Raw genomic sequence first — 111,177 nt, forward strand, 5'->3', positions numbered from 1 at the left:
TTCTGTATGGAAGGGCCATCGCTCAACGGATAAAAGGTACTCCGGGGATAACAGGCTGATACCGCCCAAGAGTTCATATCGACGGCGGTGTTTGGCACCTCGATGTCGGCTCATCACATCCTGGGGCTGAAGCCGGTCCCAAGGGTATGGCTGTTCGCCATTTAAAGTGGTACGCGAGCTGGGTTTAGAACGTCGTGAGACAGTTCGGTCCCTATCTGCCGTGGACGTTTGAGATTTGAGAGGGGCTGCTCCTAGTACGAGAGGACCGGAGTGGACGAACCTCTGGTGTTCCGGTTGTCACGCCAGTGGCATTGCCGGGTAGCTATGTTCGGAAGAGATAACCGCTGAAAGCATCTAAGCGGGAAACTTGCCTCAAGATGAGATCTCACTGGGATCTTGAATCCCCTGAAGGGCCGTCGAAGACTACGACGTTGATAGGTTGGGTGTGTAAGCGCTGTGAGGCGTTGAGCTAACCAATACTAATTGCCCGTGAGGCTTGACCATATAACACCCAAGCAATTTGCTAGCGCAGATTGCGGTGGTGAAGACGAAAGAACCGAAAGTTCGCAACATCACAAATATCGCATATCCGAATTCGCTGGGCTGTCCATCTGGACATTCTGGCAACAGAATTTCTTGACGACCATAGAGCATTGGAACCACCTGATCCCATCCCGAACTCAGTAGTGAAACGATGCATCGCCGATGGTAGTGTGGGGTTTCCCCATGTGAGAGTAGGTCATCGTCAAGATTCATTTCGCAAAACCCCTATCTGCGCATGCAGGTAGGGGTTTTGTCTTTCTGTCCTACCAATTCCAGGCCTGCACACCCCCCTCTGTGTGAGCGGGTTCACCCGCGAACAACGGCAAAGCCGGTGCCATCCACCGCGTTGCCCGCTTCGCGGCTAAAGCCGCTCCCACAAATATGGCGCAGGTTCAGGGTATGCTGCGGGAGCGGCCTTCACCCCGCCGGCAGCCCTTTTCCTATGCAAGCCAACAGCCCATAGCTATCATGCCTGCCTTATTCCAAGTCGAGACTGGCATGCTGAAGTTGTTGAACCTCCTCAGGGATGGTCGGTTCCATTCCGGAGAAGCTCTGGGGGCGGCCCTCGGGGTAAGTCGCAGCGCCGTTTGGAAGCAGCTGCAGCACCTGGAGAGCGAACTGAACCTCACCATTCACAAGGTCCGTGGGCGTGGCTATCAGCTGGCGGCGCCGCTGGCTTTGCTCGATGCGCAAGCGATCGCCGGGTTTGCCGACGGCGAACAGTGGCCCGTTTTCATTCACGAAACCATCGACTCGACCAATGCTGAAGGCCTGCGACTCGCTGGAGAGGGGCAAGCCGCGCCATTCCTGGTCCTGGCCGAGCGCCAGAGCGCCGGCCGTGGTCGGCGCGGTCGGCAGTGGGTCAGCCCTTTTGCCGAAAACCTCTATTACAGCCTGGTGCTCCGTGTGGATGGCGGCATGCGCCAGCTCGAGGGCTTGAGTCTCGTGGTGGGGTTGGCGGTAATGCGTACCCTGCAGGCGTTTGGGGTAAAGGATGTGGGGCTCAAATGGCCCAATGATGTTCTCGTTCGCGGGCAGAAGATCACCGGTATCCTCCTGGAGTTGGTGGGGGACCCGGCAGATGTCTGTCATGTGGTGCTGGGTATCGGCATCAATGTGAACATGCAGGTCAACGATCAGGTCGACCAGGTGTGGACCTCGATGCGTCGCGAAGTAGGGGCGGCAGTCGACCGTAACCGGCTGGTAGCATTGCTCAATCAGCAATTGCAGCACGAATTGGCGCGGCATCGTCGCTACGGGTTTGCCGCATTCCAGGAAGAATGGGAGCAGGCGCACCTGTGGCAGGGGCGCAAGGTTTCTCTGGTTGCAGGTAGCACGCGTATTGATGGCGTGGTTCTTGGCGTCGACGGGCAGGGCGGCTTGCGCCTTGAGGTGGACGGGGTGGAAAAGAGCTTCAGTGGTGGTGAGCTCAGTTTGAGGTTGCGTGATGATTCTTGAGCTCGATTGCGGTAACAGCTTCATCAAGTGGCGGGTAATCCACGTTGCTGATGCAGCGATTGAAAGCGGCGGTATCGTTGACTCCGATCAGGCGCTGGTGGCCGAAGTGGCCGCGCGAGCTTCGGTACGTCTGACCGGCTGCCGCATTGTCAGTGTGCGCAGTGAGGAAGAAACCGATGCGCTTTGCGCGCTGATTGCCCAGGCATTTGCCGTGCAAGCGCGCGTGGCGCACCCGGCTCAGGAAATGGCGGGTGTGCGCAATGGCTATGACGACTACCAGCGTCTGGGCATGGACCGTTGGTTGGCGGCGCTGGGAGCATTTCACCTGGCCAAAGGCGCTTGCCTGGTCATTGACCTGGGGACCGCTGCCAAAGCGGACTTCGTTGCGGCGGACGGCGAGCACCTGGGTGGCTACATCTGCCCAGGTATGCCATTGATGCGTAGCCAGTTGCGTACTCACACCCGGCGTATCCGTTATGACGATGCCTCGGCCGAGCGTGCATTGGCCAGCCTGGCGCCAGGTCGCTCGACGGTCGAGGCGGTCGAGCGCGGTTGCGTGTTGATGCTCCAGGGTTTTGCGCATACCCAGCTCGAACAGGCGCGAGCGTTGTGGGGGGAGGACTTCACAGTGTTCCTCACTGGGGGCGATGCGCCGCTGGTAAGGGAGGCGGTGCCCCAGGCACGTGTCGTGCCTGACCTGGTTTTTGTAGGCCTGGCCATGGCCTGCCCATTGGATTGAGGTGCCTATGCGTTGGTTGTTTCTGCTGTTACTGGTGCTCAACGTCTTCTATTACGTGTGGCACCAGCAGGAAGCCCCGCTGAAGGTCAAGGAAGTCGCGCCCCTGTCGCTGTACAAGGGGAATCAGCAAGAAATCCGCCTGTTGCGCGAAACAGGGATTTCGGCTCCGCCCAAGCGCCGGGATGAGTGCCTGGTGGTAGGTGGTGTGATGGGGCAGGGCCAGCTCGATGCGCTGCGTCAGCGCCTTTTGAGCCTGGATATTGTCACCGTGCCGGTGGCGGGTCAGTTGCCAGGGGCGGATGGTCGTTGGCTCAAGGTTGCCCCGGATAGCGAGCGTTTGCTGGACCAAACCGTCCTCGCGACTCTTTCCAACGATTTCAAAGACTTAAAACACAAAATTATTTTCTGCCAGGGTATTGCAACTGGCGAATAGCTTGATAGAATGGCGCCCGCTTCACAGGGAACACCACTCAGGTGGTAGAACTGGAAGCGGTGTCAAAGCAGCTAAGTTTCAGATTTGATTGAAAAAATTTGAAAAAACGCTTGACACTAGGGCGGCAGACAAATAGAATGCCGGCCACATCTGGAGGGATTCCCGAGCGGTCAAAGGGGACGGACTGTAAATCCGTTGCGAGAGCTTCGAAGGTTCGAATCCTTCTCCCTCCACCAGTTTTAGCGAGAGCCGTAAGCTCCGCGGGTATAGTTTAGTGGTAGAACCTCAGCCTTCCAAGCTGATGATGCGGGTTCGATTCCCGCTACCCGCTCCAAGTTTGCTGGATTTTGCACAAAGTGTTTCGCTCTTGTAGCTCAGTTGGTAGAGCACACCCTTGGTAAGGGTGAGGTCAGCGGTTCAAGTCCGCTCAAGAGCTCCATATAAACAAGGCAGATATGAAAATATCTGCCTTTGTTTTATCAGCGCAAGACTATTTCTTCTGCGGAGGATTGTATCGATGGCTAAGGAAAAGTTTGATCGTTCCCTTCCCCACGTTAACGTCGGCACTATCGGCCACGTTGACCACGGTAAGACCACTCTGACCGCAGCTCTGACTCGCGTCTGCTCCGAAGTTTTCGGTTCGGCAGTCGTTGAGTTCGACAAGATCGACTCGGCTCCGGAAGAAAAAGCGCGCGGTATCACCATCAACACCGCTCACGTCGAGTACAACTCGAACATTCGTCACTACGCTCACGTTGACTGCCCAGGTCACGCTGACTACGTGAAGAACATGATCACCGGTGCTGCCCAGATGGACGGCGCGATCCTGGTTTGCTCGGCCGCCGATGGTCCGATGCCACAAACCCGTGAGCACATCCTGCTGTCCCGTCAGGTAGGCGTTCCTTACATCGTGGTCTTCCTGAACAAGGCTGACCTGGTAGATGACGCCGAGCTGCTGGAACTGGTCGAGATGGAAGTTCGCGACCTGCTGTCCACCTACGACTTCCCAGGCGACGACACCCCGATCATCATCGGTTCGGCTCGTATGGCCCTGGAAGGCAAAGACGACAACGAAATGGGTACTACCGCTGTCAAGAAGCTGGTAGAAACTCTGGATGCCTACATCCCTGAGCCAGTTCGTGCCGTTGACCAGCCGTTCCTGATGCCGATCGAAGACGTATTCTCGATCTCGGGTCGTGGTACCGTTGTTACCGGTCGTATCGAGCGTGGTATCGTCCGCGTTCAGGATCCGCTGGAAATCGTTGGTCTGCGTGACACTTCGACCACCACCTGCACCGGTGTTGAAATGTTCCGCAAGCTGCTGGACGAAGGTCGTGCTGGCGAGAACTGCGGCGTTCTGCTGCGTGGTACCAAGCGTGACGACGTTGAGCGTGGCCAGGTTCTGGTCAAGCCAGGTTCGGTCAAGCCGCACACCAAGTTCACCGCAGAAGTCTACGTTCTGTCGAAGGAAGAAGGCGGTCGTCACACTCCGTTCTTCAAAGGCTACCGTCCTCAGTTCTACTTCCGTACCACTGACGTGACCGGTAACTGCGAACTGCCGGAAGGCGTTGAGATGGTAATGCCAGGTGACAACATTCAGATGACTGTTACCCTGATCAAGACCATCGCAATGGAAGACGGTCTGCGCTTCGCTATCCGTGAAGGCGGTCGTACCGTCGGCGCCGGTGTCGTAGCAAAAATTATTGAATAAGTAGTTGATTTACTTGATCAGGCCGGTATAATGGCCGGCCTGATACAGCGTTACAGGTCAGTAGCTCAATTGGCAGAGCGACGGTCTCCAAAACCGTAGGTTGGGGGTTCGATTCCCTCCTGACCTGCCATTTCACCTCGGTGTGATGGCTTTCTTCTCACAGGATCCTCCTCGATGACTCCCAAAACTGAAGCCCAAGAATCGCGTTTTGATCTGTTCAAGTGGCTGGCTGTAGTGGCTTTGGTGGTTGTCGGTGTAGTGGGTAACCAATATTACTCCGCCTCCCCGATCCTGTATCGCGTCCTCGCACTTCTCGTCCTGGCTGCTGTCGCGGGCTTTGTAGCTCTGCAGACTGCGAAGGGCAAGTCGTTCTTTGCGCTGGCGAAGGAAGCTCGTACCGAGATTCGTAAAGTCGTGTGGCCGACCCGCCAGGAAACCACCCAGACCACGTTGATTGTCGTGGCTGTCGTGCTGGTTATGGCACTGCTGCTGTGGGGTCTTGATTCCCTGCTCGGCTGGGCGGTCTCCTTGATCGTTGGCTAAAGGTGTCCCGTGGCTAAGCGTTGGTATGTTGTGCATGCTTACTCGGGTTACGAGAAGCATGTAATGCGCTCCCTGATCGAGCGCGTCAAGCTGGCTGGCATGGAAGACGGTTTCGGCGAGATCCTGGTCCCGACCGAAGAAGTCGTCGAAATGCGCAACGGCCAGAAGCGCAAGAGTGAGCGTAAATTCTTCCCTGGCTATGTACTTGTCCAGATGGAGATGAACGAAGGGACTTGGCACTTGGTCAAGGATACCCCTCGCGTGATGGGCTTTATTGGTGGTACCGCAGACAAGCCTGCGCCGATTACCGATAAAGAAGCAGAGGCTATCCTGCGTCGCGTTGCCGACGGTAGCGACAAGCCGAAGCCGAAGACGCTGTTCGAGCCTGGTGAAGTGGTTCGAGTCATTGACGGTCCGTTCGCAGACTTCAATGGTAGTGTCGAAGAGGTTAACTACGAAAAGAGTCGCCTGCAGGTAGCGGTGCTCATTTTCGGTCGCTCTACTCCGGTGGAGCTCGAGTTCAGCCAGGTCGAAAAGGTCTAGGCGGACGAAGCATCCCATACCCCGCAGCCCTGTGTGCTGCGGGGTTTTGTCGTCACTGGGATAAAACGCAAGTCATCCGGGAAGCCAACAGGCGTTCGTACCCGATTTTGGAGTAGCTCATGGCTAAGAAGATTCAGGCTTACATCAAGCTGCAAGTTAAGGCCGGCCAGGCCAACCCAAGCCCACCCGTTGGTCCAGCACTGGGTCAACACGGTGTGAACATCATGGAATTCTGCAAGGCCTTCAACGCCCGTACCCAGGGTCAAGAAGCCGGCCTGCCGACTCCTGTGATCATCACTGTCTACAGCGACCGTAGCTTCACCTTCGAGACCAAGAGCACCCCTGCCTCGGTTCTGCTGAAGAAAGCTGCTGGCCTGACCAGTGGTTCGGCTCGCCCGAACACCGTTAAAGTCGGTACCGTTACCCGTGCTCAGCTGGAAGATATCGCGAAAGCCAAACAGGCTGACCTGACTGCCGCTGACCTGGACGCTGCTGTACGCACCATCGCTGGCTCTGCCCGCAGCATGGGCCTGAACGTGGAGGGTGTGTAATGGCTAAGCTGACCAAACGCCAAAAGGCAATCGCCGAGAAAATCGAAGCAGGCAAGGCCTACAACTTCGAAGAAGCGGCCACTCTGCTGGCTTCGCTGCCTGCTGCCAAGTTCGTAGAGTCCTACGACATCGCCGTCAACCTCGGTGTTGACCCGCGTAAATCCGACCAGGTCGTACGTAGCGCTACTGTGCTGCCGCACGGCACTGGCAAGACCGTTCGCGTTGCTGTCTTCACCCAGGGCCCAGCTGCTGAAGCCGCTCTGGCTGCCGGCGCTGACCGCGTAGGTATGGACGATCTGGCTGCCGAAATGAAAGGCGGCGACCTGAACTATGACGTCGTTATCGCATCGCCTGATGCCATGCGCGTTGTAGGTCAGCTGGGTCAGGTTCTGGGTCCTCGCGGCCTGATGCCTAACCCGAAAGTTGGTACCGTGACCCCAGACGTAGCCGGCGCCGTCAAGAACGCCAAGGCTGGTCAGGTTCGCTACCGTACCGACAAGAACGGTATCATCCACACCTCCGTTGGCAAGGTCGGCTTTGAAGCCGGCAAGCTGAAGGAAAACGTTGAAGCCCTGATCGCTGATCTGAAGCGTATCAAGCCAGCTTCCTCGAAAGGTATCTACGTCAAGCGCGTTACCCTGAGCACCACCATGGGCCCAGGTCTGGTCATCGATCAGAGCTCGCTGAACGTGTAAGAACATGGTGGCGCGACCTGTCGCGCCACCAGCAAAAATTGGGGTCCCTGCCTGGCGGGGGCTATCCAAGACCGTAGGCGGCGCAAGCCTTAAAACACCAGCCCACGCAGATGGTGCTCCCGATTCGTTACCGAATCAGACACCAAAACGACATCCGGCTTCGGCCAGATGAAACGGTAAAAACCAGGAGTAAACCCGTGGCAATTAAACTCGAAGACAAGAAGGCCATCGTCGCTGAAGTCAACGAGGCTGCCAAAGTCGCTCTGTCCGCTGTCGTGGCTGATGCCCGTGGTGTGACTGTAGGCGCAATGACCGGACTCCGTAAAGAGGCCCGCGAAGCTGGCGTTTACGTACGTGTCGTACGTAACACCCTGCTGAAGCGCGCTGTTGAAGGCACCGAATTCTCGATCCTCAACGACGCGTTCAAAGGCCCGACCCTGATTGCTTTCTCCAACGAACACCCGGGCGCTGCTGCTCGTCTGTTCAAAGAGTTCGCCAAGGGTCAGGACAAGTTCGAGATCAAGGCAGCTGCGTTTGACGGCAAGTTCCTTGCCGCTAACCAGATCGACGTGCTGGCAACCCTGCCAACTCGCGACGAGGCTATCGCACAGCTGATGAGCGTAATCCAAGGTGCAACCAGCAAGCTGGCTCGTACCCTGGCAGCTCTGCGCGACCAGAAAGAAGCTGCTGCTGCCTAAGGCACCCGCAACTCTTTCAAAATCATACGTTTAATTTGATGGCTGCGTAGGCTGTCACCCCAATACAGGATTTAAGTCATGTCTCTGACTAACGAGCAAATCATCGAAGCGATCGGCCAGAAAACTGTTCTGGAAATTGTTGAACTGATCAAAGCGATGGAAGAAACCTTCGGTGTTACCGCTGCTGCCGCTGTTGCCGCTGGCCCAGCTGCTGGCGCTGCTGCCGCTGTTGAAGAACAGACCGAATTCAACGTCGTTCTGACCGAAGCTGGCGACAAGAAAGTAAACGTGATCAAGGCCGTTCGTGAACTGACCGGTCTGGGCCTGAAAGAAGCCAAAGAGAAAGTCGACGGCGCTCCTCAGGTTATCGCTGAAGGCGTTTCGAAAGAAGCTGCTGAAGACGCGAAGAAGAAGCTGGAAGAAGCTGGCGCTAAAGTCGAGCTGAAGTAATCTCGACCTTGCGACTCCAGTCCGAGCGTTGAGCGAAGGGCTGATGGCTGGTGGCTTATGCCACCGGCCTTTTTCCGTTATTGGTGGCCGGTCAGGCCGGCCCCGATAACAAGCTGCAAGACACCCATGTGGGTGGCGCAAACCAAGGGGTTTGCACGATTTTCTGGCTGCTCCCGCCGGGAGAAGCCAAACAAGCAGGTGACCAAGCTGGGGAACGCTGATGGCTTACTCATACACTGAGAAAAAACGTATCCGCAAGGACTTTAGCAAGTTGCCGGACGTCATGGATGTGCCTTACCTCCTGGCCATCCAGCTGGATTCGTATCGCGAATTCCTGCAAGCGGGAGCATCCAAGGATCAGTTCCGCGACGTCGGCCTGCACGCGGCCTTCAAATCGGTATTCCCGATCATCAGCTACTCCGGCAATGCTGCCCTGGAGTACGTAGGCTATCGCCTGGGCGAACCCGCCTTCGATGTGAAGGAATGTGTCCTGCGTGGCGTGACCTTCGCGGTCCCACTGCGGGTCAAGGTGCGCCTGATCATCTTCGACAAGGAATCGTCGAACAAAGCGATCAAGGACATCAAAGAGCAAGAAGTCTACATGGGTGAAATCCCCCTGATGACTGAGAACGGTACCTTCGTTATCAACGGTACCGAGCGTGTGATCGTTTCCCAGCTGCACCGTTCGCCTGGTGTGTTCTTCGACCACGACCGTGGCAAGACTCACAGCTCCGGCAAGCTGCTGTACTCCGCTCGCATCATCCCTTACCGCGGCTCCTGGCTGGACTTCGAGTTCGACCCGAAGGACTGCGTGTTCGTACGTATCGACCGTCGCCGCAAACTGCCGGCCTCGGTGCTGCTGCGTGCCCTGGGTTACAGCACTGAAGAAGTGCTGAACACCTTCTACACCACCAACGTGTTCCACATTTCCGGCGAGAAACTCAGCCTGGAACTGGTACCACAGCGTTTGCGTGGTGAGGTTGCAGTCATGGATATCCATGACGAAACCGGCAAAGTCATCGTCGAGCAGGGCCGTCGTATTACCGCGCGCCACATCAACCAGCTCGAGAAGGCCGGCGTCAAGCAGCTGGACGTTCCTATGGAATACGTCCTGGGCCGCACTACCGCCAAGGCCATCGTGCATCCGGCTACCGGCGAGATCCTGGCCGAATGCAACACCGAGATGACCACCGAACTGCTGATCAAGGTCGCCAAGGCGCAGGTTGTCCGTATCGAGACCCTGTACACCAACGACATCGATTGCGGTCCGTTCATCTCCGATACCCTGAAGATCGACACCACCAGCAACCAGCTGGAAGCCCTGGTCGAGATCTACCGCATGATGCGTCCTGGCGAACCGCCAACCAAGGATGCTGCCGAGACCCTGTTCAACAACCTGTTCTTCAGTGCCGAGCGTTACGACCTGTCCGCGGTTGGCCGCATGAAGTTCAACCGTCGTATCGGTCGTACCGAGATCGAAGGTTCGGGCGTGCTGAGCAAGGAAGATATCGTCGAGGTTCTGAAGACCCTGGTCGACATCCGTAACGGCAAAGGCATCGTCGACGACATCGACCACCTGGGTAACCGTCGCGTACGTTGCGTCGGCGAGATGGCCGAGAACCAGTTCCGCGTTGGCCTGGTGCGTGTCGAGCGCGCGGTCAAGGAACGCCTGTCGATGGCGGAAAGCGAAGGCCTGATGCCGCAAGACCTGATCAACGCCAAGCCGGTTGCGGCGGCGGTGAAAGAGTTCTTCGGTTCCAGCCAGCTGTCCCAATTCATGGACCAGAACAACCCACTCTCCGAGATCACCCACAAGCGCCGCGTCTCCGCACTCGGCCCAGGTGGTCTGACCCGTGAGCGTGCCGGCTTCGAAGTCCGTGACGTACACCCGACCCACTACGGCCGTGTGTGCCCGATCGAGACCCCTGAAGGTCCGAACATCGGTCTGATCAACTCCCTGGCTGCCTATGCCCGCACCAACCAGTATGGCTTCCTGGAAAGCCCGTACCGCGTGGTGAAGGAAGGCGTGGTCAGCGACGAAATCGTGTTCCTGTCGGCCATTGAAGAAGCGGATCACGTCATCGCCCAGGCTTCGGCCGCGATGAACGAGAAGAAGCAGCTGATCGATGAGCTGGTAGCTGTTCGTCACCTGAACGAATTCACCGTCAAGGCGCCGGAAGACGTCACCCTGATGGACGTTTCGCCGAAGCAGGTTGTTTCCGTTGCTGCGTCGCTGATTCCGTTCCTCGAGCACGACGACGCCAACCGTGCATTGATGGGTTCGAACATGCAGCGTCAGGCTGTACCGACCCTGCGCGCCGACAAGCCGCTGGTAGGTACCGGCATGGAGCGCAACGTTGCCCGTGACTCCGGTGTCTGCGTGGTTGCTCGCCGCGGTGGCGTGATCGACTCGGTCGACGCCAGCCGTATCGTTGTTCGCGTTGCAGACGACGAAGTTGAAACCGGCGAAGCAGGTGTGGATATCTACAACCTGACCAAGTACACCCGTTCGAACCAGAACACCTGCATCAACCAGCGTCCGCTGGTGAGCAAGGGTGACAAGGTTCAGCGTGGCGACATCATGGCCGACGGCCCGTCCACCGACATGGGTGAGCTGGCACTGGGTCAGAACATGCGCATCGCGTTCATGGCGTGGAACGGCTTCAACTTCGAAGACTCCATCTGCCTGTCCGAGCGTGTGGTCCAGGAAGATCGCTTCACCACCATCCACATCCAGGAACTGACCTGTGTGGCGCGTGACACCAAGCTTGGCCCAGAGGAAATCACTGCGGACATCCCGAACGTGGGTGAAGCCGCACTGAACAAGCTGGACGAAGCCGGTATCGTCTACGTGGGTGCCGAAGTCGGCGCTGGCGACATCCTGGTCGGCAAGGTAACGCCAAAAGGCGAAACCCAGCTGACTCCGGAAGAAAAACTGCTGCGCGCGATCTTCGGTGAGAAGGCCAGCGACGTTAAGGACACCTCCCTGCGCGTGCCAACCGGCACCAAGGGTACCGTCATCGACGTACAGGTCTTCACCCGTGATGGCGTCGAGCGCGACAGCCGCGCCCTGGCCATCGAGAAGATGCAGCTGGACGAGATCCGCAAGGACCTCAACGAAGAGTTCCGCATCGTCGAAGGTGCAACCTTCGAGCGTCTGCGTTCTGCCCTGAACGGCCAGGTGGTCGACGGTGGCGCGGGCCTGAAGAAAGGCACTGTGATCACTGACGAAGTACTGGACGGTCTGGAGCACGGCCAGTGGTTCAAACTGCGCATGGCCGAAGATGCACTGAACGAGCAGCTGGAAAAGGCTCAGCAGTACATCGTCGATCGTCGCCGTCTGCTGGACGACAAGTTCGAAGACAAGAAGCGCAAGCTGCAGCAGGGTGATGACCTGGCACCGGGCGTACTGAAGATCGTCAAGGTTTACCTGGCAATCCGCCGTCGCATCCAGCCGGGTGACAAGATGGCCGGTCGTCACGGTAACAAGGGTGTCGTCTCGGTAATCATGCCGGTCGAAGACATGCCGCACGACGCCAACGGTACTCCGGTCGATGTCGTACTGAACCCGCTGGGTGTACCTTCGCGTATGAACGTCGGTCAGATCCTCGAAACTCACCTGGGCCTGGCGGCCAAGGGTCTGGGCGAGAAGATCGACCGCATGATCGAAGAGCAGCGCAAGGCCGCTGAACTGCGCGTGTTCCTGACCGAGGTCTACAACGAGATCGGCGGTCGTCAGGAAAACCTCGACGAGTTCACCGACGAAGAGATCCTGGCCCTTGCTCACAACCTGAAGAAGGGTGTGCCAATGGCTACCCCGGTCTTCGACGGTGCCAAGGAGCGCGAGATCAAGGCCATGCTGAAGCTGGCCGACCTGCCAGAGAGCGGCCAGATGGTGCTGTTCGATGGCCGTACCGGCAACAAGTTCGAGCGTCCTGTGACCGTTGGTTACATGTACATGCTCAAGCTGAACCACTTGGTGGACGACAAGATGCACGCGCGTTCCACTGGTTCCTACAGCCTGGTTACCCAGCAGCCGCTGGGTGGTAAGGCGCAGTTCGGTGGTCAGCGTTTCGGGGAGATGGAAGTGTGGGCGCTGGAAGCATACGGCGCGGCATACACCCTGCAAGAAATGCTCACAGTGAAGTCGGACGACGTGAACGGCCGTACCAAGATGTACAAGAACATCGTGGATGGCGATCACCGTATGGAGCCGGGCATGCCCGAGTCCTTCAACGTGTTGATCAAAGAGATCCGTTCGCTCGGTATCGATATCGATCTGGAAACCGAATAACACGTGACGCGAAGGGGAGTGGGGCAGGTAATGCCCGCTCCCTGCTCCGCCAGGAGGAAAGGCCTTGAAAGACCTACTGAATTTGCTGAAAAACCAGGGTCAAGTCGAAGAGTTCGACGCCATCCGCATCGGTCTGGCGTCGCCTGAAATGATCCGTTCGTGGTCGTTCGGTGAAGTTAAGAAGCCGGAAACCATCAACTACCGTACGTTCAAGCCTGAGCGTGACGGCCTGTTCTGCGCCAAGATCTTTGGCCCAGTCAAGGACTACGAGTGCCTGTGCGGCAAGTACAAGCGCCTCAAGCACCGCGGCGTGATCTGCGAGAAGTGCGGCGTTGAAGTTGCCCTGGCAAAAGTTCGTCGTGAGCGCATGGCGCACATCGAGCTGGCCTCGCCGGTTGCCCACATCTGGTTCCTGAAGTCGCTGCCGTCCCGTATCGGCCTGCTGATGGACATGACCCTGCGTGACATCGAGCGCGTGCTCTACTTCGAGAGCTACGTCGTTATCGACCCGGGCATGACGACCCTGGAAAAGGGCCAGCTGCTGAACGACGAGCAGTACTTTGAAGCGCTGGAAGAGTTCGGTGACGACTTCGACGCCCGCATGGGTGCCGAGGCTGTCCGCGAGCTGCTGCACGCTATCGACCTGGAGCACGAGATCGGTCGCCTGCGCGAAGAGATTCCGCAGACCAACTCGGAAACCAAGATCAAGAAGCTGTCCAAGCGTCTGAAGCTGATGGAAGCGTTCCAGGGCTCGGGCAACCTGCCTGAGTGGATGGTCCTGACCGTCCTGCCAGTGCTGCCGCCGGACCTGCGTCCGCTGGTTCCGCTGGATGGCGGCCGCTTCGCGACCTCCGACCTGAACGACCTGTATCGTCGGGTGATCAACCGTAACAACCGTCTGAAGCGCCTGCTGGATCTGTCGGCGCCGGACATCATCGTGCGCAACGAAAAGCGCATGCTGCAGGAAGCGGTCGACGCCCTGCTGGACAACGGCCGTCGCGGTCGCGCCATCACTGGCTCGAACAAGCGTCCGCTGAAGTCCCTGGCCGACATGATCAAAGGTAAGCAAGGTCGCTTCCGTCAGAACTTGCTCGGTAAGCGTGTGGACTACTCCGGCCGTTCGGTTATTACCGTAGGCCCGACCCTGCGTCTGCATCAGTGCGGTCTGCCGAAGAAGATGGCCCTCGAGCTGTTCAAGCCCTTCATTTTCGGCAAGCTTGAAATGCGTGGTCTGGCGACCACCATCAAGGCTGCCAAGAAGATGGTCGAGCGCGAGCTGCCAGAGGTTTGGGACGTGCTCGCCGAGGTGATTCGCGAACACCCCGTGCTGCTCAACCGTGCACCGACCCTGCACCGTCTGGGTATCCAGGCCTTTGAACCGGTTCTGATCGAAGGTAAGGCTATCCAGCTGCACCCGCTGGTCTGTGCCGCGTACAACGCCGACTTCGACGGTGACCAGATGGCCGTTCACGTGCCGCTGACCCTGGAAGCCCAGCTCGAAGCGCGCGCGCTGATGATGTCGACCAACAACATCCTGTCGCCAGCCAACGGTGAGCCAATCATCGTTCCGTCGCAGGACGTGGTACTGGGTCTGTACTACATGACCCGCGAAGCCATCAACGCCAAGGGCGAAGGTCGCGTGTTCGCCGACCTGCAGGAAGTCGACCGCGTATTCCGCGCCGGCGAGGCTGCCCTGCACGCGAAAATCAAGGTTCGTATCAACGAAACCGTGAAAGAGCGTGACGGTTCGGTGGTCAAGAACACCCGTATCGTCGACACTACTGTCGGCCGTGCGCTGCTGTTCCAGGTTGTACCGGCAGGCCTGCCGTACGACGTGGTCAACCAGCCGATGAAGAAGAAGGCGATCTCCAAGCTGATCAACCAGTGCTACCGCGTGGTTGGTCTGAAAGAGACCGTTATTTTTGCTGACCAGCTGATGTACACCGGTTTCGCTTACTCGACCATTTCCGGCGTTTCCATCGGTGTTAACGACTTCGTTATCCCGGACGAGAAAGCCCGCATCATCGGTACCGCTACCGACGAAGTGAAGGAAATCGAGAGTCAGTACGCCTCCGGCCTGGTAACCCAGGGCGAGAAGTACAACAAGGTCATCGACTTGTGGTCGAAGGCGAACGACGAAGTGTCCAAGGCGATGATGGCCAACCTCTCGAAAGAGAAGGTTATCGACCGCGAAGGCAACGAAGTCGAGCAAGAGTCCTTCAACTCGATGTACATGATGGCTGACTCCGGTGCGCGGGGTTCCGCAGCCCAGATCCGTCAGCTGGCCGGTATGCGTGGCCTGATGGCCAAGCCGGACGGCTCCATCATCGAGACGCCGATCACCGCGAACTTCCGTGAAGGTCTGAGCGTTCTGCAGTACTTCATTTCGACCCACGGTGCTCGTAAGGGTCTGGCGGATACCGCACTGAAGACTGCTAACTCCGGTTACCTGACTCGTCGTCTGGTAGACGTTGCCCAGGATCTGGTGGTTACCGAGATCGACTGCGGCACCGACCAGGGCCTGCTGATGACCCCGCACATCGAAGGTGGCGACGTTGTAGAGCCGCTGGGTGAGCGTGTACTGGGTCGTGTCATCGCCCGTGACGTGTTCAAGCCAGGCACCGAGGACGTCATCGTTCCGGCCGGTACCTTGGTCGACGAGAAGTGGGTCGAGTTCATCGAGCTGAACAGCATCGACGAAGTGGTCGTGCGTTCGCCGATCAACTGCGAAACCCGCTACGGCATCTGCGCCAAGTGCTACGGTCGTGACCTGGCTCGCGGTCACCAGGTGAACATCGGTGAAGCTGTCGGCGTTATCGCTGCGCAGTCGATCGGTGAGCCGGGTACCCAGCTGACCATGCGTACGTTCCACATCGGTGGTGCTGCAAGCCGTACCTCGGCTGCCGACAGCGTCCAGGTTAAGAACGGCGGCATGGTGCGTCTGCACAACCTGAAGCAGGTTGAGCGTGCCGATGGCAACCTGGTTGCCGTATCGCGTTCCGGCGAGCTGGCCATTGCCGACGAATTCGGTCGTGAGCGTGAGCGCTACAAGCTGCCTTATGGTGCGGTGATTTCGGTCAAGGAAGGTGACAAGGTCGAAGCTGGCGCCATCGTCGCCAAGTGGGATCCGCACACCCACCCGATCGTTACCGAGCTGAAAGGTACCGTGACCTTTGTGGGCATGGAAGAAGGCATCACCATCAAACGTCAGACCGACGAATTGACTGGTTTGACCAACATTGAAGTCCTGGACGTCAAGGATCGCCCTGCCGCTGGTAAGGAAATCCGTCCGGCGATCAAGATGGTCGACGCCTCTGGCAAGGACCTGTACCTGCCGGGTACCGACGTACCTGCCCAGTACTTCCTGCCGGCCAACGCCCTCGTCGGCGTAGCTGACGGTGCCCAGATCGGCGTTGGTGACGTTATCGCGCGTATCCCGCAAGAAACGTCGAAGACCCGTGACATCACCGGTGGTCTGCCGCGCGTTGCCGACCTGTTCGAAGCGCGCCGTCCGAAAGAAGCCTCGATTCTGGCTGAAGTCAGCGGCACCATCGCATTCGGCAAGGAGACCAAGGGCAAGCGCCGTCTGGTCATCACCCCGACCGACGGTAGCGATCCGTACGAAGAGCTGATTCCGAAGTGGCGCCACCTGAACGTCTTTGAAGGCGAACAGGTAAACCGCGGCGAAGTTATCTCTGACGGCCCGAGCGATCCGCACGACATCCTGCGTCTGCTGGGTGTGAGCGCGCTGGCGAAGTACATCGTCAACGAGATTCAGGACGTTTACCGTCTGCAAGGCGTTAAGATCAACGACAAGCACATCGAGACCATCCTGCGTCAGATGCTGCGCAAGGTCGAGATCTCCGAGTCGGGCGATTCCAGCTTCATCAAGGGCGACCAGATGGAACTGACCCAGGTACTGGTAGAGAACGAGCGTCTCGCCGCCGAGGACAAGTTCGTCTCCAAGTTCACCCGCGTGCTGCTGGGTATCACCAAGGCGTCGCTGTCGACCGAGTCGTTCATCTCCGCGGCTTCCTTCCAGGAAACCACCCGCGTGCTGACCGAAGCGGCGGTAACCGGCAAGCGCGACTACCTGCGCGGCCTGAAAGAGAACGTGGTCGTGGGTCGTCTGATCCCGGCCGGTACTGGTCTGGCCTACCACAGCGAGCGCAAGCGTCGCCGTGATGCCGACAAGCCGCTGCGTGTGAGCGCCAGTGAGGTGGAAGCCGCACTGACCGAAGCGCTGAACTCCAGCGGTAACTAAGTACAGGGCAGGGCCCCGGCAAGCCTCGCAAGGGCATCGGTGACAACAATTGTTGCCGATGACCGGGCGGGGAGGGCCGGGGCCTCGTCTTGACTGGGTGCAAGATCCTCTTTAGACTTTTGTACCCTTAAATTTGGTGAGGCTCCGTCTCGCCAATTTTTGGCTTTCTTGCAAGACAATAGCGTCGCAAGACAATCAGTGGAGCTAGTAGATGGCAACTATCAACCAGCTGGTACGTCAGCCGCGTAAGCGTACCGTCGAGAAATCCGACGTACCTGCGCTGCAGAACTGCCCGCAGCGTCGTGGCGTGTGCACCCGCGTGTACACCACCACGCCGAAAAAACCTAACTCGGCACTGCGTAAAGTATGCCGTGTGCGTCTGACCAACGGTTTCGAGGTTTCCTCGTACATCGGTGGTGAAGGCCACAACCTGCAAGAGCACAGCGTCGTCCTGATCCGTGGCGGCCGTGTAAAAGACTTGCCAGGTGTTCGTTACCACACCGTTCGCGGCTCTCTGGATACTTCGGGCGTTAAAGGCCGTAACCAGGGTCGTTCGAAGTACGGTACCAAGCGTCCGAAGTAATCGGTCGTTTGCAGACATCCATTTATTTGAGTCGATAAGAGTAAGGTCGGGCAGGGGTCGAAAGACCTGGTCCCGGGCTAACCTGAAGACCGTTTGAGGGCTTATCATGCCAAGACGTCGTGTAGCAGCAAAACGTGAGATCCTGGACGATCCGAAGTACGGATCCCAGATCCTCGCCAAGTTCATGAACCACGTGATGGAAAGCGGCAAGAAGGCCGTAGCCGAGCGCATCGTTTACGGTGCTCTGGATACCGTCAAAGCACGCAAGAACAGCGACCCCCTGGAAATCTTCGAGAAAGCTCTCGACGCCATCGCTCCGCTGGTCGAAGTTAAGTCCCGCCGTGTCGGCGGTGCCACTTACCAGGTTCCGGTTGAAGTTCGTCCATCCCGTCGTAACGCTCTGGCAATGCGCTGGCTCGTAGACTACGCCCGCAAGCGCGGCGAGAAGTCGATGGCTCTGCGCCTGGCTGGCGAGCTGCTGGATGCTGCTGAAGGCAAGGGTGCTGCAGTCAAGAAGCGTGAAGACGTGCACCGTATGGCCGAGGCCAACAAAGCGTTCTCGCACTACCGCTTCTAATTCAAGCATCAATCATTTTGCGAGGGCTTTATGGCTCGTACTACAGCAATTAACCGCTACCGTAACATCGGTATCTGCGCCCACGTTGACGCGGGCAAGACTACCACTACCGAGCGGATCCTGTTCTACACAGGTCTGAGCCACAAGATGGGCGAGGTGCATGACGGCGCCGCGACCACCGACTGGATGGTGCAGGAGCAGGAGCGCGGTATCACCATTACCTCCGCTGCCGTTACCACCTTCTGGAAAGGTTCCCGTGGTCAGTACGACAACTACCGCGTAAACGTCATCGATACCCCCGGCCACGTTGACTTCACCATTGAAGTAGAGCGTTCGCTGCGTGTACTCGACGGCGCGGTCGTTGTGTTCTGCGGTACCTCCGGCGTTGAGCCGCAGTCCGAAACCGTATGGCGTCAGGCCAACAAGTACGGCGTTCCACGTGTTGTCTACGTGAACAAGATGGACCGTGCTGGTGCCAACTTCCTGCGCGTTGTCGGCCAGATCAAGAACCGCCTGGGTCACACCCCGGTTCCGGTCCAGCTGGCTATCGGTGCAGAAGACGACTTCCAGGGTCAGGTTGACCTGATCAAGATGAAAGCCATCTACTGGAACGAAGACGACAAAGGCACTACCTACCGCGAAGAAGAAATTCCAGCGGATATGGTCGACCTGGCTAACGAATGGCGCAACAACATGGTTGAAGCCGCCGCCGAAGCCAGCGAAGAGCTGATGAACAAGTACCTTGAAGAAGGTGAGCTGACCGTCGAAGAAATCAAGGCAGGTCTGCGTGCGCGCACCCTGGCCAGCGAGATCGTTCCGGCTGTCTGCGGTTCGTCGTTCAAGAACAAGGGTGTTCCCCTGGTTCTCGATGCCGTTATCGACTTCCTGCCTGCTCCGACCGAAATTCCTGCGATCAAGGGTATCCACCCTGATCTGGCCGAAGTGCCGAAGGATGAGATCACCGAAGAGCAGCAGGATGAGCGTCACGCCGACGACAACGAGCCGTTCTCGGCTCTGGCGTTCAAGATCGCTACCGACCCGTTCGTAGGTACCCTGACCTTCGTTCGCGTCTACTCGGGCGTTCTGAGCTCCGGTGACTCGGTCATCAACTCGGTCAAAGGCAAGAAAGAGCGCGTTGGTCGTATGGTGCAGATGCACGCCAACCAGCGTGAAGAGATCAAGGAAGTGCGCGCTGGCGACATCGCGGCCCTGATCGGCATGAAGGACGTTACCACTGGTGAAACCCTGTGCGACGCCGACAAGCCAATCATCCTTGAGCGCATGGACTTCCCGGAGCCAGTGATTTCGCTGTCTGTCGAGCCGAAGACCAAGCAGGACCAGGAAAAGATGGGTATCGCTCTGGGCAAGCTGGCTCAGGAAGACCCGTCGTTCCGCGTCAAGACCGACGAAGAGACTGGTCAGACCATCATCTCCGGTATGGGTGAGCTGCACCTGGACATCATCGTTGACCGCATGAAGCGTGAATTCAACGTTGAGGCCAACATCGGCAAGCCGCAGGTTTCGTACCGCGAGAAGATCACCAAGTCCGGTGTGGAGATCGAAGGCAAGTTCGTTCGCCAGTCGGGTGGTCGTGGTCAGTTCGGTCACTGCTGGATTCGCTTCTCGCAGCCGGATGAAGACGATAAGGGCAATATCACTGAGGGCCTGGTCTTCACCAACGAAGTCGTTGGTGGTGTGGTTCCGAAGGAATACATCCCTGCGATCCAGAAGGGTATCGAAGAGCAGATGAAGAACGGCGTTGTTGCCGGCTATCCGCTGATCGGCCTGAAGGCTACCGTGTTCGACGGTTCGTACCACGACGTCGACTCCAACGAAATGGCGTTCAAGATCGCTGCTTCGATGGCAACCAAGCAACTGGCCCAGAAGGGTGGTGGCGTGGTCCTCGAGCCGATCATGAAGGTCGAAGTTGTAACCCCGGAAGACTACCTGGGTGACGTGATGGGTGACCTGAACCGTCGTCGTGGTCTGGTCCAGGGTATGGATGAATCGGTCTCTGGCCGTGTCGTCCGCGCTGAAGTTCCGCTCGGAGAGATGTTCGGTTACGCAACCGACGTTCGTTCCATGTCTCAGGGTCGCGCAAGCTACTCCATGGAATTCTCCAAATACGCCGAAGCTCCGTCGAACATCGTCGAAGCACTCGTTAAAAAACAAGGCTAATCCCCTTTAGGCAAGAGGTTCACTGTCGTGGCTAAAGAAAAATTTGATCGTTCCCTTCCCCACGTTAACGTCGGCACCATCGGCCACGTTGACCACGGTAAGACCACTCTGACCGCAGCTCTGACTCGCGTCTGCTCCGAAGTTTTCGGTTCGGCAGTCGTTGAGTTCGACAAGATCGACTCGGCTCCGGAAGAAAAAGCGCGCGGTATCACCATCAACACCGCTCACGTCGAGTACAACTCGAACATTCGTCACTACGCTCACGTTGACTGCCCGGGTCACGCTGACTACGTGAAGAACATGATCACCGGTGCTGCCCAGATGGACGGCGCGATCCTGGTTTGCTCGGCCGCCGATGGTCCGATGCCACAAACCCGTGAGCACATCCTGCTGTCCCGTCAGGTAGGCGTTCCTTACATCGTGGTCTTCCTGAACAAGGCTGACCTGGTAGACGACGCCGAGCTGCTGGAACTGGTCGAGATGGAAGTTCGCGACCTGCTGTCCACCTACGACTTCCCAGGCGACGACACCCCGATCATCATCGGTTCGGCTCGTATGGCCCTGGAAGGCAAAGACGACAACGAAATGGGTACTACCGCTGTCAAGAAGCTGGTAGAAACTCTGGATGCCTACATCCCTGAGCCAGTTCGTGCCGTTGACCAGCCGTTCCTGATGCCGATCGAAGACGTATTCTCGATCTCGGGTCGTGGTACCGTTGTTACCGGTCGTATCGAGCGTGGTATCGTCCGCGTTCAGGATCCGCTGGAAATCGTTGGTCTGCGTGACACTTCGACCACCACCTGCACCGGTGTTGAAATGTTCCGCAAGCTGCTGGACGAAGGTCGTGCTGGCGAGAACTGCGGCGTTCTGCTGCGTGGTACCAAGCGTGACGACGTTGAGCGTGGCCAGGTTCTGGTCAAGCCAGGTTCGGTCAAGCCGCACACCAAGTTCACCGCAGAAGTCTACGTTCTGTCGAAGGAAGAAGGCGGTCGTCACACTCCGTTCTTCAAAGGCTACCGTCCTCAGTTCTACTTCCGTACCACTGACGTGACCGGTAACTGCGAACTGCCGGAAGGCGTTGAAATGGTAATGCCAGGTGACAACATTCAGATGACTGTTACCCTGATCAAGACCATCGCAATGGAAGACGGTCTGCGCTTCGCTATCCGTGAAGGCGGTCGTACCGTCGGCGCCGGCGTCGTAGCAAAAATCATCGAGTAATCACTCGACCGATTGAAAAAACCCCCGCTCAGCGGGGGTTTTTTTTATTGGGTTGACACTAAATGGGGGCGTCTATAGAATCACGCCTCCTTTTAGCGGGCGTAGTGCGTCCGTTGGGAACAGCCTGGAGTCTGAAATCCAATGCAAAATCAGCAAATCCGTATCAGGTTGAAGGCTTTCGACCATCGCCTGATCGACCAATCCACCCAGGAAATCGTGGAAACCGCGAAACGTACTGGTGCACAAGTGCGTGGTCCAATTCCACTGCCTACCCGCAAAGAGCGTTTCACCGTTCTGGTTTCCCCGCACGTCAACAAAGACGCGCGTGACCAGTACGAGATCCGCACTCATAAGCGTGTTCTGGACATCGTCCAGCCAACGGATAAAACCGTTGATGCGCTGATGAAGCTTGATCTGGCGGCAGGTGTGGAAGTACAGATCAGCCTCGGCTAAGACTTCGGTCTGGTCGTGTAACGCTCTGAAATGGGCGGCCATAGCGGGTGAAAGCCCCGTACACTCATGAGGTTTACAACATGACTATTGGTGTAATCGGTCGCAAATGCGGTATGACCCGCATTTTCACCGAAGAAGGTGTCTCCATTCCGGTCACGGTCATCGAGATCGAGCCGAATCGCGTCACCCAGTTCAAAACTGAAGAAACCGATGGCTACCGTGCAGTGCAAGTCACTGTCGGCGAGCGTCGTGCTTCGCGTGTGACTGCCGCTCAGGCAGGTCACTTCGCCAAGGCCAACGTTGCCGCTGGTCGCGGTGTCTGGGAGTTCCGTCTTGAAGAAGGCGATTTCCAGGCTGGCGATCTGATCAAAGCTGAACTCTTCACTGCAGGCCAGCTGGTAGACGTTACTGGTCAGTCCAAAGGTAAAGGCTTCGCCGGTACCATCAAGCGCTGGAACTTCCGTGGCCAGGACAACACCCACGGTAACTCCGTGTCGCACCGTGTCCCAGGTTCCATCGGCCAGTGCCAGACTCCTGGTCGTGTGTTCAAGGGCAAGAAAATGTCCGGTCACATGGGCGCCGAGCGCGTGACTGTTCAGTCCCTGGAAGTAGTTCGCGTAGACGCTGAGCGCAACCTGCTGCTGGTCAAGGGTGCCGTTCCAGGCGCTACTGGCGGCGACGTGGTTGTACGTCCAGCTGTCAAGGCTCGCGGTTAAGGGGAAACTGACATGCAACTCAATGTAAATGACGCTCAGGCGATCGAAGTTTCCGAACTGACTTTCGGTGGCGAATTCAACGAGACGCTGGTACACCAAGCAGTCGTGGCCTACATGGCCGGCGGCCGTCAGGGCACCAAGCAGCAGAAGACCCGTTCCGACGTGGCTGGTGGCGGTAAGCGCCCATGGCGTCAGAAGGGTACTGGCCGTGCTCGTGCTGGTACCACTCGTGGTCCGATCTGGCGTGGCGGTGGTGTAACCTTCGCAGCTCGCCCTCAAGATCACTCGCAGAAGCTCAACAAGAAGATGTACCGCGCAGCCCTGCGCTCCATCCTCGCTGAGCTGGTGCGTAGCGACCGTCTGGTCGTGGTTCAGGACTTCGCTGTTGAAGCGCCGAAAACCAAAGATCTGCTGAACAAGCTGAACGGCATGGGTCTGAACGACGTACTGATCGTTTCCGACGCTGTTGATCAGAACCTGTACCTGGCTGCTCGCAACCTGCCGCACGTCGATGTACGTGACGTACAAGGTTCCGACCCGGTCAGTCTGATCGCATACGAGAAAGTGTTGATCACTGTCTCGGCCGTGAAGAAATTCGAGGAGCTGCTGGGATGAACCAGGAACGCGTATTCAAAGTCCTCCTTGGCCCGCACGTTTCCGAGAAGGCTACCGTTCTGGCTGAGAAAAAAGGCCAGTTCGTATTCAAGGTTGCTACCGATGCAACCAAGCTGGAAATCAAGAAAGCTGTCGAAGGCCTGTTCAACGTAAAAGTTGAAAACGTGTCGACTGTTAACGTTCTGGGTAAAACCAAGCGTACCGCACGTGGTCTGGGCAAGCGTAATGACTGGAAGAAGGCGATCGTCTCCCTTCAGCCAGGCCAAGATCTCGATTTCAGCAGCAGTGCTGAGTAAGGAAGGGGTGCATCATGGCAATCGTTAAATGCAAACCGACTTCCCCTGGCCGCCGTTTCGTGGTCAAGGTGGTCAACCAGGAGCTGCACAAAGGCGCTCCTCACGCACCGCTGATCGAGAAAAAATCGAAGTCTGGTGGTCGTAACAACAATGGCCGCATTACCACTCGTCACGTTGGTGGTGGTCACAAGCAGCATTACCGTCTGGTCGACTTCCGTCGCAACGACAAAGATGGCATCCCAGCCACTGTCGAGCGTATCGAATACGACCCGAACCGTACTGCTCACATCGCCCTGCTGTGCTACGCAGACGGTGAGCGTCGCTACATCATCGCCCCTAAAGGCGTGAGCGCTGGCGACCAGCTGATCGCAGGTGCCCTGGCCCCAATCAAGGCCGGTAACTCCCTGCAGCTGCGCAACATTCCAGTAGGTAGCACCATTCACGGCATCGAACTGAAGCCGGGTAAAGGTGCTCAGATCGCTCGTTCCGCTGGTGCCTCGGCTCAGCTGATCGCTCGCGAAGGTGTCTACGTGACCCTGCGTCTGCGCTCTGGTGAAATGCGTAAAGTCCTGGCTGAGTGCCGTGCGACCCTGGGCGAAGTCTCGAACTCCGAGCACAGCCTGCGTTCGCTGGGTAAAGCTGGTGCCAAACGCTGGCGCGGCGTTCGCCCAACCGTTCGTGGTGTTGCCATGAACCCGGTTGACCACCCACATGGTGGTGGTGAAGGTCGTACCTCCGGTGGTCGTCATCCGGTATCGCCATGGGGCTTCCCAACCAAGGGTGCGAAGACCCGTGGTAATAAGCGTACCGACAACATGATCGTCCGTCGTCGCAAGTAACTAGAGGGATACGACAGTGCCACGTTCTCTGAAAAAAGGTCCTTTTATCGATCTTCACCTGTTGAAGAAGGTCGAAGTGGCGGTGGAGAAGAACGATCGCAAGCCAGTTAAAACCTGGTCGCGCCGTTCGATGATCCTGCCACAAATGGTCGGTCTGACCATCGCGGTACACAACGGTCGTCAACATGTTCCAGTTCTGGTGAACGAAGACATGGTCGGCCACAAACTGGGCGAGTTCGCCGGTACCCGCACCTACCGCGGGCACGTGGCTGACAAGAAAGCCAAGCGTTAAGGGGTAAGGAAATGGAAGTAGCCGCTAAGTTGTCGGGCGCTCGCATCTCCGCCCAGAAAGCCCGCTTGGTCGCCGACCAGATCCGCGGGAAGAAGGTGGGCGAAGCGCTCAACCTGTTGGCCTTCAGCAGCAAAAAAGCCGCTGAAATCATGAAGAAAGTCCTCGAGTCGGCCGTTGCCAACGCCGAACACAACGAAGGCGCAGACGTTGATGACCTGAAGGTCTCCACCGTCTTCGTCAACGAAGGGCGTTCGCTGAAGCGCATCATGCCACGTGCCAAAGGCCGTGCTGATCGCATCGTCAAGCGGTCTTGCCATATCACTGTCAAGGTTGCGGACAAGTAACGGAGTCGATCAGATGGGTCAGAAAGTACATCCCACTGGCATTCGCCTGGGAATCGTCAAGGAGCACACCTCCGTCTGGTACGCAGACGGTGCTACTTACGCAGATTACCTGTTGAAGGATCTGAAAACGCGTGAGTACCTCCAAGACAAACTAAAAAGCGCGTCCGTAAGCCGTATCGATATTCATCGTCCGGCTCAAACTGCACGCATCACCATCCACACCGCTCGTCCCGGTATCGTTATCGGTAAGAAAGGTGAAGATGTCGAGAAGCTGCGTCAGGACCTGACCAAGCAGATGGGTGTGCCTGTGCACATCAACATCGAAGAGATCCGCAAGCCGGAACTCGACGCTATGCTGGTTGCGCAGAGCGTAGCTCAGCAGCTGGAACGCCGCGTAATGTTCCGTCGCGCCATGAAGCGCGCCGTACAGAACGCCATGCGTATTGGTGCCAAGGGCATCAAGATCCAGGTGAGCGGTCGTCTCGGCGGTGCTGAGATTGCTCGTACCGAGTGGTATCGCGAAGGTCGTGTGCCTCTGCACACCCTGCGTGCCGATATCGACTACAACACCTACGAAGCTCACACCACTTACGGTGTGATCGGTGTGAAGGTTTGGATCTTCAAAGGCGAAGTTATTGGTGGTCGCCAAGAAGAACTGAAACCACAAGCACCAGCGCCTCGTAAAAAAGCTGCTAAGTAAGGGGTACGCCAAATGTTGCAACCAAAGCGTACAAAATTCCGCAAGCAGATGACCGGCCACAACCGTGGTCTGGCACTGCGCGGTAGCAAAGTCAGCTTCGGCGAATTCGCCCTGAAAGCTGTTGCTCGCGGTCGCCTCACCGCTCGCCAGATCGAGTCCGCACGTCGTGCGCTGACCCGTCACGTAAAACGTGGCGGCAAGATCTGGATCCGTGTGTTCCCGGACAAGCCGATCTCCAAGAAGCCTCTCGAGGTTCGTATGGGTAAAGGTAAGGGTTCCGTGGAATACTGGGTTGCCCAGATTCAGCCAGGCAAAGTCCTGTATGAAATCGAGGGTGTTTCTGAAGAGCTGGCGCGCGAAGCTTTCGCCCTGGCTGCTGCAAAGCTGCCTCTCGCCACCTCCTTTGTTAAGCGGACGGTGATGTGATGAAAGCGAATGAACTTCGTGAAAAATCGGCACAGCAACTGAATGAGCAACTGCTCGGCTTGCTGCGCGACCAGTTCAATCTGCGTATGCAGAAAGCAACTGGCCAGTTGGGGCAGTCGCACCTGCTCTCGCAAGTTAAGCGTGACATCGCTCGCGTGAAAACTGTGCTCAACCAGCAGGCAGGTAAGTGATCATGGCTGAAGCTGAAAAAACCGTCCGTACGCTGACTGGCCGTGTCGTCAGCGACAAAATGGACAAGACCATCACCGTTCTGATCGAGCGTCGCGTCAAGCACCCGATCTACGGTAAATACGTTAAGCGTTCGACTAAGCTGCACGCGCACGACGAAGCCAACCAGTGCAAGATCGGCGACAAGGTTTCCATCCGTGAAACCCGTCCGCTGGCCAAGACCAAGTCCTGGGCACTGGTTGAAGTCCTCGAACGCGCTGTTGAAGTCTAAGGGCGAAGGGTCGGAGAAATTTTATGATTCAGACTCAATCCATGCTCGATGTGGCCGATAACAGCGGCGCTCGTCGCGTCATGTGCATCAAGGTGCTCGGCGGTTCGCACCGCCGTTACGCCGGCATCGGTGACATCATCAAGGTAACCGTCAAGGAAGCGATTCCGCGCGGTAAGGTCAAGAAAGGCCAAGTGATGACTGCTGTTGTCGTGCGCACCCGTCACGGTGTTCGTCGCGCTGACGGTTCCATCATTCGTTTCGACGGCAACGCTGCTGTTCTGCTGAACAACAAGCAAGAGCCGATCGGCACTCGCATCTTCGGGCCAGTGACCCGTGAACTTCGTACCGAGAAGTTCATGAAGATCGTCTCGCTCGCCCCTGAAGTGCTGTAAGGAGATCCGACATGCAAAAGATTCGTCGTGACGACGAGATCATCGTGATCGCCGGCAAAGACAAAGGTAAGCGCGGTAAGGTGCTGAAGGTTCTGGCTGACAACCGTCTGGTTGTTGGTGGCGTGAACCTGGTCAAGCGTCATACCAAGCCTAACCCGATGGCGGGCGTACAGGGCGGTATCGTCGAAAAAGAAGCGCCTCTGCACGCTTCCAACGTTGCCATCTTCAACGGTGAAACCAACAAGGCTGACCGCGTTGGTTTCAAAGTAGAAGACGGTAAAAAAATTCGTGTCTTCAAGTCGACCCAAAAAGCGGTTGATGCTTGAACACTGCTAGGTAGAAGACCATGGCACGACTGAAAGAGATTTACCGGAACGAAATCGCTCCCAAGCTTAAGGAAGAACTTAAGCTGTCGAACGTGATGGAAGTTCCGCGCGTTACCAAGATCACCCTGAACATGGGTCTGGGCGAAGCGATCGGCGACAAGAAAGTCATCGAGCACGCTGTTGCCGACCTGGAAAAGATCACCGGTCAAAAGCCGGTCGTGACTTTCGCTCGTAAATCCATCGCGGGCTTCAAAGTCCGTGAAGGCTGGCCGATCGGTGTCAAGGTGACCCTGCGTCGCGACAAGATGTACGAATTCCTGGACCGCCTGCTGGCGATCTCCCTGCCTCGGGTTCGCGACTTCCGCGGCCTGAATGCCAAGTCCTTCGATGGCCGTGGCAACTACAGCATGGGCGTGAAAGAGCAGATCATCTTCCCGGAAATCGACTACGACAAGATCGATGCTCTGCGCGGTTTGGACATCACCCTGACCACCACTGCTCGTTCGGACGACGAAGGCCGCGCTCTGCTGCGTGCTTTCAAGTTCCCGTTCCGCAACTGATTGGAGTAGGAAAATGGCCAAGAAGAGCATGAAAAACCGCGAGCTGAAGCGTCAGCTCACGGTAGCCAAGTACGCCAAAAAGCGTGCCGAGCTGAAAGCGACCATCGTCAACCTGAACGCCTCTCCTGAAGAGCGTTTCGCTGCCGTTGTCGCCCTGCAGAAGCAGCCACGTGATGCCTCCGCTTCGCGTCTGCGCAACCGTTGCCGCCTGACCGGTCGTCCTCACGGTGTATACCGTAAGTTCGGCCTGGGCCGTAACATGCTGCGTCAAGCTGCAATGCGCGGTGACGTACCAGGTCTGGTCAAGGCCTCCTGGTAATCGCTGCAGGCAGGAACCCGGCGGAAGGGGAGCAATCTTCCGACCGCCGGTGACGCCGCCAACAAACAAGCCCCTATATGGGGCTTGTTTCGTTTCTGCCTTGTGTCTAGAATGACCGGCTCACCTGAGCCTGGGTTTTTTGCCCTGTCCGCTCGGGTGGTTGTGATAGCCGCAAGGCTAATAATTCTTGTATCAGGAGCATCTAGCCCATGAGTATGCAGGACCCGTTAGCGGACATGCTAACTCGCATCCGTAATGCCCAGATGGCTGAAAAGTCCGTCGTAAGCATGCCTTCCTCCACCCTGAAGGTCGCGGTTGCCAAAGTTCTGAAAGACGAAGGTTACATCGCCGGCTACCAGGTAACTGGTGAGGCCAAGCCTTCCCTGTCGATCGAACTGAAGTACTTCGAAGGCCGTCCGGTCATCGAGGAACTGAAGCGCTCCAGCCGTCCAGGTCTGCGCCAGTACAAGTCCGTCGCAGAGCTGCCAAAAGTACGTGGCGGTCTGGGCGTGTCTATCGTCTCCACCAACAAAGGTGTGATGACTGATCGCGCTGCACGCGCTGCCGGTGTCGGCGGCGAAGTTCTGTGCACAGTGTTCTAAGGGGAGATAGGCATGTCTCGCGTCGCTAAGAACCCCGTTAAGCTGCCAGCAGGCGTCGAAGTCAAATTCGCCGGCCAGCAGCTTTCGGTGAAGGGTGCCAAAGGCACTCTCGAACTGAACGTTCACTCGTCTGTTGAAGTTACCGAAGAGTCTGGCGAGCTGCGTTTCGTCGCTCGCAACGGTGACCAGCAAGCTCGCGCCATGGCCGGTACCACCCGTGCCCTGGTGAACAACATGGTCCAGGGCGTAAGCCAAGGCTTCGAGCGCAAGCTCCAGCTGGTCGGTGTTGGTTACAAGGCACAGGCCAAGGGCACCGTCCTGAACCTGGCCCTGGGCTTCTCGCACCCAGTGGACTACGAACTGCCAGCCGGTATCACCGCTGAAACCCCAAGCCAGACCGACATCCTGATCAAGGGTATCGACAAGCAGCTGGTAGGTCAGGTGGCCGCTGAAATCCGCGACTTCCGTCCGCCAGAGCCTTACAAAGGCAAGGGTGTGCGTTACGCGGACGAAGTAGTCCGTCGTAAAGAAGCCAAGAAGAAGTAGGGCCTAGCAAATGACCGACAAAAAAGTTACTCGACTGCGTCGCGCTCGCAAAGCACGTCTCAAGATGCACGAACTCGAAGTCGTGCGCCTGTGCGTGTTCCGCTCCTCGCAGCACATCTACGCCCAGGTCATTTCGGCCGACGGCAGCAAGGTTCTGGCAAGCGCCTCGACCTTGGACAAAGAACTGCGTGATGGCGCCACTGGCAACATCGACGCGGCCACTAAGGTTGGCAAGCTGGTAGCTGAGCGTGCGAAAGCCGCCGGTGTATCTCAAGTTGCCTTTGACCGTTCCGGCTTCAAGTACCACGGCCGCGTCAAAGCGCTGGCTGATGCTGCTCGTGAAGGCGGGCTGGAGTTCTAAGTTATGGCAAATAACGATCAAAAGCGCGACGAAGGCTACATCGAGAAGCTGGTTCAAGTTAACCGCGTTGCCAAAACCGTAAAAGGCGGCCGTATCTTCACCTTCACCGCGCTGACCGTGGTAGGTGATGGTAAGGGTCGTGTTGGCTTCGGCCGTGGCAAATCGCGCGAAGTACCTGCCGCGATCCAGAAAGCCATGGAAGCTGCTCGCCGCAACATGATCCAGGTTGACCTGAAGGGCACCACCCTGCAGTACGCCACCAAGGCTGCCCACGGCGCCTCGAAGGTTTACATGCAGCCTGCCTCGGAAGGTACCGGTATCATCGCTGGTGGCGCAATGCGTGCTGTCCTGGAAGTTGCTGGTGTTCAGAACGTTCTGGCCAAGTGCTACGGTTCGACCAACCCAGTGAACGTGGTTTACGCCACCTTCAAGGGTCTGAAAGCCATGCAATCTCCTGAATCCATTGCTGCCAAGCGCGGCAAGAGCGTCGAGGAGATCTTCTGATCATGGCAACCGTAAAAGTAACGCTGATCAAGAGCGTCTCGGGCCGTCTGCCTAACCACAAGCTGTGCGTTAAGGGCCTGGGTCTGCGTCGCATCGGTCACACTGTAGAAGTCCAGGATACTCCCGAAAACCGCGGGATGATCAACAAGGCTTACTACATGCTGAAGGTCGAGGGTTAATCGATGAAACTCAATGATCTGAGTCCAGCGCCGGGTTCCCGTCGCGAGAAGCATCGTCCAGGTCGTGGTATCGGTAGCGGTCTGGGTAAGACTGGCGGCCGTGGTCACAAAGGTCAGACTTCCCGTTCGGGTGGTTCGATCGCTCCTGGCTTCGAAGGCGGTCAACAGCCGCTGCACCGTCGTCTGCCGAAGTTCGGCTTCGTTTCCCTGAAAGCCATGGACCGCGCCGAAGTGCGTCTGTCCGAGCTGGCCAAGGTGGAAGGCGACGTGATCTCCGTGCAATCCCTGAAGGATGCCAACGTGATCGGCCAGAACGTACAGCGCGTGAAAATCATGCTGTCTGGCGAAGTCACTCGCGCAGTCACCATCAAGGGTATCGCAGCCACCAAGGGTGCGCGTGCGGCTATCGAAGCAGCTGGCGGCAAGTTCGAGGAATAAATGGCTAAGCAAGGTGCTCTCTCTTCGCTCGGTAAGGGCGGGATGTCGGAACTCTGGGCTCGTCTGCGCTTTCTGTTCATGGCGATCATCGTCTATCGGATAGGTGCGCATATCCCGGTTCCTGGCATCAATCCAGACCGTCTGGCGGATCTGTTTCGGCAGAATGAGGGGACCATTCTTAGCTTGTTCAACATGTTTTCCGGTGGCGCGCTCGAGCGCATGAGCATCTTTGCACTGGGGATCATGCCGTACATCTCGGCATCGATCATCATGCAGCTGATGACGGCGGTCAGCCCGCAACTGGAGCAGTTGAAGAAGGAAGGTGAAGCTGGCCGTCGCAAGATCAGCCAGTACACCCGCTACGGCACCGTTATCCTGGCACTGGTTCAAGCCATTGGCATGTCCATTGGCCTGGCCAACCAGGGCGTGGCGTTTTCTGTAGGCCTGGGCTTCCATGTCGTCGCCGTCTCCACCTTCGTGGCGGGCGCGATGTTCATGATGTGGCTGGGCGAGCAGATCACCGAGCGCGGTGTGGGCAACGGTATCTCGATGTTGATCTTCGCGGGTATCGTTGCCGGTCTTCCGAGAGCAATCGGGCAGTCTTTCGAGTCTGCGCGCACAGGCGATATCAACATTTTCGCCCTGGTCGCTATCGGTTTGCTGGCAGTAGCGATTATCGGCTTCGTGGTGTTCATTGAGCGTGGTCAGCGTCGTATCGCCGTTCACTACGCCAAGCGTCAGCAGGGCCGCAAGGTCTTCGCTGCGCAGACCAGCCACTTGCCGCTGAAGGTGAACATGGCGGGGGTAATCCCGGCCATTTTCGCGAGCAGCATTCTGCTGTTCCCGGCTTCGCTGGGTGCCTGGTTCGGTCAGTCCGAGGGTATGGGCTGGCTGCAGGACATCTCGCAGTCGATCGCTCCTGGTCAGCCGTTGAACATTCTGCTGTTTAGTGCGGGGATCATTTTCTTCTGCTTCTTCTACACAGCGCTGATGTTCAACCCGAAAGACGTAGCGGAAAACCTGAAGAAGTCCGGTGCCTTTATTCCGGGTATCCGTCCTGGTGAGCAGTCGGCACGCTACATTGATGGCGTTCTGACCCGTTTGACCATGTTCGGTGCTCTTTACATGATGGCCGTCTGCCTTCTGCCCCAGTTCCTGGTGGTGGCAGCAAATGTGCCGTTCTACCTTGGCGGGACCTCGTTGCTGATTGTGGTAGTGGTTGTGATGGACTTCATGTCCCAAGTACAATCGCACCTCGTTTCGCACCAGTACGAATCCCTGATGAAGAAAGCCAACCTGAAAGGCTACGGTGGCAGCGGTCTGCTGCGCTGATACGCCCCTAAGGTTCGAGGAGTCGGTAATGAAAGTTCGTGCATCGGTGAAAAAGCTGTGCCGTAACTGCAAGATCATCCGTCGCGAAGGCGTCGTACGAGTGATCTGCAGCGCGGAACCGCGTCACAAACAGCGCCAAGGCTGAGTGTGATCTGCGCTTCAAACCCAGCAGCTAGTGTGCTGCTGGGTTGATTATTCGTTTCTACAGCGATATTATCTCGCGCCCTATTTCTTGGCTTCCGGGGCGTAGGTAGCTGTCAATTGGAGTCCCACTGAATGGCCCGTATTGCAGGCGTCAACATTCCAGATAACAAGCATGCTGTTATCTCGCTGACCTACATCTATGGTGTCGGTCGCACTACTGCACAAAAGATCTGTGCAGACGCTGGTGTAAACCCAGCCGCTAAGATCAAGGATCTGAGCGACGAGCAAATCGAAACCCTGCGTGGCGAAGTCGCGAAGTTCACCACCGAAGGTGACCTGCGTCGTGACATCAACATGAAGATCAAGCGCTTGATGGACCTGGGTTGCTACCGCGGCCTGCGTCATCGTAAAGGTCTGCCGGTTCGCGGTCAGCGCACCAAGACCAACGCACGCACCCGTAAGGGCCCGCGTAAGCCGATCCGCAAGTAATCGCCCAGGAATATAGACATGGCAAAACCTGCTGCTCGTCCTCGTAAGAAAGTCAAAAAGACAGTGGTTGATGGCATCGCCCACATCCATGCCTCTTTCAACAACACCATCGTGACCATCACCGACCGTCAGGGCAATGCTTTGTCCTGGGCGACCTCCGGTGGTTCGGGTTTCCGTGGTTCGCGCAAATCCACCCCGTTCGCAGCCCAGATCGCTGCTGAGCGTGCTGGTCAAGCTGCGCTGGAATACGGTCTGAAGAACCTCGACGTAAACGTCAAGGGTCCAGGTCCAGGTCGTGAGTCCGCCGTTCGTGCACTGAACAGCTGCGGCTACAAGATCGCCAGCATCACCGACGTGACGCCAATCCCGCACAACGGGTGCCGTCCGCCGAAGAAGCGTCGCGTGTAATCAGGAGACAGATAAATGGCACGTTACATTGGTCCAAAATGCAAACTGTCTCGTCGTGAAGGCACTGACCTGTTCCTGAAGAGCGGCGTTCGCGCTCTGGAATCGAAGTGCAACATCGAAGCAGCCCCAGGTATCCACGGCCAGCGCCGTGGCCGTCAGTCCGACTACGGTACCCAGCTGCGCGAGAAGCAAAAAGTTCGTCGTATCTACGGTGTTCTGGAGCGTCAGTTCCGCGGTTACTACCAAGCTGCAGCCTCGAAAAAAGGCGCAACCGGTGAGAACCTGCTGCAACTGCTCGAGTGCCGTCTGGATAACGTCGTCTACCGTATGGGCTTCGGCTCGACTCGTTCCGAGTCCCGTCAGCTGGTTTCGCACAAAGCGATCAGCGTCAACGGTAAGACTGTAAACATTCCATCCTACCAAGTTCGTCCGGGTGACGTGGTCGCGGTTCGCGAGAAGTCGCTGAACCAGCTGCGCATTGTTCAAGCCCTTGAACTGTGCGCCCAGCGTGGCCGCGTTGAGTGGGTTGACGTGGATGCTGCTAAAAAGTCGGGCGTTTTCAAGAACGTTCCTGCTCGCAGCGACCTGTCTGCCGACATCAACGAGAACCTGATTGTCGAGCTCTACTCCAAGTAAGGGCTAGAAAATAGGTGCATCCATGCAGATTTCGGTAAATGAGTTCCTGACTCCCCGCCACATTGATGTGCAGGTAGTCAGTCCGACCCGCGCCAAGATCACGCTCGAGCCTCTCGAGCGTGGCTTCGGCCATACCCTGGGCAACGCGCTGCGCCGCATCCTGTTGTCCTCCATGCCTGGCTGTGCAGTAGTCGAGGCCGAGATCGACGGCGTACTCCACGAGTACTCCGCGATCGAAGGTGTTCAGGAAGACGTAATTGAAATCCTGTTGAACCTGAAAGGCCTGGCTATCAAACTGCACGGTCGTGACGAAGTTACGCTGACCTTGTCGAAAAAGGGTTCGGGGGTGGTTACCGCTGCCGATATTCAGCTGGATCACGATGTCGAGATCGTCAACCCCGATCACGTAATCGCGAACCTGGCGTCGAACGGCGCCCTGAACATGAAGCTCACTGTAGCTCGTGGTCGTGGTTACGAGCCGGCCGACTCCCGTCAAACCGACGAAGACGAAAGCCGTAGCATTGGCCGTCTGCAGTTGGACGCTTCGTTCAGCCCGGTGCGTCGTATCGCCTATGTGGTCGAGAACGCCCGTGTTGAACAGCGTACCAACTTGGACAAGCTGGTCATTGATCTGGAAACCAACGGCACCCTGGATCCTGAAGAGGCTATCCGCCGCGCTGCGACCATCCTGCAACAGCAGTTGGCCGCGTTCGTCGACCTCAAAGGTGACAGCGAGCCTGTCGTAGTCGAGCAGGAAGACGAGATCGATCCGATCCTGCTGCGTCCGGTTGACGACCTGGAACTGACTGTACGTTCGGCCAACTGCCTCAAGGCGGAGAACATCTACTACATCGGCGACCTGATTCAGCGTACCGAAGTAGAGCTGTTGAAGACTCCTAACCTGGGCAAGAAGTCCCTGACTGAAATCAAGGACGTCCTGGCCTCTCGTGGTCTGTCTCTCGGCATGCGCCTCGACAACTGGCCGCCTGCAAGTCTTAAGAAAGACGACAAGGCGACCGCCTGATCGTCGTAATCACCGAACGTAGTGTTTGGTAAGGAATGAATCATGCGTCATCGTAAAAGTGGACGTCACCTGAGCCGTACCAGCTCTCACCGCAAGGCTATGTTCCAGAACATGGCAGTGTCGCTGATTGAGCACGAGCTGATCAAAACCACCCTGCCGAAAGCCAAGGAACTGCGCCGCGTTGCCGAGCCGCTGATCACCCTGGCCAAGGAAGACAGCGTAGCTAACCGCCGTCTGGCCTTCGATCGTACCCGTTCGAAGTCCGCTGTTGGCAAGCTGTTCAACGACCTGGGCAAGCGTTACGCCACCCGTCAGGGCGGCTACCTGCGCATCCTGAAGTGCGGTTTCCGCGCTGGCGACAACGCTCCTATGGCGTACGTCGAGCTGGTTGATCGTCCGGTCGGCGGTGCTGTAGAAGCTGCTGAGTAAGACGTTCTGTCTGCTACAAAAAACCGGGCCTAGTGCCCGGTTTTTTGTTTCAAGGTTTATTGTTTATTTCTATTGATACAAGTCATGTAATGCATTTGTTCTTGTAACCTTGCTCGTCAATACTCTCTCCAGAGCCGATTAGCCGGCGCTTGAAGACCGATAAGGAGAGCCCATGAGCAAGATTCTCACCACCGCCAGTGGTGCACCTGTAGCAGATAATCAGAATTCCCGTTCCGCCGGACCGCGCGGCCCGCTGCTGCTCGACGACTTCCACCTGATCGAGAAGCTCGCCCACTTCAACCGCGAGAACATTCCTGAGCGCCGCGTACACGCAAAAGGCTCGGGCGCCTACGGCACCTTTACCGTCACCCGCGATATCACCGGTTACACCAGTGCCAAGTTGTTTGAACAGGTTGGCAAGCAGACCGAAACCTTCCTGCGCTTCTCCACTGTTGGTGGTGAGCGTGGCTCTGCAGATACCGAGCGCGACCCCCGTGGTTTTGCCGTCAAGTTCTACACCGAGGAAGGCAACTGGGACATCGTCGGTAACAACACGCCGGTGTTCTTCATCCGCGACCCACTGAAGTTCCCGGACTTTATCCACACCCAGAAGCGTCACCCGCAATCCAACCTGAAGAACGCTCAGATGATGTGGGACTTCTGGTCGCACTCTCCCGAGGCGCTGCATCAGGTCACCATTCTGTTCTCCGATCGCGGCATTCCGGACGGCTACCGCCACATGCACGGCTTCGGTAGCCATACCTACAGCCTGATCAATGCCAAGGGTGAACGCACCTGGGTCAAATGGCACTTCAAGACCCAGCAAGGCATCAAGAACCTCGCACCGGCAGATGCCGCGCGCCTGGCAGGTACCGACCCGGACTACGCCCAGCGCGACCTGTTCGAAGCCATCGAGCGGGGCGATTACCCACGCTGGACCGTATGCATCCAGGTGATGAGCGAAGCCGAGGCTGCCAGCCGCGACGAAAACCCCTTCGACGTTACCAAGACCTGGTCGCAGAAGGACTACCCGCTGATTGAAGTGGGCGTGCTGGAGCTCAACCGTAACCCGCTGAACTACTTTGCCGAGGTCGAGCAGGCTGCGTTTGGCCCGAGCAACATGGTGCCGGGTGTTGGCCTGTCGCCGGACCGCATGCTGCAAGGGCGGGTATTCGCCTACGCCGACGCGCACCGCTACCGGGTGGGTACCAACCACCAGCAGCTGCCGGTGAATGCACCACGCTGCCCGGTCAACAGCTACCAGCGTGATGGTTCCATGGCCGCTGGCAGTTATGGCAGCGCGCCGAACTATGAGCCCAACAGCTACAACGATGCACCGAAGCAGTCGCCACGCCACGCCGAGCCTGCGCTGGCCCTGAATGGTTCCGCAGACCGTTACGACCACCGCGAAGACACCGACTACTACAGCCACGCCGGTGCGCTGTTCCGCCTGATGAACGATGAGCAGAAAGCCCTGCTGATAAACAACATTGCCGGCACCATGGCAGGCGTCAGCGAAGATGTGATACAGCGTCAGCTGCAATACTTCTTCAAGGCCGATCCGGCCTATGGCGAAGGGGTTGCCAAGGCCTTGGGCATCAATCTCGCCTAAGTCGAAGTGATAAGAAGAACCGCCCTCATTTGGGCGGTTTTTCAATGAATATCACTACTGTTTAACCGATTTTTTGCTTCTGATTGCGCGGTTTTCAGTGACCCCAGGCAAAAGCTGGTTCACACTATATGGCATAGACGTTTTCACATGGAGAAGCAGGGCGATGCAAGGTCACCCGGACGTAATCAATTACCTCGTTACGCTGCTGAAGGGCGAACTGGCGGCGCGCGACCAGTACTTCATTCACTCGCGTATGTACGAAGACTGGGGCCTGTCCAAGCTCTACGAGCGCATCAACCACGAAATGGAAGAAGAGACGCAGCACGCCGATGCTCTGATGCGTCGCATCCTCATGCTTGAAGGCACCCCCGACATGCGCGCGGACGACCTGGAAGTGGGCAGCACCGTGCCGGAAATGATCGAGGCCGACCTCAAGCTCGAGTACAAGGTACGCGGCGCGCTGTGCAAAGGCATCGAGCTGTGCGAGCTGCACAAGGATTACATCAGCCGCGACATTCTGCGCGCTCAGTTGGCTGATACCGAAGAAGATCACACCTACTGGCTGGAGAAGCAGCAGGGGCTGATCAAGGCCATTGGCCTCGAGAATTACCTGCAGTCGCAGATGTAAAAGCCTGGGGCTGCTTTGCAGCCCTATCGCGACACAAGGCCGCTCATACATTTGAACGCGTCAATCCAGAGATTACGCGATCGCCTGTAGGAGCGGCCTTGTGCCGCGAAAAGGGGCGCAAAGCGCCCCCAAGGCCTTACGCCCGATCCCGCTCCAGCAACGGTTTGAGGTAGTGCCCGGTATACGACTGTTTCATCGTACTCAGTTCTTCCGGCGTACCGCAGGCAATGATCTGCCCACCTTTCGAGCCACCCTCCGGCCCCAGATCCACCAGCCAGTCTGCGGTCTTGATCACATCCAGGTTGTGCTCGATCACCACCACGGTATTGCCGTGGTCGCGCAGGCGATGCAGCACATCCAGCAACTGCTGGATATCGGCAAAGTGCAGGCCCGTGGTTGGCTCATCAAGGATGTACAGTGTCTTGCCGGTGTCACGCTTGGAGAGTTCGCGCGATAGCTTGACTCGCTGGGCCTCACCACCCGACAGGGTGGTCGCCGACTGCCCCAGCTTGATGTACGACAGCCCCACATCCATCAACGTCTGCAGCTTGCGCGCCAGCGCCGGCACTGCGTCGAAGAACTCGCGGGCATCCTCGATGGTCATCTCCAGCACCTCGTGGATGTTCTTGCCCTTGTACTTGATCTCCAGGGTTTCGCGGTTGTAGCGCTTGCTCTTGCACACGTCGCACGGCACGTAGATGTCCGGCAGGAAGTGCATCTCCACCTTGATCAGGCCATCGCCCTGGCAGGCCTCGCAACGGCCCCCCTTGACGTTGAACGAGAAACGCCCCGGACCATAGCCGCGCGAACGCGACTCCGGCACACCGGAGAACAGCTCGCGGACCGGCGTGAAGATGCCGGTGTAGGTCGCCGGGTTCGAGCGAGGTGTGCGGCCGATCGGGCTCTGGTCGATGTCCACGACCTTGTCCAGGTGCTGCAGGCCATCCATGCTGGCATGCGGCGCCGCCTCCAGGCTGCTTGCGCCATTCAGGGCAGTTGCGGCCAGTGGGAACAGAGTGTTGTTGATCAGCGTTGACTTACCTGAGCCGGATACACCGGTCACGCAGGTCAGCAGGCCGATCGGGACTTCCAGGTCGACGTTTTGCAGGTTGTTGCCACGTGCGCCCTTTAGCTTGAGCTGTAGCTTCTTGTTGCGCGGGGTACGCTTGGCCGGCACGACAATCTTCTTGCGGCCGGACAGATACTTGCCAGTCAGCGAGTCGGGGTGGTCCATGACCTCCTGCGGCGAGCCCTCGGCGACGATCTGCCCACCGTGCACGCCGGCCCCCGGTCCGATGTCCACCACGTAGTCGGCCAGGCGGATGGCATCTTCGTCGTGTTCCACCACGATCACCGTGTTGCCCAGGTCGCGCAGGTGGTTGAGGGTGGCAAGCAGGCGGTCATTGTCTCGCTGATGAAGGCCGATGGACGGTTCATCAAGGATATACATCACCCCCACAAGACCAGCGCCGATCTGGCTGGCCAGGCGGATTCGCTGCGCCTCGCCACCGGACAGCGTATCGGCGCTGCGGTCCAGGGTGAGATAGTCGAGACCGACGTTGACCAAGAACTGCAGGCGCTCGCAGATTTCCTTGAGGATCTTCGCCGCAATCTCGCCACGGCGACCGGTCAGGGTCAGCTCGCCGAAATAATTGCTGGCTTCACCAATCGGCAGGTTGGTCACCGCCGGCAGGGTCTTCTCGCCCACCCACACGTGCCGTGCCTCTCGGCGCAGACGGGTGCCGCGGCAATCTGGGCAGGGTTGGGTGCCAAGGAACTTGGCCAGTTCTTCACGCACGGTGGCCGATTCGGTCTCCCGGTAGCGACGTTCCAGGTTCGGTACGATGCCTTCGAAGGGGTGCGAGCGCTTGACGATGTCGCCTCGGTCGTTGAGGTACTTGAAGTCGACGCTCTGCTTGCCGCTGCCTTGCAGGATCACCTTCTGGTGCTCGGCCGACAGCTGGCCGAACGGCTCCTCCAGGCTGAAGCCGTAGTGCGCGGCCAGCGAACCCAGCATCTGGAAGTAGTACACGTTGCGCCGGTCCCAGCCGCGGATCGCGCCTTCGGCCAAGGTGAGCTCGGCATTGACCAGGCGCTTGGTGTCGAAGAACTGCTTCACCCCCAAGCCATCGCAGGTAGGGCAGGCGCCGGCGGGGTTGTTGAAGGAGAACAGCTTCGGCTCCAGCTCGCTGATGGCATGGCCACAGACCGGGCAGGCGAAACGCGCGGAGAAGATCGTCTCTTCGCCTTGTTCGTCATCCATCGGTGCCACCAGGGCGATCCCGTCGGCCAACTTGAGCGCGGTCTCGAACGACTCGGCCAGGCGCTGTTGCAGGTCGGCGCGGACCTTGAAGCGGTCCACCACCACATCGATGCTGTGTTTTTTCTGCTTGTCCAGCTTGGGCAGTTCGTCGAGTTCATAGAGTTTGCCGTTGACCCGAGCGCGCACAAAGCCCTGGGCGCGCAACTCGTCGAACACTGCCAGATGCTCGCCCTTGCGCTCGCGCACAACGGGCGCCAGCAGCATCAGTTTGCTGCCTTCCGGGCGCTCCAGCACCAGGTCTACCATCTGGCTGATCGTTTGCGCTTCCAGCGGGATATCGTGATCCGGGCAGCGTGGAGTGCCGACGCGGGCGTACAGCAGGCGCAGGTAGTCGTAGATTTCGGTGATGGTGCCAACCGTGGAGCGGGGGTTGTGCGAGGTCGACTTCTGCTCGATGGAAATGGCTGGCGACAGGCCTTCGATGGTGTCGACGTCGGGCTTTTCCATCATCGACAGGAACTGCCGGGCGTAGGCCGACAGCGATTCCACATAGCGGCGCTGGCCTTCGGCGTACAGGGTGTCGAACGCCAGGGACGACTTGCCGGAACCGGACAGGCCGGTGATCACGATCAGCTTGTCCCGGGGCAGGGTCAGGTCGATGTTTTTCAGGTTGTGGGTACGTGCCCCACGAATCAGGATCTTGTCCACTGCGGCCTCGCTCGGCGGGCATAAACAAAGAAGTATACGGCGCCCTGCCAGTACGCGGCAAAGCGTCGCGTAGATGCCGTCAAGCTGTCGGACTGATAGAATCGCCGCCGGTTCACACGAGGTTAATCCATGCACGACACCCACAACGAGCGCATGAGTGGCGGCGAAACCCGCGCCGCTGGCGGCCTGGCCCTGGTCTTTGCCTTTCGTATGCTGGGCATGTTCATGGTCTTGCCGGTGCTGGCCACCTACGGCATGGACCTGGCCAGTGCCACGCCTGCGCTGATCGGCCTGGCCATTGGTGCCTATGGCCTGACGCAAGCCGTATTGCAGATCCCGTTCGGGATGATTTCCGATCGCATCGGCCGCCGGCCGGTGATTTACCTGGGGCTGGTCATCTTTGCGCTGGGCAGTGTATTGGCGGCCCAGGCCGACTCCATCTGGGGAGTGATCGCCGGGCGTATCCTGCAGGGCGCCGGAGCGATTTCCGCTGCGGTCATGGCACTGCTGTCCGACCTCACCCGCGAGCAGCATCGGACCAAGGCCATGGCCATGATCGGCATGAGCATCGGCCTGTCGTTTGCGGTCGCCATGGTTGTCGGCCCATTGCTGACTCGTGCCTTTGGCTTGTCAGGATTGTTCCTCGCCACGGCAGGACTTGCCCTGGTCGGCATCCTGCTGATCGCCTTTGTGGTGCCCAATACCCACAGCATCCTGCAGCATCGTGAGTCAGGTGTGGCGCGCCAGGCCATCGGCCCGACCCTGCGCCATCCGGACCTTCTGCGGCTGGATGTGGGCATCTTCATCCTCCACGCGATCCTCATGGCCAGCTTCGTCGCACTGCCGCTGGCCTTTGTCGAGCGCGGCGGCCTGCCGAAGGAGCAGCACTGGTGGGTGTACCTGACCGCGTTGTTCATCTCATTTTTTGCAATGGTCCCGTTCATCATCTATGGCGAAAAAAAGCGCAAGATGAAACGCGTGTTGGCCGGGGCGGTCAGTGTGTTGCTGCTGGTGGAGGTATTCTTCTGGCAGTGGGCTGACGGTTTGCGCGGACTGGTGATCGGCACCGTGGTATTCTTTACTGCATTCAACCTGCTGGAGGCATCGCTGCCTTCACTGGTGAGCAAGGTGTCGCCTGCAGGTGGCAAGGGGACGGCGATGGGGGTCTACTCTACCAGCCAGTTCCTCGGTGCTGCCCTGGGAGGAATCCTTGGTGGCTGGTTGTTCCAGCATGGCGGGCTGAACATGGTGTTCCTCGGTTGTGCGGTACTGTGTGCCATCTGGTTGGTTGTTGCCTTGCGCATGAACGAGCCGCCCTATGTGACCAGTCTGCGCATGCCGCTGACGCCAGAGGCAGTGCGGGAAGCCGGCCTGACCGAGCGCCTGATGGCTGTGCCAGGTGTGACCGACGCCGTCGTGGTGGCGGAAGAAGCCGCCATCTATATCAAACTGGATACGAAAATTTTGGACCGTACGACCCTTGAGCGCCTGGTGAACCCGGCCTCTTCGGCGTGCGAAGCCTAGGAGAACGTTATGGCCCGTGGGGTTAACAAAGTCATTCTGGTCGGTACCTGTGGCCAGGATCCCGAAGTCCGCTACCTGCCCAACGGTAACGCCGTGACCAACCTGAGCCTGGCTACCAGTGAGCAGTGGACCGACAAGCAGTCGGGTCAGAAGGTCGAGCGTACCGAGTGGCACCGTGTGTCGCTGTTCGGCAAGGTTGCCGAAATCGCCGGCGAATACCTGCGCAAGGGTTCGCAGTGCTACATCGAAGGCAAGCTGCAGACCCGCGAGTGGGAAAAAGACGGCATCAAGCGCTACACCACCGAGATCATCGTCGACATCAACGGCACCATGCAGCTGCTCGGCGGTCGTCCGCAGAACCAGCAGCAGGGCGGTGACCCATACAACCAGGGTGGCGGCAACTACGGCGGTGGCCAGCAGCAACAGTACAACCAGGCGCCGCGCCAGCAGGCCCCACGGCCGCAACAGGCCCCTCAGCGCCCGGCACCGCAGCAGCCAGCCCCTCAGCCAGCGGCTGACTTCGACAGCTTCGATGACGATATTCCGTTCTGATCCAAGCCGTTAAGCAGTTGGCAAAAAACCAAAAACCCAAGGCAGATGTCTTGGGTTTTTTTATGAGCAAACAGTGTAGTGCTGTGCGGGCTTTCCTCTAAAAAGAAAGCGGCGAAGATAGGGCGCCAGCTTCGCGATATTGCGGGAAACTCGGCAGCCCATTGAGTAGGAAAAGTGCCTATAAGAAGTTACCAGCTTTATTGGTTATAGGAAACGCTGACCGTAAATGTCAGAGACTTCTGAAATTCTAGTGGGGCGCACTTTTTCCTATGCTGATCGCTTAGTATTCACTTTTTAAAGGAGTGGATCATGCAAAGTGCTGAGAAGGAATGCCTGTTAGGTCAAATAAACCTGAAATCAGAGGCGCGAAACTACAATGTCTCCGGTTTTTCCGAGATATATGCAGCTCATCTTGAGGGGCCTGCTGGGGACGCTGCGTTTTACGGTCGAGTATTAATAGGCATTGGTTTGGCAATTTCCGCACTGGGCCTTGGCATCTTCCTGTTCGGTCCTGAGGTTATTTATTATGACCGGTTTTCAGGCCCTACTCTGGTTCAATACATACAAGCGAACTCCGGCCTCGTTGCAATTGCCGGCGGGTTGATAATGGCGTGGGGCGGGAAGCAGCGGGATGAAGGTATTGTTTATCGGGAGGATTTTCTCCTGTCCCATTACAAGTTTGTAACGGAAGATGGGCAAGATGTTAGCGGTCAGGTTTCTGTCCGATATCTGGAAGGCGATAATTTCAGTGTGTTCATCGACTTGTAGTCGAGCGAGTATGCTCGGGCCTTGTTAGAGTCACATTCGTCATTGATTCAAGTTATGCCTCTTACTTGACAGTCTGCCCTCAGTTCTTGGCTGGTGCCGTTCTGCTGCACCTGTTTGGTTGACGGCTACAAATCAAACCCTGTGACACCGAGTGCCTGTTGTAGTGGCCTCGCGTCGCGAAACGGGTGCATAGTGCCCCAAAATGGGAAGGCTACACCAATACCAGTCCAGTTCAATAAAACAACCGCGGCTCCGGTGAGTCCAGCAAGCTGACCAGCTTGGTCAGGGCAAAGCCCAGTTCCTGGCGGCTGGGGGCCATCAGGGCGATGCGCACGCCGCAGCTGGCGTGGCTGCGTTCTGGCAGGAACTGGCTGCCACTGACTACCGTGACTCCGTTGTTACGTGCCAGGTTGGCGAATTCGTCGCTTGTCCAAGGCTCCGGCAACTCCAGCCAGATATGGAAGCTGTTGGGCTGGCTGCGGATCTTGTACTTGCCAAGGATCTCCCGGGCCATTTGCTGGCGCTCGGCCGCCTCCTCCTGTTGCACCCGCACCAACTGGTCAGCCATGCCGCTGTTGACCAGGTTGCTGGCCAATTGCGCCATCAACGGAGAGGGCATCCAGACGCTGCTGCGTACCATCGACGAAAGCCGCGAGAGGGTTTGCGGTGGGGCGTACAGGTATCCGATGCGCAGTGCTGGCAGCACACTTTTGGACAGGCTGGTGAGGTATACCGAGCGTTCGGGCGCATACGCCGCCAGTGGCTGGTAATCCGGTGCGGGTTCAAGGAAACCGTAGATATCGTCATCGACGATGAACAGGTCGAACTCGCGGGCGATCTCGGCGATGGCCTGGCGCCGTGCGTGGGGCATGATCGAGTTGGTCGGGTTCTGGTGGGTGGTGACGCACACCAGCAGGGAAGGGCGGTGCTCCAGGCACGCCGCGCGCAGTGCCTCGGGAATCAGGCCGTGCTCGTCCATGGCCACGCCGCGCAGGCGGCGGCCCATGCTGTGGGCCAGGGAGATGATGCCTGGGTAGCAGAACGACTCGCACAGCACCACATCGTCGCTCTTCGACAGGCTGCTGATGGCCACCAGCAGGCCGTGCTGGGCCCCTGAAGTCAGAACTACCTGCTGCCAGCGCGCCTCGGGCAGCCAGCGCTGGATCCAGGCGGCACCGGCCTGCTTGTGGGTCGCATGGCCGCCATCGGTGACGTAGTCGAGTACCTGCGCCAGGCCGGGCGACGCGGCCAGCTCGTTTATGGCTCCGCGCAGCCAGTCGGTCATGTGGGCATCGTTGGGCTTGATGATCGACAAGTCAATCTGGCCGCTCTCACGTTCGGCGGCCACGGGCTTTGGCTGTGCGACCGGGGCAGGAGGAGAGCTTTGCAGCTGCCGTTGCTGCAGCACGAAGGTGCCGCGGCCGACTTCGCCTACCACCAGGCCGCGCTTGGCAGCTTCGTCGTAAGCGCGCCCGATGGTGCCGGGGGTCACGTTCAGGGACTCGGCCAGATCCTTGAGTGTCGGCAAGCGTTCGCCAGCCACCAGCCGGCCACTGCCAATGTCTTGTTCCAAGGCGTCGGCAATCATCAGGTAGACCGGCTGCGCCAGGTCGCTGTAGTGAGGAACCCACATAGAAATGGCACCAGAATCTGCGAGAACGCGGAAGCCTAGCACGAAAGGTCTGATGGAAGTAATTGTGTTTTCGTACAGGTAAATTACCTTGATTGAGTCGCTTTGGGTTGTTGTGCGTTCGTAGCGGACACCCGTCGTCAAAAGGCGATCCTTTCGCCGGCCGTACACCGTATCTCGTGACGATAGATAGAAATCTTTTGAAATCAATGAGTTGATTGAATCGATTCAATCCTTAAGGTTTACACTATCGAAAATGAATTGAATCGATTTTATTTTTGTAATTACAATGATTGAGTCGATTCAATGTGCGATTGCGGCCAGCGGCGTCAATCGCTGGCGTCGCACAGCTGTGAACGGCTTCAAAAAATACAACGTCTGCCGCCTCTGCCCGGCTTAGCACGACACCGAACGGCCTCAAGCCGCCTCAATGGAATATCACTCGAAATGGAAAGCGCACAACTGCATCAAGGGGCCGAGCCTCGGACCGCACTGGAGATCCGCCTGCCGTGGGTCACCTCCAGCGCCTGGCAAACCCTGCTGAACAACACCCCGCTCGATTTCGAGACGAGCAAAGAGCTTTACCCACAGATCAAGGATCAGGCGCAGGAAGTGCTGGGCAAGGCGCTGTGCCAGCAGATCCGCGGTTTTGTCGAAGACCCGCACCTGACCAGCATGATCGTGCGCAACTGCCCGCGCGACCGGGATATCCCGCCCACGCCCTATTCGGGCGTGCTCAGCCCGCGCAGCACACCCATTGCCCGCCTGGTCAGCCTGACCATGCAGAGTCTGATGGGGATCAACCCAGTGGTTTATGAAGGGGAGAACGATGGTCACCTGTTCCGCCATGTCATACCGTCGCGCAGTTCGTCCAGCCACAAGAGCTCCCATGGTTCGCGGCTGCGCTTTTCCTATCATGTGGACAACCCGGACCTGCCGCTTTCTTCCGAGCCGCTTGGCACCGCTTCCTGCTGCCCGGAGTACCTGTCGTTCTTCGGTATGCGCTGTGACCCGCGCATCAGCACCACACTGGTAAACCTCGATGCCGTGGTCGCAGCACTACCCCCATCGACCGTGCGCGAACTGTGCCTGCCCCAGTTCGAAATCCGTCGCCCGGACTCCTTCACAGGCAACCGCCGTTGCACCGCCGAGTTGCCAGTCCTGGCGCGTGGTCACGCTGGCGAATGGTTGTGCCGCTTCGACAGCGAAAACACCCACGGCCTGAACCTGCGTGCCGAACAGGCCCTGGGCAGCCTGCGCAGCGTGCTGGAAACCCGCCGCTTCGATGAGCCGCACCTGCTGCTGCCTGGCGATTTCATGATCTTCAAGAACCAGCGCGTGCTGCATGCCCGCGATGGCTTCGAGCCACAGAACGATGGTGCCGACCGCTGGCTGCTGCGTCTGTTCGCAGTAAACGACCTGAACCGGGTGCACTTCGCCCGGGCCGATCACCTCTACGAAGTTCTCTCCTGATCTCTTTCACTGACTCGATGGACGTACTGTTATGGAACTGTTAGGCGCTTTCTGGGCTGAACACTGGTTGCTGGCGATCCTCATGCTCGGGGCAATTGCCTTCGTTGCCGGCTTCGTCGACAGCATTGCCGGTGGCGGCGGGCTGTTCCTGGTGCCGGGCTTTCTGCTGGTTGGCATGCCACCCCAGGTTGCCCTCGGCCAGGAAAAACTGGTCAGTACCCTCGGCACGCTGGCGGCCATCCGCAACTTCCTGGCGAACAGCAAGATGGTCTGGAAGGTAGCGCTGGTCGGCGTGCCATTCTCGCTGCTCGGTGCCTACCTGGGAGCGCACCTGATCGTGTCGATCTCCCAGGAAACCGTAGGCAAGATCATCCTGGCGCTGATCCCCTTCGGCATCCTCATCTTCCTCACCCCCAAGGACCGCCCGGTCGAAGAGCGCGAACTGTCATCGCGCATGCTGTTCACCGTGGTCCCCCTGACCTGCCTGGCCATCGGTTTCTATGACGGCTTCTTCGGTCCCGGTACCGGCAGCATGTTCATCATCGCTTTCCATTACCTGCTGCGCATGGACCTGGTCTCCAGCTCGGCCAACTCCAAAACCTTCAACTTCGCATCCAATATCGGCGCCCTGGTGGCCTTCGTCATTGCCGGCAAGGTCGTCTACCTGCTGGCGTTGCCGCTGGTGGCTTGCAACATCCTCGGTAACCACCTTGGCAGCGCGCTGGCCCTGCGCAAAGGCAACGAAGTGGTGCGCAAGGCGCTGGTGTTCTCGATGCTCTGCCTGTTCACCAGCCTGGGCGTGAAGTACCTGGCCTGACCCTTCCATAGGAGACAACTGATGAAAACCGCATTCGTAACCGGCGCCTCCTCGGGCTTTGGCCGCGCCATCTGCCGTACCTTGATCGGCAAAGGCTACCGCGTGATCGGTGGTGCCCGGCGCATGGACAAGCTGCTAGCGCTGGAGGCCGAGCTGGGCGTCAATTTCATTCCGCTGGCGCTGGACGTCACCGACCCGTTGTCGCTAGAGACGGCGGTCGAGCAGATTCGTGATGCTTCGCTGCAGATCGACCTGCTGGTCAACAATGCCGGGCTGGCGCTGGGCGTGGACCGTGCCCAGGCAAGCAGTGCGGAAAACTGGCAGCGAATGATCGACACCAACATCACCGGCCTGGCCATGGTCACCCACAAGATCCTGCCGCAGATGGTGGAAAGCGACAGTGGCATGATCATCAACATCGGCTCGATCGCCGGCACCTACCCCTACCCAGGCGGTAATGTGTATGGCGCCAGCAAGGCCTTTGTCCGCCAGTTCAGCCTCAACCTGCGCGCCGACCTGGCGGGCACCCGCGTGCGAGTGAGCAACATCGAGCCTGGGCTGTGCTCGGGGACCGATTTCTCGGTGGTGCGCCTGAATGGTGACCTGGATGCCGTGCAGGCGCTGTATCGGGATGTGGAGGCCATCCTGCCCGAGGACATCGCGGCCACGGTGGCATGGATTGCCGAGCAGCCGGCGCATGTGAACATCAATACCATCGAGATCATGCCGGTGGCGCAGAGCAGCGCGGCGCTGAACGTAGTGCGCAACCTGCCGCTTTGCTGATCGGCCGATGGTGGATGGCACCGGCGTTGCCGGTGTTCGCGAGCACGCCCGCTCCCACAGAAATAGCGCCGTGCTTCGGGCATGTGCAGTACCTGTGGGAGCGTTTTTACCCGCGAATCAGGCAACACAGCGCCTTCAACTGACCCATGTCATCGCACCTTCTCGATTCTTGGCTAGTCTTAACTCTTGGCGGCCATCAATTGGCCGCCACCGTGACTACCAAGAGGCGCCGGCCATGTTCCGTGCGTCCACCACCTGATCAGGAGTGCACGATGGACCTGAACCGTCGGCAGTTCTTCAAGGTCGCCGCCGTCGGCCTTGGAGGCTCGAGCCTTGCGGCGTTGGGCATGGCCCCTACACCAGCATTTGCCGAGCAGGTGCGTCACTTCAAGCTGGCGCATACCAAGGAAACCCGTAACACCTGCCCTTACTGCTCGGTCGGCTGCGGCCTGATCATGTACAGCCAGGGCGATGCGGGCAAGAACGTCAAACAGAACATCATCCATATCGAAGGTGACGCCGACCACCCGGTCAACCGCGGCACCCTCTGCCCGAAAGGCGCTGGCCTGCTGGACTTCATCCACAGCCCGAGCCGCCTGCAGTACCCCGAGGTACGCAAGCCGGGCAGCCAGGAGTGGGTGCGGGTCAGCTGGGATGAGGCGCTCGATCGCGTCGCCGACCTGATGAAGCAGGACCGCGACGCCAACTTCATAGAAAAGAACGCCCAGGGGCAAACGGTCAACCGTTGGATCACCACCGGTTTTCTCGCTGCTTCCGCCGCCTCCAGCGAGGCTGGCTACCTGACCCACAAGGTCGTCCGCGCAACAGGCATGCTGGGGTTCGATAACCAGGCTCGTGTCTGACATGGCCCGACGGTGGCAAGTCTTGCCCCGACGTACGGCCGTGGCGCCATGACCAATCACTGGTCCGATATCGCCAACGCGAATCTGGTCCTGGTAATGGGTGGCAACGCAGCAGAAGCGCATCCGTGCGGCTTCAAGTGGGTGACCGAGGCCAAGGCGCACAACAAGGCGCGGCTGATCGTGGTCGACCCGCGGTTTACCCGTACCGCTTCGGTGGCGGACTACTACGCACCGATCCGTACTGGTACCGATATCGCCTTCATGGGCGGGCTGATCAATTACCTGCTGAGCAACGACAAGATCCAGCACGAGTACGTGCGCAACTACACCGATGTGTCGTTCATCGTCAAAGAGAACTATGGCTTCGAGGATGGCCTGTTCAGCGGCTACGACGAGGCCAAGCGCGTGTATGCCGACAAGTCCGGCTGGGGTTACGAGCTGGGTGAGGACGGTTTTGCCAAGGTCGACCCGACCCTGCAGCACCCGCGCTGCGTGTTCCAGCTGATGAAGCAGCACTACAGCCGCTATACCCCGGAACTGGCAAGCATGACCTGTGGCATGCCGCAGGACGCCATGCTGAAGATCTGGGAAGAGATCGCCACCTGCTCGGTACCGGGCAAGACCATGACGATCCTCTACGCGCTGGGCTGGACGCAGCACTCGATCGGCGCTCAGATCATCCGCAGCGCGGCTATGGTCCAGTTGCTGCTTGGCAACGTCGGCATGCCAGGTGGCGGTGTCAACGCCTTGAGGGGGCATTCCAACATCCAGGGCCTGACCGACCTTGGGCTGCTGTCCAACTCGCTGCCGGGCTACCTGACCCTGGCTGGCGACGCAGAGCAGGACTATGCCGCCTATATCGACAAGCGCGCCTCCAAGCCGCTGCGCCCTGGGCAACTGTCGTATTGGCAGAACTACGGCAAGTTCCACGTCAGCCTGATGAAAGCCTGGTACGGCGCCAATGCCACCGCAGAGAACAACTGGGGCTACGACTGGTTGCCCAAGCTCGATGTACCGGCCTACGACGTGCTGCGCATGTTCGAGATGATGGGTCAAGGCAAGGTCAACGGCTACATGTGCCAGGGTTTCAACCCGATTGCCGCGTTGCCGGACAAGAACCGCGTAACCGCGGCCCTGGGCAAGCTCAAGTGGCTGGTGATCATGGACCCGCTGGCCACCGAGACCTCGGAGTTCTGGCGCAACGCCGGGCCGTTCAACGATGTCGACACGGCCAATATCCAGACCGAAGTGATCCGCCTGCCCACCACCTGCTTTGCCGAGGAAGACGGCTCGCTGGTCAACAGCAGCCGCTGGCTGCAGTGGCACTGGAAGGGCGCCGACGGCCCGGGCGAGACCCGCACCGACGTTCACATCATGAGCGAGCTGTTCCTGCGCCTGCGCCAACGCTACCAGGCCGAGGGCGGCGCCTACCCTGATGCGCTGATGAACATCAGCTGGCCGTACAAGGTCCCTGAAGAGCCATCCCCGGAGGAACTGGCCAAGGAAATGAACGGCTGGGCGGTGACCGACGTCACCGACCCGACTGGCGCAGTGATCAAGGCCGGCCAGCAACTGGCGGGCTTTGGCCAGCTCAAGGACGACGGCAGCACCGCGTCCGGCTGCTGGATCTTCGCCGGCAGCTGGACCGAGCAGGGTAACCAGATGGCTCGTCGTGACAACAGCGACCCGTACGGCATGCACCAGGTGCAGAACTGGGCCTGGGCCTGGCCAGCCAACCGCCGCATCCTCTACAACCGTGCCTCCAGCGACCCGCAAGGCAAGCCGTGGGACCCGGAGAAGAAACGCCTGGTGTGGTGGAACGGCAAGGCCTGGACCGGCACAGACGTGCCTGACTTCAAGGTCGACTCGCCGCCTGAGGCGGGGATGAACCCGTTCATCATGAACCCCGAAGGCGTGGCGCGGTTCTTCGCCATCGACAAGATGGCCGAAGGCCCGTTCCCCGAGCACTACGAGCCGTTCGAGACGCCGATTGGCATCAATCCGCTGCACCCGCAGAACAAGAAGGCCACCAGCAACCCGGCTGGGCGGGTCTTCGATTCGGTGTGGGACAGCCTCGGCAAGCACGACGAGTTCCCCTACGCGGCGACCACGTACCGGCTGACGGAGCACTTCCACTTCTGGAGCAAGCATTGCCGGCTGAACGCCATCGCCCAGCCCGAGCAGTTCGTCGAAATCGGCGAGGTGCTGGCCAACGAGAAAGGTATCAAGGCCGGCGACCGGGTGCGGGTGTCGAGCAAGCGCGGGCATATCGATGCGGTGGCGGTGGTGACCAAGCGGATTCGCCCGCTCAAGGTCAACAACCAGACCGTGCACCAGATCGGCATCCCACTGCACTGGGGTTTCACCGGGGCTACGCGGCATGGCTATCTGACAAACACCCTGGTGCCTTTCCTGGGTGACGGCAATACCCAGACGCCAGAGTCCAAGTCGTTCCTCGTCAAAGTGGAGAAACTCTGATGGCCAGCCAAGACATCATCGCCCGCTCGGCCACCACCACCGTACCGCCTTCGGTACGCCAGCAGCAGGAAGTCGCCAAGCTGATCGACACTACCAAGTGCATCGGCTGCAAGGCCTGCCAGGTGGCGTGTTCGGAGTGGAACGAACTGCGTGACGAGGTCGGCCACAACCACGGCACCTACGACAATCCCCAGGACCTCACCGCCGAGACCTGGACCCTGATGCGCTTCACCGAGCACGAGCGCGACGACGGCAACCTGGAGTGGCTGATTCGCAAGGACGGCTGCATGCACTGCGCCGAGCCAGGTTGCCTGAAGGCGTGCCCGAGCCCGGGGGCAATCATCAAGCACGCCAACGGCATCGTCGACTTCAACCAGGACCACTGCATCGGTTGTGGCTATTGCATCACCGGTTGCCCGTTCAACATCCCGCGCATCTCGCAGAAGGACCACAAGGCGTACAAGTGCACCCTGTGTTCCGACCGCGTGACCGTGGGCCTGGAGCCGGCCTGTGTGAAAACCTGCCCGACCGGGGCGATCGTGTTCGGCACCAAGGACGAGATGAAGGTTCATGCAGCCGAACGCATCGTCGACCTCAAATCGCGGGGCTACGACAAGGCCGGGCTGTACGACCCGGATGGCGTCGGTGGCACCCACGTGATGTATGTGTTGCACCATGCCGACACGCCGAAGCTGTACGCCGGCCTGCCGGACCAGCCGGTGATCAGCCCGCTGGTGGGGCTGTGGAAGGGCTTCACCAAGCCGCTGGCGCTGCTTGCCATGGGCGCGGCGGTGCTGGCCGGGTTTTTCCACTATGTGCGGGTCGGGCCACAGCGGGTGGAAGAGGACGAACATCCGATACCTGCGGATGAAAGCGTGCACCAGGTGGACCCGTCGGTCCATGTCTATGATCCGACCAAGCCCGGTGGGCAAGGGGAGCAGCGGCCATGAACGACAACAAACCCATCCTGCGCTACAACGCCAACGAGCGCAGCAACCACTGGGTCGTCGCGATCCTGTTCGTCCTGGCTGGCTTGTCGGGGCTTGCGCTGTTCCATCCGGCACTGTTCTGGCTCAGCAACCTGTTCGGCGGTGGGCCGTGGACACGCATCCTGCACCCCTTCATCGGGGTGGCGATGTTCTTGTTCTTCCTCGGCCTGGTGCTGCGTTTCTGGCGGGCCAACTTCATCACTGCCAACGACCGCCTGTGGCTGCGCCGCGTGGACCGGGTGATGCTCAACAAGGAGGAGGGTGTACCACCGATCGGCAAGTACAACGCCGGGCAGAAACTGTTGTTCTGGACCCTGCTGGTGTGCATGCTGGTTCTGTTGATCAGCGGCGTGGTGATCTGGCGCGCATACTTCAGCCATTTGTTCGGCATCGAGGTCATTCGCCTGTCCGCGCTGCTCCACGCACTGGCGGCGTTCGTGCTGATCCTCAGCATCATCGTGCACATCTACGCCGGCATCTGGATCAAAGGTTCGATCGGCGCCATGCTGCATGGCTGGGTCAGCCGCGCCTGGGCGCGCAAGCACCATGAGTTGTGGTATCGCGAAGTGACCGGCGACAAGACGCCGGGCAATCACGGACGAAAAGAAGGATGAGCGCTTGAGCACGATACTCGAACCCGGGCAGATCGAAGCGTCGGCGGTGATGCCGCCGTTTCTGCACCTGCCCCCCGCCAACCTGTTCGAACTGCGCGCCGCGCGCCTGGAGCAGTTGGCCGAGGGCAATGCCCTTGGCGAATACCTGAAGCTGGTGGCTCGTTTGTGCCTCATCCAGCAGCAGCTTGTGAATAACCCGCCCGCTGGCATGCCGGTGGCCGAGGAGCGTCAGCGCCTGTGCATAAGTCATGGTTTGCCGCCTCTGGCGGCGGACAGCCTGGTGCGTGAGGGGCCGTGGCTGGTCTGGTTGCAAGCCTTGCTTGAGCATCTCGACGCGTACACCGGTGGTCCGTTGGGGGAGGCGCTGCAAGCCCTGCACAGCAGTGACGACCATCAACGCAAGGGTTGGGGCATTGCCTTGCTTGCCGGTCAGTACGATGCCGTGCCTGCGGCGCTGGTGCCGTTCATAGGGGCGGCCTTGCAGGCGGCCTGGTCCAGCTGGTTGCTGGCGCTGCCCACGCCAGAGCTCAAGCCTGCCGGCAGCCTGGCCCAGTGCCCGGCCTGCGGTTCGCCGGCGATGGCCGGGGTGGTGCGCAACCGCGGCAAGCACAATGGCCTGCGCTACCTGGCTTGTTCGCTGTGTGCCTGCGAATGGCATGTGGTGCGGGTCAAGTGCGTGTACTGCGAGTCGAGCAAGGACCTGCGCTATACCAGCCTTGACGATGACCGCCATGCGCCGGGCAAGGCGCCGCTGCGCGCGGAGTGCTGCCCGGAGTGCGAGAGCTACCTGAAGCAGAATTACCTGGAAAACGATGCTGCGGCCGAGCCGCTGGCCGATGACCTGGCCAGCCTGGCACTGGACATTCGCCTGGACGAGGAGGGGTTTCATCGGTTGGCACCGAACCTGATGCTCGCACCCGGGTAGTGGAGAGTGTCTACACTGTAAGACCGAGTCGCCTTCTTCGCAGGTAAACCCGCTCCCGCGGGGCCAGCGCAGCTATTGAGGCTTGCGCTGCCGCTGTGGGAGCGGGTTTACCCGCGAAGAGGCCAGTACAGACAACGGATCAGTCCAAGGTAGTACCGCATGTCCTCCAGCCTTGCCAGCGACACCCCACGCCTGCCCTCCATCGACACCCTTTTGCGCCACCCAGCCTGCCTCCCGCTGATCGACCGCCACGGCCGCGACGCGGTCCTCGCCACCCTGCGGCAATTGCTCGATGACCTGCGCGACCCCGCCCGCACCGGCCAGCTCAGCGCTGCCGAACTGGCTGCTGAAGTCCTGCTGGGCCGCACTGGCGAACGCTTGGCTACACAGCAACGCAGCCAGGTCCGCCGTGTGTTCAACCTTACCGGCACCGTGTTGCACACCAACCTAGGCCGCGCCCTGTTGCCAGAGGAGGCCATCGAGGCAATGCAGACCGCCGCTCGCTACCCGCTCAACCTGGAATTCGACCTGACCACCGGCAAGCGCGGCGATCGTGACGACCTGATCGAAGGCCTGATCCGCGAGTTGACCGGCGCCGAAGCCGTAACCGTGGTCAACAACAACGCCGCCGCCGTGCTGGTGGCGCTCAACAGCCTGGGCGCCCGCAAGGAGGGGGTCATCTCCCGCGGCGAACTGATCGAGATCGGCGGTGCCTTCCGCATCCCCGACATCATGGCCCGCGCCGGCGTGAAGCTGCACGAAGTCGGCACCACCAACCGCACCCACGCCCGTGACTACGAGGCCGCCATCAGCCCACGTACCGGCCTGCTGATGCGGGTGCATTGCAGCAACTACAGCATCCAGGGCTTCACTACCCAGGTGCCCACCGGCGAGCTGGCGCGCATCGCCCACCAACATGACCTGCCGCTGCTCGAAGACCTGGGCAGCGGCAGCCTGCTTGACCTTACCCGCTGGGGCCTGCCCGCCGAGCCGACCGTGCGCCAGGCCCTGGCTGACGGCGCCGATATCGTCACCTTCAGCGGCGACAAACTGCTGGGCGGGCCGCAAGCCGGGATCATCGTCGGGCGCAAGGAGCTGATCGCCAGGATCAAGAAGAACCCGCTCAAGCGCGCGCTGCGTGTCGACAAGATCACCCTGGCCGCACTCGAAGCGGTGCTGGCGCTGTACCGCAACCCCGACCGCCTGGCCGAGCGCCTGCCCAGTCTGCGCCTGTTGACCCGCAGCCAAGCCGAAATCCAGTCCCAGGCCGAGCGTCTGGCGCCAGAGCTCAAAGCCCGCCTCGGCGAGCAATGGGCGGTCAGCGTGGAACCGGCGCTGGGTATGATCGGCAGTGGCAGCCAACCGGTGGCCCGCCTGCCGAGCGCGGCGTTGTGCCTGCGCCCGCAGGTGTCGAAGAAGTTGCGCGGGCGCAGCCTGCATGTTCTGGAGCGGGCCTTGCGTGACTTGCCGGTGCCGGTGCTCGGCCGTATCGCCGATGACGCACTGTGGCTGGACCTGCGCCAACTGGATGACGAAGCCCAGTGGCTGGCGCAGTTGCCTGCCTTGCAATTGGGGCCGGTACAGTGATCGTTGGTACCGCCGGCCACATCGACCACGGCAAGACCGCACTGCTCCAGGCCCTGACCGGCCAAGCCGGTGACCATCGCCAGGAGGAGCGCGCCCGTGGCATGACCATCGACCTTGGCTACCGCTATGCGGCGCTGACCGAGGGGGTAGCGCTGACCGGCTTCATCGACGTACCGGGCCATGAGCGCTTTATCCACAACATGCTGGCCGGCGCCCACGGTATCGACCTGGTGCTGTTGGTGGTGGCTGCCGACGACGGGGTGATGCCACAAACCCGAGAGCACCTGGCGATCATCGAACTGCTGGGGGTCCCCCAGGCCTTGGTGGCGATCAGCAAATGCGACCGGGTAGAGCCAACCCGCCTGGCCGAAGTGCAGGCACAGGTCAGCGAACTGCTGGCGCCGGGCCCTTATGCCGGTGCACGGCAGTTTCCGTTGTCGAGTGTGACCGGCGAAGGTATCGATGCCCTGCGCCAGGCCTTGCTGGCCGCGCAACAGCGCGTACGCCAGCGCAGCGTGCGTGGCGGGTTCCGTCTGGCCGTCGACCGCGCCTTCGCCGTTACCGGTGCGGGTGTCGTGGTCACGGGCACGGCGCTGGCCGGGCGGGTGAGTGCCGGCGACACCCTGTTGCTGGGCAAGGCAGGCAAACCGGTGCGGGTGCGTGGCCTGCATGCACAGAACCAGGCCGCGCTGGTGGCCGAGGCGGGCCAGCGGGTGGCACTGAACATCGCTGCCGAACGGCTGACGGTGGAGCAGGTGCGCCGGGGTGACTGGCTGGTGCCCGAGTGGCTGCACGCTCCCAGCGTGCGGGTGGATATCGAGCTGAACCTGTTGCCGGGCGAGACCCGTACCTTCGAACATTTCAGCGCTGTGCACGTGCACCTCGGCACCCAGGACGTAACCGCCCGGGTGGCTTTGCTCGAAGGTGAAACCCTGGCGGCGGGCCAGCGCATGTTCGCCCAGTTGCTGCTGAACGCGCCGCTGCAGGCGGTACACGGCGATCGTCTGGTACTGCGCGACCAGCGTGCCCAGCGCACCCTGGGGGGCGGCAAGGTGCTCGACCCGTTCGCCCCAAGCCGTCAGCGTCGCAGCGATGAGCGCCTGCGCCAATTACAGGTGCTGCGCGATGCCGAGGACCTGGAGCAGGCCCTGCCGGCACTGCTTGCCAGCGCACCAGGGGGGATCGACCCGCAGCGTCTGGAGCGGCAGTTCAATCGCTTGCGCGAAACCTGGCAGTTGCCGGAAGACGTGCAGGTGATTGCCACGCGGCAGGGTCAACTGCTGTTTGCCAGTGCCCGGTGGCAGGCGCTCAAGCGCCAGGTGCTGGAGCAGTTGGCACTGTTCCATGAACAGGAGCCCGACCAGCTCGGCCCGGACCGCGACCGCCTTCGTCGTTTTGCTGCCTTGCCGCTGGAGCGGCCCGCTTTTGTCAGCCTGCTGGATGAGTTGCTCGAGGACGGCGCCGTTGCCAGCAGCGGGCCTTGGTTGCATCTGCCTGATCACAAGGTCCAGCTGAGCGAAGCCGACAGTGTGTTATGGGCGAGTCTGCAACCGAAGTTGCTGGCGGGGCAATACGATCCGCCCTGGGTCAGGACGCTTGCAAGCGAGGAAAACTGTGCCGAAGCCGATGTGCGCCTGTTGCTGCGCAAGCTGGCCCGGCTGGGCCTGGTGCACCAGGTGGTGCGCGACCTGTTCTACCCTGAGGCGACGTTAAAGCGCATGGCAGAGCTGCTGCTGGGGCAGGCCAGTGAAACGCCGATAGTGCAGGTTGCCGCGTTTCGCGATATGTTGGGCATCGGTCGCAAGCGCAGTGTGCAGATTCTGGAGTACTTCGACCGCATCGGCCTGACCCGGAGGGTGGCCGATCAGCGTCACATTCGCGCCGACAGCGCCCTGGCCCAGCAGCAGGCCAGGCACTGAGTTCAAGGAAGGCAATCGCGCCCGGTGGCGCGGCCGGGCTTCAAACCCGGTTGGGGACGGCAGCCGTTCCCGGGCAGGTTCGACTCCCGCTGCCTTCCGCCATTTTCTTTTGCCTGTCAGGGCCCTATCGCCGGCAAGCCAGCTCCCACAGGTACTCCACAGGCCTCAGGCCTTGTGTTATCCCTGTGGGAGCTGGCTTGCCGGCGATAGGGCCAGACCAGGCAACACTCAGGCCCGTTCCCCACACAGATCCAGGGCAAACCACCGTTCTGCCGTGTCGACATCCAGGCCAGCCCCCAGCAGCGCAACCATCTTGGCCAGCGCCGCCTCCCGGGTCATGCCCCCGCCACTGATTAGCCCGGCCCCGCGCAAGCGGTTACCCGCCGCATAGGTGTCGAACACCACCGACCCCTCAGGGCACTGGCTGATAGCCGCCAGCATCATGCCCCGCTGGCGTGCCGCGCTCAGCACATCCAGCAACGCCTGGTCATCCGATGGCCCGGTACCGCTGCCGTAGCACTCCAGCAGCAACCCCTGCACGCCGCTGCCCAGCAGTGCCTGCAAGTGCCCGGCCTGCAGGCCCGGGAACACCGGCACTACCGCCAGGTTGACCGGTTGGCGCGGGTGCTTGTAGCCAAGTTCGGCTGGGATCGCCGTGGCGCGCTCACTGTCACGATGACGCGGTAGCGCGGCAAAGGCATCGAACGCCTCGCTGCGCAGCTTCGACGCCCGGCAGCCATGCAGCAGCTGCCCATGGAAATACAGTTGCACGCCATCTTCCAGCCCTTGTTCGAACTGGCGCAGTGCGCCACACAGGTTGCCCCAGGCGTCGCTGCCCGCGGCACCCGCCGGCAGCATCGAGCCGGTCAGCAGCACCGGCACCGGCAGGCCCAGCAGCAGGAACGACAATGCCGCAGCGCTGTAGGCCAGGCTGTCTGTGCCATGCAGCACCAGCACGCCGTCATGGCCAGCCACTTCTACCGCTGCGACGATAGCATCGCGCATCGCCAGCCAGTTGTGCTGTTGCATGTTGGCGCTGTCGAGCAGGGGGTTCAGTTCCTGCAGGGTCCATTGCACCTGGGGCGCATCGGCCAACCGGGAGAAGTGTTCACGCATTCGCGCTTCGAAACCACCGGCCGGCGCCAGGCCTTCCGGTGTTTCGAGCATGCCGATGGTGCCACCGGTATAGAGAACGAGAAGATTCTTTACTACACGCATGGAAAGCATCCGGAGCGATGAGCGGAGAAAGAAAAGCCGCCCGCGAACGGGGCGGCTGGGCAGGGCAGGATATCAGCGCTGCGTCTGGGCTTGGCCAACCGCTTTGTCAGTGGCTGTTTCCGCCTGCGGATTGGCAGGCCAGGCATTGCGGTCCAGGTCCAGGTCGGTGAACTTGGCCGAGTCGAACACTGGCTGGTCGACGCCCGCCTTGCGCTGCTCGTCGTAGTCGCGCATCACACGCAGGCCGACCTTGAACAGCAGGGCCAAGGCCACCAGGTTGACGAAGGCCAGGCAGGTCATGGTGATGTCGGCGAAGGCGAACACGGTCGACAGGTCCTGCATCGAACCCCATACCACCAGCGCCAGTACCAGGCCGCGGAACACCATCAGTACCACGCGGTTGCGGCTGAGGAACTGCAGGCTGTTCTCGCCCAGGTAGTAGTTGTAGAGGATGCAGGTGAAGACGAACAGCGACAGCGCCACGCTGACGAACACGCGGCCCCAGTCACCGACCACGGCTGCCAGCGAGTTCTGGGTCAGGACGATGCCGTCACCTTCGAAGCCCGGGGTGTAGAAGCCCGACAGCAGGATCAGCAACGCGGTGCAGGTGCAGATCACGAAGGTGTCGAGGAACACGCTGAAGGCCTGGACAACGCCCTGGGCACCAGGGTGTTTCACGGCGGCCACGGCGGCGACGTTCGGCGCACTGCCCAGGCCCGCTTCGTTGGCGAACACACCACGCTTCACGCCCATGACGATGGCGCTGCCGAGCAGGCCGCCGAATGCCGGGTCGAGGCCGAAGGCGCTCTTGAAGATGGTTTCCAGCATGGCCGGCACGTGTTCGATCTGGGTGCCGATCACGTACAGGGTCACGCCGATGTAGGCCAGGGTCTTGACCGGTACCAGCAGGTCGGACACCGCGGCGATGCGCTTGATGCCGCCGATGAAGGTGATGGCCAGCAGCACGGCGAGTACGATGCCGGTGTGCTTGGGGTCGAAGGCAAAGGCGTTCTGCAGCGAGTGGGTCACGGTGTACGACTGCAGGCCGATGAAGGCGAAGCCGTAGGTGACCAGCAGCAGGATCGAGAACACGATGGCCATGCTTTTCAGTTTCAGGCCGTGCTGGATGTAGTAGGCCGGGCCACCACGGTACAGCCCATCGCCATCGGCGCGCTTGTAGACCTGGGCCAGGGTGCATTCGAAGAAGCTGCTGGACATGCCCACCAGTGCGGTGACCCACATCCAGAACACAGCGCCTGGTCCACCCAGTGTCACGGCAATGCCGACACCGGCGATGTTACCGGCGCCCACGCGGCCGGCCAGGCTCAGCATCAGGGCCTGGAAGGAGCTCAGCTGGCCTGCCTGGCCACGCAGCGATTCCTTGAACACACCGAACATGTGGCCAAAATGACGGAACTGGACGAACCGGGAACGGATGGTGAAGTAGCTACCCAGCCCTACGATCAGCACAATGAGAAGTTTCCCCGAGAGGAAATCGTTGAGTACTTCGAGCATTGGAAAATGACCTCGATTCTTATTGTTCGTGTGGAAAGACCAGCGGACGGCAGGCGCACCGCTATTCGTTGGGGCGCATGGTTGGCTATGACAAGAGTGGTTACAATTTCGCGGGTTGCTCTGATTTGATGCGACTTGATGCTACACTGGCATCATTCGCGTCACCTGAGTCCCCTGCCATGAGCGATCATTTCGCTACCAATCTGAAATTGGCCTGCAGCCACTACCGCTCTATCTCCGAAGTTTGCCGCCAGCTGTCGATCAATCGCGCGCAATTCAACAAGTACCTGAGCGGGCAGAGCCGTCCGACGGCGTACAACCTCAAGCGCATCGGCGATTTCTTCGGGGTCGAGGACTACGAACTGAGCCTGCCGGCCGATCAGTTCGCCCGCCTGATTGGCGCCCGTGTATCGCCGCTGGCCGAGCAGCCCGGCGACCCCATCAGTGAATTGTTCCGCCCATTGCATGAACACGCCGGCAACCTGTCGCGCTATTGCGGTTACTACTTCGAGTATTCCAACTGCATGTCGGTGCCGGGCACGATCCTGGTGTCGCTGGTGCACCTGTGGGAAGAGCGGGGCCGCTTCCTGTTCGAGCGCCAGGAACGCCAGGAACGCTCCAGCGCCACCGACCAGCATGCCGAGGTGCGTTGCCGCTACCTGGGCGCGGCGTTCCAGTTGCAGGACCGGGTGTTCCTGATCGACTACGAGTCGCTCACCTTCAACGAAATGAGCCAGACCATCCTCATCCCCAGCTTCAAAAGCCGCATCACCCGCCTGAACGGCTTGAAGGCCGGCGTCTCCAGCGGCGACCGGCGCAACCCGGCCTGCACCCGGGTGGTGTGGGAATACCTGGGCGAGGAGATCAATCGCATCAATGCCTACCGGCAGGTAAAACTGTACTGGCCGGATGATCCACGCATAGATGACGATGTGCGTGAGCGGCTGAGCGTGGGCCCGTTGCGTAACAGCCTGTTCGAGATCGAGTGATGTATTTTTCAGAGAAAAAGTTGATGTAACCACTCGCCAATCGGGTTGCCTGGGTCGAGCAGCAACTTGATCGCCATGATGCAGCAAACACCGACCAGCAATGGCTTGATCAGCCGTGGGCCAAAGTGCACTGCGCAGCGTGCGCCCAATTGAGCCCCCGCAAAAGCCGCGAACGCCATTGCCAGGGCCAGTGGCCAGATGATCGCCCCGCTGATTGAAAAGACTGACAATGCGCCCAGGTTACAGGCTGCGTTCAAAAGCTTGCTGGTACACACAGCTTGTATCAAGTGCTGGCCCAGGAGGATCACGCAGGCCAGCATGAAGAACGAGCCGACACCAGGGCCGAAGATACCGTCATAAAAGCCGATGATCGGTGCAACCGTCACGCAGAACAGGCTGGTCGATATCTTTGCCTTGCGCGCTTGTTCATTCGGCTTTGGGCTGAAGGCAAAGTAGGCGGCTATCAGAATCAGCAGTGGTGGGACGCACGCCTGCAGAACGCTTTTGGGCACGTAAGTTATCGACAAGGCACCCAACGCCCCTCCGATAAACGACATGACAGCCATTGGGCTGCCCCGTCGCCAGTCGATCATGCCTTTGCGGGCGAAGGCGCACGTAGCCGAAACCGTAGCCGAAGCCGCCTGGAACTTGTTGGTGGCAATTGCCGCCAAGGGTTCGATACCGGCAATGAACAACACCGGGAGCGTGATCAGGCCCCCACCACCGGCGATAGCATCGAAAAAGCCGGCTATCAGTGCCACCAGTGCGAGCGTCAGAACAAGCGTTACGTCGAATTCGATCATTGGGTGTTTTCCTGGGATCAGCCACGCACCAGCAGTGGGTCTTCAGCGAGCACCAACGGTACCGCGAAGGGGGAGTATCCGAATTGACGGATGAGCAGCCGCCGGTTGTCCTGGACCATGTCGCGGCCGTGCAAGGCCCGACTGTTGTTGATCAACAGAGCGCTGTCAGGCTGCAGGACAAACGCCAGTGATCGTGCGTTATCCAGTGCTTTCTGAAAGGAGTCGAAGGCGCGCGCCGCTGCGCTGCAGGCGCGTTCATTCAGGCTGAAGCGATAGCTGTTGTAACGAACAGAGAAACCACCATTGGGCTCGAATTGCAGAATTGAAACTGCTTTGCCTGCATTGCCCTGTCCGGGAGCGAAGCAGTCACTGCGGGTGAAGTCGAAAGACGTTGAAGACAGCGCAAGTGTGTCCAGGCTACCCAAGCGTTCGATGATTTCCCGGAGCGGGAAGACATACGTAGGTTCATTGGCGGGGTTCCAGCGCGCAGTCAGAATAAGTGCAGAGGGGGCAGGGGAGTTGGCATTGGTGGAAATTGTCGAGCAGTTGTAGGGCGCTTCAGTGTGCGGCCCCAAGCGCAAGCCCGCATGCGAGCTGGTTTCAACTTCCAGGCAGGGGTCTTCGTCAAGCCGCGGAACGCGGCCACCGCCCTTGAAGTTGCCGACCAGGCGAACCTGTTTACCATCGTTGTCTATATCGAAGGCGAAATTGCGGTAGCGCACGAGCTCCAGCAGCAGTTGATTGCGGGAGGCAAGGTATTGGCAACGAGGGTTTTGCGCCAGGACGGAAATATCTGGAAGGTACTCTGGTATTGGCTCGTTGGCACAAGGCATCTGCCTGTACATCAAGGCAGATAGCTGGCCTTCACTGAAGCGTTGTAACAGCGCGCGCTGTTCCTCACTCAAGGCTCGCTCGAGTTGATCGGCGAATATACGAGCCTGAAGTGCTACACCTTTGGCCTCCGGGCCACCCAAGTCAGCAATGGTCTGGCTTGCAAAGGTTATGGCCTTGCTTTGCTCCGGGCTGAAATCAAGGTATGCAACTTCCGAATGAGGCATTGAACGTTCCCTGTACTTGTTTTTGTGAAGCTCCCCGGCTGGCAAGTGGGGGAGTCAACTATTCAATGCGGTTGTGCTGCTGCATGAAAGTCAGCTCGTTCCTGGTATGTCGTAGGAGATTTCTGCCTGTGGTGGTGTTGAAATGTGGAACTTTGGAATCACTACCACCTGTGGCATCGAAAGGGGCCGGTGTTGGACTTCCCCGCCCGGAAACCGCAAAATGACCCCTTTCCTTCAATCAACCTCTCCGGATCTGCTGACTCTATGCGTATGCGCCTAATGCTGTTGGGTGGTGGCAATGCCCTCGGGCAAGCGCTGATTCGTCTTGGGGCCGAGGAGGACATCGCATTCCTGGCGCCGCGCCCGCCCGAGAACGGTTGGACGCCGGCCAGCCTCACTCAGTTGCTCGACGATCATCGTCCCGATGCCTTGGTCAACCTGGCCTATTACTTCGACTGGTTCCAGGCCGAGTCGGTCAGTGAGCAGCGCCTTGCCCAGCAGGAACGGGCTGTGGAGCGCCTGGCAGAGCTGTGCCAGCACCACCAGATCACCTTGGTGCAGCCTTCCAGCTACCGTGTGTTCGATGGCTCGCGGGCCACGGCCTACAGCGAAAAAGACGAGCCGATGCCGCTGGGCCTTCGTGGCCAGGCCCTGTGGCGCATCGAGCAGAGCGTGCGCGCGGCTTGCCCGCAGCACGTGCTGTTGCGCTTTGGTTGGCTGCTCGACGAAAGCATCGACGGGGCGCTGGGTCGCTTCCTGACCCGTGCCGAGCAACCCCAGGAACTGCTGCTGGCGGATGACCGGCGTGGCAACCCGACGCCGGTCGACGACGCCGCCCGAGTGATCCTCTCGGTGCTCAAGCAACTTGATTGCAGTGCGCCGCTGTGGGGCACTTACCATTACGCCGGCAACGAGGCGACCACGCCGCTGGCGCTGGGCCAGGCGATCCTTACCGAAGCAGGCCAGTACCGCCAGTTGGCCGTGCAGGCACCGACGCCGCAGGCCCATGCCGCTCGGCCGGATGCCAGCGAAGAGCCGCAGCACGCAGTACTGGCCTGCAAGAAAATCCTTCATACCTTCGGCATCAAGCCGCGCGCCTGGCGTGCCGGCCTGCCGCCTCTACTGGACCGGTTCTACCGCCATGGCTGACGCCCCCATCCTGATCACCGGCGGTGCCGGCTTCATTGGCTCCCACCTGTGCGATGCGTTATTGGACAAAGGCTACGCCGTACGCATTCTCGACGATTTTTCCACTGGCCAGCGGGGCAACCTGCAGGTCGACCACCCACGCCTGGAACTGGTTGAAGGCGATGTTGCCGATGCCGGGCTGGTCACGCAGGTTGCGGCTGGCTGCAGTGCCGTGGTGCACCTAGCAGCGGTTGCCTCGGTGCAGGCCTCGGTGGAGGACCCGGTGCGGACCCACCAGAGCAATTTCATCGGCACCCTCAACGTGTGCGAAGCCATGCGCGTGCATGGGTTGCGCCGGGTGCTGTTCGCCTCCAGTGCGGCGGTGTACGGCAACAATGGTGAAGGCGAGTCGATTGCCGAAGACACCCCCAAGGCGCCGCTGACCCCGTATGCAGTGGACAAGCTGGCCAGTGAGCAGTACCTGGACTTCTACCGTCGCCAGCATGGCCTGGAGCCGGTGGTGTTCCGCTTCTTCAATATCTTCGGGCCGCGCCAGGACCCATCATCGCCGTATTCCGGGGTGATCAGCATCTTCTCCGAGCGCGCTGTGAAGGGTTTGCCGATTACGGTGTTCGGTGACGGTGAGCAGACCCGGGACTTCCTGTACGTGGGCGATCTGGTGCAAGTGATGGTGCAGGCGCTGGAGCAGCCGCAGGTCGAGGAGGGGGCGGTGAATATCGGCCTCAACCAGGCAACGTCGCTCAACCAGTTGCTGGCAGCGCTTGAGAAGGTGGTGGGTAGCTTGCCGGCGGTCAGTTATGTGGCGGCACGTTCGGGTGACATTCGCCATTCGCGGGCGGATAACCAGCGCTTGTTGGCGCGGTTCGAGTTTCCGCAGGCGACGCCGATGGTCGAGGGGCTGGCGCGGCTTTTGGGCAAGGGCTGAAATTCTTGGGGGCGCTTTGCGCCCCTATCGCCGGCAAGCCAGCTCCCAAAAGGGCGAGTACGCGATCCTGTGGCAGTTGGCTTGCTGGCGATAGGCTGCGCAGCAACTTTCATCATCGATGCCGCACCACTTTTCGCAAGCAATCCCCTGCCGCCAGCACCCGCCCATCCCGGGCCCGCACCTGCAGTGTTTCCAGCGCCTGCCCCGTATCGCCATCCACCAACTCCGAACGCAGCTCGCCCGCCTCGAACAGAAACCGCTCCCCCCACTGCCTCAAGCCAACCACCACCGGGAACACCGATCGTCCTTTTTCGGTCAGCACATACTCCTTGTAGGCACTGCCATCCGAAGCCGGCTGCAGCGTCAGCAGCCCGCTTTCCACCAGCCACTTCAAACGTGAGGCGAGGATGTTCTTCGCCAGCCCCAGGTTTTTCTGAAACTCACTGAAGCGCCGCAGGCCATCGAAGGCGTCGCGCAGGATCATCAGCGCCCAACGGTCTCCCAGCACCTCCAGGGCACGGGCGACGGGGCATTGCGTATTGTTTTCATCGAGCATGGATGGGGCCTTTCGCGTTCATCTGGTTGCAGATTAAAACTACATTTGCTAAATAGCCAGCATGTGGTTTCAATTCGAAACCAGATTGACGAGGCCGGCCCGATGAACCCTGCACTGACACGCTGGATAACCCTGCTGCTGGCCATCACCAGCGCCATGGCCGTGGCGACAGTGTATTTCGCCCAGCCCCTGCTGGAGTCGATGGCCGCTGACCTGGGCGTGGCGCAGCAGCGGATTGGTTGGGTAGTTGGCGCGACCCAGGCGGGCTATGTCCTGGGGTTGTTGCTGATCGTGCCGCTGGGGGACCTGATCGACCGTAAGCGGCTGTTACTCGGGCAGCTGCTGTTCTCGGCCCTGGCGCTGATTGGTGTAGGCATGGCGCCCAACTGGGCGCTAATGCTGTTGGCCCTTGTCATCACCGGGTTGATGGCGGTCATGGTGCAGGTGATGGTGGCGCATGCCGCGAGCCTTGCCGCCCCCGGCCAGCAAGGGCAGGCCGTGGGCACCGTCACCAGCGGCGTGGTGCTGGGCATTCTGCTGGCGCGGCTGGTCTCGGGCGGGCTTGCCGACCTGGCTGGCTGGCGCAGTGTGTACCTGGTTGCCGCGGGGCTGCTGATGCTGCTGGCCCTGGTGCTGTGGCGCAACCTGCCCACGGGGCAACCGGGGTCGCTGCGGTCTGGTTATCGGGCGCTGATCGTTGCTCAGTTCAGGCTGTACCGGCACGACCGGCTGCTGCGTCAGCGCGGGTTGTTCGGCGTGTTGATCTTCGCTGCGTTCAGCGTGCTCTGGAGTGCCATGGTCATGCCCCTGAGTGCCGAGCCACTGGCGCTGAGCCATACCGAGATCGGTCTGTTCGGCCTGGCGGGTGTTGCCGGCACGTTGGCGGCAGCGCGCGCCGGTCGCCTGGCCGACCAGGGGCTAGCGGAGCGCACCACCGGGGTAGCGCTGGTTCTGCTGGTGCTGTCCTGGCTGCCCACGGCCTTCGTCGGGCATTCACTGATGGCCTTCGGGGTGGGTGTGCTGATGTTGGACTTTGCCGTGCAGGCAGTGCATGTCACCAACCAGAGCCTGCTGCTGGCCGGGCGTGGCGCAATGGCCAGCCGGTTGATCGGCGCCTACATGTGCAGCTATTCGCTTGGCAGTGGAGTGGGGGCAGTGCTGGCGAGCTGGATGTATGCCCATTGGGGTTGGGCAGCGGTGTGTGGGCTTGGGATGGGCATCAGCGCGGTGGCGCTAGGGTATTGGCTATGGCTGCAGCGCGCAAGGGCGGCCGAAGCCGCCCTGCAGTGTTCAGGTCAGAACTTGTAGCCAAGGCCGACCATGTACACCCACGGGTCGACATCGACATCGACCTTGGTCTTGCTGTAGCCCAGTGCGCTCGGGCCGTTGACGCTGGCCTTGGTGTCGATGTCGACGTACCAGACCGATGCGTTGACCAGCAAGTTGTCGGTGATCATGTAGTCCATGCCCAGCTGGCCGGCGATGCCGACCGAGTCTTGCAGCTTCAGGTTGCTGAAGCCCTGCTGTTTGCGTGCACTACTGAGGTCTTCATCGAAGAACAGGGTGTAGTTGATGCCGACGCCGGCATACGGCTGGAACTTGGAAGTCGGTTCCATCGGGTAGTACTGCAACGACAGGGTCGGTGGCAATTGCTTGATGTCGGCCAGCTTGCCGTCCAGGCCGCCGCCCAGACCTTTGACGCCGACGGTGTGCTTGAACGGGGTGGCTGCCAGCAGCTCCAGGCCGATATGGTCGGTGAGCATATAGGCGAAGGTCAGGCCCAGTTGGGTGTCGCTGTCCAGAGTCGCCTTGGTGCCCGAGACTTTGTTGCCGTCGAATTTCAGGTCGCCGCTGCTTTCGTTGGGAGCGGTGGTAATGGCACCTGCGCGGACGATGATATCGCCTGCCTGGTGGGCGTGGGCGACAGGGGCAGCGAGCGCCAGGGCCGCGAGGGCGGCGCTGAGCAAGGACTTGTTCATGGAAGCTCCCAGAGGACGTGAGTAATCGAGTAGTCCAATGGTACGGATGCCGTTAAACAGAAAGTTTGACCCAGCTCAAAGAAGCGTCGTCACGAATTCGAAACAGTTCTCATCTCAGCTCATAAGCGTAGATTTTCTCGGCTTCCATCTGGTAACCGGCATCGGCCAGTTCGCTGCTGGAGGCTCTAACCTGCAGCTTTCCCTCTATCCAGTAAGGTTGGTAGAGGTCTTCTACGCGCACGCCCATTTCACTGAAAATGTGCACGATCTGGTTCGAGGGTGGTGGTGGCACGTGGATGCACGCGCCGTAATAGGGGACCAGCAGAAACTCCGTGGTGCGCCCTTCTTCGCTCACTTCCAGCGGCACGATGTAGCCGGGCAGCTTGATCTGCTGGCCGTCGAGGCTTTTTACCACCGGGGCGTCGGGTGCCTGCTGGCGCGCCGGTGGTGCGGACTCGGCGGACAGGGCGTTGCTGAGCTGCGACATGTCGTGCAGCGGCGCAAGTTGGGGCGGGATGATCGGGGCGCCTTCGGGGATGAGAGCGGGCCAGTCCAGTTCGCGTGGTTCCGAGGCCCAGGTGGGCGATGCCAGCGAAAGCAGCATGACCAGGAGTAGCCGTATTGCCTGTACTGACCTCTTCGCGGGTGAACCCGCTCCCACAGAACCCGCTCCCACAGGTCCTGCGCAGGCTTTGAAGCTTGTGGTAGGCCTCGTGGGAGCGGGTTCACCCGCGAAGAAGGCCGTGAGGTACTGGATCATTGCACGCACTCAGAGGTGAATGGACAGGCCATCGGCCAACGACTGGCGATAGGCCCGCCACGCCGGCACGCTGCCCATCAGCAGCGCAGCTCCTTGGATGATAGCCAGCAACGTCCATTCATGAACACTCGGCATGGCCAGCGGCAAGTACAAACCATAGTTGGCTTGCACATACCCCTGTGCCAGGGCGATTCCCGCATACAGCAAGCCAAGCCCGGCTGCGATCCCGACCGCCGCCAGCGACAGTGCCTCCAGCACCAGCAGCCCTGCGATATGCCACGGCCTGGCGCCAACCGAGCGCAATATCGCCATCTCCCTGCGGCGTTCATTGAGGCTGGTGAGAATCGCCGTAAGCATGCCGATCAGGCCGGTCAGCACCACGAACAGCGACACCACGAACAACGCCTGCTCCGCAGTGCCCATCAGGCTCCACAGTTCCTGCAGGGCTACGCCGGGCAGGATCGCCAGCAATGGCTCGCTGCGGTATTCATTGATCTCCCGCTGAAGGCTGAATGTCGCGATCTTGCTGTTCAGGCCGAGCATGAACGCAGTGATGGCGGCAGGCTGCAGATCCATGGTCCGTGCCTGCTCGGCGCTGATGCGCCCGGCGCCACGGGCCGGTACACCGTTGTGCCAGTCGATGTGGATGGCCTCCATGCCGCCCAGGCTGATATGCAGTGTGCGGTCGACCGGTGTGCCGGTGCGCTTGAGCACACCGACCACGGTAAATGGCTTGTCGTCATGCTTGACCAGGCTGATCGCGGCGACTCCATGTGCCAGCACCAGCTTGTCGCCTAGCTTGTAGTGCAACGCCTCGGCCACTTCGGCACCCAGCACCACCTCGAACGGATCATCGGCAAACGCGCGGCCCTGGTTCAATTCCAGGTGCTGGCGGCGGCCGTACTGGTAATGGTTGAAGTAGTCGCCTGTAGTACCCATCACCCGATAACCGCGGTGCGAGTCGCCCAGCGAGATGGGAATGGCCCATTTCACCCGCGGGTCCTTCGCGTAATGCTCATAGCTGTCCCAACGGATGTTGTTGGTGGCGTTGCCGATGCGGAACACCGAGTACAGCAGCAGGTTTACCGAGCCGGAGCGGGCGCCGACGATCAGGTCGGTACCGCTGATGGTGCTGGCGAAGCTGGCTCGGGCCTCGGTACGGACCCGTTCAACGGCCAGCAGCAGGCACACCGACAGGGCAATGGCAAAGGCGGTGAGGAATGCGGTGAAGCGGCGGTTGGCCAGGCTGGCCAGGGCAAGGCGGAGCAGGTACATCAGGCCTCCCGGGGCTTGGCGGCACGGTTGAGTTCGGCCAGCGACAGATGGCGGTCGAACAGCGGTGCCAGGCTCTGGTCGTGGCTGACGAACAGCAGGCTGGCACCGGCGGCGCGGCATTCACCGAACAGCAGGTGGATGAACGCTTCGCGGGTGTCGGCATCCAGCGCCGAGGTCGGTTCGTCGGCGATCACCAGTTCGGGTTGGCCGATCAGTGCGCGGGCGGCGGCAACCCGTTGCTGCTGGCCGATCGACAGGCTGTCGGCGCGGCGGGCGAGCAGGGCGGGGTCGTCCAGGCCCAGGTGGGCCAGCAGCGTGATGGCTGCCTGGTCGACACTGCCATGGCGCTGCTCGGCGCGGGCCTTGCGGCTGCGCGAGAAGCGGCAAGGCAGCTCGACGTTTTCGCGCACCGAGAGGAACGGTAGCAGGTTGAATTGCTGGAAGATGTAACCGGTGTGGTCGACCCGGAAGCGGTCTCGGGCGCCTTGGCCCAGGCGGCCGAGGTCCTGGCCCAGCAACTGGATGCGGCCCTGGCCCGGCACGTTCACCCCGCCCAGCAGGCCCAGCAATGTGGTCTTGCCACTGCCGCTGGGGCCCTTGAGAAACAGGGCTTCGCCAGCCTCCAGGCGGAATGCCGGAATATCCAGCAGCGCCGGCTGGCCAGGCCAGGCAAACACCAAATCATGCAGTTCGATCAACGGCTGGCGCATTCAGAACGCGACCGCAGCCTTGGCCGGCGTGGTTTCCACGCCTTTCTGGCCATTGGGGCCAATCAGTTGAACGTTGATCTTCTGGGTGGCCGGGAAGGCCTTGAACAGCGGAGCGAGGTCCACCTGTGTCAATTTGTCGGGGTTGGCGCAGGTCAGCTGGTAATGGGCGCCGATGTCGCTGTGCTGGTGCTCGTGCTCGTGCTCGTCACCATCGTCGGCTTTCGGGGCATCACCGAACAGCGGGCTTTCCAGTTCCTGCTGGTCTTCCTTGCAGCCAGCGGCAGCAGGCAGGCCGAACAGCTTCAACGGTTGCTCCAGTTGCTGGCGCACCGCCGCGACCTTGGCCTTGTCGGCGTCGCTGTTGGCGGCGTGTTCGAAGCCGACCAGGTTCATTGCCGGGCTGTCCAGCTCCAGCTCAAGCGTGTTGCCATCGAGCACGGCGTTGAGCCTGGCCACGCCATGCTCGTGGGCGCCGAGGGTGCCATGGGCGTGGTCGTGATCATGGTCATCATCGTGGGCATGGGCCACGGCCAGGGGCAGCAGGGCGAAGGGCAGGGCGAGCAACAGGCGACGCATGGACGACTCCGGAGCGGGCGGGAAGATTGGGTTATGTTATAACAACTTTTCCGCATGCTGCCAGCCTGCGTGGCGCAGGTTTCATGTTGGGGTAGGATGGTGGCATTGACTTGGGTTCAGAGAATGCAGCATGAGAATTCGTGGACAGATTGGTGACTGGCCTGTGGATCTGACCATCGAGCTGGCGCCGGAAGAGTGGGCGCAACTGGGGCGGCAGATTGAATTGCCTGCGGTGACGCAGAATGCAGCAACGGAAACCGTTGCGACAACTCGTCAGGATGACGGGCAATGGATTGCGGCACGTGAGGTGTTGCGTCTGGCAGGGCAGATGAGCGGGCCGGAGTTGCTGGATCGGCTGGAAGGGCTGGCGGGGAGTACGGCGGCGGGCAAGCGGCTGCTGGTGCGCTTGCGGCATTGCAGCGAGGTGAAAGTGGAAAGTGGCGTGGACGCGCCGGTGTATCACTGGGTTGGGTGAAGGCCCTCAGGATTTAGGGGCTGTTTTGCAGCTCATTCGCAGCACAAGGCTGCTCCTACAGGGACCGCGCAACACGTGGCGGCCACGTGATCTCTGTGGGAGCAGCCTTGTGCTGTGAATGGGCCGCAAAGCGGCCCCGGCATTCTCAGAACATCGCCGCCGACAACTTGCGACGATACACGCCGACCAGCGGGTGATCACCGCCCAGCAACTCGAACACTTGCAGCAACGCTTTCTGCGGCAGCCCGTTCTCATAGCCACGGTTACGCTGGAACAGCTTCAGCAACCCTTCCAGCGCCGCTTCATACTGCTGGCGCGCCAGCTGCTGGATGCTCAGCTGATAGGCCGCCTCGTCATCCTGCGGGTTCTGCGCCAGGCGGCTTTTCAGGTCGGCCACTTCCGGCAGGCTGGCGGCCTGGCGCAGGAACGTCAGTTGGGCCCTGGCGCCGGCCAGCGCAGCCTTGTGCTCGTCAGTCTTGACCGCATCAAGCACCACCTGGGCTTCACCCAGCTCCCCGCGCTCGGCCAGGCAACGGGCATACAGGATCAGCGCCTCGGCATTGCTGTTATCCTCACCCAGCAGTGCTTGCAACAGTGCTTCGGCCTCGGCAAAACGGCTTTCGGCAAACAGCCCCTTGGCCTGCTCCAGCGGCGATGCGCTGGGTGCAGCGGGCAGTTGCACGTGTGGCTCGAGCATGGCACGGATCGCCGATTCCGGCTGTGCACCGGCAAAACCGTCCACCGGTTGGCCGTCCTTGAACAGCACCACGGTCGGCAGGCTGCGGATGCCGAACTGGGCAACCACCTGTTGCTCCACGTCACAGTTGATCTTGGCCAGCAGCAGCTCGCCCTGGTAACCCTCGGCGATCTTCGCCAGCAGCGGCATCAGTGCCTTGCACGGCGCGCACCACTCGGCCCAGAAGTCCACCAGCACCGGTTTGTGGAATGAGTTCTCGATAACCAACTGCTGGAAGGTGGCATCGGTAGCGTCGAAAATGTAAGGCGTGTCTTGGGTCATCGCGACTCTCGCAAACTCGTGAATGACACCACTATAAGGTGTCGCGGCTGGCATGGTACAGGCTGACCCGGCGGAATTCGTGCGGCTCGGCCAGGTCCGGCAGGGTCAGCGCTTCCAGCACGCCCAACTGTTGGTACAGCGGGTGGCTGAAGTCGCGTACCCGCGAGTCGGCCACCAGCGCTTGACGCCCGCGGCCGAGGAAGGCATCCAGCAGCGGCAGGTTGGCGCGGTCGTACAGCACGTCGGCAACCAGGATAAGGTCGAAGCGATCGTCCTCGGCGAAGAAATCGCTGCTGTAACCCAGTTCAACCCCATTCAGCGCGGCATTCGCGCGGCAGGCATCAAGTGCCAGCGGGTCGAGGTCGCAGGCCACCACTTCCAGCGCACCGGCGCGGGCGGCGGCAATGCCGGCGATACCGGAGCCGGCGCCAAAGTCCAGCACGCGCTTGCCGGCTACCCATTCCGGGTGCTCGGCCAGGTAACGGGCCATGGCCAGGCCGCTGGCCCAACAGAAGCTCCAATAGGGAGGCTCTTCAAGAATGCGCCGGGTCTCTTCGCTGCTGAAGGCGCGGTCCATGTTCTGGTCGTCGATCAGCCACAGCTTGAGGTCGCAGCCGGGCAGCTCGCTGATGACAAGACGCGCTTCGCCGATCAGGCCGCTGAGTGCCTGTTGCAGGGGCTGTTGCAGAGAGACAGGCGCCACTTATGGCGCCTTCTCGAAACGCAGCGGGCCGGTGGCCTGGGTCTGGGCCTGGGTAATGCGCACCGGCGGCAGGTGCATGATCAGCTGGCCAGAGCTGCTGGCGCGACCGCGCAGCTCGACCCGAGCACCGGCGGGGAAAGCCTCTGGGTTGAAGCGCAATTGGTAGGGCAGGGCCTGGCCGGTGCCGGTCAGGTTGCTGCTGGCCAGCAGGCGTTGTGGGCGGTCGCGTTCGTCGATGACCAGCAAGGCCAGCTCCACATCGGCTCCAGCGGGGATTTCCAGCAAGGTGCCGCTCAGCTCGCGCTGGTAGGCCGGCAGCGGGCCAAGTACTGCGGCCGGCTTGGCCGTGCGGGCTGGCGTGGGCGCCGGAGGGGTGTCGGGCTTCGGCCTGTCGCTGCCGCAGGCGGCGAGCAGGGCGGCGCAGCACAGCACGACGAGCGCTCGGTAATGCATGGGGTAGTCCTTCACGGGCAGATTTGCCATGGATGTTAACCCCTTTGGCTTGTCTTGCCAGTGGGATGCGCTACCATGGCCCTCCCTTTTTTTGTTGCCTGCCACCATGCACTGTCCCTTTTGCGGTGCCAACGACACCAAGGTCATCGACTCTCGCCTCGTCGCCGAAGGCGAGCAGGTGCGCCGTCGCCGCGAATGCGTCGCCTGCGGCGAGCGCTTCACCACCTTCGAAACCGCCGAGCTGGTGCTGCCCCGGCTGATCAAGCAGGATGGCACGCGCCAACCCTTCGACGAAGAAAAACTTCGCGCCGGCATGCAGCGGGCACTGGAAAAGCGCCCGGTCAGCGTCGAGCGCCTGGAAGCTGCGTTGGCGCATATCAAGAGCCGCCTGCGGGCCACCGGCGAGCGTGAAGTCAAATCACTGGTGGTGGGTGAAATGGTCATGGCCGAACTGCGCAAGCTCGACGAAGTGGCCTATATCCGCTTTGCCTCGGTTTACCGCCGCTTCCAGGACCTCGACGAGTTCCGCGAAGAAATCGACCGCCTGGCTCGAGAGCCGGCTAAAGAGTGACCATGCCCAGCCAAGCTGCCACCCTCGACGCCCACTACATGGCCCGCGCGCTGGAGCTGGCGCGCAAGGGCCTGTATACCACCCACCCGAACCCGCGCGTAGGCTGCGTGATCGTGCGCGATGGCGAGGTGGTCGGCGAAGGCTGGCATGTGCGCGCCGGCGAGCCGCATGCCGAAGTGCATGCCCTGCGCCAGGCCGGTGAGCGTGCCCGTGGCGCCTGTGCCTATGTCACCCTCGAGCCGTGCAGCCACCATGGCCGCACGCCGCCGTGCGCCGAAGCACTGGTCAAGGCCGGCGTGGCACGGGTGGTGGCCGCCATGCAGGACCCCAACCCGCAAGTGGCGGGGCAGGGCCTGCGGCGCCTGGCTGAGGCTGGTATCGAAGTGGCCAGCGGCGTACTCGAGGCCGAGGCCCGTGCGCTCAATCCCGGTTTCCTCAAACGCATGGAGCATGGCCTGCCATTCGTTCGCGCCAAGCTGGCCATGAGCCTGGATGGCCGCACCGCCATGGCCAGTGGCGAAAGCCAGTGGATCACCGGGCCGGCCGCCCGCTCGGCGGTGCAGCGTCTGCGCGCCCGTTCCAGCGTGGTGCTGACCAGCGCCGCCAGCGTGTTGGCTGATAACGCGCGGATGACCGTGCGCGGCGCAGAGCTGGGCCTGGATGCCGAAACCACCGCCCTGGCACTCAGCCGCACGCCGCTGCGCGTGCTGGTCGATGGCCGCCTGCGCCTGCCGCTGGATGCGCCGTTCTTCCAGGCTGGCCCGGCACTGGTGGTGACCGCTGTCGCAGATGACCCGCGCTATGCCGCTGCCGGCCACGAACTGCTCAGCCTGCCGGGTGACAATGGCCAGGTAGACCTGCCGTCGTTGCTGCAGGCCCTGGCAGCCCGCAGCGTCAACGAAATCCTGCTGGAAGCCGGTGCCGGCCTGGTCGGCGCCTTCGCCCGGCAAGGCCTGATCGACGAGTACCAGCTGTTCGTCGCCGGCACTTTTCTCGGTTCCCAGGCCCGCCCGCTGCTGGACTGGCCACTGGAGAGGATGAGCGAAGCGCCGCGGCTGAAAATTACCGAAATGCGCGCAGTGGGCGATGACTGGCGGGTCACGGCCATCCCCCTGCCGGTACCCGGCGTATAATGCCCGGCTTGCCCCGCGCAAACCGTTTTTGAGGAAGACCCCATGTTCACCGGCATCATCGAATCCATCGGCACCATCCGCAGCCTGACCCCCAAGGGTGGCGACGTGCGCGTCTACGTCGAAACCGGCAAGCTCGACCTGGGTGACGTCAAGCTCGGCGACAGCATCGCCGTCAACGGCGTGTGCCTGACCGCCGTCGAACTGCCGGGCGACGGCTTCTGGGCCGACGTCAGTGTCGAAACCCTCAAGCGCACCGCCTTCATCGACCTCAAGAGCGGTAGCAAGGTCAATCTGGAAAAAGCCCTGACCCCCACCACCCGGCTGGGCGGGCACCTGGTCAGCGGCCACGTCGACGGGGTCGGCGAAATCATCTCGCGCAGCGATAACGCCCGCGCCATCCAGTTCCGCGTGCGTGCACCGAAGGAACTGGCCAAGTACATCGCCCACAAGGGTTCGATCACCGTCGATGGCACCAGCCTGACGGTCAACGAGGTCAATGGCGCCGAGTTCGAGCTGACCATTGTCCCGCACACCCTGTCCGAAACCATCATGGCCGACTACCGTGCAGGGCGTCGGGTAAACCTTGAGGTCGACCTGCTGGCCCGTTACCTGGAGCGTCTGCTGCTGGGTGACAAGGCCGCCGAACCGAGCAAGGGCAGTGGCATTACCGAAAGCTTCCTGGCCGCCAACGGCTTCTTGAAATCCTGATTGAGAAGGGGGTGCCGCGTGGCGCTCAACAGCATCGAAGAACTGGTCGAAGACATCCGCCAGGGCAAAATGGTCATCCTCATGGATGACGAAGACCGCGAAAACGAAGGCGACATCATCATGGCAGCCGAGTGCTGCCTGCCCGAGCACATCAACTTCATGGCCAAGCACGCCCGTGGCCTGATCTGCATGCCGATGACCCGGGAGCGTTGCGAAACGCTGAAGCTGCCGCTGATGGCGCCGCGCAACGGCTCGGGCTTCGGCACCAAGTTCACCGTGTCGATCGAAGCCGCCGAAGGTGTCACCACCGGCATCTCCGCCGCTGACCGCGCACGCACCGTGCAGGCGGCCGCTGCCAAGGACGCCAAGGCCGAAGACATTGTCAGCCCTGGCCACATCTTCCCGCTGATGGCCCAGCCAGGCGGTACCCTGGCCCGTGCCGGCCACACCGAGGCCGCGTGCGACCTGGCGCGCATGGCCGGTTTCGAGCCGAGCGGCGTGATCTGCGAAGTGATGAACGACGACGGCACCATGTCGCGCCGCGCCGAGCTGGAAGTGTTCGCCGCCGAGCACGGCCTGAAGATCGGCACCATCGCCGACCTGATCCACTACCGCATGATCCACGAGCGCACCGTGCAGCGCGTCTCCGAGCAACCGGTGGAGAGCGAGCTGGGCGAGTTCAACCTGGTCACCTACCGCGACGCGGTGGAAGGCGACGTGCACATGGCCCTGACCCTGGGCAAGATCTGCGCCGAAGAGCCGACCCTGGTGCGCGTGCACAACATGGACCCACTGCGCGACCTGCTGCTGGTCAAGCAACCGGGCCGCTGGAGCCTGCGCGCCGCCATGGCCGCCGTGGCCGAGGCCGGCAGCGGCGTGGTATTGCTGCTGGGCCACCCGCTGGACGGCGACGTGCTGCTTGCGCACATCCGCGAAAGCGCCGGCGATGCACCTGCCAAGGCACCGACCACCTACAGCACCGTGGGTGCCGGTTCGCAGATACTGCGAGACCTTGGTGTGCGCAAGATGCGTCTGATGAGTTCGCCGATGAAGTTCAACGCGATATCCGGATTCGATCTGGAAGTTGTAGAATACGTGCCCTCCGAGTGACTTGAGGCGGCAGTGACGCCCTCCAGCTCGAGTCCATACCCCTGTCGAGGCCGCCAGCATGCGGCCTCGCTCTTGAAGATGAGAATATCGGAATGACCCTGAAGACCATCGAAGGTACCTTCATCGCCCCCAAAGGTCGCTATGCTTTGGTGGTTGGCCGCTTCAACAGCTTCGTCGTCGAAAGCCTGGTAAGCGGTGCCGTTGATGCCCTGGTACGCCACGGTGTCAGCGAAAGCGACATCACCATCATCCGTGCCCCGGGTGCGTTCGAAATCCCGCTGGTGGCACAGAAGGTCGCCCAGCAAGGCGCCTACGACGCGATCATCGCCCTGGGCGCCGTGATCCGTGGTGGTACCCCGCACTTCGAATACGTGGCGGGCGAATGCACCAAGGGCCTGGCCCAGGTGTCCATGGAGTTCGGTGTTCCGGTGGCCTTCGGCGTACTGACCGTCGACTCCATCGAACAGGCCATCGAGCGTTCCGGCACCAAGGCCGGCAACAAAGGTGCTGAAGCTGCCCTGTCCGCTCTGGAAATGGTCAGCCTGCTGGCGCAGTTGGAGGCCAAGTGATTAGCGACGAAAGCGATCGTTTCAACCCGCGCGATCCAAAACCTGCGGATGCCGGCAAGCCATCGAAGAGCGCCAAGCGCCGCGAAGCCCGCAAGCTCGCGACCCAGGCACTGTACCAGTGGCACATGGCGCAGCATTCGCTGAACGAGATCGAAGCGCAGTTCCGGGTCGATAACGATTTCACCGATGTCGACGGTGCCTATTTCCGCGAGATCCTGCATGGGGTCCCGGCAATCAAGGGCGAAATCGACAAAGCGTTGGTGCCGTGCATGACCATCGCACTGGAAGAGCTCGACCCGGTCGAGCTGGCCGTGCTGCGCCTGTCCACCTGGGAACTGATCAAGCGCGTTGACGTGCCGTACCGCGTCGTGATCAACGAAGGCGTGGAACTGGCCAAGGTCTTCGGCGCCACCGACGGCCACAAGTTCGTCAACGGCGTGCTGGACAAGCTCGCCCCGGCCCTGCGCGAAGCAGAAGTCAAGGCGAACAAGCGCTGATCCTGGCGCTTGCGAACCATGGGTGAGTTCGAGCTGATCAGCCACTACTTCGCCGCCGCGCCCTGTGCGCAAGGCGGTGAAGGTGTGGCCCTGGGCATCGGCGACGACTGCGCCCTGCTGAGCTTACCCGCTGGTGAGCAACTGGCGGTGTCTACCGACACCCTGGTCGCCGGGGTGCATTTCCCGGCGGTGTGCGACCCCTGGTTGCTCGGCCAGCGCTCGTTGGCCGTGGCGGCCAGCGACCTGGCGGCCATGGGCGCCACCCCCATCGGTTTCACCCTTGCCCTGACCTTGCCCGAGGTCAGCACTGACTGGCTGCAAGCCTATGCCAGCGGCCTCGACCGCATGGCCGGTCACTGTCAGCTGAGCCTGATTGGTGGCGATACCACCCGTGGCCCTCTGAGCATCACCATGACCGTATTCGGCCGGGTTCCGGCGGGGCAGGCGTTACGCCGTGGCGGCGCTCGCCCGGGCGACTTGTTGTGTGTGGGCGGTGAGCTGGGCAATGCGGCGGGTGCCTTGCCGCTGGTGCTGGGCCAGCGCCAGGCTGATGCTGCGCTGGTGCAACCGTTGCTCGACCATTACTGGTCGCCGTCGCCGCAGTTCGCCCTGGGCCAGCTGCTGCGCGGGCGTGCCACTTCGGCGCTGGATGTTTCCGACGGCCTGCTGGCCGACTGCGGGCATATCGCCAAGGCCTCCCGTGTGGCGCTCGAGGTGAACCTGGAGCAGGTACCGGTGTCAGCCGCTCTGCAGGGGTTACTCGGTGCCGAGGCTGCCGTGCAGGCGGCGCTGACCGGTGGCGACGACTACGTGCTGGCGTTCACCTTGCCGCCATCCGAGCTTTCATCCCTGCAGGCACAAGGCCTGGCGGCGTTCCATGTCATCGGGCGGGTGCTCGAAGGGCAGGGTGTCAGCCTGCGCGACCGGCAGGGCCAGGACATCACCCCGCGGCAACGCGGTTATCAACATTTTAGGGAGACACCGTGACCGATCACCCCAACCAGGTGCCTGCGGAGTTCGTTCCGCCTTCGGTCTGGCGCAACCCGTGGCACTTCATCGCCTTTGGTTTCGGTTCCGGCACCTTGCCCAAGGCACCGGGCACCTGGGGCTCGCTGGTGGCCATTCCGTTCATCCCGCTGTGGCAGATGCTTCCCGACTGGGGCTATTGGCTGTTGCTGGGCGTGAGCATGCTGTTCGGCTTCTGGCTTTGCGGCAAGGTCGCCAATGACTTGCGCGTGCACGACCATGAAGGCATTGTCTGGGACGAGATCGTCGGCATGTGGATAACCCTCTGGCTGGTGCCGGAAGGCTGGCAGTGGCTGCTGGCGGGGTTCCTGATGTTCCGCTTCTTCGACATCCTCAAGCCGTGGCCGATCCGCTGGGTCGACCGCCATGTGCATGGGGGCGTCGGGATCATGCTCGACGATATCCTGGCTGGGGTGTTTGCCTGGCTGGGGATGCAGGTTCTGGTTTGGACGGTTGCCTGATACAGGGAGCGTGTGAATGGCCATGAGGACGGTGCTGCTGGCAATGCTGCTGAGCCTTGCCCCGTGGGCGGCTGCTGCCGAGGGTGTGCCGAAACAGATCCACCTGGTCAGCGAAGAGTGGCTTGACTACACCAACGCCGACGGTACCGGGGTGGCCTGGGATGTGCTGCGCAAGGTGTTCGAGCCGGCCGGGGTCAAGGTGGTGACCCAGAGCGCGCCTTACAGCCGTGCGATCGGGCTGGTGAAGCGTGGCGAGGCTGACGCCTGGGTAGGCTCGTACAAGGACGAGAACGACGACAACCTGTACCCGCGCTGGCACTTCGACATGGACCACATCTACGCGCTGGGGCTGGTCAGCAAGCCTGTGCCTACCCAGCAGACCATAGGCCAGTACCGCCTGGCCTGGGTGCGGGGCTACGACTTCGGCAGCTACCTGCCCGATGTGCATGACTTTCGCGAGGTCCAGCGCCGCGAAGGCATACTGCCGATGCTCGAGCATGATCGTGTGGACTTTTACATCGATGCGCAGACCGAGGTCGACTACGTGCTCGGCCAGACCTCCCAGCCCGAGCGTTTCCGCCGTACCCATGTGGCCGAACTACCGCTGTACCTGGCCTTTGCCCGCAATGACCAGGCCAAGGCCCTGCGCGACCTGTTCGACAAGCGCATGGCCGAGCTGATGCGCAGTGGCGAGCTGAAGCCGATTTTCCAGCGCTGGCAGCAGCCGTATCCGTTCGGTCCGAATAGCAAACCACATTGAAAACGGGGCGCCTTGCGCCCCCAATCGCCGGCAAGCCGGCTCCCACAGGTTCAGCGCAGGTTCAGAGGCCTGTGCAATAACTGTGGGGGCCGGCTTGCCGGCGATGGGGTCGGGCCTGGTTAACCTAAGCATCGAACTTTTCGATCTTAACCCACCGTATTCAGCCAGCCCACATTCCCCAGCCTGCTGATACAATCGGCCCACGAGAAATTTCCTACTTATGCCAGGAGCACAACGTGCCCGTCGTCTTTGTTGCCGCCTCTAAACTCCCGACTCCCTTCGCGACCTTCACCATGCATGGCTTCCTCGACGAAGCCACGGGCCGTGAGCACGTGGTGCTCAGCCTGGGTGACATCGCGGACGGCCAGCCGGTGCTGGGGCGCCTGCATTCCGAGTGCCTGACCGGCGATGCCCTGTTCAGCCAGCGCTGCGACTGCGGCTCGCAGCTGGAAGCCGCGCTGCAGGCCATCGCCCGTGAAGGCCGTGGCGTGCTGCTGTACCTGCGCCAGGAAGGCCGTGGCATCGGGCTGCTCAACAAGATTCGCGCCTACGAGCTGCAGGATGGTGGCGCCGATACCGTCGAGGCTAACGAGCGCCTTGGCTTTGCCGCCGACCAGCGCGACTACGCCATATGCCTGCCGATGCTGGAGCACCTGGGCGTGAAGTCGCTGCGGCTGATGACCAACAACCCGCGCAAGGTCAAAGCCCTGACCGACATGAACATCCTCGTCGCCGAGCGCGTACCGCTGCACACCGGGCACAACCCGCACAACCGCTACTACCTGGCGACGAAGGCCGGCAAGCTGGGCCACATGCTGGGTAACGAGCACCAGGGCGAGGTGCCTCAGGCGTGACCCGCGCCGAGGTCAAGCGGCGCCTGGCGCTGGCCTGGTGGCAGTACCTGGCGGTGGGCCTGGTGCCACTGCCAGTGATGGCCTGGGCCTTCGGTGGCGGTGATGCGCTGGCCTCGGTGTTGGCCATGCCACTGTTCATTGCCGGCGCGGCGACCATGTTCCTCAGCCTGCCGCGCTTCGGTGCCTACAAACGCGCGCTCATCGCCACGTCCAAGGTGCTCGGCACAGGCGAAGAGCCCGCGGCCTGGATCGAGCTGGCGCGGGTGCGGCGCCTGGCCATGCTGTTTGCCTGTTTCCCGGCCTGGGTTGCCGCCTTGTCGGTGCTGGTCGGCCTCGAGGCGGTGCCACAGATCTTGCTGGCGTTGTCCACCGCAGTGGTGCTGTACCTTTATCGCATTCCACGCCAGCTCGGCTGATGCGCCTGCTGCCCGGCCTGCTGGCGCTGTTCGCCTGTTCTGCACTGGCCGCCGAACCCCTGCGAGTGGTCAGCCTGGCGCCGTCGATGAGCGAAATCATGCTCGAACTGCAGGCCGATGACCTGCTGGTAGGTGTGCTCGACGGTGGCGAACGGCCGGCGGCGCTGCGCGAGCTGCCCTCGGTGGGGCGCCAGGGGCAGCTGGACCTCGAACGCCTGCTCAGCCTGCGCTCCGACCTGTTGCTGCTGTGGCCGGGCAGCGTACCGCCGGCCCAACGTGACCAGCTCAAGCGCCTGGGTATCGCCACCTTCAGCGCAGAACCCCATGATATCGACCAGATGATCGAACAGATCGAAGCCATCGCCGAACGTATCGGCCGTGCCGAACAGGGCCATCGGTATGCCCAGGCCTTGCGTGACCGGCTGCGGCAGCTGCGCCAGCAGTATCGACGGGATGAGCCCTTGCAGGTGTTCTACCAGGTCTGGGATCGACCTCTGTATACACTCGGTGGCCGGCAGGTGGTCAGCGATGCCCTGGCCGTTTGCGGCGCGCATAATGTTTTCGCCGATCTCACCCAGCCGGCGCCTCAGGTAAATGTGGAATCTGTGCTGCTGCGCAACCCGCAGGTCATTCTGGCGGGTGATGAGGCGCAGCTGGAGAGTTGGAAGGCCTGGCCGCAACTGCGTGCGGTTGCCGATGACCGTTTACTGGTGGTGCCAGACAAAGGCCTGGAGCGGCCTAGTGGGCAGATGATCGAAGCTACGGCGCGCTTGTGTGCGTTGCTCGAGGCTAAAGCGCCGGCGTCAAAGTAAGCTTTTGCGAGGGCTACGCCCTCGATCGCGACGCAAGGCCGCTCCCACAGGGACTGCGCAAGGCTTGGTGCTTGCACGACCTTTGTGGGAGCGGCCTTGTGTCGCGAAAGGGCCGCAAAGCGGCCCCAGGGACTACAACCCGAGCCTGGCCATCCGAGCCTTCACCGAAGCCCCGATCCCAGCCGCATCAAGCCCACACTCAGCCAGCATCTGCGCAGGCTTGGCATGCTCGACATAGATGTCCGGCAATCCCAGGTGCAGCAGCGGTTTCACGATCGCCTGGCTAGCCAGGAACTCACCCACAGCCGCACCAGCACCGCCCATGATGGCGTTCTCTTCGATGGTCACCAGCAGCTCATGGCTTGCAGCCAGCTCCAGCACCAGCGCCTCGTCCAGCGGTTTGACGAAGCGCATGTCGACCACGGTAGCGTTGATCTGCTCAGCCACCTGCATGGCTTCGGCCAGTTGCACCCCAAACACCAGCAAGGCGGCTTTCTCGCCTTGGCGACGGACCACGCCCTTGCCGATTTCCAGCGGCTCCAGGTCACCACTGATCGGCGCGTTCGGGCCGGTGCCACGCGGGTAGCGCACAGCCGCCGGGCCGTTGTACAGGTGGCCGGTGCTGAGCATCTTGCGCAGCTCGTTCTCGTCGCTTGGGGTCATCACCAGCATGCCCGGGATGCAGCGCAGGTACGACAGGTCGTAGCTGCCCGCGTGGGTCGGGCCGTCTTCGCCGACCAGGCCAGCGCGGTCAATGGCGAACAGTACGTCGAGGTTCTGTACCGCCACGTCGTGGATCAGCTGGTCGTAGGCGCGTTGCAGGAAGGTGGAGTAGATCGCCACCACCGGCTTGCTGCCCTCGCAGGCCATGCCGGCCGCAAGGGTCACGGCATGCTGTTCGGCGATCGCCACGTCGAAGTAACGCTCCGGGTAGCGCTCGCTGAAGTCGACCAGGTCGGAGCCTTCCTTCATCGCCGGGGTAATGCCCACCAGGCGGTTGTCGGCGGCAGCCATGTCGCACAGCCACTGGCCGAACACCGCGGAGTATTTCGGGCCGCTGGCTTTCTTCGGTGCGGCGGGTTTGTCGGCCGGCTCCAGCTTGGTGATGGCGTGGTAGCCGATCGGGTCGATCTCGGCCGGGGCGAAGCCCTTGCCCTTCTTGGTCACCACGTGCAGGAACTGCGGGCCCTTGAGGTCACGCATGTTGCGCAGGGTGGCGATCATGGTCGGCAGGTCGTGGCCGTCGATCGGGCCGATGTAGTTCCAGCCCAGTTCTTCGAACAGCGTGCCCGGCACCAGCATGCCTTTGGCGTACTCCTCGGTGCGGCGGGCAATTTCCCAGGCTCCCGGCAGGCGCGACAGCACTTTCTTGCTGCCTTCGCGCATGCTCGCGTAGGTGCGGCTGGAGAGGATCTTGGCCAGGTAGTTGGACAGGCCGCCGACGTTGCGCGAAATCGACATGTCGTTGTCGTTGAGGATCACCAGCATGTCGGCGTTGACTTCCTGGGCGTGGTTCAACGCCTCGAAGGCCATGCCGGCGGTCAGCGCACCGTCACCGATCACCGCGATCGACTTGCGGTCGCTGTTCTGCAGGCGGGCGGCAATGGCCATGCCCAGTGCGGCGCTGATCGAGGTGCTGGAGTGGCCGACGCCGAAGGTGTCGTACTCGCTCTCGCTGCGGCGCGGGAAGGCGGCAATGCCGTCTTTCTGGCGCAGGCTGAGCATGCGGTCACGGCGCCCGGTGAGGATCTTGTGCGGGTAGGCCTGGTGGCCCACGTCCCACACCAGCCGGTCGTCGGGGGTGTCGAAGACGTAGTGCAGGGCGATGGTCAGCTCGATGACACCCAGGCCGGCACCAAAATGCCCACCGGTCTGACCCACGGTGTAGAGCAGTTCCTGGCGCAATTCGTCGGCCAGGGTCTCCAGGTCGGCTTCGGCCAGCCGGCGCAGGCCGGCAGGCGTGTCAGCGCGGTCGAGCAACGGCGTGACCGGGCGTTCGCGGGGGATCTCTTGAAACGTCGTGGGCATCAGGCGAGTCGTTATAGGTGTGTGAAGAGGCGGCAGTTTACCCCATTGTAGGAAATACTGCCCATTCAGACGGGTGTCGCATGGGGCAGCTTTGCAGCCCTTCGCGGGCAAGCCCGCTCCCACAGGTTGTGCACAGTGCTCAAGGCCAGTGGGGTCTCTGTGCGAGCTGGCTTGCCGGCGACGGGCCGCACAGCGGCCCCAATCAAATCAGTTGCGGCGTTCGACGATGTAACGGGCCAACGCCCGCAGCGGTTCGGCCTTTTCGCCGAACCCTTGCAGTGCGACCAGCGCCTGGTCACGCAATTCGATCGCATAGGCCTTGGCCGCTTCCAGGCCCAGCAGCGCCGGGTAGGTCGGTTTGTCGCGGGCGATATCAGCCCCTTGGCGTTTGCCCAGTGTGGCGGTGTCGCTTTCCACATCCAGGATGTCGTCCTGCACCTGGAATGCCAGGCCGATGGCCTGTGCATAGCTCTGCAGGGCATCCAGTTGCGCCTGTTCGGCGCGGGCGCTGGCCAGGGCGCCGAGGCGCACGCTGGCTTCGATCAGCGCACCGGTCTTGTGCCGGTGCATGAATTCCAGCGCCTGCTGGTCCAGCTTCAGGCCAACCGAGCCCAGGTCGATGGCCTGGCCACCGACCATGCCTGCCGGGCCGGCCGCCTTGGCCAGGGCCTGGACCATGGCCAGGCGAATGCTGTCAGCCTGCGGGCTCAGGCGCGGGTCGAGCAGGGCACTGAAGGCCAGGCTCTGCAAACCGTCGCCGGCGAGGATCGCGCAGGCTTCATCGAAGGCTTTGTGGGTGGTCGGCTGGCCGCGGCGCAGGTCGTCGTCATCCATGGCCGGCAGGTCGTCATGCACCAGCGAGTAGGCGTGGATCAGTTCCACCGCACAGGCTGCGCCGTTGGCCTGTTCGGCCGGGGCGCCCAAGGCTTCGCAGGCCGCGTAGGCCAGCAGCGGACGAACGCGTTTGCCACCGTTCATCACGCTGTAGCGCATGGCGGCGTAAAGGCGTTCGAGTTCCTTGGTCGGGGCGATGAACAACGGTTCGAGGGCGGCGTCGACCCGCGCCTGGCAGCTGGCCTGGTAGGTGCCGATCATGCTTCGGGCTCCGCGTCGAAGGGCTGGGCAGCCAGCTCGCCATCGCGTTCCAGCAGGATCTGCACCTTCTGTTCGGCCTGGGCCAGGGCGCCCTGGCAATCGCGGGTCAGGGCAATGCCTTGCTCGAAGGCGGCCAGCGACTCTTCCAGCGACAACTCGCCGTTCTCCAGGCGCTCGACCAGTGCTTGCAGGTCTGCGAGGGATTGCTCGAAATCGAGGGAGGCTTTTTTGCGGGCCATGGCGACTGTCTCGGTGGCATTCAGAACGGCGCGACACTAGCAGAGCGGGGCGGGGGGAGCAAACTTCAGGGGCAACGCTGTTGGTTTCAAGGGCCTTTTCGCGGGCTTGCCCGCTCCCACAGGTACATCACAGTCTTCAAGACCTGTGGTGCACCTGTGGGAGCGGGCAAGCCCGCGAATGGCCCCAAGGTGGCCTGTCAGGCTGGCTCTCCCTCCAGCTCCAGCATGGCCTCACGGTACCGCGCCAGTTCCTCGATGGTCAGCACCGGCAGATTGTACTGCCGCGCATACACCGCCACCTGCTCGCCACGGGCCATCGTGCCATCGGGGTTCATCAGTTCGCACAGCACTGCCGCCGGTCGCAACCCGGCCAGGCGTGCCAGGTCTACCGAGCCTTCGGTGTGGCCACGGCGGGTCAGCACCCCGCCATTGCGGGCACGCAGCGGGAACACATGCCCCGGGCTGACGATATGGCGCTGGTCGGCGGTGGAGCGCAGTGCCGCGCCAATGGTGGTGATGCGGTCCTGGGCGGACACCCCTGTGGTAATGCCTTCCGCCGCCTCGATGGTGACGGTGAAGCCGGTGCCGTGGCGGGCCTGGTTGTTCTGCACCATGGGTGCCAGTTGCAGTTCGTCGACGGTGGCCTCGTCCAGGCACAGGCAGACGATGCCGCTGCAATCGCGAATCATCATGGCCATGGTCTGCAGCGAGATGTTCTCGGCGGCGGCGATGATGTCCGCTTCGTCCTCGCGGTCGTCGTCGTCGAGCAGCAGCACCGGGCGACCGGCCTGGAAGGCGGCGATGGCGGCGCTGACATTGGGGAATTGCGGGTGGTGCCTGGTGAACATGAAACGCTCCTCGTGAATGATCGATGAACGTCTCGGGGCGAACAAAATGCGCGCGCAGGGGCGCCTGGATGGCCCCTGCCTGACGCCTTCTTTCATCCGGACTATGACCGTCGGCTCTGGAGTCTCACCAGATCTGCTGACCCCCGGCATGGCCGGGGCGCTCGCGGGCTCATCTTTCGATTTACCGCCGGTGGGGACTTTCACCCCGCCCTGAAGACCCGCCAAGCATACAGCACATTGCCACCTCGCTGGCAACCCACGGCCCTACGACCTTTGGCGGTATCATGCCGGTATGCATTCGAGGAACAGCCCCATGGACATTCTCCAGGTCGCCGGCGGCAAGCCGGTCAAGTTGTGGACCGACGGTGTACCGGTCGAAGACGATGCCCGCAAGCAACTGCTCAACACGGCCAAGATGCCGTTCATCTTCAAGCACCTGGCAGTTATGCCGGACGTGCACCTGGGCAAGGGCTCTACCATCGGCAGCGTCATTCCCACGGTTGGCGCAATCATTCCCGCTGCGGTGGGTGTGGATATCGGCTGCGGCATGATCGCCGCGCGCACGTCGCTGCACGCCCGCGACCTGCCGGACAACCTGCATGGCCTGCGCAATGCCATCGAGCACGCCGTGCCGCATGGCAAGACCTTCGGCAAACGTGACCAGGGCGCCTGGGCCGATGTGCCAGCCAAGGCGGACAAGGCCTGGGGGCAGCTGGCCGGGCGCTTCAAGGCCATCACCGACAAGTACCCGCGGCTGGAGAAGACCAATAACCGCCATCACCTGGGGACGCTGGGCGGCGGCAACCATTTCATCGAGGTATGCCTGGACGAGGCCGACCGCGTCTGGTTCATGCTGCACAGCGGCTCCCGGGGCGTGGGCAATGCCATTGGCAACCTGTTCATCGAACTGGCCCAGGCAGACATGCGCCAGCACCTGGCCAACCTGCCGGACAAGGACCTTGCGTATTTCGAGGAGGGCAGCCGCCATTTCGCCGACTACGTCGAAGCGGTGGAGTGGGCGCAGGACTACGCCAGGCAGAACCGCGAGCTGATGATGCTGGCAGTGGTCGGTGCGGCTCGCAAGGCGCTGGGCAAACCGTTTGAAGCCAGCCTGGAAGCGGTGAACTGCCACCACAACTATGTGCAGCGCGAGCAGCATTTTGGGCGAGAAGTGCTGGTGACGCGCAAAGGGGCGGTGTCGGCGCAGAAAGGGCAGTTGGGCATCATTCCCGGCTCGATGGGCGCCAAGAGCTTCATCGTACGAGGGCTGGGCAACGAGGAATCGTTCTGTTCCTGCAGCCATGGTGCCGGCCGGGTGATGAGCCGGACCAAGGCCAAGAGCCGATTCACCGTGGAAGACCAGCGGCGGGCCACGGCTCATGTGGAATGCCGCAAAGACAAGGAGGTGATCGACGAGATCCCCATGGCCTACAAGGACATCGATGCGGTGATGCGCGCGCAGCAGGAGCTGGTGGAGGTGCTGCACACCTTGCGGCAGGTGGTGTGTGTTAAGGGCTGACGGGGAGGCTGCCTGTGTCGGCCCCTTCGCGGGTAAACCCGCTCCCCAGGGATCGAGTGAACCTGTGGGGCACAGGTTGCCATGAAAAGATGAAGTTAGTGATGGCACAGGTTGCTACTGAAGGTGAAGCCTGTGGTGGCTCTGTGGGGGCGGGGTTTACCCGCGAAGAGGCCAGTGCAGGTTATCGGGACATCCCTTCAATCACCCGCTTCAGCGAAGCCGGTAACATCGGCCCATGCCCCAGCCCGTCAATCCGCTCGAACCGTACCTGCAACCCCGGCACCTTGGCCAGGTCTGCCACCAGCTCCCGCGCCGGCCGTTCTTCATCCCCTTGCACCGGCATGCGCGGGTTAGCCGGCTCCTCACTCCCACGCATCAGCAACAACCGAGGCTGGCTGCTACCCAAGCGCTGGCCAAGCCCCTGCGCCTCACGCACGATCGCACCGTCATGCCACCACAGCGAAGGGCTGGCCGCCACATAGGCACTGAAAGCCCCAGGCCTTGTGAACAGCGCATGCAGCACGGCCAGCCCACCATAGGAATGCCCCCACAATGTCTGCCGCTGCAGGTCGATCGGTGCCACACCCGCCACCAGCGGCCGCATGCGCTCGCTCAGCAGATCGAGGAACTCGTCCACGCCACCGCTCGGTTGCCCGGTCAACGCGTCCAACTGCTCAGCCTGCCCAGGCAACGCCGGAGTGTAGTCATAGGTACGCCCGACCCGATCGATCCGCTGATCGGTCTGGTACCCCACGGCTACCAGCAATGGCGCCTGGCCGGCGGCAAGCTTGCTCAACAGCGGGCTGTCCAGCGCCCCCAGCGCGGCGTTGCCATCGAGCATCCACAGCACCGGGTAACCTGCTGCTGGCGCCGGGCGGTCTGGTTTGCCGACCCACAAGCGGTAATGACGCTGGCCATCGGCCGAGTCCAGGTCGAGCTGGCTGAAGCGGTACGCCAGGTCCTGGCGCTGCAGCAGCGAGGTATCCATCCTCTGTTGATGCTCGGGCTGCGCCAGGGCAGCAGGGGCCGCAAGGGCCAGCACCAAAGCCAGCGTCAGGGTCATCTTGCTCATCAGGTTTCTCATCAGGGCTTTGCAAGGAGCGCAAGGCAGGAATACCCAGATGATAATCAGTCTTGATTGAGCGTAAAGCGCATTAACTTTCTAAACAGTCCTGGGCCATCGGCAAAGTCATGTGCAGGCATAGGCCCGGGTGACCGTTGCTGGCCCACAAGCGGCCGCCTTGCAGTTCGATGGCGCGGCGGGCGATGGCCAGGCCCAGGCCGAAGCCCGCGCCGCTGTCGGCCAGCCGCTGGTAGGGTTTGAAGATGCGTTCGAGCTCGGCGTGCGGCACCCCGGGGCCTTGGTCACTCAGGCGCAGGTGCCAGCAGTCGCCCTCCAGCCAGCCATCCAGGCTGACCCGGCCCTCGGCCGGCGAGTGGCGGATGGCATTGCGCATCAGGTTTTCCAGGGCTTGGGCCAGGCTATCCAGGTGGGCTTGCACCACGCAGTCGGTGCCTAGCGAGCAGGGCAGGCGGGCGCGGTCCCAGCCGCTTTCGAAACAGATGTCCTGGCACAAGGCCTCCCACACCGAAACCATCAACACCGGTTCGGTCGGCAAGCTGGGCTGTTCGGTGTCCATCCAGGCCAGGTCCAGCGTGTCCTCCAGAAGCTTTTGCATGTCGGTGACCTCGCGGTCCAGGCGCTCGCGCAACTGGGCCGGCGGCAAGCTGCTGTCATGGGCGATGCGCAACCGCGCCAGCGGGGTGCGCAGTTCGTGAGACAGCGTGCGTAGCAGCAGGCGCTGCTGTTCCAGGCTCTGGCGCAGGCGCCCGGCCATGTGCTCGAAGGCCTGCGCCAGTTCACCAAGCTCATCGCGCCGCTCCTGCAGGGGAAGGGCCGGGCTGTCGAGGTCGTCGGCACGCAGGGCGTCGGCGCGGTCGCGCAGGCGGTTCAGTGGCACCACAAGGTGGCGGTACAATGCCAGAACCAGCAGCAGGGCGAGCAGTGTGGGGGCAACGCCATGGGTGATCACATGGGTCCATGGGGTCAGGCCGGTAGGCAACAGGTGCTCGGGCAGTTGGATTACCAGGCGACCGTGCTCGGGATGCTGCGGGAACTCGATGCTGACGTAGGGCAGTTCATCCTGCAGGCGTCGGCTCATAGGCCAGTCGAGCTTGCGCATGAAGGTCAGGTGGCTGGCTTCCTCAGCGCTCAGTGGGGTGCTGCCAAGGCTCTGCAGATGCGGCCCGACCAGCGCCACCCAAGTGCCCTCGGCCTTTTCCAGTTGCCTGCGCCAGGCTTCGGCACCCGCCGCGCCGCCTTGCTCCCAGGCCTGTTCGGCTTGCTGTGCAAAGCGCGCCAGGTAGTCCTGGTCGGCTTGGGACAGGAAGTAGGTACTGCGCTCCACCGACAGGCCCCAGGTCCAGATCAGCCAGGTCAGCAACAGGCAGAAGCCGACCTGCAGTACGGCCAGTTTCCATAGCAAGGGATGACGGCGCATCAGGCTTGTTCCGTGTCGACCAGGATGTACCCTTGGCCGCGTATGGCCTGGATCTGCAGGTGCTGGGCCGCGATGTCGGACAGCTTGCGGCGCAGGTTGCATACATGCACATCCAGGCCGCGGTCCAGGCGGGTGTAGGCCCGGTGCAGCACGGTCTGGTAGAGAAACGGTTTGCTCAAGGCCTCGCCGGGGTGGGCCCACAGGGTGGCCAGCAAGCGGAATTCGGACGCGGTCAGGCCGGCAGCCTTGCCATTGTGGATAACGTCCTGGCGGTCGTGATCGAGCATCACCTCGCCGACGTCGGCACGCAGCACCATACCGCGATCGAGCGCCACACGCCGCAGCAATGCATCGACTCGGGCGTCCAGCTCGGCCAGGCTGAAGGGCTTGGGCAGGTAATCGTCCGCGCCCCGGGTAAAGCCACTGATGCGATCCTGCTCGGCCCCCAGTGCCGACATCAGCATGACCGGCACCGCCTGCTGCCGGCGCAACTCGTCGAGCAGGCTGAGGCCATCGACGCCCGGCAGCATGATGTCCAGCAGCACCAGCTCGAACCGTGATTGCTGTATGGCAGCCAGGGCCTGGCCGCCGGTGGCGCATGCGTGCACCCGGAAACCCCGGTTGAGGAAATGGCGTTCCAGGTCCTGACGCAGGCGTGCGTCGTCTTCGGCTAGGAGGAGTGAGGTGGGCACGGCGAGCCTTGAATGAGAATTCGTATCAGTTACGAATCATCCCATTGCCGGCAGGGCGAGGGCAACGGCTGGATGTGTTAAGAAGGTTAATCCTGCTGCACCCCCAATTTCCCTTCGGTATCGTTCGCAAAAAGCAACTTGTTTCGTTTGCGAATCACTACCATTTGGGGAAGGGTGTGTCATGAGCAGTTTCAAAAGTTTGGGGGACTCGCGACGGGTTCGGGGCTGGCTGGTGCTGGGGTTGCTTGCGCCGTTTTCGTTGTCGGCACTGGCCGAATCGGTAGCGACCCAGGTGTCTGCCGATGACAGCGCACTTGACCTGCCGACATTGACCATCGAAGGCAACCGCCTGTACGACATGCTGCCGTCGGAAGAAACCGGCGGCTACAGCGTGGACGCCGCCACCGTGGGTACCAAGACCCCCGCAGCGCTCAAGGACATCCCGCAATCGATCACCGTCTACACCCAGGACTACGTCAAGGACCGCCAGTTCGTGCACCTCGATGACCTGGCCAAGTACACCGCCGGGCTGCGAACCCTGACCAACGATAGTGGCCGATCGTCTATCTATGCCCGTGGCTACGAGTACAGCGAGTTCAATATCGACGGCCTGCCGGCACCCATGGCCAGCATCTTCGGTACAGTACCGTCGCTGGCGGCATTCGACCGTATCGAGATCATGCGTGGCCCGGCCGGGTTGTTCAGCAGTACCAGCGAACTGGGCGGCATCGTCAACATGGTGCGCAAGCGCCCGACCGCCGAGTTCCAGGGGCATGTCGAAGGCAGCTATGGCACCTGGGACACCAACCACGAAGAAATCGACCTGAGCGGGCCGCTGGATGATGCCGGCCGCGTGCGCGGGCGCTTCATCGCCTCGCGTGACGACACCAATGGCGAAGTCGACTACAACGCCAACACCAGCAACAGCTACTACGGTGCGCTGGACGTCGACCTGGACGACGCCACCACCCTGTCGTTCGGCCTGATTCATGAAGTGAAGAACATCACACCGCACAACGGCTATCCGGCAACGCTGTCCGGCGAAGTACCCGACTTCAGCCATTCGAAGTTCCTGGGTGCTGACTGGAATTACTTCGACGGCAAGACCACCGACCTGGTCGCCGAGCTGACCCACCGCTTCGATAACGGCGGCTATGGCCGTGTCGCTGCCCGTGGCTCGCACCGGGACACCAATTACCTGTACGCCTTCACCGCGACCAACGCCACCACTGGCGCCAACTCCGAGCGCGCCAGCGCCCGCGATTTCACCCAGGACACCTACTCGCTGGACGCCAGCTACAGCCAGCCGTTCGAAACCTTCGGCCAGGTCAGCGAATTCGTGGTCGGCAGCGACTACAAGAACTACGACACCGAGTACCTCAACGGCACAACCAACCTGGGCGCCATCAACGTCAACACATACTCGCCGAAGCAGTTCGCCAAGCCATCGCCCAACTACAGCACCGAGACCGGTATGCAGGAAGAGGAATACGGCCTGTACTCCAAGGTCACCTTCCGCCCGGTCGAGCGGCTGGCGCTGATCGCCGGCGGCCGCTTCAGCTGGTATCGCGGTGACTTCTACACCACCACCCTCAGCAGCGGCGCCACCACCAACGACAGCAAACGCGTGGATGGCCACTTCACCCCGTATGGCGGCCTGGTCTACGACCTGAACGAGAACCACGCGCTTTACGCCAGCTATTCGCAGGTGTTCAAGCCGCAGTCCGACACCGACAGCAATGGCCGGGTGCTCAAGCCGCGTGAGGGCGAGCAGTACGAGTTCGGCCTCAAGAGCAGCTACTTCGGCGGCGACCTGAATACTCGCTTCTCGGTGTTCCGCCTGACCGACAAGAACCGCGCGACCACCGTGTATGACGCCGACGGCGTGGCTACCACTGACTCTGTTGCATCCGGCAAGACCCGTGTGAAAGGCGCCGAAGTGGAAGTGAGCGGCAAGCTGACGCCGAACTGGGAAGTGCTGGCCGGCTACACATGGATGGAAACCGAAACCCTCAAGGGCGATGCCGAAACCACCTTCTTCATCATGCCGCGCAACCAGGCATCGCTGTGGAGCAAGTACACCATCAGCCAAGGGCCGCTGAACGGCCTGGCCATTGGTGGCGGTATTTCGGCGATGAGCAACTTCTATTCCGAGAACGGCGGTGTGCGCATCGACGCGCCAGGCTATGCGACTGTGGATGCAATGCTGTCGTATCCGGTTACTTCGAAGCTGACGGCCACCTTCAATATCAACAACCTGTTCGACCGAGACTACCTGTCACGGGTGGGGTCGACCTCGACGTTCAACTTCTACGGGCCGTCGCGGAGCATGATGGTTGGGGCGCGGTATGACTTCTGATAATCAGATTTTTCCCGTTGCGTGTAGGCCATTTCTGAAATAGCCTCCTAGCGCCCTTGAGCCATTGCGGTGGTGCTCCTGGCGGCCTAGTGTGGCCCAGTCGTTGCCAAATAAGCGACCGGGCCTGCAAGCCTGTCCAGAGCAAAATGCCGATCACCGATGCCAATGGCATGCCATTGCGCGCGCTTAATGGTGGCTGCGTACGGGAGGTTTTCGAACCTGCCGGATTTTGCTCTCTGCCGGTCTTGCAGACCCGTACGTGGCTGCCACCCATCACACTGCAAGTCATGAGTGGCAGCTCTAGCCAACCTATAGAGAGTGTCACCATGCTTAAGATTGTCCCCGATCCACCCCACGATATTCATTCCCTTGAAGACACCCTGGCCCAGGCCACGGACTACGCGCTGTGCGCTGCGACCGTTGTGCATCAGGCCATGCAGCTGCAGCCCAAGTCGCCGGCGTCGGTTTTGATGATGACGTCGATGCATGAACTGGAGACGCTGCGGGCTTTGCTGGAATCGGCATTGATTCAGGTGCAGATGCCCACTGGGCCCAGGACTTTGCACTGAGGCTTGATTGATGTGTCGCCTGGGCCGGCCCTTTCGCGGGTAAACCCGCTCCCACACGGTCACCACAGCCTTCAAGACTTGCACAGCACCTGTGGGAGCGGGTTCACCCGCGAAAGGGCCTGTCCAGGCAGTCGAGAATTTTCAGGGGATTCAACAATGACCACAGAAGACACCCAATTCACCGTCGGCAAAACCACCTTCTACCAGGGCGAAAACGGCACCCACCCACTGTTCCGCATCGAGCCCGGCATCCCGTGCAGAGACGCCCGCGAACAGTCCTCAGAGTTGATGGGCTATGTCCGCGAACTGACCATCACCGGCCTGATGGATGAGAAGCCGATGATGATCTGGGCTGCGCACTACCTGAGTGCGATGGCCAAGGCGCTGATGGATGATGCTGAGTTGGGCATGAAGCAGTGAGTGCTTGCCTTCAGTTCTTGTGGATGTGCGCCTTGCCATCGCGATGAGTATGCGCCTTTGAATGCCCCTCATCATGCTGGCTTGCGCCCGAGGCCTGCTCACCATGGTGGCCAGGCACGTTGCCGCGGTGCTGGCCTTCATGGTTGTGCATTTCACTCTCGCCGCCACCATGCTGGTGGCCGCCACTGGCCGCGACCATCGTTTTGTACTGCTGGGCGTTCAACTGGGGTAGCTGGTCCAGGAAGGCGACGATGCCCCAGATGTATTCATCGCCCATGCTCTTGCCCCAGGCCGGCATGCCGGAGGCCTTGATGCCGTGCTTGATGATCCAGAACGCCGCAGCGGGGTCGCCAGCAATCCCGCTTTTGGCCAGGTTGGGGGGCGATGGATATAGCGCCTGGCTGAGCTCGGTCTTCTCGACACCAGGGGCGAGGTGGCAACCGATGCACATGGCATTGTAGTTACCGGCGCCGGTACGGATCAGCGCTTCATCTTTGAGGTCTGGCACCTCGATGTCCCTGGCCCGCACTGCGATCGAGCGCTCCCGTGCCATGGCCAGAAAGGCATGCACGGCGGGGAAATGGGGATCATCGGCTCCGACGTTGACCAGACCGGAGTACGCAGCACCCAGCACGGCCACGCTGACCACCGCGCCTGCTGCAACAAGCGTTGTTATTGTTCTTTTCATGTCTGGTTCTCAAAACCACATGCGGATACCGGCCACGAAACGCGCTTCATCCACATCACCACCCTCGTCGCGGATGAAATCGGCGGTTTTGCCGTAGGAACGGTTCCAGGTAATGCCGATGTAGGGGGCGAACTGGCGGACGATTTCATAGCGCAGGCGCAGCCCGACTTCGGTATTTGCCAGGCCCGAACCCACACCGCGCCCAGGGTCGTTCTTGCCATAGAAATTGGCTTCAGCGGTCGGCTGCAGGATCAGGCGGTTTGTCAGCAGAATGTCGTAGTCGCCTTCCAGGCGCGCGGCAGTCTGGCCGTTCTCGCCAATGAACGCGGTGGCTTCGGCTTCGAAGTCGTAAAGCGCCATGCCCTGGATACCGAACGCCGCCCAGGTCTGGGGGGATTCAGGCTTGAAATCCTGGCGCACCCCGGCAACCACATCCCACCATGGGCTGATCGAGCGGCCGTACAGCAGCTGCAATTCGGCATCCTCGGTGACACCGTTGGTGCGTTCACCTTCGGAGCGGATCCACAGCCGGTTGATATCGCCGCCTACCCAGCCAGAAGCATCCCAGGCCAGCGTGCTACCTTCATCGGCATCCTGATACTCGAGCTGGTCCAGCAGGAAAAAGCTGTTGATTGCACTGTCGTGCACCTGATGCCCACCCAATGGGGGGAAGGCTGCCTGGCGGTCGGCATCTGTCAGCACCGGGATCGGGGTACGGCTGGTTGTTGGCGTATCCGCCGAGCCGTGGTTCATTTTCGAATGGTCCATCGCTCCATGGTTCATAGTTCCATGGTTCATAGCTCCATGATCCATGGCGCCATGGTCCATGCCCTGCATGCTGCCATGATCCATCTTGCCGTGGTCCATCGTCGAATGGTCCATTTCTTCAGCGGCGAAGCTGGGCGCAGCACCCAGCACACCGAGCGAAACGGTCAATGCCAGCAGCGATGGTCGTGCCAGGCTATTGAGCATCTTTCCCTGCCTCAGCTTTATCGCCACCATGCGATTCCATCATCTTGCCGTGGTCCATGCCTTGCATCGAACCATGGTCCATTCCTTTCATGGCGTCATGGTCCATACCCTTCATCGAGCCGTGGTCCATGCCCTTCATGGCGCCATGATCCATGCCCTTCATCGAACCATGGTCCATGCCTTGAGCACCCTTGGCTTTTGCGCCATCTGCAGGTTGCTGGTTGTCGCCGGACCACGACGGCGGCGCATACACGGCAAACAGGCCGGCCATCACGGCAGAAAGGAAAAACGCGCTTCGTTTGGTTGGTTTGCTCATCTCGATTCTCCAGTTCATTCGTCCACACGGACTTCGCGGAACATGCCCATTTCCATGTGGAACAGCAGGTGACAGTGATAGGCCCAACGCCCCAGGGCATCTGCCGTGACGCGATAGCTTCGTTTTGAGCCAGGCGGCATGTCGATCGTATGTTTGCGCACCATGAAGTTGCCGTTCTCATCCTCCAGGTCGCTCCACATGCCATGCAGGTGGATGGGATGGGTCATCATGGTGTCGTTGACCAGGGTGATGCGCAGGCGCTCGCCATACTTGAGGCGTAGTGGCTCGGCATCGGAGAACTTGATGCCGTCGAAGGACCAGGCGAACTTTTCCATGTGGCCGGTGAGGTGCAGCTCGATTGTGCGACCAGGCGCGCGGCCGTCCGGGTCCGGGAAAGTGCTGCGCAGGTCGGCATAGGTCAGCACACGGCGGCCGTTGTCACGCAGGCCGATGCCCGGATCGCCCAGTTTTGGCGTCGGGGTCATCGTTTGCATGTCGACCAGGGGGTTGTTGGTCTCGGACTCTGGGTGGCTCTGCATGGGCGCGCTGGTGTCAGCCATGTCGCCATGGTCCATGCCGGCCATGCTGCCGTGGTCCATGCCAGCCATGTCGCCGTGATCCATGCTGGCCATGCTGTCGTGGTTCAGGCCGCCATGGTCCATGCCCATATCGCTCATGGAAATGATCGGCCGTGGATCGACAGCTGGGACAGGGGCGTGCAAGCCTTCGCGAACAGCGAGGGTGCCCCTGGAATACCCGGTACGGTCCATGGCTTGGGCGAAGATGGTGTAAGCCTGCTCGCTTTCGGGCTCGACGATGACATCGTAGGTTTCGGCAACGGCGATGCGGAACTCGTCGACCGCAACGGGTTTGACATGTTGCCCATCCGCCGCGACAACGGTCATCTTCAGGCCGGGAATTCGTACATCGAAATACGTCATGGCCGAGCCGTTGATGAAGCGCAGGCGGATTTTCTCGCCCGGCTTGAACACGCCCGTCCAGTTACCGTCCGGGGCCTGGCCGTTCATCAGGTAAGTGTAGGTGTAGCCGCTGACATCAGCGAGATCGGTGGGGCTCATTTTCATCTCGGCCCACATCTTGCGGTCGGCTACCGCGGCGGACCAGCCCATCTCGCTCACATCGTTTACGAAATCACCCACCGTGCGCTTGTGGTAGTTGTAATAGTCGGACTGCTTCTTGAGCTTGGACAGCACCCGTGCAGGGTCTTCGTCCGTCCAGTCGCTGAGCATGACCACGTAGTCTCGGTCATAGGTGAATGGCTCAGGCTCCTTCGCATCGATGACCAAGGCGCCATAAACCCCGACCTGCTCCTGGAAACCGGAGTGGCTGTGGTACCAGTAGGTGCCGTTTTGCTGGACCTTGAACTTGTACTCATACATGCCGTCGGGGGCGATGCCATGGAAGCTCAGGCCCGGCACGCCGTCCATGTTCGCCGGCAGGATGATGCCGTGCCAGTGGATGGAGGTGTCCTGCTGCAAGCGGTTGCGCACACGTAGCGTGACGGTATCGCCTTCGCGCCAGCGCAGGATCGGCCCTGGGATGGAGCCGTTGATGGCCATCGCTGTACGCGCAGTGCCGGTAATGTTGACCGGCAGCTCACCGATGTAGAGGTCGAAGTCGGTGCCGCTCAGCACATTCGGTTGGCCGGGGCTGGTCACGGCCCAGACCGGCGCGCGCCACATGCCCAGCCCGCCAAGCAGTCCGGTAGCGGCCAGGCCTTTGACGAAGGAGCGTCTGGTGGTTTTGCTTTGCATGCCGTTGCGTCCAGTCAGTCGAAAAGTTGCTGGTATTCAGGCGGTTGAACGCCCCAGCCGTGGGTCGAGAAGCCCCACAATCTTCCTTAACGCTAGCGGACCTGCGCTGTCAGCTGGCTGAGCTTCAGATTACTTTTCTGTCAGCTTGTGGTGGGTATGACTGATGAAGCGCATGGCATGCAGAATCTGTGGCCGCCTTGCAGCCCCATCAGGGGATTCTTTGGCCTGGCCGCTACTCGATGCGCAGCGCCGCCACCGGATGCAAGCGGGCCGCCCGCACGGCCGGGGCCAGGCCGGCGAGAATGCCGAGCACCGCCGCCAGCAGCAGCGCCAGCAGCAGAAACAGCGGTTGCAGCGCCAAAGGCAGGCTCGGCATGGCCAGGTGCAATAGCCCCAGCAGCAGGCCCATCAACAGTAGGCCAAGCACGCCACCGGCCAGGGACAGCAGCGTCGCTTCAGCGAGAAACAACCCAAGTACCTGCCGCGGACTGGCGCCAATCGCCCGCAACAGGCCGATTTCTGCCGTGCGCTCGCCCACAGTGGTCGTCATGATGGTGAGAATGCCGACGGCGCCTACCAGCAGCGAAATGCCCCCCAAGGCACCAATGGCCAGGCTCAGTGTGCCAAGAACGCGGTTGAAGCTGCGCAGCATGTCGTCCTGGGTGGTCAGGCTGAAGTCCTCCGCACCGTGTCGTTCGCCGAGCACCTCGCGAATCTGCCGGCTCAATGCCCGTGAAGTGGTACCTGCGCCAAACACCACATGGGCTTTGACCACACCGGTGCGGTTGAACAGGCTTTCCGCCCAATCCACCGGGATGTAGGCGATATCGTCGAGGTTGAAGCCGAGCAACTGGCCTTTCTCCGCCATCACGCCGATCACCCGGAAACGCACGCCGCCGACACGGATCAGCTCACCCAGCGGGTTGCGAGCCCCGAACAGTTCAGTACGCAGCTGATGGCCGAGCACCACATAGGGCGGCGAACGGCCGTGACGCGCCGGCGGCAGGAACTCGCCCAGGCTCAGTTGCATGCGCCAGGCCCGCGCCATCTGATGGCCGCCACCGAGAATGTCGCTGCGCCGGCTCAGTTGGCCGAACTGGATATTCCCGCTGCCCTGAATGATCGGCACCGCCGCCTCGACATGCGGCAAGCGCCGCAGGGCGTCGGTGTCACTGATGGTCAGTGGCCGCACGCTGCCGAGCAGGCCGCCGAGGCCGCTGGTCTGGGTCTTGCCGGGGCGCACGGTGATGATCCGCGTACCAAATTGCGAGAAGTTCGCCAGCACGTAGCCGCGCACGCCTTCGCCTATGGCAGTGAGCAGCGCCACGGCGGCTATGCCGATCGCTACCCCGAGCAGGGTCAGCAGGCTGCGCAGCGGGCGGCAGGTCAGCGCCGAGCTGGTCAGCCGGAAACCATCTTGCCAGCGCATCAGTGCGCTCCCGGCGGGCGTAGCGCCGCCACCGGCTCCAGCGCCGAGGCCCGAGCGGCCGGCAGCCAGGCGAACAGCAGCGTCGTGCCGAGTGCCAGCAGTACTGCGCCAGCCCGTGCCCACCAGGGTGCATGCAGCGGCAGATCGAATGCCAGGCGCCCCAGCCAGAGCAAGGTTTCGGCCAGTAGCAGCCCCGCCAGCGCCCCCGTCAGGGCCAGCAGCGCCGCTTCGCCGAGGAACAGCAGGCGCAGCTGCGCCGCCGTCACGCCTATGGCTTTGAGCAGGCCGATCTCGGCGCTGCGCTGGCTGACCGCAATCCAGGTCACGTTCATGATCAGGATGCCTGCCACCAATAGGCTGATCGCGGCAATCCCGGCCACCGCCAGGGTCAGCACCGCGAGTATCTGGTCGAAGGCGCTGAGCAGGCTGTCCTGGCTGACCAGTGTGACGTCTTCCTCACCCTCGTGGCGCTCCTTTAGCGCGGCGAGTATCAGCTGCTTGCCACGTTCGAGAAAGCTCGGACCATGGACCTCGACAAACACCCGCGACAACCCCTCGCTATTGAACAAGGCCTGGGCACTGGCTACCGGGATGATCAACATCTCGGCGAAATCCATCCCCAGCGATTCGCCCCGCTCACCGAGAATGCCGACCACCCGGAAGCGCCGGTCGCCAGCGCGCAACCATTCACCCAAGGCCGGGCGAGCCCCGAACAGCTCGCGCCGGAGTTTGCCGCCGATCACGCAGACGGCCTCGGCCTGCTCAGGGTCCAGCGTGGGCAGGGGCTGGCCTTGTACGACCGTCAGTTGGCGAATGGCGAAGAAGTCCCGGGTGGTGCCCAGCGTCAGCACTTCACGATTGCGGTTGCCGACTATCACCTCCATCTGCCCGGCCTGCTGCGGCGCGACCCGGCGGATGCCCGGCAACCGGGTGATGGCCTGGACATCCTGCAAGGTCAACTCGTGTGGCGTCAGGCCGGTGAGTGGCGGCATTCGCCCGGTGGTCTCCTTGCGCCCCGGGAAAACGATGAGGATGTCGCGCCCGAGCAGCGAGAACTCATTCAGGACGAAGGCCCGCGCTCCCGCACCAAGACCGGTGAGAAGATTGACCGCAACCACCCCGATAGCGATGGCCAGCAGCAGCATCAAGCTGCGCGAGCGATGCCCGCGCAAGGCTCCTAGCCAGAAGCCCAGGGCATCGGCAGCGCGCATCAGGCCAGCGCCCGCTGCGGCGCAGTACTGTGGATCCGCCCGTCACGCATGTGCAACTGGCGCTGTGCGCGGGCGCCCAGGTTGGCATCATGGGTCACCACTATCAGGGTCAGGCCCTCGCCGTTGAGCTCCTCCAGCAGGCTGAAGACCTCGGCGCCAGCCTGGCTATCGAGATTGCCGGTGGGCTCGTCGGCCAACAGCAGCGCCGGTTGCATGACCATCGCCCGGGCGATCGCCACGCGCTGGCGTTGGCCACCGGACAGTTCGGCCGGGCGGTGGGCGATGCGCTCGCCCAGCCCCAGGCGTGCCACCAATTGGCTGCTGCGCTTGCGCCGTTGTGCGGCACCGATGCCGGCGAGGACCATCGGCAGCTCGATGTTCTCCAGCACCGTCAGCCTTGCGATCAAGTGGTAGGACTGGAACACGAAACCTATCAGTCGGCTGCGCAACTGGGCGCGGCGCGCCTCGCTCAGCGCCGCCGTGGCCTCGCCCTGCAGCCAGTATTCGCCTGCGCTGGGCGCATCGAGCAGGCCGAGGATGTTCAGCAAGGTCGACTTGCCCGAGCCCGACGGGCCCATCACCGCCATGTAGTCACCGGCGGCGATGTCCAGGTCCAGGCCATCCAGCCCCATCACCTGCTGCTCGCCCAGCTGGAAGCTGCGGCTGCCGCCGCGCAAGCGGATCATTTCTCGGTCTCCGCGGCATCCACCGGGATCACAGCCACAGTATCCTTGAGGCCTTCCTGCTCGTGGCTGGCGACTATGCGTGCGTCTTCGTCCAACCCTGCAAGCACCTCCGTCCAGCGCCAGTTGCTCAACCCGGTTTGTACCTGCACCTCGCGCAACACCCGGGCGCTCGGGTCATACCGCAGTACACGCTGCCCCTCCAGCAGGGTCTCGGTGGGGATGCGCAAAGCACGTGCGTGCTGCTCCAGGAGGATCTCGACATCGGCGCTGTAACCGGTGAGCAGGGCCAGATCTGCCGGCGGCTGGTCGAAGCGCACCTCCACATCGACGGTACGCGCCTGTTTCTCCAGCTCACGCACATAGGGCGCGATGCGGCTGACGCGGCCGGTGAAGTGCTGCCCACGGAAGGCGTCCAGGCTGATCCGCACGGCGGTGCCGGGGTGAACCCGTGCAGCGTCCACCTCATCGATCGGTGCCTCGACATACAGGCAGCTGTCGTCGATCAGGTCGACTGCCGGCGGCGTGGGAATACCTGGCGGCGAGGGGGTGACGAACTCGCCGAGTTCGCCGTTGATTTCTGCAACGATGCCGGCAAATGGTGCGCGCAGGGTTGTCTGTTCGAGCAGTGAACGCTGCAGCTGCAGGCTGGCGTCGGCCTCGCGGATCAGCACGGAACTGGCGCTGCACATCAGCTTCGCCAGGTTGGCCTTGGTCGCGGCCTGATCGAGGCGATCGGCGGCAATCAACTTGCGGTCGGCCAATTGGCCCAGGCGATCAAGGTCGCGTCGGTCCAGCAGCGCTTGCTGGCAGCGCTGTTCGCGGTTATTGCGCTGGGCTTCCAGCCGCGCCTCGGCCTCCTGCAGCCTGGCCTGTTGCTCGTCCTGCCGAAGGCGCATGAGCACCTGACCCGGCTGGACCCGCTGGCCCTCACTGACCAGCAGCTCGGCAACCTGGCCGCCGACATTGAAAGACAGGTGCGAGCGTCGACAGGACTTCAGCGTACCCGCGCGCGTGTTGGCCACCACCGTCTCAACCGGCCCCCGCTCAACTTCCAGCAGCCTGACCTGCACCGGCTGCGGACGACTCAACCAGCCACCCAACACCACGAGACAAGCCAGGATCGACGAGCCAATCAATAATTTGCGCATGGACTACACCTCCTCCCATATGGCTTGAGCCTAGAACAGGAGGGTGAAAGCTCCATGCAAAACGCCATTTATCCGACGATTTTCGGATGAGCGTTACCGATGTGTCAGATAAATGGCGAATGAGATTTTTTTCGCTCTCGTAGCGCCGATTCCCCGGCCATGGGAAGGCTGCAGAAAGTTTCACAGGATGAGAATGGCGGGCATTAAAAAGCCGGCTTGTGGCCGGCTTCTCGGGGACGCTTCCGACTAATTTATGGTAAGCCGCAATCGCCTTAACTGTGTGGCCATCAAGGGCCTGAAAGAGATGGCAGATGCCCGTGTGGGATATCGCCGAGCCCTCTGGACCGCGGCTCGCGCCGGTCGGGGCTGAATGTGCGGCGTAGCATACAAGGGCGCGCGCAGGATGCCCAGCAAAAAATGGCACAGGTTGTTTCAGTCGGGCCGTTGCTGGCGGAAATGCGACCAGTGGAACACCCAGCCCAGAATCTCCAGCCCTTGAGTCTGGCACTGGGCGGTAGTGTAGCGTTCGACCGCATAGTTGCGTCGATCATGGCTGTGCAGATACAGCGTGCCGTGCTGGCCGAGGCTGAGGTTGTTAACCCTGAGCACGCCGTTGTGCAGCAGGGCATAGGTTTCGCCTTCGACCACCCGAGTCATGCCCAGGTCGATGGCCAAGGTAGCCTGCAGCGGAATCAGCGGGGTCATGTTGCTGGCGGGCATGGCGAGGCAGATGGCGTTGTCGGCATGCACTCCCAATCCTTTCACGGCTTTTGCGGGCAGGCACAGGTGCTTGCCCGCCACGGGCGACAGCAGGCCGTTGTTCAGTTCGTAAAAAGGCACCTTCAGCGCCCGGCCGCCTTGCGCCGACAGCGGCGTGTGCGGGTTGGCGGGCGCCGGCCCTGGCGGGCAGCTGCGCAGGATCGGGTTGTGGTGTTTGGGGCCTTCGCCCGTGCGCAACCAGCGACGATGCACGCAGAACAGGTCGGCCATTTCGTCCAGCCGGGCCAGGGGCACGCCGCGCTTGAGCCAGTTGTTGACGTGCTGGGGGGTGACGCTGCGCTGGGCGGCGAAATCGGAAGGGGTCAGGCCACATTCGTGTAGGAGGGCTTTGAGTCGGTCGCCAGATGTGTTCATGGCGGCGAGTGTAGCGGCGGGGTGCCAGCAAGGATATGAACCGGATGTTGATGAGGCTTGTGTGAAAGGCGCCTGTTTGTAGGGCGTTGGAGTAGGACTGCGTAGGATTTTTTACTCTCCCAAGCAAGTGCACGGTTCCTGTGGGAGCGGGCGTGCCCGCGAAGAGGCCAACGCGGTGGTTGGCACCGGCTGCGCCGGTGTTCGCGGGCACGCCCGCTCCCAAAGGGATCGCGCCAGCAATTAGAATTTGAGCAAGGCAGTTGCTTCTGCGCAGGCAAGTCATCCAGTGCCAGGGCGACCAGCCATCCATCAGGCAAAAAAAACCCCGCCTGGGCGGGGTTCTTCATGCAACCGGCATCAGCCCTTGTAGGCAGCAACCGATTTGGTGATCGCAGCACGGGCGGCGTCAGCGCCTTCCCAGCCTTCGATCTTGACCCACTTGCCCTTCTCGAGATCTTTGTAGTTGGCAAAGAAGTGCTCGATCTGCTGGATCAGCAGGGCTGGCAGGTCGGTGTATTCCTTCACGTCGACGTACAGCTGCGACAGCTTGTCGTGAGGAACAGCGATGACCTTGGCGTCGCCGCCGCCGTCGTCGGTCATGTTCAGCACGCCGACCGGACGGGCGCGGATAACCGAACCTGGGGCTACCGGGTAAGGGGTAACGACCAGCACGTCCAACGGATCACCGTCATCGGCCAGGGTGTTCGGGATGAAGCCGTAGTTGGCTGGGTAGAACATCGGGGTAGCCATGAAACGGTCGACGAACAGGGTATCGCTGTCCTTGTCGATCTCGTATTTGATCGGCGCGTGGTTGGCCGGGATCTCGATGGCGACGTAGATGTCGTTCGGCAGGTCTTTGCCCGCCGGAATCTTGCTGTAGCTCATTGGGCAGTGCCCCCGTGTTTGACCAAAAAAGTGGCGGCGATTATAGGCACATTCTGCATGGGCATGCCACGCCTGGCCTGATGTGCGGCCCCGTCAGGCGTGGCTTTCGCGGTATTCCGGGTGTTCGGCCTGCAGCTGGCGCAGGCGCGCCAGCGGGTCCTGGCGGTAGAACAGCGACAACTGGCGGTAGACCTGTGGATAAGCCTGTTGCAGCAGGTCGGGGGCACTAAAGAAGTACTCGCTGGTGACGGCAAAGAACTCTGCGGGGTTCTCTGCGGCATACGGGTCGATGGCGGTTTCGGCGTCGGGGTTGGCGTCCAGTTGGCGGTTGAGGTCGTCATAGGCCTGTTGCATGGCGGATGCCCATTCATCTACGGGCATGCCGCTGTGCAGCGGCGGCAGGCCGTTGGCATCGCCATTGAGCATGTCGAGCTTGTGCGCCAGTTCATGGATGACCAGGTTGTAGGCCTCCCAGCCACCGCTGGCCAGCACGCCGTTCCAGGCGAGGATGATCGGGCCCTGCTGCCACGCCTCGCCGCTGTGCTCGCCGTCCCATACGTGCTCCACGCCACTGGCATCGCGGTGGCGCTGAGGGCTCTTGAAGTCGTCGGGGTAGAGGATGATTTCGTGGAAACCCTGGTACCAGTTCAGCTCGCCCAGGTGCAGCAGCGGCAGCTGTGCCTGAGCGGCCAGTAACAAGCGTTGCTCGTCGTCCGGCTCGACGCCGGGCAGGCAGGTGAGATGCTTGTCGAGCAGGAACAAGATGCAGGCTTCACGCAGCCAGCGATCTTCTTCGTCCGTGATGCCGTCCAGCATCGGCAGGCGCTCGCGCACGGCTTGCCATTGCTGGGCGGTGATGGGGTAGCGCGCCAAGGTGCGCTTGCGCCGCCAGGCGCTGAACGACCACATCGGCAGGTTTCAGTGCGCCTTGGCCGCGCGGCCCAGGCGGCCACGCAGCAGGCCGAGGATCATCGGCACCAGCGACAGGATGATGATGCCCACCACCATCAGCGACAGGTGCTGCTTGATGAATGGCACGTTGCCGAAGAAGTAACCCAGGGTCACCAGGCCGCCGACCCACAGCAGCGAACCGGCGATGCTGAAGCCGAGGAAGCGCGGGTAGTGCATGTGGGCGATGCCGGCGACGAAGGGCGCAAAGGTACGCAGAATGGGCAGGAAGCGCGCCATGGTCACGGTCTTGCCGCCGTGGCGTTCATAGAAGTCGTGGGTACGCTGCAGGTAGTCGCGGCGGAAGATCTTCGAGTTTGGGTTGTTGAACAACCGTTCGCCGGCCGTGCGGCCGATCACGTAGTTGGTGCTGTCGCCGAGGATCGCGGCTGCCATCAGCAGGCCGGCCAGCAGCAACGGGTCCATGCCGCCACCGGCGGCCACGGCACCGGCAATGAACAGCAGCGAATCGCCGGGCAGGAAGGGCATGACCACCAGCCCGGTTTCACAGAAGATCACGGTGAAGAGGATGGCGTAGATCCAGGGACCGTAGTTGGTGACCAGCAGATCGAGGTAGGCATCGAGATGCAGGATAAGGTCCAGCGGGTTGAAATCCATGTACAGCACCTGTGTTCTTGGGCGTAGGCTCGGTTACCTGGGAATGGGTAAATTTTCACACATGACAGGTGGGCCATTATACGGCTAAGTCAGGATCATGCCCGGGGAGTTTGTAGCGGGGGGTTACGGCAGGGGGTATTCCTGTACTGGCCCTTTCGCGGGCATGCCCGCTCCCACAGGGATATCACTGCTTGCTAAGGCTGTGCTGTACCTGTGGGAGCGGGCGAGCCCGCGAAGAGGCCGGTGCAGGTCAATCCTGGCTGATCGGCAGGATGTAGCTCTTGAACTCGTTATCCTCACGAAACCCGATGGATTCGTAAGTCTTGTGCGCTACCTCATTGTCCGCACTGGTCGACACCCGCATGCGCACGGCGTTGGTTTCCTTGGCCATTTTCTTGGCCTCGCGCATCAGGTGGTCGGCCACCAGCATGCGCCGTGAATCCTCGGCCACATAGATATCGTTGAGAATCCATACCCGCTTCAACGACAGCGAGGAATAGCTTGGGTACAGCTGGCAGAAACCCAGCAGTTTGCCGTCATCATCATCGGGTAGCGCCAGGTAGATCACCGATTCATCCCGCTTCAGGCGTTTTTCCAGGAAGCTGCGCGAGCTGTCGGGGTAGGGTAGCTGCCCATAGAACTCACGGTATTTGACGAACATCGGCGTAAGCAGATCGAGGTGTTCCAGGGTTGCCTTGATGATGCGCATGTGCGGCCCTCAGAGTCCGTTAGGGGAAACAGCGGATTGCCATCAGCCTTCAAGGGCATGCTGCCCAATGCGCGGTGCAAGTGCAATCCGCCTTCCATGACGTGTTTTTTACCCTTTTCCGAGCAGGAAGTTACCTTTCTGGCTGGTGCTGTGTTCGCTCTCCAGGCTATGGACCTCGGCTTCGTCCTTCAAATTCACCCCGGAAAGCTGGCGCCGGCACGCTTCGCGCATCAGGTACAGCAAGCGGTGCGCCGCCATGCCATAACTCAGGCCCTCCAGGCGGATGTTGGAAATGCAGTTGCGGTAGGCATCGGTCAGGCCGACCTTCGGTGCATAGGTGAAGTACAGGCCAAGGCTGTCGGGCGAGCTGAGCCCCGGGCGCTCGCCGATCAGCATCACCGTCATTCGTGCGCCCAGCAGTTCACCTACCTCGTCGGCCACTGCCACGCGGCCCTGCTGCACCAGCACCACCGGGGCGCTGGTCCAGCCGTCGGCGGCGGCCTGTTCCTCGAAGCGCGCAAGGAACGGCAGGGTGTGGCGGTGCACGGCCAGTGCCGAGAGGCCGTCAGCGACGACGATGGCCAGGTCGACCCCGCCGGGGTTGGCCTGGGCGTGCTGGCGCAGCGCGGCTACCGAATCTTCGTTCAGCCGTCGCCCCAGGTCCGGGCGTTGCAGGTACTGGTTGCGGTCGCTGGCGGCGCTGTGCAGCACCAGGCTTTCGCGCCCGCGGTCACTCAGCTGGGTAGCCAGGCCGGCATGGTCGAAGGCCAGGTGCACGGCATCGCGAGCCTGGGCGTGGGCGAACTGGAAGTCCAGCTGCGCCCTGGTCGGCAGGCTGGTGCCGGTGCGGCCCAGGGCGATGCGTGCCGGGGTCAGGTTGCGCAGGGCCAGCCAAGGGTTGTCGGGGGTAGGCGTGCGGTGGTCCATGGTCATCCCTATGCAAGCTGTGCCAAGGCCTGGCGGAAGGCCGGCGGCAGGTTGTCACCAAAGCGCACTCGGCCATCGGCCTGGGTGAAGATGCCGGTGCGGGCCAGCCATGCCTCGAATTCCGGCCCGGGCTTAAGGCCCAGGGTCTGGCGCGCGTACAGCGCGTCGTGAAACGAGGTGGTCTGGTAGTTGAGCATGATGTCGTCGGAGCCGGGGATGCCCATGATGAAGTTGATCCCGGCCACGCCCAGCAGGGTCAGCAGGGTGTCCATGTCGTCCTGGTCGGCTTCGGCGTGGTTGGTGTAGCAGATATCGCAACCCATCGGCACGCCCAGCAGCTTGCCGCAGAAGTGGTCTTCGAGGCCGGCGCGGATGATCTGCTTGCCGTTGTACAGGTATTCCGGGCCGATGAAACCGACCACGGTGTTGACCAGGAACGGCTTGAAGTGGCGGGCCACGGCATAGGCGCGGGTTTCACAGGTCTGCTGGTCGACACCGTGGTGGGCATTGGCCGACAACGCGCTGCCCTGGCCGGTTTCGAAGTACATCAGGTTCTGCCCGAGGGTGCCGCGTTTTAGCGAAAGGCCTGCTTCGTAGCCTTCCTGCAGTACGTTCAGGTTGATGCCGAACCCGGCGTTGGCCGCCTCGGTGCCGGCGATGGACTGGAACACCAGGTCCAGTGGTACGCCACGGTTGATCGCCTCGATCGAGGTGGTGACGTGGGTGAGCACGCAGGCCTGGGTGGGGATGTCGTAGCGCTGGATGATGGCGTCGAGCATTTCCAGCAGGGCGCAGATCGAGGCGATGCTGTCGGTGGCCGGGTTGATGCCGATCATGGCGTCGCCGTTGCCGTACAGCAGGCCGTCGAGGATGCTGGCGGCGATGCCGGCCGGCTCGTCGGTCGGGTGGTTGGGCTGCAGGCGGGTCGACAGGCGCCCGCGCAGGCCCATGGTGCCGCGGAAGCGGGTGACCACGCGGATCTTCTGTGCCACCAGCACCAGGTCCTGCACGCGCATGATCTTCGACACTGCGGCGGCCATTTCCGGCGTCAGCCCGGGTGCCAGGCTGCGCAGGCTGTCCTCGGTTGCCTCTTCGCTCAGCAGCCAGTCACGCAGGCCACCCACGGTCAGGTGGCTGACCGGGGCGAAGGCCTGTGCATCATGGGTGTCGATGATCAGGCGCGTGACTTCATCATCTTCGTAAGGGATCAGCGCTTCGTTGAGGAAATGCGTCAGCGGGATATTGGCCAGGGCCATCTGCGCGGCGACCCGTTCGCCGTCGTTGCCGGCTGCCACGCCCGCCAGGTAGTCCCCCGAGCGGGCGGGGCTGGCCTTGGCCATCACTTCCTTGAGGCTGTCGAAGCGGTAGACCAGGTGGCCGACCGTGTGTACGAAACTTGCCATACAGACTCTCCAGAGCCGCGGGTTGCCCCGCGGCGGGTGGCGGCGATCAGTGCAAGGCCTCTTCGGCCTTCTGGATCGCGGCGAATTCCTCTTCCGGTGTACCCGCTACCAGGTGGTGGCGGCTGTAGAAAGCAAAGTAGGCAATTAATACCGCATAGATCACTGCGGCGCCAATCACCACCCGTGGGTCGACCAGGAAACCGGCGACCACGGCGATGCAGGCCAGTACCAGTGCCAGGCCCGAGGTGAAGATGCCACCGGGGGTGCGGTATGGGCGCTCCATCTTTGGCCGGCGGATGCGCAGGGTGATGTGCGCGGCCATCATCAGCACGTACGACAGGGTAGCGCCGAACACCGCCACCAGGATCAGCAGGTCACCCTGGCCGGTCAGCGACAGGGCAAAGCCGATGATCCCGGGAATGACCAAGGCCAATACCGGGGCTTTGCTCTTGTTGGTTTCCGACAGCTTGCGCGGCAGGTAGCCGGCGCGGGACAGGGCGAAGATCTGCCGGGAGTAGGCGTAGATGATCGAGAAGAAGCTGGCGATCAGCCCGGCCAGGCCGACCAGGTTGACGAAGCCGCCCATCCAGGTGCTTCCGCCGTAGGCTTTGGACAAGGCTTCCACCAGTGGGTTGCCGGACGCTTTCAGTGCTTCGGAGCCTGCGCCGCCGGGGCCGACCACCAGGATCAGCAGGGCGAAGGCCAGCAGCACCAGCATGGCGCCGATGAGGCCGCGTGGCAGGTCACGCTTGGGGTTCTTGGTTTCTTCGGCAGCCAGCGGCACGCCCTCCACGGCGAGGAAGAACCAGATGGCATAGGGAATGGCCGCCCACACGCCGACATAGCCGAACGGCAGGAAACTGCTGGCGCCCACGGCGTCCGTTTTGGCGATGTCGAACAGGTTGGCTGCATCAAAATGGGGCGCCATGCTCACCAGGAACACGGCCAGGGCGATGGCGGCGATGGCGGTGATGATGAACATCAGCTTCAACGCCTCACCCACGCCAAAGATGTGGATGCCGATGAACACGATGTAGAACGCCAGGTAGATCATCCAGCCGCCGATGCCGAACAGTGACTGGCAGTAGGCGCCGATGAATACCGCGATGGCGGCGGGGGCGATGGCGTACTCGATGAGGATCGCCGTCCCGGTGAGGAAACCGCCCCAGGGGCCGAAGGCGCTGCGGGCAAAGCCGTAGCCGCCGCCTGCGGTGGGGATCATCGACGACAACTCGGCCAACGAGAAGCACATGCACAGGTACATGGTGGCCATCAGCAGGGTGGCGAGGAACATGCCGCCCCAGCCGCCCTGGGCCAGGCCGAAGTTCCAGCCGGCATAGTCGCCGGAGATGACGTAGGCCACGCCCAGACCGACCAGCAGGACCCAGCCGGCGGCACCTTTTTTCAGTTCACGTTGCTGGAAATAGTCCGAGCCGACTTTTTCGAAGTCTACGGAAGAGCCTGCCGGCGAGCCGGCGGAATGATCGCTTGGCATAGATTCACCTGTTGTTTTTCTTGGTGGCCGGACGGGTTCC

Annotated in this window: 117 protein-coding genes, 5 tRNA genes, 2 rRNA genes and 1 riboswitch (1 of these 125 running past the window's edge); of the genes, 86 read left to right on the forward strand and 38 right to left on the reverse strand. The window is 61.4% G+C overall.

From position 1 onward, the window contains the following. The 52 genes from V3314_RS05960 to bfr all read left to right on the forward strand — a co-directional run. Positions 1 to 504, forward strand: a 23S ribosomal RNA gene (locus V3314_RS05960); it begins 2,388 nt to the left of the window's first position. A gap of 131 nt (positions 505 to 635) precedes the next feature. Further along, positions 636 to 751 (forward strand): 5S ribosomal RNA (rrf, locus tag V3314_RS05965). A 290-nt stretch (positions 752 to 1,041) separates the two neighbouring features. Further along, positions 1,042 to 2,001, forward strand: coding sequence for a bifunctional biotin--[acetyl-CoA-carboxylase] ligase/biotin operon repressor BirA (gene birA / locus V3314_RS05970; protein ID WP_046617268.1), 960 nt, complete (start codon positions 1,042 to 1,044; stop codon positions 1,999 to 2,001). Further along, the gene (locus tag V3314_RS05975) at positions 1,991 to 2,740 is read left to right on the forward strand and encodes a pantothenate kinase (RefSeq protein ID WP_046617266.1); all 750 of its coding nucleotides are present in this window, start codon (positions 1,991 to 1,993) and stop codon (positions 2,738 to 2,740) included. The genes birA and V3314_RS05975 overlap by 11 nt, the downstream gene beginning before the upstream one ends. Positions 2,741 to 2,747: 7 nt before the next feature. Next, a complete protein-coding gene (locus V3314_RS05980) occupies positions 2,748 to 3,173 on the forward strand; it encodes a hypothetical protein (RefSeq protein WP_338460028.1) in 426 nt (141 codons plus the stop codon). Between the two features lie 152 nt (positions 3,174 to 3,325). Then, positions 3,326 to 3,409 (forward strand) — tRNA-Tyr (locus V3314_RS05985). 24 nt (positions 3,410 to 3,433) lie between these two features. Next, positions 3,434 to 3,507, forward strand: a tRNA-Gly gene (locus V3314_RS05990). 29 nt (positions 3,508 to 3,536) lie between these two features. Beyond that, positions 3,537 to 3,612, forward strand: a tRNA-Thr gene (locus V3314_RS05995). 78 nt (positions 3,613 to 3,690) lie between these two features. Beyond that, positions 3,691 to 4,884 (forward strand): elongation factor Tu, encoded by a 1,194-nt coding sequence (gene tuf, locus V3314_RS06000; RefSeq protein ID WP_013970634.1) that lies wholly within the window; start codon positions 3,691 to 3,693, stop codon positions 4,882 to 4,884. 54 nt (positions 4,885 to 4,938) lie between these two features. Further along, positions 4,939 to 5,014 (forward strand) — tRNA-Trp (locus tag V3314_RS06005). Between the two features lie 44 nt (positions 5,015 to 5,058). Beyond that, positions 5,059 to 5,427: a preprotein translocase subunit SecE gene (gene secE / locus V3314_RS06010; RefSeq protein WP_003257081.1), complete on the forward strand. Its 369-nt coding sequence runs from the start codon at positions 5,059 to 5,061 to the stop codon at positions 5,425 to 5,427. A gap of 9 nt (positions 5,428 to 5,436) precedes the next feature. Further along, positions 5,437 to 5,970, forward strand: coding sequence for a transcription termination/antitermination protein NusG (nusG, locus tag V3314_RS06015; protein ID WP_003255501.1), 534 nt, complete (start codon positions 5,437 to 5,439; stop codon positions 5,968 to 5,970). A gap of 119 nt (positions 5,971 to 6,089) precedes the next feature. Continuing rightward, positions 6,090 to 6,521 carry a 50S ribosomal protein L11 gene (gene rplK, locus V3314_RS06020; protein ID WP_003255500.1) on the forward strand — a complete coding sequence of 144 codons (432 nt, stop codon included), beginning with the start codon at positions 6,090 to 6,092 and terminating at the stop codon, positions 6,519 to 6,521. Continuing rightward, positions 6,521 to 7,216 carry a 50S ribosomal protein L1 gene (gene rplA, locus V3314_RS06025; protein ID WP_013970629.1) on the forward strand — a complete coding sequence of 232 codons (696 nt, stop codon included), beginning with the start codon at positions 6,521 to 6,523 and terminating at the stop codon, positions 7,214 to 7,216. The genes rplK and rplA overlap by 1 nt, the downstream gene beginning before the upstream one ends. Before the next feature lie 197 nt (positions 7,217 to 7,413). Then, on the forward strand, positions 7,414 to 7,914 hold the full coding sequence (rplJ, locus tag V3314_RS06030) for a 50S ribosomal protein L10 (RefSeq protein WP_003257082.1): 501 nt from the start codon (positions 7,414 to 7,416) through the stop codon (positions 7,912 to 7,914). Between the two features lie 78 nt (positions 7,915 to 7,992). Then, on the forward strand, positions 7,993 to 8,364 hold the full coding sequence (gene rplL / locus V3314_RS06035; protein ID WP_013970630.1) for a 50S ribosomal protein L7/L12: 372 nt from the start codon (positions 7,993 to 7,995) through the stop codon (positions 8,362 to 8,364). Between the two features lie 220 nt (positions 8,365 to 8,584). Continuing rightward, a complete protein-coding gene (rpoB, locus tag V3314_RS06040) occupies positions 8,585 to 12,658 on the forward strand; it encodes a DNA-directed RNA polymerase subunit beta (protein WP_046617162.1) in 4,074 nt (1,357 codons plus the stop codon). Between the two features lie 64 nt (positions 12,659 to 12,722). Then, positions 12,723 to 16,922, forward strand: coding sequence for a DNA-directed RNA polymerase subunit beta' (gene rpoC, locus V3314_RS06045; RefSeq protein WP_046617161.1), 4,200 nt, complete (start codon positions 12,723 to 12,725; stop codon positions 16,920 to 16,922). 211 nt (positions 16,923 to 17,133) lie between these two features. Beyond that, entirely contained in the window at positions 17,134 to 17,505 is a 372-nt protein-coding gene (gene rpsL / locus V3314_RS06050; RefSeq protein WP_003257088.1) for a 30S ribosomal protein S12, read from the forward strand. A gap of 106 nt (positions 17,506 to 17,611) precedes the next feature. Further along, on the forward strand, positions 17,612 to 18,082 hold the full coding sequence (gene rpsG / locus V3314_RS06055; RefSeq protein WP_003246741.1) for a 30S ribosomal protein S7: 471 nt from the start codon (positions 17,612 to 17,614) through the stop codon (positions 18,080 to 18,082). Between the two features lie 30 nt (positions 18,083 to 18,112). Further along, on the forward strand, positions 18,113 to 20,260 hold the full coding sequence (fusA, locus tag V3314_RS06060; RefSeq protein WP_046617160.1) for an elongation factor G: 2,148 nt from the start codon (positions 18,113 to 18,115) through the stop codon (positions 20,258 to 20,260). Positions 20,261 to 20,287: 27 nt separating this feature from the next. Beyond that, complete coding sequence (tuf, locus tag V3314_RS06065; RefSeq protein WP_013970634.1) at positions 20,288 to 21,481, forward strand: elongation factor Tu; 1,194 nt, start codon at positions 20,288 to 20,290, stop codon at positions 21,479 to 21,481. Positions 21,482 to 21,622: 141 nt separating this feature from the next. Then, positions 21,623 to 21,934, forward strand: coding sequence for a 30S ribosomal protein S10 (rpsJ, locus tag V3314_RS06070; RefSeq protein WP_003186070.1), 312 nt, complete (start codon positions 21,623 to 21,625; stop codon positions 21,932 to 21,934). An 80-nt stretch (positions 21,935 to 22,014) separates the two neighbouring features. Then, positions 22,015 to 22,650 (forward strand): 50S ribosomal protein L3, encoded by a 636-nt coding sequence (gene rplC / locus V3314_RS06075; protein WP_003257089.1) that lies wholly within the window; start codon positions 22,015 to 22,017, stop codon positions 22,648 to 22,650. 12 nt (positions 22,651 to 22,662) lie between these two features. Beyond that, the gene (gene rplD, locus V3314_RS06080) at positions 22,663 to 23,265 is read left to right on the forward strand and encodes a 50S ribosomal protein L4 (protein ID WP_008089819.1); all 603 of its coding nucleotides are present in this window, start codon (positions 22,663 to 22,665) and stop codon (positions 23,263 to 23,265) included. Then, the gene (gene rplW, locus V3314_RS06085) at positions 23,262 to 23,561 is read left to right on the forward strand and encodes a 50S ribosomal protein L23 (protein WP_003255484.1); all 300 of its coding nucleotides are present in this window, start codon (positions 23,262 to 23,264) and stop codon (positions 23,559 to 23,561) included. The genes rplD and rplW overlap by 4 nt, the downstream gene beginning before the upstream one ends. Positions 23,562 to 23,575: 14 nt before the next feature. Next, positions 23,576 to 24,400: a 50S ribosomal protein L2 gene (rplB, locus tag V3314_RS06090; protein ID WP_015268750.1), complete on the forward strand. Its 825-nt coding sequence runs from the start codon at positions 23,576 to 23,578 to the stop codon at positions 24,398 to 24,400. A 16-nt stretch (positions 24,401 to 24,416) separates the two neighbouring features. Continuing rightward, a complete protein-coding gene (rpsS, locus tag V3314_RS06095) occupies positions 24,417 to 24,692 on the forward strand; it encodes a 30S ribosomal protein S19 (protein ID WP_003255482.1) in 276 nt (91 codons plus the stop codon). Between the two features lie 11 nt (positions 24,693 to 24,703). Then, positions 24,704 to 25,036: a 50S ribosomal protein L22 gene (gene rplV / locus V3314_RS06100; RefSeq protein WP_003103908.1), complete on the forward strand. Its 333-nt coding sequence runs from the start codon at positions 24,704 to 24,706 to the stop codon at positions 25,034 to 25,036. Positions 25,037 to 25,049: 13 nt separating this feature from the next. Next, entirely contained in the window at positions 25,050 to 25,736 is a 687-nt protein-coding gene (gene rpsC / locus V3314_RS06105; protein ID WP_003255481.1) for a 30S ribosomal protein S3, read from the forward strand. Positions 25,737 to 25,748: 12 nt separating this feature from the next. After that, entirely contained in the window at positions 25,749 to 26,162 is a 414-nt protein-coding gene (gene rplP, locus V3314_RS06110) for a 50S ribosomal protein L16 (protein WP_003255479.1), read from the forward strand. Then, positions 26,162 to 26,353, forward strand: coding sequence for a 50S ribosomal protein L29 (gene rpmC, locus V3314_RS06115; protein ID WP_002555481.1), 192 nt, complete (start codon positions 26,162 to 26,164; stop codon positions 26,351 to 26,353). The genes rplP and rpmC overlap by 1 nt, the downstream gene beginning before the upstream one ends. Before the next feature lie 2 nt (positions 26,354 to 26,355). Then, positions 26,356 to 26,622 carry a 30S ribosomal protein S17 gene (rpsQ, locus tag V3314_RS06120; RefSeq protein ID WP_003255478.1) on the forward strand — a complete coding sequence of 89 codons (267 nt, stop codon included), beginning with the start codon at positions 26,356 to 26,358 and terminating at the stop codon, positions 26,620 to 26,622. Between the two features lie 23 nt (positions 26,623 to 26,645). Beyond that, complete coding sequence (gene rplN / locus V3314_RS06125; RefSeq protein ID WP_002555479.1) at positions 26,646 to 27,014, forward strand: 50S ribosomal protein L14; 369 nt, start codon at positions 26,646 to 26,648, stop codon at positions 27,012 to 27,014. Between the two features lie 11 nt (positions 27,015 to 27,025). After that, positions 27,026 to 27,340, forward strand: coding sequence for a 50S ribosomal protein L24 (gene rplX, locus V3314_RS06130; RefSeq protein WP_013970637.1), 315 nt, complete (start codon positions 27,026 to 27,028; stop codon positions 27,338 to 27,340). A 20-nt stretch (positions 27,341 to 27,360) separates the two neighbouring features. Then, positions 27,361 to 27,900 carry a 50S ribosomal protein L5 gene (gene rplE, locus V3314_RS06135; protein ID WP_003257095.1) on the forward strand — a complete coding sequence of 180 codons (540 nt, stop codon included), beginning with the start codon at positions 27,361 to 27,363 and terminating at the stop codon, positions 27,898 to 27,900. A 13-nt stretch (positions 27,901 to 27,913) separates the two neighbouring features. Beyond that, positions 27,914 to 28,219, forward strand: a complete 306-nt coding sequence (gene rpsN, locus V3314_RS06140) for a 30S ribosomal protein S14 (protein WP_013970638.1) — start codon at positions 27,914 to 27,916, stop codon at positions 28,217 to 28,219. Positions 28,220 to 28,428: 209 nt separating this feature from the next. After that, complete coding sequence (rpsH, locus tag V3314_RS06145) at positions 28,429 to 28,821, forward strand: 30S ribosomal protein S8 (RefSeq protein ID WP_009681971.1); 393 nt, start codon at positions 28,429 to 28,431, stop codon at positions 28,819 to 28,821. Positions 28,822 to 28,833: 12 nt separating this feature from the next. Then, on the forward strand, positions 28,834 to 29,367 hold the full coding sequence (rplF, locus tag V3314_RS06150; RefSeq protein WP_009681972.1) for a 50S ribosomal protein L6: 534 nt from the start codon (positions 28,834 to 28,836) through the stop codon (positions 29,365 to 29,367). A 10-nt stretch (positions 29,368 to 29,377) separates the two neighbouring features. After that, positions 29,378 to 29,728, forward strand: a complete 351-nt coding sequence (gene rplR / locus V3314_RS06155; RefSeq protein ID WP_009397496.1) for a 50S ribosomal protein L18 — start codon at positions 29,378 to 29,380, stop codon at positions 29,726 to 29,728. A 3-nt stretch (positions 29,729 to 29,731) separates the two neighbouring features. Next, positions 29,732 to 30,232: a 30S ribosomal protein S5 gene (rpsE, locus tag V3314_RS06160; protein WP_003255465.1), complete on the forward strand. Its 501-nt coding sequence runs from the start codon at positions 29,732 to 29,734 to the stop codon at positions 30,230 to 30,232. A 2-nt stretch (positions 30,233 to 30,234) separates the two neighbouring features. Next, entirely contained in the window at positions 30,235 to 30,411 is a 177-nt protein-coding gene (gene rpmD / locus V3314_RS06165; RefSeq protein ID WP_003255463.1) for a 50S ribosomal protein L30, read from the forward strand. 3 nt (positions 30,412 to 30,414) lie between these two features. Next, positions 30,415 to 30,849, forward strand: coding sequence for a 50S ribosomal protein L15 (rplO, locus tag V3314_RS06170; protein ID WP_003257107.1), 435 nt, complete (start codon positions 30,415 to 30,417; stop codon positions 30,847 to 30,849). Continuing rightward, positions 30,850 to 32,181: a preprotein translocase subunit SecY gene (gene secY / locus V3314_RS06175; RefSeq protein ID WP_003257108.1), complete on the forward strand. Its 1,332-nt coding sequence runs from the start codon at positions 30,850 to 30,852 to the stop codon at positions 32,179 to 32,181. 28 nt (positions 32,182 to 32,209) lie between these two features. Then, complete coding sequence (rpmJ, locus tag V3314_RS06180) at positions 32,210 to 32,326, forward strand: 50S ribosomal protein L36 (RefSeq protein ID WP_002555468.1); 117 nt, start codon at positions 32,210 to 32,212, stop codon at positions 32,324 to 32,326. Positions 32,327 to 32,457: 131 nt separating this feature from the next. Further along, the gene (gene rpsM / locus V3314_RS06185; protein WP_003257112.1) at positions 32,458 to 32,814 is read left to right on the forward strand and encodes a 30S ribosomal protein S13; all 357 of its coding nucleotides are present in this window, start codon (positions 32,458 to 32,460) and stop codon (positions 32,812 to 32,814) included. Positions 32,815 to 32,832: 18 nt separating this feature from the next. Then, entirely contained in the window at positions 32,833 to 33,222 is a 390-nt protein-coding gene (gene rpsK, locus V3314_RS06190) for a 30S ribosomal protein S11 (RefSeq protein WP_003255454.1), read from the forward strand. A gap of 15 nt (positions 33,223 to 33,237) precedes the next feature. Next, positions 33,238 to 33,858 (forward strand): 30S ribosomal protein S4, encoded by a 621-nt coding sequence (gene rpsD, locus V3314_RS06195; RefSeq protein ID WP_003257114.1) that lies wholly within the window; start codon positions 33,238 to 33,240, stop codon positions 33,856 to 33,858. A gap of 22 nt (positions 33,859 to 33,880) precedes the next feature. Beyond that, complete coding sequence (gene rpoA, locus V3314_RS06200; protein ID WP_003255452.1) at positions 33,881 to 34,882, forward strand: DNA-directed RNA polymerase subunit alpha; 1,002 nt, start codon at positions 33,881 to 33,883, stop codon at positions 34,880 to 34,882. A gap of 42 nt (positions 34,883 to 34,924) precedes the next feature. After that, entirely contained in the window at positions 34,925 to 35,311 is a 387-nt protein-coding gene (rplQ, locus tag V3314_RS06205) for a 50S ribosomal protein L17 (protein WP_003255451.1), read from the forward strand. 172 nt (positions 35,312 to 35,483) lie between these two features. Continuing rightward, positions 35,484 to 36,923 carry a catalase gene (locus tag V3314_RS06210; protein WP_046615920.1) on the forward strand — a complete coding sequence of 480 codons (1,440 nt, stop codon included), beginning with the start codon at positions 35,484 to 35,486 and terminating at the stop codon, positions 36,921 to 36,923. 163 nt (positions 36,924 to 37,086) lie between these two features. Continuing rightward, positions 37,087 to 37,551 (forward strand): bacterioferritin, encoded by a 465-nt coding sequence (gene bfr / locus V3314_RS06215; protein ID WP_003257116.1) that lies wholly within the window; start codon positions 37,087 to 37,089, stop codon positions 37,549 to 37,551. A 136-nt stretch (positions 37,552 to 37,687) separates the two neighbouring features. Here bfr and uvrA read toward each other — a convergent pair whose 3' ends face one another. Further along, positions 37,688 to 40,522, reverse strand: a complete 2,835-nt coding sequence (gene uvrA, locus V3314_RS06220) for an excinuclease ABC subunit UvrA (RefSeq protein WP_338460029.1) — start codon at positions 40,520 to 40,522, stop codon at positions 37,688 to 37,690. Between the two features lie 129 nt (positions 40,523 to 40,651). Here uvrA and V3314_RS06225 point away from each other — a divergent pair, with 129 nt between their 5' ends. The 3 genes from V3314_RS06225 (at position 40,652) to V3314_RS06235 (ending at position 43,366) form a co-directional block, all read left to right on the forward strand. Continuing rightward, a complete protein-coding gene (locus V3314_RS06225; protein ID WP_338460030.1) occupies positions 40,652 to 42,046 on the forward strand; it encodes an MFS transporter in 1,395 nt (464 codons plus the stop codon). A 9-nt stretch (positions 42,047 to 42,055) separates the two neighbouring features. Beyond that, a complete protein-coding gene (locus V3314_RS06230) occupies positions 42,056 to 42,598 on the forward strand; it encodes a single-stranded DNA-binding protein (RefSeq protein WP_046615922.1) in 543 nt (180 codons plus the stop codon). Between the two features lie 309 nt (positions 42,599 to 42,907). Further along, positions 42,908 to 43,366: a hypothetical protein gene (locus V3314_RS06235; RefSeq protein ID WP_046615923.1), complete on the forward strand. Its 459-nt coding sequence runs from the start codon at positions 42,908 to 42,910 to the stop codon at positions 43,364 to 43,366. Positions 43,367 to 43,598: 232 nt separating this feature from the next. Here the strand turns inward: V3314_RS06235 and V3314_RS06240 are convergent, their stop codons facing one another. Next, entirely contained in the window at positions 43,599 to 44,999 is a 1,401-nt protein-coding gene (locus V3314_RS06240; RefSeq protein ID WP_046615924.1) for a PLP-dependent aminotransferase family protein, read from the reverse strand. A 444-nt stretch (positions 45,000 to 45,443) separates the two neighbouring features. On the opposite strand from V3314_RS06240, the gene V3314_RS06245 reads away from it, so the two are divergent. The 10 genes from V3314_RS06245 (at position 45,444) to V3314_RS06290 (ending at position 57,546) form a co-directional block, all read left to right on the forward strand. Then, entirely contained in the window at positions 45,444 to 46,469 is a 1,026-nt protein-coding gene (locus V3314_RS06245; protein ID WP_046615925.1) for a TauD/TfdA family dioxygenase, read from the forward strand. A gap of 31 nt (positions 46,470 to 46,500) precedes the next feature. After that, positions 46,501 to 47,286 (forward strand): TSUP family transporter, encoded by a 786-nt coding sequence (locus V3314_RS06250; protein ID WP_046615926.1) that lies wholly within the window; start codon positions 46,501 to 46,503, stop codon positions 47,284 to 47,286. Between the two features lie 21 nt (positions 47,287 to 47,307). Then, a complete protein-coding gene (locus V3314_RS06255) occupies positions 47,308 to 48,069 on the forward strand; it encodes an SDR family NAD(P)-dependent oxidoreductase (protein ID WP_046615927.1) in 762 nt (253 codons plus the stop codon). Positions 48,070 to 48,341: 272 nt separating this feature from the next. Further along, positions 48,342 to 51,410: a formate dehydrogenase-N subunit alpha gene (fdnG, locus tag V3314_RS06260; RefSeq protein ID WP_146190409.1), complete on the forward strand. Its 3,069-nt coding sequence runs from the start codon at positions 48,342 to 48,344 to the stop codon at positions 51,408 to 51,410. Beyond that, positions 51,410 to 52,360, forward strand: coding sequence for a formate dehydrogenase subunit beta (gene fdxH / locus V3314_RS06265; RefSeq protein WP_046615930.1), 951 nt, complete (start codon positions 51,410 to 51,412; stop codon positions 52,358 to 52,360). Before fdnG ends, fdxH begins: the two co-directional genes overlap by 1 nt. Further along, a complete protein-coding gene (locus V3314_RS06270) occupies positions 52,357 to 53,013 on the forward strand; it encodes a formate dehydrogenase subunit gamma (RefSeq protein WP_338460031.1) in 657 nt (218 codons plus the stop codon). The genes fdxH and V3314_RS06270 overlap by 4 nt, the downstream gene beginning before the upstream one ends. Before the next feature lie 4 nt (positions 53,014 to 53,017). Continuing rightward, positions 53,018 to 53,938, forward strand: coding sequence for a formate dehydrogenase accessory protein FdhE (fdhE, locus tag V3314_RS06275; RefSeq protein WP_046615932.1), 921 nt, complete (start codon positions 53,018 to 53,020; stop codon positions 53,936 to 53,938). Positions 53,939 to 54,097: 159 nt separating this feature from the next. Beyond that, positions 54,098 to 55,525 (forward strand): L-seryl-tRNA(Sec) selenium transferase, encoded by a 1,428-nt coding sequence (gene selA / locus V3314_RS06280; protein ID WP_046615933.1) that lies wholly within the window; start codon positions 54,098 to 54,100, stop codon positions 55,523 to 55,525. Continuing rightward, positions 55,522 to 57,444 (forward strand): selenocysteine-specific translation elongation factor, encoded by a 1,923-nt coding sequence (gene selB / locus V3314_RS06285; protein ID WP_046615934.1) that lies wholly within the window; start codon positions 55,522 to 55,524, stop codon positions 57,442 to 57,444. The genes selA and selB overlap by 4 nt, the downstream gene beginning before the upstream one ends. A 6-nt stretch (positions 57,445 to 57,450) precedes the next feature. Then, a tRNA-Sec gene (locus V3314_RS06290) sits at positions 57,451 to 57,546 on the forward strand. Between the two features lie 126 nt (positions 57,547 to 57,672). Here the strand turns inward: V3314_RS06290 and V3314_RS06295 are convergent. Next, on the reverse strand, positions 57,673 to 58,671 hold the full coding sequence (locus V3314_RS06295) for an asparaginase (protein WP_338460032.1): 999 nt from the start codon (positions 58,669 to 58,671) through the stop codon (positions 57,673 to 57,675). A 63-nt stretch (positions 58,672 to 58,734) separates the two neighbouring features. Next, entirely contained in the window at positions 58,735 to 60,177 is a 1,443-nt protein-coding gene (locus V3314_RS06300) for an alanine/glycine:cation symporter family protein (protein WP_046615936.1), read from the reverse strand. Positions 60,178 to 60,356: 179 nt separating this feature from the next. On the opposite strand from V3314_RS06300, the gene V3314_RS06305 reads away from it, so the two are divergent. Further along, positions 60,357 to 61,166, forward strand: coding sequence for a helix-turn-helix transcriptional regulator (locus V3314_RS06305; RefSeq protein WP_046615937.1), 810 nt, complete (start codon positions 60,357 to 60,359; stop codon positions 61,164 to 61,166). An 8-nt stretch (positions 61,167 to 61,174) separates the two neighbouring features. Here V3314_RS06305 and V3314_RS06310 read toward each other — a convergent pair whose 3' ends face one another. Both V3314_RS06310 and V3314_RS06315 read right to left on the reverse strand, forming a co-directional pair. Further along, complete coding sequence (locus V3314_RS06310; RefSeq protein ID WP_284386229.1) at positions 61,175 to 61,969, reverse strand: TSUP family transporter; 795 nt, start codon at positions 61,967 to 61,969, stop codon at positions 61,175 to 61,177. 17 nt (positions 61,970 to 61,986) lie between these two features. Beyond that, entirely contained in the window at positions 61,987 to 63,027 is a 1,041-nt protein-coding gene (locus tag V3314_RS06315) for a hypothetical protein (RefSeq protein ID WP_338460033.1), read from the reverse strand. A 264-nt stretch (positions 63,028 to 63,291) separates the two neighbouring features. Between V3314_RS06315 and V3314_RS06320 the strand changes: the two genes are divergently transcribed. Then, positions 63,292 to 64,176 (forward strand): sugar nucleotide-binding protein, encoded by an 885-nt coding sequence (locus V3314_RS06320; RefSeq protein ID WP_046615940.1) that lies wholly within the window; start codon positions 63,292 to 63,294, stop codon positions 64,174 to 64,176. Continuing rightward, the gene (locus V3314_RS06325; RefSeq protein WP_046615941.1) at positions 64,169 to 65,101 is read left to right on the forward strand and encodes an NAD-dependent epimerase/dehydratase family protein; all 933 of its coding nucleotides are present in this window, start codon (positions 64,169 to 64,171) and stop codon (positions 65,099 to 65,101) included. Before V3314_RS06320 ends, V3314_RS06325 begins: the two co-directional genes overlap by 8 nt. Positions 65,102 to 65,213: 112 nt before the next feature. Here the strand turns inward: V3314_RS06325 and V3314_RS06330 are convergent, their stop codons facing one another. Continuing rightward, a complete protein-coding gene (locus V3314_RS06330; protein ID WP_046615942.1) occupies positions 65,214 to 65,657 on the reverse strand; it encodes a helix-turn-helix domain-containing protein in 444 nt (147 codons plus the stop codon). 102 nt (positions 65,658 to 65,759) lie between these two features. Between V3314_RS06330 and V3314_RS06335 the strand changes: the two genes are divergently transcribed. Further along, the gene (locus V3314_RS06335) at positions 65,760 to 66,965 is read left to right on the forward strand and encodes an MFS transporter (RefSeq protein ID WP_046615943.1); all 1,206 of its coding nucleotides are present in this window, start codon (positions 65,760 to 65,762) and stop codon (positions 66,963 to 66,965) included. On the opposite strand, the gene V3314_RS06340 is transcribed toward V3314_RS06335, so the two are convergent. The 5 genes from V3314_RS06340 to V3314_RS06360 form a co-directional block, all read right to left on the reverse strand. Then, positions 66,953 to 67,636: an OmpW family outer membrane protein gene (locus V3314_RS06340; protein WP_046615944.1), complete on the reverse strand. Its 684-nt coding sequence runs from the start codon at positions 67,634 to 67,636 to the stop codon at positions 66,953 to 66,955. The two genes, V3314_RS06335 and V3314_RS06340, sit on opposite strands and share 13 nt — an antisense overlap. Before the next feature lie 109 nt (positions 67,637 to 67,745). After that, positions 67,746 to 68,258: a DUF3299 domain-containing protein gene (locus tag V3314_RS06345; protein WP_046615998.1), complete on the reverse strand. Its 513-nt coding sequence runs from the start codon at positions 68,256 to 68,258 to the stop codon at positions 67,746 to 67,748. A 147-nt stretch (positions 68,259 to 68,405) separates the two neighbouring features. Next, positions 68,406 to 69,671, reverse strand: a complete 1,266-nt coding sequence (locus tag V3314_RS06350) for an ABC transporter permease (protein ID WP_046615945.1) — start codon at positions 69,669 to 69,671, stop codon at positions 68,406 to 68,408. Continuing rightward, a complete protein-coding gene (locus V3314_RS06355; RefSeq protein ID WP_046615946.1) occupies positions 69,671 to 70,381 on the reverse strand; it encodes an ABC transporter ATP-binding protein in 711 nt (236 codons plus the stop codon). The genes V3314_RS06350 and V3314_RS06355 overlap by 1 nt, the downstream gene beginning before the upstream one ends. Continuing rightward, entirely contained in the window at positions 70,382 to 70,957 is a 576-nt protein-coding gene (locus V3314_RS06360) for a DUF2796 domain-containing protein (protein WP_085601408.1), read from the reverse strand. Positions 70,958 to 71,087: 130 nt separating this feature from the next. Here V3314_RS06360 and V3314_RS06365 point away from each other — a divergent pair, with 130 nt between their 5' ends. Next, on the forward strand, positions 71,088 to 71,432 hold the full coding sequence (locus V3314_RS06365; protein WP_284386224.1) for a hypothetical protein: 345 nt from the start codon (positions 71,088 to 71,090) through the stop codon (positions 71,430 to 71,432). Positions 71,433 to 71,577: 145 nt separating this feature from the next. Here the strand turns inward: V3314_RS06365 and trxA are convergent, their stop codons facing one another. The 3 genes from trxA to V3314_RS06380 are packed head-to-tail and all read right to left on the reverse strand — an operon-like array spanning position 71,578 to position 73,606. Beyond that, on the reverse strand, positions 71,578 to 72,450 hold the full coding sequence (gene trxA, locus V3314_RS06370; protein WP_046615949.1) for a thioredoxin: 873 nt from the start codon (positions 72,448 to 72,450) through the stop codon (positions 71,578 to 71,580). 31 nt (positions 72,451 to 72,481) lie between these two features. Beyond that, positions 72,482 to 73,153 (reverse strand): 50S ribosomal protein L11 methyltransferase, encoded by a 672-nt coding sequence (locus V3314_RS06375; protein WP_108481571.1) that lies wholly within the window; start codon positions 73,151 to 73,153, stop codon positions 72,482 to 72,484. Beyond that, a complete protein-coding gene (locus V3314_RS06380; protein ID WP_039614618.1) occupies positions 73,154 to 73,606 on the reverse strand; it encodes a YbaY family lipoprotein in 453 nt (150 codons plus the stop codon). It lies immediately after the preceding gene. A 106-nt stretch (positions 73,607 to 73,712) separates the two neighbouring features. On the opposite strand from V3314_RS06380, the gene nrdR reads away from it, so the two are divergent. From nrdR to V3314_RS06440, 12 genes are all read left to right on the forward strand, one after another. Then, a complete protein-coding gene (gene nrdR / locus V3314_RS06385; RefSeq protein ID WP_003255402.1) occupies positions 73,713 to 74,177 on the forward strand; it encodes a transcriptional regulator NrdR in 465 nt (154 codons plus the stop codon). Positions 74,178 to 74,179: 2 nt separating this feature from the next. Then, positions 74,180 to 75,310, forward strand: a complete 1,131-nt coding sequence (gene ribD, locus V3314_RS06390) for a bifunctional diaminohydroxyphosphoribosylaminopyrimidine deaminase/5-amino-6-(5-phosphoribosylamino)uracil reductase RibD (protein ID WP_085601412.1) — start codon at positions 74,180 to 74,182, stop codon at positions 75,308 to 75,310. Positions 75,311 to 75,352: 42 nt separating this feature from the next. Beyond that, positions 75,353 to 76,018 carry a riboflavin synthase gene (locus V3314_RS06395; protein WP_003255399.1) on the forward strand — a complete coding sequence of 222 codons (666 nt, stop codon included), beginning with the start codon at positions 75,353 to 75,355 and terminating at the stop codon, positions 76,016 to 76,018. 18 nt (positions 76,019 to 76,036) lie between these two features. Beyond that, on the forward strand, positions 76,037 to 77,128 hold the full coding sequence (ribBA, locus tag V3314_RS06400) for a bifunctional 3,4-dihydroxy-2-butanone-4-phosphate synthase/GTP cyclohydrolase II (protein ID WP_016484697.1): 1,092 nt from the start codon (positions 76,037 to 76,039) through the stop codon (positions 77,126 to 77,128). 92 nt (positions 77,129 to 77,220) lie between these two features. Then, a complete protein-coding gene (gene ribE / locus V3314_RS06405) occupies positions 77,221 to 77,697 on the forward strand; it encodes a 6,7-dimethyl-8-ribityllumazine synthase (protein WP_003255395.1) in 477 nt (158 codons plus the stop codon). Continuing rightward, positions 77,694 to 78,194, forward strand: coding sequence for a transcription antitermination factor NusB (gene nusB / locus V3314_RS06410; RefSeq protein ID WP_003255393.1), 501 nt, complete (start codon positions 77,694 to 77,696; stop codon positions 78,192 to 78,194). Before ribE ends, nusB begins: the two co-directional genes overlap by 4 nt. Positions 78,195 to 78,212: 18 nt before the next feature. Further along, a complete protein-coding gene (gene thiL / locus V3314_RS06415) occupies positions 78,213 to 79,181 on the forward strand; it encodes a thiamine-phosphate kinase (RefSeq protein ID WP_046615955.1) in 969 nt (322 codons plus the stop codon). Next, the gene (locus V3314_RS06420) at positions 79,178 to 79,681 is read left to right on the forward strand and encodes a phosphatidylglycerophosphatase A (protein ID WP_338460034.1); all 504 of its coding nucleotides are present in this window, start codon (positions 79,178 to 79,180) and stop codon (positions 79,679 to 79,681) included. The genes thiL and V3314_RS06420 overlap by 4 nt, the downstream gene beginning before the upstream one ends. Positions 79,682 to 79,697: 16 nt before the next feature. Continuing rightward, positions 79,698 to 80,441: a transporter substrate-binding domain-containing protein gene (locus tag V3314_RS06425; protein WP_338460035.1), complete on the forward strand. Its 744-nt coding sequence runs from the start codon at positions 79,698 to 79,700 to the stop codon at positions 80,439 to 80,441. Between the two features lie 236 nt (positions 80,442 to 80,677). Next, positions 80,678 to 81,295, forward strand: coding sequence for a GTP cyclohydrolase II (ribA, locus tag V3314_RS06430; protein WP_046615957.1), 618 nt, complete (start codon positions 80,678 to 80,680; stop codon positions 81,293 to 81,295). Next, positions 81,292 to 81,711, forward strand: coding sequence for an MFS transporter (locus tag V3314_RS06435; protein WP_135002737.1), 420 nt, complete (start codon positions 81,292 to 81,294; stop codon positions 81,709 to 81,711). The genes ribA and V3314_RS06435 overlap by 4 nt, the downstream gene beginning before the upstream one ends. Continuing rightward, entirely contained in the window at positions 81,711 to 82,523 is an 813-nt protein-coding gene (locus V3314_RS06440; RefSeq protein ID WP_196188163.1) for a cobalamin-binding protein, read from the forward strand. Before V3314_RS06435 ends, V3314_RS06440 begins: the two co-directional genes overlap by 1 nt. Before the next feature lie 132 nt (positions 82,524 to 82,655). Here V3314_RS06440 and dxs read toward each other — a convergent pair whose 3' ends face one another. The 4 genes from dxs to ribB all read right to left on the reverse strand — a co-directional run bounded on the left by dxs (position 82,656) and on the right by ribB (position 86,733). Then, on the reverse strand, positions 82,656 to 84,551 hold the full coding sequence (gene dxs, locus V3314_RS06445) for a 1-deoxy-D-xylulose-5-phosphate synthase (RefSeq protein ID WP_196182808.1): 1,896 nt from the start codon (positions 84,549 to 84,551) through the stop codon (positions 82,656 to 82,658). A 207-nt stretch (positions 84,552 to 84,758) separates the two neighbouring features. Next, the gene (ispA, locus tag V3314_RS06450; RefSeq protein WP_085601416.1) at positions 84,759 to 85,646 is read right to left on the reverse strand and encodes a (2E,6E)-farnesyl diphosphate synthase; all 888 of its coding nucleotides are present in this window, start codon (positions 85,644 to 85,646) and stop codon (positions 84,759 to 84,761) included. Beyond that, entirely contained in the window at positions 85,643 to 85,885 is a 243-nt protein-coding gene (locus tag V3314_RS06455; RefSeq protein WP_003255380.1) for an exodeoxyribonuclease VII small subunit, read from the reverse strand. The genes ispA and V3314_RS06455 overlap by 4 nt, the downstream gene beginning before the upstream one ends. Positions 85,886 to 86,082: 197 nt before the next feature. Next, positions 86,083 to 86,733 carry a 3,4-dihydroxy-2-butanone-4-phosphate synthase gene (gene ribB, locus V3314_RS06460; RefSeq protein ID WP_338460037.1) on the reverse strand — a complete coding sequence of 217 codons (651 nt, stop codon included), beginning with the start codon at positions 86,731 to 86,733 and terminating at the stop codon, positions 86,083 to 86,085. Positions 86,734 to 86,813: 80 nt separating this feature from the next. Next, positions 86,814 to 86,955, reverse strand: a riboswitch (FMN riboswitch). 91 nt (positions 86,956 to 87,046) lie between these two features. On the opposite strand from ribB, the gene V3314_RS06465 reads away from it, so the two are divergent. Then, positions 87,047 to 88,252: an RtcB family protein gene (locus V3314_RS06465; RefSeq protein WP_046615963.1), complete on the forward strand. Its 1,206-nt coding sequence runs from the start codon at positions 87,047 to 87,049 to the stop codon at positions 88,250 to 88,252. A gap of 181 nt (positions 88,253 to 88,433) precedes the next feature. On the opposite strand, the gene V3314_RS06470 is transcribed toward V3314_RS06465, so the two are convergent. From V3314_RS06470 to V3314_RS06480, 3 genes are all read right to left on the reverse strand, one after another. Next, positions 88,434 to 89,324, reverse strand: coding sequence for an alpha/beta hydrolase (locus V3314_RS06470; RefSeq protein WP_153670948.1), 891 nt, complete (start codon positions 89,322 to 89,324; stop codon positions 88,434 to 88,436). 82 nt (positions 89,325 to 89,406) lie between these two features. Next, complete coding sequence (locus tag V3314_RS06475) at positions 89,407 to 90,753, reverse strand: sensor histidine kinase (protein WP_046615965.1); 1,347 nt, start codon at positions 90,751 to 90,753, stop codon at positions 89,407 to 89,409. Continuing rightward, complete coding sequence (locus tag V3314_RS06480) at positions 90,753 to 91,445, reverse strand: response regulator transcription factor (RefSeq protein ID WP_338460038.1); 693 nt, start codon at positions 91,443 to 91,445, stop codon at positions 90,753 to 90,755. The genes V3314_RS06475 and V3314_RS06480 overlap by 1 nt, the downstream gene beginning before the upstream one ends. 181 nt (positions 91,446 to 91,626) lie before the next feature. On the opposite strand from V3314_RS06480, the gene V3314_RS06485 reads away from it, so the two are divergent. From V3314_RS06485 to V3314_RS06495, 3 genes are all read left to right on the forward strand, one after another. Beyond that, a complete protein-coding gene (locus V3314_RS06485; protein WP_338460039.1) occupies positions 91,627 to 93,804 on the forward strand; it encodes a TonB-dependent siderophore receptor in 2,178 nt (725 codons plus the stop codon). A gap of 326 nt (positions 93,805 to 94,130) precedes the next feature. Next, on the forward strand, positions 94,131 to 94,373 hold the full coding sequence (locus V3314_RS06490) for a hypothetical protein (protein WP_046615968.1): 243 nt from the start codon (positions 94,131 to 94,133) through the stop codon (positions 94,371 to 94,373). A gap of 156 nt (positions 94,374 to 94,529) precedes the next feature. Next, positions 94,530 to 94,793, forward strand: coding sequence for a DUF3077 domain-containing protein (locus tag V3314_RS06495; protein ID WP_019473937.1), 264 nt, complete (start codon positions 94,530 to 94,532; stop codon positions 94,791 to 94,793). A gap of 10 nt (positions 94,794 to 94,803) precedes the next feature. Here the strand turns inward: V3314_RS06495 and V3314_RS06500 are convergent, their stop codons facing one another. The 16 genes from V3314_RS06500 to eat form a co-directional block, all read right to left on the reverse strand. After that, on the reverse strand, positions 94,804 to 95,481 hold the full coding sequence (locus V3314_RS06500) for a cytochrome c (protein ID WP_338460040.1): 678 nt from the start codon (positions 95,479 to 95,481) through the stop codon (positions 94,804 to 94,806). Positions 95,482 to 95,490: 9 nt separating this feature from the next. After that, the gene (locus tag V3314_RS06505; protein WP_108481563.1) at positions 95,491 to 96,453 is read right to left on the reverse strand and encodes a copper resistance protein B; all 963 of its coding nucleotides are present in this window, start codon (positions 96,451 to 96,453) and stop codon (positions 95,491 to 95,493) included. Continuing rightward, positions 96,443 to 96,787, reverse strand: a complete 345-nt coding sequence (locus V3314_RS06510; protein ID WP_046615972.1) for a hypothetical protein — start codon at positions 96,785 to 96,787, stop codon at positions 96,443 to 96,445. The genes V3314_RS06505 and V3314_RS06510 overlap by 11 nt, the downstream gene beginning before the upstream one ends. Beyond that, positions 96,784 to 98,544, reverse strand: a complete 1,761-nt coding sequence (locus tag V3314_RS06515; protein ID WP_135002741.1) for a copper resistance system multicopper oxidase — start codon at positions 98,542 to 98,544, stop codon at positions 96,784 to 96,786. The genes V3314_RS06510 and V3314_RS06515 overlap by 4 nt, the downstream gene beginning before the upstream one ends. 232 nt (positions 98,545 to 98,776) lie before the next feature. Beyond that, positions 98,777 to 99,973: an ABC transporter permease gene (locus V3314_RS06520; RefSeq protein ID WP_338460041.1), complete on the reverse strand. Its 1,197-nt coding sequence runs from the start codon at positions 99,971 to 99,973 to the stop codon at positions 98,777 to 98,779. After that, positions 99,973 to 101,184 carry an ABC transporter permease gene (locus tag V3314_RS06525; protein ID WP_046615975.1) on the reverse strand — a complete coding sequence of 404 codons (1,212 nt, stop codon included), beginning with the start codon at positions 101,182 to 101,184 and terminating at the stop codon, positions 99,973 to 99,975. The genes V3314_RS06520 and V3314_RS06525 overlap by 1 nt, the downstream gene beginning before the upstream one ends. Continuing rightward, entirely contained in the window at positions 101,184 to 101,870 is a 687-nt protein-coding gene (locus tag V3314_RS06530; protein WP_046615977.1) for an ABC transporter ATP-binding protein, read from the reverse strand. The genes V3314_RS06525 and V3314_RS06530 overlap by 1 nt, the downstream gene beginning before the upstream one ends. Next, positions 101,867 to 103,018: an efflux RND transporter periplasmic adaptor subunit gene (locus V3314_RS06535; RefSeq protein ID WP_196182802.1), complete on the reverse strand. Its 1,152-nt coding sequence runs from the start codon at positions 103,016 to 103,018 to the stop codon at positions 101,867 to 101,869. The genes V3314_RS06530 and V3314_RS06535 overlap by 4 nt, the downstream gene beginning before the upstream one ends. A 432-nt stretch (positions 103,019 to 103,450) precedes the next feature. Then, on the reverse strand, positions 103,451 to 104,152 hold the full coding sequence (locus V3314_RS06540; protein WP_196188169.1) for a helix-turn-helix transcriptional regulator: 702 nt from the start codon (positions 104,150 to 104,152) through the stop codon (positions 103,451 to 103,453). Between the two features lie 357 nt (positions 104,153 to 104,509). After that, on the reverse strand, positions 104,510 to 105,037 hold the full coding sequence (gene ppa / locus V3314_RS06545) for an inorganic diphosphatase (RefSeq protein ID WP_003255365.1): 528 nt from the start codon (positions 105,035 to 105,037) through the stop codon (positions 104,510 to 104,512). A 93-nt stretch (positions 105,038 to 105,130) separates the two neighbouring features. Then, positions 105,131 to 105,946, reverse strand: coding sequence for a M90 family metallopeptidase (locus tag V3314_RS06550; protein WP_153670953.1), 816 nt, complete (start codon positions 105,944 to 105,946; stop codon positions 105,131 to 105,133). Between the two features lie 9 nt (positions 105,947 to 105,955). Continuing rightward, positions 105,956 to 106,603, reverse strand: coding sequence for a DedA family protein (locus V3314_RS06555; RefSeq protein WP_046615981.1), 648 nt, complete (start codon positions 106,601 to 106,603; stop codon positions 105,956 to 105,958). 250 nt (positions 106,604 to 106,853) lie between these two features. Then, entirely contained in the window at positions 106,854 to 107,312 is a 459-nt protein-coding gene (locus V3314_RS06560) for a GNAT family N-acetyltransferase (protein ID WP_003257044.1), read from the reverse strand. A 108-nt stretch (positions 107,313 to 107,420) separates the two neighbouring features. After that, a complete protein-coding gene (gene eutC / locus V3314_RS06565) occupies positions 107,421 to 108,239 on the reverse strand; it encodes an ethanolamine ammonia-lyase subunit EutC (RefSeq protein WP_046615999.1) in 819 nt (272 codons plus the stop codon). A gap of 8 nt (positions 108,240 to 108,247) precedes the next feature. Then, positions 108,248 to 109,642, reverse strand: a complete 1,395-nt coding sequence (locus tag V3314_RS06570; RefSeq protein WP_046615982.1) for an ethanolamine ammonia-lyase subunit EutB — start codon at positions 109,640 to 109,642, stop codon at positions 108,248 to 108,250. A 46-nt stretch (positions 109,643 to 109,688) separates the two neighbouring features. Next, positions 109,689 to 111,137 (reverse strand): ethanolamine permease, encoded by a 1,449-nt coding sequence (gene eat, locus V3314_RS06575; protein WP_338460042.1) that lies wholly within the window; start codon positions 111,135 to 111,137, stop codon positions 109,689 to 109,691. Positions 111,138 to 111,177 lie beyond the last annotated feature (40 nt).

It is taken from the genome of Pseudomonas sp. TE3-3-F2023 (assembly GCF_036784815.1).
Classification (GTDB): Bacteria; Pseudomonadota; Gammaproteobacteria; order Pseudomonadales; family Pseudomonadaceae; genus Aquipseudomonas; species Aquipseudomonas pudica.

What these genes read in the sequence shown, in the direction of transcription:
- V3314_RS06310 (WP_284386229.1), bottom strand. Translation starts at nt 61,969, where the DNA reads ATGATCGAATTCGACGTAACGCTTGTTCTGACGCTCGCACTGGTGGCA.
- V3314_RS06550 (WP_153670953.1), bottom strand. Translation starts at nt 105,946, where the DNA reads ATGTGGTCGTTCAGCGCCTGGCGGCGCAAGCGCACCTTGGCGCGCTAC.
- V3314_RS06540 (WP_196188169.1), bottom strand. Translation starts at nt 104,152, where the DNA reads ATGAACACATCTGGCGACCGACTCAAAGCCCTCCTACACGAATGTGGC.
- V3314_RS06560 (WP_003257044.1), bottom strand. Translation starts at nt 107,312, where the DNA reads ATGCGCATCATCAAGGCAACCCTGGAACACCTCGATCTGCTTACGCCG.
- rplK (WP_003255500.1), top strand. Translation starts at nt 6,090, where the DNA reads ATGGCTAAGAAGATTCAGGCTTACATCAAGCTGCAAGTTAAGGCCGGC.
- rplQ (WP_003255451.1), top strand. Translation starts at nt 34,925, where the DNA reads ATGCGTCATCGTAAAAGTGGACGTCACCTGAGCCGTACCAGCTCTCAC.
- V3314_RS06305 (WP_046615937.1), top strand. Translation starts at nt 60,357, where the DNA reads ATGAGCGATCATTTCGCTACCAATCTGAAATTGGCCTGCAGCCACTAC.
- V3314_RS06315 (WP_338460033.1), bottom strand. Translation starts at nt 63,027, where the DNA reads ATGCCTCATTCGGAAGTTGCATACCTTGATTTCAGCCCGGAGCAAAGC.
- bfr (WP_003257116.1), top strand. Translation starts at nt 37,087, where the DNA reads ATGCAAGGTCACCCGGACGTAATCAATTACCTCGTTACGCTGCTGAAG.
- V3314_RS06210 (WP_046615920.1), top strand. Translation starts at nt 35,484, where the DNA reads ATGAGCAAGATTCTCACCACCGCCAGTGGTGCACCTGTAGCAGATAAT.
- rpmC (WP_002555481.1), top strand. Translation starts at nt 26,162, where the DNA reads ATGAAAGCGAATGAACTTCGTGAAAAATCGGCACAGCAACTGAATGAG.
- rplE (WP_003257095.1), top strand. Translation starts at nt 27,361, where the DNA reads ATGGCACGACTGAAAGAGATTTACCGGAACGAAATCGCTCCCAAGCTT.
- V3314_RS06380 (WP_039614618.1), bottom strand. Translation starts at nt 73,606, where the DNA reads ATGCATTACCGAGCGCTCGTCGTGCTGTGCTGCGCCGCCCTGCTCGCC.
- V3314_RS06525 (WP_046615975.1), bottom strand. Translation starts at nt 101,184, where the DNA reads ATGCGCGCTGCCGATGCCCTGGGCTTCTGGCTAGGAGCCTTGCGCGGG.
- rpoA (WP_003255452.1), top strand. Translation starts at nt 33,881, where the DNA reads ATGCAGATTTCGGTAAATGAGTTCCTGACTCCCCGCCACATTGATGTG.
- V3314_RS06225 (WP_338460030.1), top strand. Translation starts at nt 40,652, where the DNA reads ATGCACGACACCCACAACGAGCGCATGAGTGGCGGCGAAACCCGCGCC.
- V3314_RS06555 (WP_046615981.1), bottom strand. Translation starts at nt 106,603, where the DNA reads ATGGATTTCAACCCGCTGGACCTTATCCTGCATCTCGATGCCTACCTC.
- birA (WP_046617268.1), top strand. Translation starts at nt 1,042, where the DNA reads ATGCTGAAGTTGTTGAACCTCCTCAGGGATGGTCGGTTCCATTCCGGA.
- rpsM (WP_003257112.1), top strand. Translation starts at nt 32,458, where the DNA reads ATGGCCCGTATTGCAGGCGTCAACATTCCAGATAACAAGCATGCTGTT.
- rpsG (WP_003246741.1), top strand. Translation starts at nt 17,612, where the DNA reads ATGCCAAGACGTCGTGTAGCAGCAAAACGTGAGATCCTGGACGATCCG.
- V3314_RS06365 (WP_284386224.1), top strand. Translation starts at nt 71,088, where the DNA reads ATGAGAATTCGTGGACAGATTGGTGACTGGCCTGTGGATCTGACCATC.
- trxA (WP_046615949.1), bottom strand. Translation starts at nt 72,450, where the DNA reads ATGACCCAAGACACGCCTTACATTTTCGACGCTACCGATGCCACCTTC.
- V3314_RS06515 (WP_135002741.1), bottom strand. Translation starts at nt 98,544, where the DNA reads ATGCAAAGCAAAACCACCAGACGCTCCTTCGTCAAAGGCCTGGCCGCT.
- secE (WP_003257081.1), top strand. Translation starts at nt 5,059, where the DNA reads ATGACTCCCAAAACTGAAGCCCAAGAATCGCGTTTTGATCTGTTCAAG.
- V3314_RS06475 (WP_046615965.1), bottom strand. Translation starts at nt 90,753, where the DNA reads ATGCGCCGTCATCCCTTGCTATGGAAACTGGCCGTACTGCAGGTCGGC.
- V3314_RS06255 (WP_046615927.1), top strand. Translation starts at nt 47,308, where the DNA reads ATGAAAACCGCATTCGTAACCGGCGCCTCCTCGGGCTTTGGCCGCGCC.
- secY (WP_003257108.1), top strand. Translation starts at nt 30,850, where the DNA reads ATGGCTAAGCAAGGTGCTCTCTCTTCGCTCGGTAAGGGCGGGATGTCG.
- rpmD (WP_003255463.1), top strand. Translation starts at nt 30,235, where the DNA reads ATGGCAACCGTAAAAGTAACGCTGATCAAGAGCGTCTCGGGCCGTCTG.
- V3314_RS06350 (WP_046615945.1), bottom strand. Translation starts at nt 69,671, where the DNA reads ATGTACCTGCTCCGCCTTGCCCTGGCCAGCCTGGCCAACCGCCGCTTC.
- rplO (WP_003257107.1), top strand. Translation starts at nt 30,415, where the DNA reads ATGAAACTCAATGATCTGAGTCCAGCGCCGGGTTCCCGTCGCGAGAAG.
- V3314_RS05975 (WP_046617266.1), top strand. Translation starts at nt 1,991, where the DNA reads ATGATTCTTGAGCTCGATTGCGGTAACAGCTTCATCAAGTGGCGGGTA.
- rplV (WP_003103908.1), top strand. Translation starts at nt 24,704, where the DNA reads ATGGAAGTAGCCGCTAAGTTGTCGGGCGCTCGCATCTCCGCCCAGAAA.
- V3314_RS06320 (WP_046615940.1), top strand. Translation starts at nt 63,292, where the DNA reads ATGCGTATGCGCCTAATGCTGTTGGGTGGTGGCAATGCCCTCGGGCAA.
- V3314_RS06360 (WP_085601408.1), bottom strand. Translation starts at nt 70,957, where the DNA reads ATGCGTCGCCTGTTGCTCGCCCTGCCCTTCGCCCTGCTGCCCCTGGCC.
- V3314_RS06330 (WP_046615942.1), bottom strand. Translation starts at nt 65,657, where the DNA reads ATGCTCGATGAAAACAATACGCAATGCCCCGTCGCCCGTGCCCTGGAG.
- V3314_RS06340 (WP_046615944.1), bottom strand. Translation starts at nt 67,636, where the DNA reads ATGAACAAGTCCTTGCTCAGCGCCGCCCTCGCGGCCCTGGCGCTCGCT.
- eutC (WP_046615999.1), bottom strand. Translation starts at nt 108,239, where the DNA reads ATGGACCACCGCACGCCTACCCCCGACAACCCTTGGCTGGCCCTGCGC.
- fusA (WP_046617160.1), top strand. Translation starts at nt 18,113, where the DNA reads ATGGCTCGTACTACAGCAATTAACCGCTACCGTAACATCGGTATCTGC.
- ispA (WP_085601416.1), bottom strand. Translation starts at nt 85,646, where the DNA reads ATGATCGGCACCTACCAGGCCAGCTGCCAGGCGCGGGTCGACGCCGCC.
- V3314_RS06500 (WP_338460040.1), bottom strand. Translation starts at nt 95,481, where the DNA reads ATGAAAAGAACAATAACAACGCTTGTTGCAGCAGGCGCGGTGGTCAGC.
- V3314_RS06490 (WP_046615968.1), top strand. Translation starts at nt 94,131, where the DNA reads ATGCTTAAGATTGTCCCCGATCCACCCCACGATATTCATTCCCTTGAA.
- V3314_RS06505 (WP_108481563.1), bottom strand. Translation starts at nt 96,453, where the DNA reads ATGCTCAATAGCCTGGCACGACCATCGCTGCTGGCATTGACCGTTTCG.
- V3314_RS06485 (WP_338460039.1), top strand. Translation starts at nt 91,627, where the DNA reads ATGAGCAGTTTCAAAAGTTTGGGGGACTCGCGACGGGTTCGGGGCTGG.
- rpsL (WP_003257088.1), top strand. Translation starts at nt 17,134, where the DNA reads ATGGCAACTATCAACCAGCTGGTACGTCAGCCGCGTAAGCGTACCGTC.
- rpsC (WP_003255481.1), top strand. Translation starts at nt 25,050, where the DNA reads ATGGGTCAGAAAGTACATCCCACTGGCATTCGCCTGGGAATCGTCAAG.
- V3314_RS06355 (WP_046615946.1), bottom strand. Translation starts at nt 70,381, where the DNA reads ATGCGCCAGCCGTTGATCGAACTGCATGATTTGGTGTTTGCCTGGCCT.
- selA (WP_046615933.1), top strand. Translation starts at nt 54,098, where the DNA reads ATGTCCTCCAGCCTTGCCAGCGACACCCCACGCCTGCCCTCCATCGAC.
- V3314_RS06300 (WP_046615936.1), bottom strand. Translation starts at nt 60,177, where the DNA reads ATGCTCGAAGTACTCAACGATTTCCTCTCGGGGAAACTTCTCATTGTG.
- rplL (WP_013970630.1), top strand. Translation starts at nt 7,993, where the DNA reads ATGTCTCTGACTAACGAGCAAATCATCGAAGCGATCGGCCAGAAAACT.
- rplA (WP_013970629.1), top strand. Translation starts at nt 6,521, where the DNA reads ATGGCTAAGCTGACCAAACGCCAAAAGGCAATCGCCGAGAAAATCGAA.
- rplD (WP_008089819.1), top strand. Translation starts at nt 22,663, where the DNA reads ATGCAACTCAATGTAAATGACGCTCAGGCGATCGAAGTTTCCGAACTG.
- fdxH (WP_046615930.1), top strand. Translation starts at nt 51,410, where the DNA reads ATGGCCAGCCAAGACATCATCGCCCGCTCGGCCACCACCACCGTACCG.
- V3314_RS06230 (WP_046615922.1), top strand. Translation starts at nt 42,056, where the DNA reads ATGGCCCGTGGGGTTAACAAAGTCATTCTGGTCGGTACCTGTGGCCAG.
- V3314_RS06325 (WP_046615941.1), top strand. Translation starts at nt 64,169, where the DNA reads ATGGCTGACGCCCCCATCCTGATCACCGGCGGTGCCGGCTTCATTGGC.
- V3314_RS06495 (WP_019473937.1), top strand. Translation starts at nt 94,530, where the DNA reads ATGACCACAGAAGACACCCAATTCACCGTCGGCAAAACCACCTTCTAC.
- V3314_RS06470 (WP_153670948.1), bottom strand. Translation starts at nt 89,324, where the DNA reads ATGAGCAAGATGACCCTGACGCTGGCTTTGGTGCTGGCCCTTGCGGCC.
- V3314_RS06270 (WP_338460031.1), top strand. Translation starts at nt 52,357, where the DNA reads ATGAACGACAACAAACCCATCCTGCGCTACAACGCCAACGAGCGCAGC.
- V3314_RS06535 (WP_196182802.1), bottom strand. Translation starts at nt 103,018, where the DNA reads ATGCGCAAATTATTGATTGGCTCGTCGATCCTGGCTTGTCTCGTGGTG.
- V3314_RS06235 (WP_046615923.1), top strand. Translation starts at nt 42,908, where the DNA reads ATGCAAAGTGCTGAGAAGGAATGCCTGTTAGGTCAAATAAACCTGAAA.
- rplX (WP_013970637.1), top strand. Translation starts at nt 27,026, where the DNA reads ATGCAAAAGATTCGTCGTGACGACGAGATCATCGTGATCGCCGGCAAA.
- rplB (WP_015268750.1), top strand. Translation starts at nt 23,576, where the DNA reads ATGGCAATCGTTAAATGCAAACCGACTTCCCCTGGCCGCCGTTTCGTG.
- V3314_RS06570 (WP_046615982.1), bottom strand. Translation starts at nt 109,642, where the DNA reads ATGGCAAGTTTCGTACACACGGTCGGCCACCTGGTCTACCGCTTCGAC.
- rplC (WP_003257089.1), top strand. Translation starts at nt 22,015, where the DNA reads ATGACTATTGGTGTAATCGGTCGCAAATGCGGTATGACCCGCATTTTC.
- V3314_RS06520 (WP_338460041.1), bottom strand. Translation starts at nt 99,973, where the DNA reads ATGCGCTGGCAAGATGGTTTCCGGCTGACCAGCTCGGCGCTGACCTGC.
- nrdR (WP_003255402.1), top strand. Translation starts at nt 73,713, where the DNA reads ATGCACTGTCCCTTTTGCGGTGCCAACGACACCAAGGTCATCGACTCT.
- rpsQ (WP_003255478.1), top strand. Translation starts at nt 26,356, where the DNA reads ATGGCTGAAGCTGAAAAAACCGTCCGTACGCTGACTGGCCGTGTCGTC.
- rplP (WP_003255479.1), top strand. Translation starts at nt 25,749, where the DNA reads ATGTTGCAACCAAAGCGTACAAAATTCCGCAAGCAGATGACCGGCCAC.
- ribE (WP_003255395.1), top strand. Translation starts at nt 77,221, where the DNA reads ATGACCCTGAAGACCATCGAAGGTACCTTCATCGCCCCCAAAGGTCGC.
- rpoB (WP_046617162.1), top strand. Translation starts at nt 8,585, where the DNA reads ATGGCTTACTCATACACTGAGAAAAAACGTATCCGCAAGGACTTTAGC.
- V3314_RS06465 (WP_046615963.1), top strand. Translation starts at nt 87,047, where the DNA reads ATGGACATTCTCCAGGTCGCCGGCGGCAAGCCGGTCAAGTTGTGGACC.
- ppa (WP_003255365.1), bottom strand. Translation starts at nt 105,037, where the DNA reads ATGAGCTACAGCAAGATTCCGGCGGGCAAAGACCTGCCGAACGACATC.
- rpsE (WP_003255465.1), top strand. Translation starts at nt 29,732, where the DNA reads ATGGCAAATAACGATCAAAAGCGCGACGAAGGCTACATCGAGAAGCTG.
- V3314_RS06240 (WP_046615924.1), bottom strand. Translation starts at nt 44,999, where the DNA reads ATGTGGGTTCCTCACTACAGCGACCTGGCGCAGCCGGTCTACCTGATG.
- V3314_RS06250 (WP_046615926.1), top strand. Translation starts at nt 46,501, where the DNA reads ATGGAACTGTTAGGCGCTTTCTGGGCTGAACACTGGTTGCTGGCGATC.
- V3314_RS06425 (WP_338460035.1), top strand. Translation starts at nt 79,698, where the DNA reads ATGGCCATGAGGACGGTGCTGCTGGCAATGCTGCTGAGCCTTGCCCCG.
- rpsD (WP_003257114.1), top strand. Translation starts at nt 33,238, where the DNA reads ATGGCACGTTACATTGGTCCAAAATGCAAACTGTCTCGTCGTGAAGGC.
- rpsH (WP_009681971.1), top strand. Translation starts at nt 28,429, where the DNA reads ATGAGTATGCAGGACCCGTTAGCGGACATGCTAACTCGCATCCGTAAT.
- dxs (WP_196182808.1), bottom strand. Translation starts at nt 84,551, where the DNA reads ATGCCCACGACGTTTCAAGAGATCCCCCGCGAACGCCCGGTCACGCCG.
- rplF (WP_009681972.1), top strand. Translation starts at nt 28,834, where the DNA reads ATGTCTCGCGTCGCTAAGAACCCCGTTAAGCTGCCAGCAGGCGTCGAA.
- V3314_RS06530 (WP_046615977.1), bottom strand. Translation starts at nt 101,870, where the DNA reads ATGATCCGCTTGCGCGGCGGCAGCCGCAGCTTCCAGCTGGGCGAGCAG.
- V3314_RS06455 (WP_003255380.1), bottom strand. Translation starts at nt 85,885, where the DNA reads ATGGCCCGCAAAAAAGCCTCCCTCGATTTCGAGCAATCCCTCGCAGAC.
- rpmJ (WP_002555468.1), top strand. Translation starts at nt 32,210, where the DNA reads ATGAAAGTTCGTGCATCGGTGAAAAAGCTGTGCCGTAACTGCAAGATC.
- rpsK (WP_003255454.1), top strand. Translation starts at nt 32,833, where the DNA reads ATGGCAAAACCTGCTGCTCGTCCTCGTAAGAAAGTCAAAAAGACAGTG.
- V3314_RS06245 (WP_046615925.1), top strand. Translation starts at nt 45,444, where the DNA reads ATGGAAAGCGCACAACTGCATCAAGGGGCCGAGCCTCGGACCGCACTG.
- thiL (WP_046615955.1), top strand. Translation starts at nt 78,213, where the DNA reads ATGGGTGAGTTCGAGCTGATCAGCCACTACTTCGCCGCCGCGCCCTGT.
- tuf (WP_013970634.1), top strand. Translation starts at nt 3,691, where the DNA reads ATGGCTAAGGAAAAGTTTGATCGTTCCCTTCCCCACGTTAACGTCGGC.
- rplN (WP_002555479.1), top strand. Translation starts at nt 26,646, where the DNA reads ATGATTCAGACTCAATCCATGCTCGATGTGGCCGATAACAGCGGCGCT.
- rplR (WP_009397496.1), top strand. Translation starts at nt 29,378, where the DNA reads ATGACCGACAAAAAAGTTACTCGACTGCGTCGCGCTCGCAAAGCACGT.
- V3314_RS06440 (WP_196188163.1), top strand. Translation starts at nt 81,711, where the DNA reads ATGCGCCTGCTGCCCGGCCTGCTGGCGCTGTTCGCCTGTTCTGCACTG.
- rpsN (WP_013970638.1), top strand. Translation starts at nt 27,914, where the DNA reads ATGGCCAAGAAGAGCATGAAAAACCGCGAGCTGAAGCGTCAGCTCACG.
- ribB (WP_338460037.1), bottom strand. Translation starts at nt 86,733, where the DNA reads ATGTTCACCAGGCACCACCCGCAATTCCCCAATGTCAGCGCCGCCATC.
- V3314_RS06510 (WP_046615972.1), bottom strand. Translation starts at nt 96,787, where the DNA reads ATGAACTGGAGAATCGAGATGAGCAAACCAACCAAACGAAGCGCGTTT.
- V3314_RS06395 (WP_003255399.1), top strand. Translation starts at nt 75,353, where the DNA reads ATGTTCACCGGCATCATCGAATCCATCGGCACCATCCGCAGCCTGACC.
- rplW (WP_003255484.1), top strand. Translation starts at nt 23,262, where the DNA reads ATGAACCAGGAACGCGTATTCAAAGTCCTCCTTGGCCCGCACGTTTCC.
- eat (WP_338460042.1), bottom strand. Translation starts at nt 111,137, where the DNA reads ATGCCAAGCGATCATTCCGCCGGCTCGCCGGCAGGCTCTTCCGTAGAC.
- V3314_RS06295 (WP_338460032.1), bottom strand. Translation starts at nt 58,671, where the DNA reads ATGCTTTCCATGCGTGTAGTAAAGAATCTTCTCGTTCTCTATACCGGT.
- ribD (WP_085601412.1), top strand. Translation starts at nt 74,180, where the DNA reads ATGCCCAGCCAAGCTGCCACCCTCGACGCCCACTACATGGCCCGCGCG.
- V3314_RS06335 (WP_046615943.1), top strand. Translation starts at nt 65,760, where the DNA reads ATGAACCCTGCACTGACACGCTGGATAACCCTGCTGCTGGCCATCACC.
- rpsJ (WP_003186070.1), top strand. Translation starts at nt 21,623, where the DNA reads ATGCAAAATCAGCAAATCCGTATCAGGTTGAAGGCTTTCGACCATCGC.
- V3314_RS05980 (WP_338460028.1), top strand. Translation starts at nt 2,748, where the DNA reads ATGCGTTGGTTGTTTCTGCTGTTACTGGTGCTCAACGTCTTCTATTAC.